This is a genomic window from Streptomyces sp. NPDC054783 (assembly GCF_053611725.1).
The window spans coordinates 808015-921772 of sequence record NZ_JBSHAY010000001.1 but is presented as its reverse complement, the minus strand read 5'-3'; the positions used below and the strand labels follow the sequence as shown (position 1 = coordinate 921772).

Genomic DNA, 113758 nt, shown 5'->3' with positions numbered 1-113758 from the left:
CCGCACTCGGCCAGCCCAATGACCGCACCGGGCGGCAACTCGGGGTCGTCCGGTGCCGTGCACCGCTCCCGGTACCAGGCCGTCGGATCACCTCCCTGCTGTCGTACGACATACCGGGCGCAAGCACGCACCAGCGCGGACCGGTCGCTGAGAAACGACTCCGCCTGCTCTGACCACCCTGCCCGCCGCAGCGCGGTGACGCCGGCCGAACGGGTACGCGGGCTGCGCGCGAACAGCAGTGGAGGCAGCACATCCTCGTACGCCTCCTCATCCCCCACAGCCGTGAGCGCCGCAGTGGCACACAGGTCCTGGACCACGGTGTCCTCGTCCCGGGCGGCCGCGCGGGCCAGCTCAGCGGGACGGAGCAGCCGGCCCTCGACGGCCAGCCGGTAGGCGAACCGCCGGACGATGCGGTCGGGGTCAGCGAAGAGAGCAACGAGCTGCCCGTGGGATGCCCGGCGCAGGACCTGCCCGAGCACATCGACGCAGAAGGCACCTCTGTCGCGGCGGCCGACGCGGAGGATGAGCGGCGCGAGGTCGAGGGCAGAGTCGACATCCAGGGCCTCGCACAGCAGTTGCCGGGCGCGCTCGCGCACGGGGCCGGCCCAGTCGGCGCAACGGATCACGACCAACGGCAGCAGACCGGGGTATCGGGCCGACCGGCGCACCGCCTCCTGACGGATCCGCCCGTCGCGGTGGCAAAGGGCGAGTGCGAGCCGAGACTCGCCGAGCTGAGTCAGGTCGGCGGGCAGCGGGGCGGAGTGCTCCCACTCCGGCAGGAACTGCGGACGGTACCAGGCCACCTCACGCACTCCTGCGTCCAGCGCGAGCCAGTCACCGGGGTCGGTGACATCAAGGGTGCTCTGAAGCGGCGCATCTACCGCGAGCCGCATCGCTGCCGCTGCCCCGTCCTCGGTGTCCTTGCGCATTCCCGCCCCCTCCAGCAGCCGTACCGAGTGATCGTAGGGTGCGGGGTTCGCGCGGGGCGCGCGAAATACGGGCTGTGATCACCGAGGGGCATCGCTCGGCACCCTGCCCACGAGAAGCCGAACACGAAACACGACTGGCCGACTCTCGCGCCCAGTGGCCAAGTGAAGCCCTCAGTCACAAGTGTGACCGAGCAAGCCAGTTGGCCACTCTGAGCATCACAGTTGGCCGCGAGGTGGCGACACATTCGCCCACCGATGTGTTCTTCTGTGAAAGCAACCGTGAGGCCGTACCGACCACCGCCCCTGGCTCATGGAGAGTGCGACGGAGTGAGTGGCGGATCGCTGAGTGTGCGGACAGTAGCCGTCCACACGTAGCAGTCGGGCGCCGACGGCGTCGGCTACGGCTACGGCTACGGCTACGGCTACGGCTACGGCGCAGGCAATCAGCGGTTCGCCCGCACCGACGTGGCCACGGCACGAAGGCGCCGTGGGTAGGATCGAACATGATCATGCCAAGCCTCTCTGTGGAAGGAAGCGATGAGAGGTACGGGTTCGCGGCCCATCGGCCGCCGGCCGACCGTTATCGTCTGCTGTTGGTGGACTCTGCTCCTTCTGCTTGAGCCAGGTTCCGCCGGCCAGTGCCGCGAGTGCGCCGATGACGGCCAGGACCCACCCGTGGGCCAGCAGCGAGTTGACGACGACCACCACCAGGGCGACAGCTATGGCCAGGGCTATGAGGAGGCCGATCAACCGCTGCCGGCACTCGCCGCGTCACTGCGCGGGGCAACCCACCCATCGGACGACCGAATGCGTCGAGCACACGAACACCTTCGTTGTAGAGACCGAACGCATTCGCTGCAGAGAACAGAGGAACGACGAATTATGCGGACTTCCCCCACTGCCCCTGTCCCCGCCTGGACCGTGGGCGACATCACCGTCCACCGCATCGATGAGGTCCTCCTGCCGCCCGCGACCGGACCGTGGCTGCTGCCCGACGCCACCCCGGAGGTGGTGGCCGGTCAAGACTGGCTGCAGCCCCACTTCGCCGACAACGAGGGCATCCTGCGCCTCGACAGCCACAGCTTCGCGTTCGTCGTGGACGGGCTGCGTGTTCTCGTCGACACCGGCATCGGCAACGGCAAGAAGCGGGCCAACCCGGCCTGGCACAACCTGCAGACCGACTTCATGGAGCGCCTCACCGACGGCGGTTTCGCCCCGGACGCCGTCGACCTGGTGATCCTCACCCACCTGCACGCCGACCACGTCGGCTGGAACACGCGGGAAGTCAACGGCGAATGGGCCCCTTCCTTCCCCGACGCCCGCTACCTCACCTCCCGCACCGAGCGGGAGTTCTGGGCCACGTACGACATGGACGAGCCGCGCGAGCAGATGTTCCGCGACTCCGTGATCCCGGTCGAGCAGGCGGGTCTGCTGGATCTCATCGACATCCCGGCCGAGGGCGTGGAAATCGCCCCGGGCCTACGGCTGACGCCGACGCCCGGCCACACCCCCGGCCATGTCGCCGTCGAGCTGACCAGCGGGAGTGAGAGGGCACTGATCACCGGCGACTGCGTCCACCATCCGGTCCAGCTCGCCCACCCCGCCATCGGCGCCTGCGTCGACATCGACCCGCTGCAGTCGGAGGCCACGCGCCGCCAACTGCTCGGCTCCCTGGCCGACACGGACACCCTCGTCCTCGGCACCCACTTCCCGCCGCCCACCGCCGGGCGCGTGATCACAGCTGGGGACGTCTACCGGCTGCTGCCCGTCCCCGCAGCCTGACAGGCCATCCCTCTCGCCCGTGTGCGGCCGCCGTGCTGTGGCCGCACAGGTTTCGCCGGTTTGGTGGCCGTGGCGGTTGGATGTGTGCGGTGACGTCCGATCGAGTGCTGGAGGCGCGGTGGCCGAGCCTGACCGTATGCGCAGACTGACCGATCAGGAGAGGCAGAAGCCGCAGCAGATCGTGCGCCGAGCAGCACCAGCTCGGCGCGCTACCGGCGCGCGATGATGCTGGTGTTATGGACAGGGTTTGTTGTTGGCCGTTGTCCAGTGCCAACGGCCCCCTGCGAGGTCTCTGTCGTGGATCCCCAACCGGATGTGGCCGATCCGACGGTGAGTTCACACCCACGCCGTGTGCGTGGCCGTCGTTACCTTCGTCAGTGTCGGATCAGGCCCGTGCGTTTGACGGTCGCCAGCAGCGGTGTGGTGTCGATGGCGGTGACCGCTTCCAAGGGGCCGACGGCGCCGGTGAGGAAGGTGTACAGGGCGTCGAGGTTCGCGGCGGCGACGGCGACGATCAGGTTGGCGGGTCCGGTGGTGGCGGCGCAGAACCGGACGTGCGGGTGGGCGCTAAGGGTCTGTGCGGTCTCCTGCAGTGCTCCCGGCCGTACCGAGATCCACAGCAATGCCTCGGTTCGCGCGCCGAGCAGTGCGAGATCGAGCTCGGTGGCCAGGCGCAGCACCTGGCTCTTCAGGAGGGCTTCGAGCCGTCGGCGGGCGGTGAGCGCGGTGGTGCCGGCGCGGCGGGCCAGGTCGGTGTAGGTGGCCCGGCCGTCCTCGGTCAGCCCGGCGATCAGCGCGGTGTCGACGTCGACAGGCGTGTGGGACGGTGCCGAGGTCGTCGGTGGCGCGGGGTCGGGGGCGAGTTCGGCCAGTTCTGCCGGTGAGAGGAGGCCGGCGGTCCAGCGGAAGGCGGTGGGGAAGACGCGCAGCAGGGTGTGGGCGGTCCAGGAGCCGACGGCGTCGGTGGCGGGCAGGTCGCGCAGCAGCAGGTTGTTGCGGGTCTCGGTACCTTCCAGGAAGAAGATCGTTGAGATCTCGTCGCCGCCGCCGAGGATGTCGACCCAGACGGTGTCGGGGCGGCGGGCCAGTGCCTGGGCGACCTGCCGGATCTTGTTGGGGCGGCAGCGGATGCGAAGGGCGATGGGGATCAGGTGCGGGAAGCGGGCCGGGTTGCGTACGACGGTGGCGCGCAGGGTGCCGTCGGCGTAGAGCAGGGCGACACGGCGTACGACGGTGCGCTCGGACAGCCCCAGGCAGCGGGCCACCTCCCGCCAGGAGGCACGCGGCGAGGCGACCAGGGCGGCCGCGATCCGCCGATCGGTTTCATCGAGCACCTGTCGCATGATCCGCATGATAGGCCCGGGTGCTGGCGTACTTTCCGCGCGGCAGCCTTCAGCTTGGCGGTGAATCCCCGCGGTCCTTCTACAACGGTCTCGTCGCCGGACGACTCGTTCGGGATCCGGCACCTTCGAGATGAGGGAGAAGACGATGACTGATCATGGAGCTGACCTGCTGATCCGCGCGGGTGCGGTGCACACCCTGGTGCCCGGTCAGGCTGTGCAGCGGGCAGTGGCCGTGCGCGGCGACCGTATCGCGGCCGTGTCCGCCGACCCCCACGGCCTCGACCACCTGGTGAGCGCGGACACGCAGGTCCATGACCTGCCCGGTGCCACCGTGCTGCCCGCCTTCGACGACACCCACACCCACCTGATCTTCGCGGCGCTCGGTGCCCATGACGTCCCCGTGCACCGGGCCCGCAACATCCCCGAGTTCCTCGACCTGATCCGGCGGCGGGCCGCAGTCACTCCCGAGGGCGAGTGGATCCGCACCACCACCAACTGGCAGGAACTCAACCTGGCCGAGCGCCGCATGCCCACCGCGGCCGAACTCGACCAGGCCACCGACCGGCACCCGGTCCTCGTCAAGCGCGGCGGGCACAACGACGTCGTCAACCACTACGCGCTCCGCCTGGCGGGCATCACCGAGGACACCCCTGTACCGCCGGGCGGCACCATCGGCCGCGGCGCCGACGGCAGACTGGACGGCCGGCTGATCGACAACGCCCTGCACCTGGTGGAGCACCTGCTCCCGGCCCCGGACCGGGCCGAGCGCATCGACGGACTGCGCCTGGCCACCCGCGACTACGCCGCTACAGGCATCGGTACCGTACGCGACTGCGCGGTCACCCCCGAGGACTACGCGGTGCTGCTGGCCGCCCGAGAGGCGGGGGCGCTCAGCACCCGGGTGCGGGCGCTGATCTCGGCGCTCGGACTGACCAGTCCGGCCCAGGTGGAGGACCTGCTCGACGTCATAGAGGAGTGGCGTGACAACGGCGACCCGTGGCTGTCGGTGTGGGGGGTGAAGTTCGGCCTCGACGGCGGCCTGGAGGCCGGGGCCACCGAGGAGCCGTACGCCTGCGACCACGCCTTCTCCGGAATGCTGATCTGGGAGCCGGACGCGCTGGTCGAGGCCGTCGAGGCCGTGGTCCGACGCGGCTGGCGAGTCGGCACCCACGCCTACGGCGACCGCGCGGTCCGCACCCTCCTGGACGTCTACGAGCGCGTCCTTGAGCGCAACCCCGGGCTGCCCGCCGGCACGCTGGTGATGGAGCACGGCGGCCTGGCCGGTCCCGAACAGCAGGCCCGCGCCGTCGCGTTGGGCATCCCGGTCACCATCCAGCAGCCCCTGCTGCACGACACCGCCGAGGTTGAGGAGGGCTTCTGGGGTCCGGAACGCGTCGCCCGGCTGTTCCCCGCCCGCGGCTGGATCGACCTGGGCGCCGAGGTCAGCGCCGGATCCGACTTCCCCGTCGGCCAGTTCGGCGCGATGCGCTCCATCTGGGGCATGACCACCCGGCAGACCGTCATCGGGGTCAAGGGTCCCGAGCACGCCATCACCTACGACGAAGCCCTCACCCTGCACACCGTGGGCGCCGCCCGCCTGACCGGCGAGGAGCACCTGCGCGGCGCCCTCACCCCCGGCCGCCTCGCCGACCTCACCGTCTGGGACCAGGACCCCGCCCAGTGCCCAGGCGACGCCCTGCGTGACCTCAGCCCCACGCACACCTTCGTCGGCGGTCTCCTGGTCACTCCGGCCGCGGTCAGCTGAAGAACGGGTCGTCCACGACGTGGACCCAGCCGCCGCCGGGCTGGCGTCGGAGGATCTCGGTGGTGGTGGAGATCACCGGCTCCGGTCCGACCCCGGTGAGGGTGGCGTTGTTCGACACCAGGGCGACGTCGCCGACCGGCCGGATGTCGCGCAGTTCGAGCTTGAGGCGGGCGCCGCTGTCGATCATGTGCTGCATTGCCCCGCGGATGGCGTCCGTGCCCACCAGGTGATTTCCGGGGGTGGGGACGAAGTGGGCGTGCGGCTCGTAGAGCGACACCAGTCCCTCGACGTCGCCGGCCTCCAGGTACTCCATGAACAGGGCCCCCACCTGCTGAGGCGTCTCGGCGTGGCGCCGGGCGGTGACGCCGACGGGCTTGTCGCCCCAGCCGGCCGCGGCGATCAGGTCGTACCAGCTGGGGTGGGCGCCGTAGGGGAGATGGCGGCGCAGCAGCTCGCCGGGGAAGGTGATCGGGGACGCCTTGTGGGGCTTGGCCAGGGCCTGGGTGACGATGGCGTCGCTGAGCCCGTAGGCCAGGTCCTGACGCGGGAGCAGGGCGTGGACCTCGTCGGCGAGGCCGGGCGGGAGGTTCTCACGCTGGGCTCCGAGGATGTCGGTGGCGATGCCCGCCTGGGACAGAGCCACCTCTGTGCCCTTGCGCTCGGCGATGCCCTGCGAGGTGTGCAGGGCTATGGCGTCCCAGGCGATGGCGATGCGCCGTTCCTCGACACCGTGCTTGCGCAGGAACGCCGCCGCGGTGTCGGCGCCGTCGACCTCGAAGCGCTGGTCGCCGTTGCCCTCCTCGCTCAGTCCGATGTCGTGAAGGACGCAGGCGGCGAACAGCAGCTCGTCGTCGTAGTCGGTACCGGCGCGCAGACCCTTGTTGAGGGCATGGGCGCGGGCGAAGACGTAGGAGCGGACGCTGTGATGGAAGACGAAGGCGGGCGTGACCCGGGCCGCGTAGGCGTAGGTGTCGTGGGTGAGGCTCGTGCCGGGGAGGTCGAGCTGCTCGAAGACGGACAGTTGTGCGTCGGTGGTCAAGGTGTGTCTCTTTCGTCGGGGCCCCAGTCCGGGGCGCATCGCTACGGTGACCGGCAAATGCGCGTGCCGGGGTATGGGGGGTGGGGCTGCACGGCTCGTGGCGCGAGGGCTGATCGCTCCACGGGGGTGTGCGGCTGGAGTGCCGTGGTTACAGCTGGGCGACGAACGCGCCGATGTGGGCGGCCACCTGGTCGGGCACCTCAAGGGGCGAGAGGTGGCCGGTGTCCTTGAGGACGGTCAGCGTGGCGGTCGGGATCAGGGGCAGCAGGTGGTCGGCGAGCACGGTCGGCGGGTCGACCTTGTCGTGGCTGCCCGCGAGGACCAGCACCGGCACCTCGATGGCCGAGACGCCGGCCGACACGTCCTGGACCAGGCCCTGGCGCGGCCACGTGAGACGGGCCTGCTCTCCGCCGCGCAGACTGTCCTCGACGACCTGCCGGCGCAGCTCGGGAGTGAGCTCGCCGTGGGTCAGCATCAGCTCGACGCTCTGGAGAACCGCCTCCTCGTTGTCGTAGGCGTGGGACAACGCCTCCTGCGCCTGCTCGCTCACCCCGACCGGCGCGGGCGGCGCGGGCGCCACGAGGACGACGCCCCTGAGGCCCTCGGGCTTGCGTGCAGCCAGAATCTGGGCCACCTTGCCGCCCATGGAGTGCCCGACGAGCACGTAGCCGGAGTGCCCGAGCCCGTCGATGACGCGCTGCGCGTCGTCCGCAAGCTGCTCCAGGCCATAGGGTCCCGGCACGCTCGCGGAGTCGCCCCATCCGCGGTGGTCGTAGGCCACGTAGGCCTGCCTGGGCTCCAGCCGCTGCAGCACCGGGATCCAGGTGCGCCGTGAGCCTCCCCAGTAGTGCAGGAAGACCAGCGCCGGACCGTCACCCTCGCGGACGTGGGCGTACACCTGGCCGCTCTGCACGTCGAAGAAGCGGCCCACCACATTCTGCGCGGTCATGATCAGTTCTCCTCGTCCACGGCCGGGGCTCTCGGACCGCTCCACCGATGTGTGGAGCCGGTGCCCCGCGCTCGTCTCCGATCGTGCTCCGGTGCCTCCCTTCCGAGCCACGGCTCATATGCCAGCATCCGCATTTTTTGGGCCAGGATGCTGCAGATGAGCCATCGCTTTCCAGCCGCATGTAGTGCAGCCTGAGCAGCAGTCTTACTCCGTTGGCATCCCTTCTGGCAGAGCGTGGCGGCTTACTGGCACTCCCTGCGATAGGGGCGCCGGGCGTAATATTGCGGCCATGGACAAGCATCGAGTCATGGTTCTGGCGGTCGACGGCGTGCTGCCCATGGATCTGGGGATCCCCACGCAGATCTTCAACGCCCGCCCGAACACCCCCTACGAGCTCACCGTGTGCGGGGATACCGAGGAGGCCGTCACCACCAGCGCCGGGTTCACCCTCGGGCTGACCGCGGGACTCGAAGCGCTCGCCGACGCGGACACGATCATCGTCCCGGGATTCGAGGACTTCCGGCGCCCTCCGCTCCCACGAGTGAGGGCCGCGCTCAGGCTCGCCGGCCGCGCAGGAATCCGTATCGCCTCCATCTGCACCGGCGCCTTCGCCGTCGCCTCCGCCGGACTGCTCGACGACCGCACCGTCACCACCCACTGGGCCAGCGCCGACGACCTCGAAGAGCTCTACCCCCGGCTGCGCGTCGACCGCAACGTCCTCTACATCGACAACGACACGATCCTGACCTCCGCGGGCGTCACGGCCGGCATCGACCTGTGCCTGCACCTGGTCCGCAAAGACCTCGGTGCGGCCGTCGCGAACGACATCGCCCGGGAGATCGTCGCCGCCCCGCACCGCGACGGCGGACAGGCCCAATACATCATGACCAGCCTCCCCGACCCCCAGGCCACCACGCTCGCCCACACCCGTGAGTGGGCCCTGCGCAGCCTCGAAGAAGACCTCAGCATCCCCACCCTCGCCAACCACGCCGGCGTCTCCCCCCGCACCCTGACCCGCCTGTGGCGCCAGGAAACAGGCGTCAGCCCTCACCAATGGCTGGTGACCGCCCGCATCAACCGAGCGCGCGAACTCCTGGAGACCACCGACCTCCAGGTGGAACAGATCGCCCTCCGCTGCGGCCTCGGCAGCGGCGCCAACATGCGCGCCCGATTCCGAGACGCCATCCGCATCACACCCACGGCCTACCGCCGCACCTTCCAGCACCAGGCCGCCTGACGACGCGGTTCGGGCAACCAGCCTCTCGCCCGATCACGGTCCAGACAAGCCGGAGTCGAACGGCGTCACGTCGCCAGGCGTGAGGTCCCCTCGAAGCCGCAGGAACCGCACTGGGTGACGGTAGCGGCCATCATCGACGGCGGTGTCGGCGAGGAACTCCACCACCAGGTCGGGACGTACGGGGTGGTAATCCAACTCGCCGCGGGTGCCCCAGCCAGCACTGAAGCGTCGCCCTCGCCAAGGGTGATCGAGGGCAGCAGGATGCAGCCGCTGTGCGAGCTCGCGCCGTACGACAGTGGGCAACGGGGTCGTGCGGGCGCCCAGCCGCAGGTGGCCCACCGCGTCGTACCGGGCCAGCAGCAACGTGGATGGAGCCGTCAGCGCCCCGGCGACCCCGCCGATCAGCCCCTCGGAGGTGGTGCGGGAGCGGACCTTGATCCAGGCCCGTTTGCCGGGCAGGTACGGCTGTTCGTCGCCTTTGATCACAACCCCTTCGATGCCGACGGCTCCCAGGTCCAGCCAGTGCAGTGCGGTGGCCCGGTCGCGGGTGGCGGGACACAGGGTGAACGGCGCCGCGAGGACGTCGCGGGTGAAGAGGTCCTCCAGGATCGCGCGCCGTTCGCGGTAGGGCCGGACGAGCAGTGCGTGCCGTCGAGTTCCAGGACGTCGAAGACGATCAGGTAGGCGGGGCGTTCGGCGGCGGCCTGGACGGCGCTGCGGCCCCGGCGGCGCGCGCGGCGCTGCAGTTCTCCGAAGTGCAGCCGTCCCTCGTGCGGTACGACGAGCTCACCGTCCAGCACGAGCGCCTCGCTCAACTCGGTGGCCGCAGCGACGATGTCAGGGAAGGCGCCGGAGAGGTCCGTGCCCTGGCGTGAGTGGAGTATGACCAGGTCGGGACGGGCGAAGAGGATGGTCCTGAAGCCGTCGGCCTTCTGTTCAGCGACCCAGTTCCGTGGCAGTGCTTCATCCGGCGGCAGCTGCCGCCGGGCTTCGGCGAGCATCGGTGTGATCGGAGGGGTCAGGGCCACACCGTCACATCTACGCGCTGCCGCCCGTCCTCGCTCGCTGGGCGGCCCGATGGCCCGGGTCAGGGCCGTGATGGCGGGGAGGTTCGGCTGGGCAGGGCAACGACGGTGGCGCCGCCGCGCAGGGCGTCGTTCTCGAGGGTGAACTGCCGGATGGCCTCTTCGTAGAGGGCGAGGGTGCGGCGCAGGTCGGCGTTCTCCTGCCGCAGCCGGCGTAGGTTCGCCTCCTTCCTCTCGTCGGTCTTTGGCCGGTCCGTGCGCGTCTCGGCCCGGGCTGCGGGGAGGCGGGGCCGGAAGTGGGAGTCGATCAGGTCGGCGTAGTGGCGGTGAAAGGTGGCGTGGGGGATGCCGAGGCGCCGCTCGATGGCGGTCACGGTCGGGCGCCTGCCATTGGCGGACGCCTCTTGAAGGACGGTGTCGATGGCGGCCTTGACGGTGTCGGTGTCGGGCAGGGCACGTTTCACTCGGCGGGCTCCGGGCCGTGGCGGGTGAGGAACGCGGCGGTGGCATGGTGCTGTTCCTCAAGGCGGTGGCGGACGTAGGGGGCGAGGCGGTCGCCGTCGGCCAGGGCGTCCTCTAGCTGGGCGAGATGAGCGGCAAGGGCCTCCCGGTTGGCGGATTGTGAGGGCGGTGTTGCGGCAGGCCAGCGGCTGGCAGTCAGCCAGGACGGGCTGTCCGGCGGGGCCCATGGGAGTGCGGCACAGGGCGCGGTCGGGGTTGTAGACGCAGGTGACGAAGGTCCCCGGGTACAGGTGGGTGTCGTGGCGGGCCACGATGCGGCGCAGGCGGGCTTCATCGGTGACGACCTGGCCGTCGAAAACCGTGTGGCGGGCGAGCTCGGCGAGCCGGGCTTCGGCCTCCGCGCCGGCGGGACCGGTCAGGGCGGGCCGGTCGTTGTCGGCGCCCATCTCGGCGAGGAACTGGCCGCGGGCGAAGGCTTCTTCGGCTTCGACCACGTCGCGGAAGCCGGAGTCGCTGGTGCCGGCGTAGCCCTCGAACATCTGGATGCACTGGTGGCGGTACTGCAGGGCGCCGGCAATGGAGCCGCCGGGACGGCGGGCGATGAACCAGGCCAGGGTGCGGTGGAACTGCCGGGGTGTCAGGTGCGGCAGACGTCCGTTGTCCTCGGGGATCACATCGACGCGTGACCGGGCGGCGCAGTAGGCGTTGATCCACTTGGCCAGCGCGGTGATGTCCTTGATGGTCGTGGCGCTGGTGCGCACGCGACCGGCGATGTGATGGCGCTGATGATTCGCCCATTTGAGCGGGTGCGCGAACAGGTAGGGCTTGTCGGCCGGCTGGCAGCGTTCGAGGACGGCGACCGCCCTGGCGACGGGAGCGGTGACGATCCAGGTGGCCGCCGCGCCATGGACGCCTTCGCCCTTGAAGGCCAGGCCGTGAAGCCGGTAGCGGTAGATGCTGCCGCCGGCCTCGCGCTGCGCGCTCACGCATCCGCGCCGCAGATGCTTGATCTCGGAGTCGCGCATGCCGGAGAGGTAGGCGATGACGATCCAGCAGGACGCCTGCAGCAGACGTTCGAACTGGCCGACGTCGTAGTAGGAGATCCGCTCCAGCCAACGCTGCCCATCCACATGCGCCTTCACGCGGTAGTGCAGCGGGGAGTCGGTGTCCACGCCGAGGTCGCGGGCCGCCTCCTCGCTCAGCCGTCGGGGGCGGACCTTGCCGAACCGGCACTGCGGATGACCTGCGAGCCTGGCCAGGTAGGAGAAGTTCGCCGCCACGTCCTCGCCTTGCCGCCCGGACGCTGGCCGGGCGGGTGCAGCCGGCAGCGGCTGTCCGCACCGGCGGAAGTCGTCCAGTACGGCCCGCGGGGCGACAAGCGGATCGGGGTGCACCGGGGAGCGGGCATCCATGCCGTCGCGCTCGGCTCGCGCCGCGAGCACGTCCTCGGCGAGGTCATCCACCCAGCGCGGCGCCCAGCTCAGCAACGGCCCCATGACGTGCTCGGGGATACGGTCGGTGAGGTTCTCGTCATACCGCCGGGGATGAGCGCGCGCCCACGCCTGCCACAGCGAGCGCCGCAGCGGGTCCTGCCCAAGGTGGTCGGTCAGGCGCGAGCGGTAGGCCCACAGTATCCGCACGGCACGGCGGTGGCGCAGCACCCCGCTGACCGACAGCCGCAGACCCGTCAGCTCGCCGTGGTAGGCGTCCAGGTCGTCGCCCGTCAGCTGAGCCAGGGTGAGCCCGCTGCCCTGCGCCCACACCAGGAAGTGGCTTACGCAGGTGAAATAGGCGCGGGCGCTGGAGATCGTGATCGGCTCCTCGCCGGGCGGGGTGTCCTCGATCAGCAGGGCGTAGAACAGGAGCTTGGCGGTGTCCCGGTGTGCACGGGGGACCAGGGCGAAATCGAGCCGGAGAGACTTGCGGTCGGCGCGCAGCCACGCCGGTGTCAGCGTCCATACGTCATCGCCGTACCGGGAGGTCTCTTCCAGCCGGACTTCGGGGCGCAGCGGACGGGTGGCCAGGACCAAGGTGTCCTCGGGTACGGCGGCGCGGTGTGCGGGGGCTTCTGCTGGAAGTGTCATGACCATTCTTTCGGCCCGTCCAGAAGATCGAGCATCAGGTGGGGCTGTGCCTGCTGGGCTGCGGTGCGCTGGGCCGGGCTGAAGCGGGGCAGGATGTCGCGGGTGAGGATCTGCCAGGTTGCCCCGTACCGGGCCGTCCACTGCTCGGCGTCACGCCGCTGAAGGTCCTCGCGCAGGGCCTCGGCCAGGGCAAGGAGGGCGGGCAAGTGCCGTTCCATCACAAGGGAGTTGGGGCAGCGGAAGCAGGTCAGGAACGACTGCCGGCACCGTCCTCCGTCCGGTCCGTGCTCGATGTCGGTGCACGCACAAGCCAGCGTGTCGAGTTCGCCCGCGGCCGCCTGCCCGCGCACCCGAGTCGGCACCGCGGCGACCGATCCGCCACCCAGGCGGACGACCACCGCACGGGCGCTCTCCTCGGCGTCGGTGATCGCCTCCGTGAGCACATCGGCCGCCCACTCGGCGACGAACGGGTCCGCTCGCAGGTAATGGGTGAAGGAGGTGTCAGCCGTGTTCGTCACTCGCGCGGACGGCAGATGTCCTCCGACCTGCTTCGCCGTGCGCACCTCGACCGTCTTCTTGATGCGCGTCACCATCATCTGCAACGGGGCGCCGTCGTCGCCGACCAGGCCGTGCCGTTCGGCCCACGCCCCGAGCTTCAGCTTGCGGGCCAGCTCGGCATCGAACGGACCGATGTGCCCGCCGGTGGCAGCGTGCCGGACAGCGCCGCGGCCGTTGCCCGCCCAGATCGACCACACCGACCCGGTCCCGGAGAACGTCCGGCTGCGGCCCATCAGCCGGTGCAGCAGAAGGTAGAAGCTGCTCATTGTCCGCAGCTCCCGGTCCGGATCCACGCTCCAGTGGACCGTCGTACGGGAGTTGGCCTTGCCCCGGCGGCGCTTGGTCAGTGTGACCGCCACCGCGTGCTCCTCCAACAGCCGGTGCTCAGCAGGCAGTTCCTTCAGCGTTTCCGGATTGCGCCCGCTCAGCACGGCCGCATAGACGAAAAGCGGTGCAAGGTCCGGGTCGACCACGAACAGCTGCCGCGCCTGCGCGTAGCACGCCGCCGGATACTCGCCCGCCGTCAGCCCTCGGTAGTCGACCTGGACCCGGCCCGTCGTCGCCATCGCCTCCAGCCGCGCCCCCTGCTCCTGCTCGGCGGCCGACAGGTCCTCGTCGTTGTCGAGGAAGCGCGCCAGCAGACTCTCGCCCGCCGTGATCCGGTCGCGGATGGCCGCCACGTCCGAGCGGGCGGCGGTCCTGATGGCCTGGAACTCACGATCGGAGTACCCCGGACGCGACACCTGCTGGGCATCCACGCCGTGCCCGGGCCGTCCGGCGTAGTCCACCACGGCGCTGTCCAGCCGGTCCTGACCGGGCAGGACGCGCACGATGCGCAGCAGGTCCTTCAGGTTGCGTCGGGCGGACTTCTCCCCGCAGCTGCCGCCGGGCCATCAGGTACCGCTCCAGGTGACGCACCCGCAGCTCCTCCACCCCCGGCGGCGCTACCGCGAGCCCGTCCAGAAGCAGCAGGAACCGCTTGATCGTCTGCCACTGACTGCTCGCCGCCCGCTGCGTGCGGCGCCCACCGCCAGGACCGATCCGCACCCCGAGCGCGTGCGCGAAGTCCCGGTGCATCCCCGGCAGCGGCAACTCCTCGAACCGGAACACTCGCTCGCGGCCGTCCTCCACGGTGAACCGCACCACCGGCGCACCGCCGTCCTCGGGGAATTCCACCGTCGGAGGCGGCTCGTAGAAGCCGTCGGGCACGGCCGCCGCACGGCCGCGACCCGCACGCGGAGCCACCTCGCTCACGCTGCCACCGCCGACCGCTCCAGCCAGCCCTCCTCACTAAAGCCCACCGGCTCCCACGCCCCTCCGGCACCAGCTCCAGCCGGGTACGCATCTCCAGCTCCTGTAAGGTGTGCAAGTAGAGCGCCGTGGTCGTCGCCGACCGGTGACCGAGCCTGATCCGCACCCAGTTCAGCGGATCACCGAACACCCGCTGATGCGTCAGCCGCTGCTGCTCGTTCATCTCGCCCAGCGCCTGCAGATGGCCTCGCCTCAGCAACTCCAGCGTGATCACCGCGTATGAGTGCCGAAGCATGTGCGGAGTCGCCCCGACATCTACGCCCTGAGCGCGGCAGCGTGCATTGGCGTCGGCGAAGACCTGCTTCCACCCCGACATCGTCATTGGCAACCCCCACTGATTCAGCCACACCATCGCCGGATCCCACCCGCCATCAGCCGTCGCCACCAGCAGCCCGCGCCGCTCATCCGCAACCAGGCGGGCCACCGGCACCCACCGGCCACCGAGCCGCACCCGGGGAACGGCCGGGTCCTGCACCAGCAACGACCGGCGCTTCGGAATGTAAAAGCCGCGCGAGCGCCCGTAGTCGATCATCTCGGCCCGGTCCCACTCCATGTAGTCGCGTACGTCCCGCAGCACCGACACCGGCCAGTACACCGCCCGCCCCGACCTACCCTTGGAGATCGCGTGCGGCAGCACCGCCCGCGCGTTTACGATCCAGGACGCAGCAGGCGGCAGCTGCGGCAGATCGAACACCGTCAGCGCCGAGTGCTCGCACAACCGCAGGCCCGTACGGACCATCGAGTCGGCGTACGCCGCGTTTCCGGGCCGCCCACCTCCCGTGGAATCCGCGCGGCGGCATCTCCTTCAAGTCGAAGCCGCACAGCCCGACATTGCGCCACAGCCGATACGACCTTGGTGGCAGCCACTTCACCTCTCGCCGCGGCCCCGTGTGCGAAGCCTCGGCCGGCACCTGCCGCACCATGCCGCCGCCTGCCCCGCGCCGCCACGGCGACCACACCGCGGCCGCGCGCTGCCGGATGGGATAGGCCCGGACGAGGTCCTGCTCGATCGCCCACAGGTGGAACTGGTTGACCGTGGATACTTCCCGGTCCCAGCTGGCGTCTTCGAGACGAGGCCCCTGGTCGTCGCGACGCCGCCACCACTCGTACGCCGCCCGGTCGTACAGGGTCGCTTCGCGCCAGTCACGCTGGCCACGTGCGCACCACAGGAAGTCGAAGAACGCACGCAGGTCCCGGGCATGAGCGGCTTGGTGTTCCACGGTGAAGACGCGAGCCATACCGAGAAGTACCGGTTCAGCGCCACGTCGTATCCGCCCGCTGGACTGATCAGGAACGGCTGCCCCTTGGGTATACCCAACTTGTCCAATCCCTGCTCGAGACCGGCAAACAAGGCACTGAACTCCCGCATGAGCGAGGTTGGTTCGCCCGGCCAGGCCAGGTCTCGACGGGTGAAGTGCACCCGCCAATCCGTGATCGACATGACGGTGGACGATAGCCCGTTGACAGCTCAACAGCGCGTAACCGAAGGCCGGCGGGAACCGCGTGCCGGTGATCGCCCAGCTGGTACAGGCCGATGAGGACACTGTCCGGGACGTGATCCACAAGTTCTACGAGATCGGGCTGGCCCAGGCGACCAGTTTGCGCAGGGACCAGCAGGTGAAGGGTTGGCCGCGCTCGGTCGGGCGGGTGGTGGGCGCCTGGATGACGAAGTCCTCGCCGTCAGGGCTGAGTCGGCGGGGACGGCCTCCCGCCCACCGAGGGTCCCGGGGGCAGGTCTGTGGCATGGGCCTTTTCAGCCGAGCCACCCGCTGGTGACTGCCAGAACGGCCGAGCCGTCGAGGTCGGCCAGCTTGGTACCGGTGAAGCTGCGGGCCCACTGGGAGGTCTGGATGCGGAACGCGGGGCGGTCCGCGGTGAGTGCCTCCAGCAGCGGTTCGGCCGCCTCGGCCGCGGTCTGCGCCCCGGTGGACAGCTGCGGGACGGTGCGGTGGATGTACGCCTGGAGGGCCGATGCGTACGGTCCCGCGGCGGCGATCTCGGCTTCCAGGTCGAGACCGATGTTGTTGACGAACTCGGTGGCCACGCCTCCGGGTTCGACCACGGACACGGTCACGCCGACGGAGGCGGCCACGGGCGCCAGGCTCTCCATGTACCCCTCGACGGCGAACTTGGCCGCGCAGTACGCCTCGTTGAAGGGCTGGCCGACGACGCCGCCGACACTGGTGACGGTGATCAACCGGCCGCCCGAGGAGCGCAGGTGAGGGAAGACGGCCTTGGAGACGTTCAGGACGCCGAAGAAGTTGACCTCCATGACCTGGCGCACATCAGCGACGGACTCGTTCTCCAGCGTGCCGAGGTGACCGGTCCCCGCGTTGTTGATCACGGCGTCGAGGCGGCCGTAGTCGGCGATCACGCCGTCGACGGCAGTGGAGACGGAGTCCTCGTCGGTGACGTCGAGCTGCCGGATGTCCAGTTCCACCCCGGCCCGCGCGGCCGCCTCCCGCAGCGCATCGGCGCGGCCGGTGTTGCGCATGGTGGCGACGGTGCGCCAGCCGGACCGTGCGGCGGCGACGGCGGCGGCGAGGCCGATGCCGGAGGAGGTCCCGGTGATCAGAACAATTTTGGAGGACATGGTGGGCCTTTCGTCGAGCACCAATTTCCGTGCGTGTACACACACTCTAATCATTGTGTGTGCGTACACGCAAACGGCTATGATCGGCCCATGGCGACGAGGAAGCTCACCCAGGCGGAAATGTCCGAGGCCGACCACGCCTTCTACGGACTGGTCTGGGCCGGGACCGTGCTCACCGAACGCGTCGACCGCGCCCTGACCCGGGCCCACGATCTGCCCGTCTCCTGGTTCGAGGTGCTGTTGTGGCTCGCCAACAGCACCGAGCCGGTCGCCGCCTCGGTCCTCGGCAACAGCACGATGCTCAGCCGCAGCCAGGTCTCCCGCGTCCTCGACAACCTCCAGGCGCGCGGCGTGGTCACGCGTACCCCGTCCCGCACGGACGCGCGTTCCGTGGAGGTCGCGCTCACCCCGGAGGGCCGCCGTCTGTTCGAAGAGGCCGACGCGACCCGGCGCGCCTGCCTGGCCCCGGTCTTCACGGACATCCTCGACCAGCAGGACCTCGAGGCCCTTGGCGCGGTATGGCGCAAGCTGAAGGCCCACAAGGACGCTAAGTAACACCCAGTAACGCCCAGTAACACCAAGTCTCAAATCAGGAGAAGATCACCGCCGTCCTCAGTAGATCGTTCTGCAGACGACCTACTCGTGATGACCGCCTTCCCGGGCGGCCCACGGCCGACCGCACGCGCCTCACGGGAGGAACGTCACCTCGGGGAAGGCTGCGGACGGACCGTCGAACAGGCGCCCCCGGCGGTGCCGCAGATGCAGGTCGAAGAAGGCGCGCGGGTACGCCTGCTGGATCCGCAGCGCCCGGACCGGCTCGAGCGTGCCGGTCCAGCCCCGAAGGTCCTCGTCGCTCATCCCGGTCGCCTTCGCCAGCTGCGGGACCAGCACCTGGGCGTCACAGTACGACGAGTGGACCGCGCCCTCGGCCTGCACATTGAGCCGCCATCCCGTCAGATGCGACCAGAACTCCGCGACGCTCGGCTCTTCGGCCCGGGTGAACACGGCGGTCATCATCATGAACGGCCGGTCCAGATCGGTGGTGGTCGTCGGCTCCATCGGGCCGTCGAAGCTCAGTCCGGCTCGCACGCGCCGGTCCTCCAGCTTGACGAGGGCGGTCGCGCCGTTCCGCCCTTCGACCAGCCGAACGTTCCGATGCGGTCCAGGTCCAGGGCACCGCACAGACCGGCCGGCAGCGGCCGGTGCTCGGCGTCGGGGTTGCGTCCGGGGCCGAGGTCCTCGACCCGGTCGAGCACGAACCGGATGTCCCTCGCGAAGTCCGCAGGCCCCAGCGCGTACCGCGGGTCGCGGAGCGGGACGACGACCCGCCCGTCGGGAAACTCGCTGAACGCATCGTCCGTGTGATCCACCGTGATCACCACATATCCATGGCTGGCCAGCTCTTGCACCACGACAGTGGTGTCGGACCGGTGGTCGTGGGCGCCGTGCGAGAACACGACGACGGGCAGCCGCCCGCCCACGCGTCGCACCGGAGCGGCCTCATGCCCGGCCGTGATGAGAAGCGCCTGCAGCGGAGCGGCTTGCATCCAGGGCGCCCGCGGGTACCGGTCCACGTCCCGGGCGGGATACCAAACGCCGACCATCAACTCGCGGTGCCGGCCCGGCCGCCGGGTCCGGACGTGAATCGTCCACAAGGTGCAGCGACACCGTGCCCACAGAATACGGCCCGGCGGGTATGGGAAGGGTGGGTCGCACCGCGCCCGGAGCGGTCGGGGCGCCCCACGCGGGGCGCGCGACACCGAGCGGCACAGCGGCGCCGGCTGCCGGCGTGGCGCTGAGCAGGTGACGGCGTGTCATTCCATCGCGCTTGTCCGTGTCCATGGCGAAACGCTGTCACGGGAGCAACCCGAGTACATCCGACCACCGGTTGCATGTCCACCGGACATGCAACCACAGGCGTACGTCTGGGGGTTGAGTGTCAGAACTGCTGTGCCTGGCGTAGCTGGCCCAGGTCGCCTACCGGACCGGGCAGCGGCTTCCCGAGGGTGACACCAACCGGTGTGCGCCGGTGGTGCCGTTGCCGGCGGCCGCCGTGGTCTTCTGTGTGACTGGACCCGGTGGGCGAGCGCGGGGCGGGAGGGGGCGGCCTCGCCGAGGAGCTGTCAGCTGAGTCCGTCGGCGGCCGTCTTGTAGGCCGCGGCCTGCGCAGGGGTCAGGTAGTGGGAGACGCGCACGAGGACAGTGCCGTGGACGTAGTCGTATTCGGCGAGCGCCGGCATCGACTTGGTGACGGCCTGGATGTACTTGGCGCGGGTGGCAGCGTCTGCCGGGTCTGCGAAGACCTCGACGGCGCCTCCGCGGTCGACGTCGCCAGGCTTGGTGCCTTCGACGTCGGCCGCCTTGATCCGCGAGTCCGAAAACGTGACCTTCGACGTGTACTGGCCCGGCCTGCCCAACAGGTGGTTCGGGTCGTCGTCCGCGGTGACCGTGCCGGACAGCTTCGCCGAGTTGACGCTGGCAGCGATCTTCTGGAGTGCAGCCTGCGCGGTCAGCGGCGTGCTCGCTGCGGCGCTCGAACTGCCCTTCCCGTTGTCCACGGGCTTCGGCTTGTCGGACGGTCCACAGGCAGCAAGCCCGGCGAGCAGGATGGCGGTGATGGGCAGGATGGTGCGGCGCATGAGGCCCCCCTCGGTGGTGCTGATGGTACGTGCGGCCAGAGTGGCAGCCGGGGGCGGAGTGTGTGCCGTTGTTGTCAGACTGTGACGGTCCGTGCAGGTCCGTATCCTACGCTGCCGTTCGTGACGCACCTTCGAGACTCCCGCGCGTGGAACCAAGCGGAGTACGACGCCTACACCGACGAACGGAAGGTCCGACTCGGCATAGAGCCGCCAGCCACTGCCGTATGACAGACGAAGCCCCGCCCCCGGACCGCGCGGGTCTGGAAGCGGGGCGAGACGGGCGAGAGCCCCGGCAGGTGGACGCACTGGCCGGGGCTTCTTCGTGGCGTCGTCAGGCGGGGCGGATGTGCTCCGCCTGGGGACCCTTCTGGCCCTGCGTGATGTCGAAGGTCACCTTCTGGCCTTCCTGCAGCTCCCGGAAGCCCTGGGCGTCGATGTTCGAGTAGTGGGCGAAGACGTCGGGGCCACCGCCGTCCTGCTCGATGAAGCCGAAGCCCTTTTCCGCGTTGAACCACTTAACCGTGCCTGTAGCCATGTGCCTGTCTTCCTCGAGGGACTCGTATCGGGCCCCGCACCGCGCGGGACCCGGAGGTGATCGCCCTGGTCCGGAGAGGCGTTGAACAGCAAAAACGCCCGCGACTGCGATCACGGGCGAACGGGACTTCGGAACCACGACTGCTGATCACAACGCTACACCGGCTGGCGTGACTCGGCCACTGGAACACGGAGTTGGCCCGGTCGGGCTGCGTTCGTCACCACTCAAATCCCGACGTTGGCTACTGTCGGCGACGGCTGAACAGTGGTTCTGGATCACTTTCCGTGTCAGGGCCACGAAAGTCACCACAATCGCGCTCACGAACGGCTTCGCGCCGCGAGAAGGACCCACTTGCGGAGCAAGTCGAAGTTGGCGCGGCCGAACATCCGCCGCTTGATCATCATGATCTTGTTGTTGGGGGCCTTCGACGGCGCCGCAGCTGTAGCGCAGGCTGAGCCCGGCGACCACGGCGCCCAGGTCCTGGTTGAGGCCGTCGACGAAGCAGTGAAGGACAGGCAGGTCGTCGGCCTGGACGCGCTTGATCCACTGGCCGAGGTCCCGGCCTTGGCGGTTGTTCATCAACTCGGCGAACGCTGGAGGAGTAGGTCCGGCGCACCGGCCTCGTGGGCAAGTTCGGGCAAATGCTGCCTCAGCAGGTTCTGGGCGCGGTGAGTGAGCCCGTCAGTGCCCTGCACCTGCCCGGTCTGGTCGGGCCGGCGGCCGGGCAGGTCGCATCGGCGCTCGTCACGGCCCCGCGCCAGCGGCGCGAGCGGGCGCGGGCTCTGGTCGGCCGTGCACGGACCGCCGATCTGCTGGAAGCCGAGCCCGACCTGAAGGCGCTCACCTGCTGTCCGCACCTGCTGGCGTGGGGGATCAGTCGCCTGCCCCTCAAAGAAGTCGGTGGTGCCGGTCGTCCTGCTGGACACCTGGTGAGGACACAGGCGACCGGCACCGGGACACCGAGCGGCTGTTGCAGCGTCTGGTGAGGTTGATGCCGGACACGTTCTTCGTCATCAGCGGCCGCAACCGCCTGCCCTGGGCTGATCCCGCTCTGCAGGGCCGGCTGGACGGCACCGGCCCGGCCGCCTGGCCCCGCAGACGGGGCAGCCAGCCCGAGCTGCCGGGCAGGGCGGTGCATACACCCCGGCGTCCGGACACCGATCCCTCCAGACCCGGAAGGGCCAGTCGGCCTCGGCCTGTGCCGCGCGGGTGGCGATGATCTGGGGGAACACTCAGCGCCGGGCCAGTGCCAGCACACTCAGACCGAACATCAAGACACCCAGGGGGAGATGGACCGACGGGACGTGCGCGATGCCGAGCACGACCTGGACCGAGGCGAGTACGAGGAAGCCGGACGCGTGCCAGACAGGCCGCAGCGAACCGCCGCCCGGCTTCCACGCCAGCACCGCTGCGAGCACATAGAGCATTGACGCCCCGTACATCACACGGGCTCCGACACTGTGCAGCGTCTCTCCGTAGGACGAGGTCAGCAGCAGTCCGGCGGAGACCGCCTGAAGGAAGATGGTCAGGGTCTGCAGGGCGATCGTGATCTGCAGGAACGAGGTGCTGCGCCGTGCGGTCGTCGTCACCTGAGTGGCCATGTCACAGTCCCCTTTTTCCGCCCTCGGGCAGTAGATCGATAAGGTCTCACCAGCCCGACGACGCGGGCCGGCGAAAGGTAAGGCGAGGGGGCGGCCGGAAGCATGGGGATTGTCGGGGACAGCACAGATGAGACAGCTGGCGAGCGGCGCCAACTGATCAATGTCGCTTACCGGTTGCTCGGTTCGGTGACCGAGGCCGAGGACGCCGTACAGGATGCCTACGCACGCTGGTACGCGCTGCCACGAGGCCGCCAGGAGGAGATCCTTTCCCCAGGCGCCTGGCTGACGACGGTGACCAGCCGCATCTGTCTGGACCTGCTCGGCTCGGCGCGGGCCCGCCGTGAACGCTATGTCGGCGCGTGGCTGCCCGAGCCGGTGCCCGACCGCACCGAGTGGGACCATGCGGGAGGCGCCGACCCCACCGGCCCTGCAGACCCGGCCGACCAGATCGTCCTGAACGAGTCGGTGGCCATGGCCTTCCTCGTCGTCCTGGAGTCGATGACGCCCGCCGAGCGGGTGGCGTTCGTCCTGCACGACGTCTTCCGGTACCCGTTCGCCGAGATCGCCGACGTTCTCGGCCGGTCCCCTGCGGCCTGCAAGCAGCTGGCGGCCTCCGCCCGGCAGCGGGTGAGCGTGGCGCGCGCTCCGGCGACGGCGACTGGCCAGGCCGACGTGGTGAGGCACGTCAAAGAGGCATGGGAGACCAAGGACATCGCAGCCCTCGTCGGTCTCCTCGACCCGGCCGCCGTGATGACCGCCGACGGCGGCGGCATCGTCCTGCGCCCGGTCGAGGGCGGCGCGCGCATCGCCCAGTACATGGTCGCCATTGCCGACAGGGCTCCGGGGCTCGTACTCCTGGAGCGGTCGGTCAACGGTGTGCCGGGCCTGGTGGCCCAGCGTGCCGGCGTCGTCATGACCGTGGCCTCCTTCGACATCTCCGACGGGCGCGTCACCCGGATCTGGGCGGTCCGCAACCCGGAGAAGCTGCGGCCGTGGGCCCGGGAGGGCTAGGGCCGTCGTCAAATTCCCGTCCCCCCGAAGGGCGGCTTCGCGGCGTCTGGTCGGTGCTCTGGGGGTCCCCCCGGCCGAAGGCTGGGGGGAGTGCCGGGCGGAAGTCCTCGTACTGGACGTACTTGGGCTTTCGCCCGGTGCGGCGAGTGGGGCCCCCTCTGGGGGAGCATGCCAAGCGTCGCGGGGCAGACGGGAATGCGACGACAGGCCCCAGCTGGGGCCAGACTTTCGGATCAGCACTCGCATGGATCGCGGCGGCGAGTTTTGATCGCCGCCCGGGCCGGCACATGACGTCTAGGGTGATCGAATGGACGTGGGGGCGGTACTGATTGCGATCACTGGTGTAGCGGGAACTCTCGGTGGCGCACTGCTCACCCAGCGGGGCGCCGACCGGGCCAAGAAGCGCGAGTTGGAGATGGTCCAAGCCATCCAGGAAGCTCGCGAGGCTCGTGAGCTGCGCCGGAGCTGCTACACGCAACTGCATCGGGATGCCAGGCAGTTCGCCACGGCACTCAGCCGGCATTTGTACGTCATGCGGGATCGCACGCCCGGGCAGGAGGACGTCTCGGCGTTGGAAGGAACCAAGGACGCCTACCGTGACCGGTGGTCCGAGGCTCTGATGATCGCCCCCGACGCCGTGATTGTTCCGGCTCACGAACTGAACGAAGCGCTAACCGGGGTCTATGGACAGATCAAGCGCCTGGAACAGGGGAACCCCCGGCCGGGCGATACCTTGCAGTCAGCCGCAGAAGCACAGCATGCGCTCTGGTCTCGGATAGGCGTCATGAGAGAGGCGATGCGTCGTGATCTGGGCGTCACTGCAGACGCCAGCGAGGAAGCCGCTCGCCGAATTCCGTTGGTCTCCCCCAGCAACCGCACGGCCTTGACCAGGGACTTCGCCGAGTCGCTCGACGGCCCCGACTCCTAGACTGCTCGCCGGCGAAAACACGACGTGCGTGCGACGCACGTTCGTTGAGCAGATACCCGGCCTGACCCGCAGGCATGGTCAACACTGAGCGACTACATGCGGACCCTGGCCGCAGTCGGCCTCGCCCTCGCCGGCCGGGCCGGCACCCGGCCGGCCCGCGTCTTCGGGGTGACTGTCAGCCGCGGCACGGTCCTGTGCCTGATCGACGCCCTTCCTGAGCCGGCCATCCCCGCGCCGCGTTGTCGGGGTCGACGAGTACGCAACCCGCACGGGCCGCCACTGGGGCAGCCTCCTCGTCGACATCGAAACCCTGCGGCCCGTCGACCTGCTGCCCCGACCGGGAAGCATCAACGCTGGCCGCGTGGCTGGCCCGGCGGCCCGGTGTTGATGTCGTCTGCCGCTCAAGACCGTCTGGGCCCACTGCCCGAACTGGACGCCCCAACCCCCATGTCCGCTCCCTCGCGACCATGCTCACCGAGCGCCAGGGCGAACTCCTGTCGGCTGCTCTGCACGCCTCCTTCACCCGGACCCGGTTGTCAGGGCAGCGGCCGTCGTTGACGCGATGGGCGCAGTAACCCACCAGGACACCATCTACGACGCCAGTGCCCGTAGCGCTGTACGTCGCGGCGATTCTCAACCACCCGGCCACCGGTGCCGGCGACTTCGGGCAGGACGCCGACCAGACACCGCGCTATCACACCCGCGCGGCACTACTGGACTGGCTCAGCCAGCACCGCCTGCGACGCAGACGACGAGTGCGTCGCCATCGGCGAACACAGATCGGGAAGCGCGTTTCTCGCCGAGTGCCCGGACACGCGCGCGTTTCGGGATTTGCGTCCGGTCATCCACTCCGCGGTTCACCACCTCGTTGGGCACGGCAACGCGGACGTACGCAACGCGGCCCTCGTCGCCGCCCTCTGCTGGCAGAGCACCCGGTCCTCGTTTCCGACCGGGGTGAACTGGCCGACCCTGCCCGACGTCTGCTGACCACCAGCACCGACCGCTGCAAGCGGGATCGTGTCCTGAAAGCGCTGACGGTGTGGGGCCACGACATCAGTGGCCTAGCAAGCCCGGACGATGCGGCAGCCCTCGAACTCCATACCCGGCGGATCGCCGATCGCTGGGCGGGCGGATACTGCGTGCACGCATCACAGAAGCTGAGCCAGACCCTGTCCTCGTGCACAGAGCCACTCAGCCGCTCGGCTTGGTTCGGTGACCCGCGTCACACCCGGTTCCTGTCAGCAATCAGGGCGCCATCTCGTTCAAGGGGCACGTGAACGAGACAGGAGCAACTCCATGAAGCACCGCATCGTCGTACTCGGCGCCGGATACGCAGGGGCCTTCGCCGCCGGAAACCTGGCCCGCCGGCTCTCCCCCGCCGACACCGAGATCACCGTCGTCAACGCCGTGCCCGACTTCGTCGAGCGGATGCGGCTCCACCAGCTCGCGGCAGGCCAGGACCTCGCGGTCCGCAAGCTCGCCGACGTGTTCGCGGGCACCGGGGTGCGGCTGCGCCTGGCGCGCGTCACCGGCGTCGACCCCGAGCGCAGGACCGTCGCCGTGATCGGCGAGGACGGCGACGGCTTGCTCGCGTACGACACGCTTCTCTACGCGCTCGGCAGCTCCGTGGCCCAGCATGGCGTCCCCGGCGTGGCCGAGTACGCCTTCGACGTGACCGGCCGGTCCTCGGCGCTGCGTCTGCGCGAGCGCCTGTCGGGCCTGGGCGAGGGCGGCACCGTGCTGGTCGTCGGTGAGGGGCTGACCGGCATCGAGACCGCCACTGAGTTCGCCGAGTCCCTGCCCGACCTCTCGATCGCGCTCGCCGCCCGCGGCGAGCTGGGTGCCTGGCTCTCCCCGAAGGCCCGCCGTCACCTGCGCCAGGCTTTCGACCGGCTCGGCATCACCGTCCACGAGCACACCGGCATCGAAGCCGTCGAGCCGACACGGGCGATCGCCGCCGACGGTACGTCCATCCCGGCGGACGTCACCGTGTGGTCGGCCGGGTTCGCCGTACACCCCATCGCGGCCGCCAGCGGCCTGGAGGTCGCCGAGACCGGCCAGATCGTCGTCGACCGCACCATGCGCTCGGTCTCGCACCGGGACGTCTACGCCGCCGGTGACTGCGCCTACGCGATCGGCGAGAACGGCCGGCCGCTGCCGATGTCCTGTGCCTCGGCCGGCTACACCAACATGCAGGCGACCGCCGCGATCATCGCGCGCCTGACGGGCAGTAAGGTTCCGACCACCGGGCTGAAGTACTACGGCAACCACATCAGCCTCGGGCGGCGGGACGCGATCTTCCAGATGGTGGACGGAGACGTCCGGTCGAAGTCCTGGTACCTGGGCGGCCGGACCGCCACGCGGCTCAAGTCGGGCGTGCTCAAGGGAGCCGAATGGGCCATCGCCCACCCGACCTTCGGCATGCCCAAGCGCAGGCGCCGCCTGGCCACGACCCCTGACCGGGCCGGGGTGAGGGCCGCCGCCTAGGCTGCTCCGCATGGACAGCGCAGCCATTGATCGGTTCGAGGCCAGCCGGGGCCGGCTGGCCTCGCTCGCGTACCGTCTGCTCGGCTCGGCCACCGACGCCGAGGACGCCGTGCAGGACACGTTCCTGCGCTGGCAGGCCGCAGACCGCGAACGGGTCGAGGAGCCGCAAGCGTGGCTGACCAAGGTCGTCACCAATATCTGTCTCGACCGGCTCCGCTCCGCACAGGCGCGCCACGAGCGAGCAGCCGGTGCCTGGCTGCCCGAGCCGCTCCTCGAGGGCGACCCGATGCTCGGCCCGGCCGACACCTTCGAGCAGCGCGAATCGGTGTCCTTGGCCGTACTGACCCTCATGGAGCGCCTCACGCCGGTCGAGCGGGCCGCCTACGTCCTGCGCGAGGCCTTCTCCTACCCCCACGCCGAGATCGCCGGGATCCTCGACATCACCGAGTCCGCGAGCCAGCAGCATGTCCACCGGGCCCGACGCCGGGTCGCCGCCGAGCGCCGCGGCGGCGAAGTGGACCCCACGTCCGCGCGCCGGATCGTCGAGGAGTTCCTCGCCGCCGCCACGTCGGGGCGCACCGAGCGGCTGGTGGCGATGCTCACCGCCGACGCGACCGCGGTCTCGGACGGCTACGGACTGGCCAGACGCCTACTGCGGTACAAGACGCGCGAACGCATCGCCTCTTACGTGCGGGCCGGCTTCAAGCCCACGCCCTCGAAGCTGCGGCTGGCCGGCGGCTCCCCCGAATTCCATATCGCGCTGGTCAACGGCTCCCCGGCCGTCCTCGCCGTGGTCGACGACCGGGTGGTGGGCACCGTGGCGTTCGAAGTCAGCGACGACAAGGTCGCGTTCCTGCGCGGCATCGCCGCCGCGGACCGGCTCACGCGCCTCAATGAGGCCTGGCGGCAGTACAAACCCGACACGCCGGCGATCAACACTGGTGACCAGAGCCACCGGAATCCAGTGACCTGATTCAGCGCGAGGACCGCTCCCCTTCGGTCCCCGCGCTGCGTCCCGTTGTTCATCCCAGAATTGGCGGAGGGGCGCCGGTACAGCCCGCCGCGGCCGGGTTCTATTTCTCTGTGCGGAAGGGCGGGGCCTTGCCGAGGGTGTCGAGGATCGAGGCCCTCGCGGAGGAATCATGGGGCAGGACAAGGCCGACCACGGCCGTGATGACGAGAGTGACCCGCACCCCGTCCGCCACGGCGTGCGCGTGCGCCACCATCGGTACCCAGGGCAGCGCGACTGCCGCGGCGCGTCGTGGGTGGGTTTGCGGATGCCGTTGCGGGCCTGGCGCCCGGCTTCGAGGTGGGGCGGATGAGATCCCAGCGGGCGTCGGACAGGTCGCTGGGGCAGGGCCGTGAGGGCCGCATGGTGCCTGGGTATGCGGTGGCCGCCGGCGTGAGCGGGGCGTGTGCGGGGGCGTCGGTTGCACCGGGGCGTGCGTGCTCAAGCCGGCGCGAACTGGTGGGTTCCTAAACGAGACAGGAACTCCTGCGTGGAAACCGGCGCATACCTGGTCCACTGATTGCCGCAGAAGCCCGCTCCCGACGCGGACAACGACGGCGCAGGCCGGGCAAGCTCCATGGTGACAAGGGTTACGACTACAACCACCTGCGGCGACGGTTACGCTCGCAGGATTGCACCCCGGATCGCCCGGAAGCGCGTCGACTCCAGTCAACGGCGTGGTCGGCACCCCCGGACCATAGAGCGCACGATGGCGTGGCTCGCCGGATGGCACCGCGGTGAACGCGCTCCTCGTCCTGAATCGCAACCATGAAGACGACATCGCCCACCGCGCCAACGGCGACAGGGGAGCTGACTGTGACCATTCACGGAGCACTGGTCGGGATCGTGGCTGTCCATGCGCGAAAAGAGAAGTCCCTCCCTGCTCCGGGTGAGCGGGAGGGGCTTCCCCCTCAGTGATCGAAGTGCTCAGTCACGATCTGCCAGATAGCCCTGGCCGCCAACGCCACGCTCAGGCGCGCGGCGAAGGCCCGGATGAGCCGCTTCCAGCGGGATTGATATTCGCCCACTTTTATCACCTCCCTCCCCTACCCGCCGCCCCCGCAAGGGGCACCGGTCCGGCAAGGGGGCACCCAGATGAGCGCCGCACCGCTTGCCGCACCGGGCCAACTCCAGGGACCCGGTGGGTGGGGAGACCTTCAGCTTCGCACAATGAAGTGGGAATCAGGAGCAGTTGGGCGAACTTGGAGGCAAGCCGCTACATGAAGCCGGCCTCGATGAGGCCGAAGCTCGGGACGACCCGGAAGAACAGAACGCCGTTTGCGTCCTCGTAGACGCCCTCCGGCCAGTTCTGCGCCTCCAGGCGCTCGGCCAGCTCCCCGCCGCCGGACATCATGACCCGCGCCCGGTCGCCGGGCCAGATCACCACCAGGTGGACCGTCTCGCACTCGCACTGCTGGCAGAAGGCCAGCTCGCTGTTGAGGCGAATGGCTTCCTCGTGCAGTGCCTCCGGATGGCAGATGACGTGGCCTCGATCGCAGGCCTTCAGCTCAATCACGCACGGAGTGTCCCATTCTTCACGGCCCCCCTGAGAGACATGAGCAAGAAGCACAGCAAGCCCAGCGACCAGCGCGTACAGCTCGACCGCGCCGTGCCGAGCGAACTGCGCGGCGAACAGGTGGACGTCAAGCTCGTCCGCCTGAACCAACGGGACAGAGACCATCGTCGAGATCCGTGTCCCCCACCGCGGCCGTTCCGTGGGTGTCGGCTACGCGCGCCGTCGCAAGGGCGAGAAGCGTGGCCCCGAGCTGGGTATCGCCCTCGCCGGCTACCGGGCCCTGGCGGACGCCGCCGAGTGTGCCCGTGATGACGGAATCAGCGCTGACCCGGCTGCTCTCTCCTCCCCCGAGGCGTGATTCGCTGAAACCAACGACCCCTCGTAGGAGGAGCTTGGCGGATCACGAGCACTGCCCCGACTGCGCCTGCGGCGGCCAGAAGTCCAAGCCGCTGGCCGTCGAGCAAGAGGCGTCCGTCCTCACCCGCGACGGTGACCGGCAGAGGGCGTACGGCCACCCCCCGTGAGGACTACACACCCGGACCGCCGCCATGTGGTCGGCGATCCTCGACACCGAGGTGACTGGCATGAGCGGTTGGAGTGGCCCCACTCTTCCGGTCTTGGTCTTGGGACCCAGGAGGGGGCCGCACGGGAGTGTGTTCCGGCTTGAGCCGGCCCTGGGTTCCTGGCTGGGGTCGGACCGGTCCACTGATCGACCGTGAAGATCGCCGCCCGGCCGTTCTGTGCTGGCCCGGATCGTCATCGTCGGCCCTGCCGAACGTGCCGCAGGACCGGCACTACAGTCATGGGCGCCCCTGGGACGGGTCGCAGTTGGCGGATTCAGGTGGCCGGCTTCACGGGCCGACCACAGCCGCGCCCAGCCAATGCCGCGGCCAACCACGATCGTGCCCCCGCGGAGTAATGGAACCCAGTGGGGCAAACCCCCGTGCGCAGAGGCCTGTTGGCAGGATGTCGGTCATAAACGGGGCAGGCGAAGCTCGTCCTCATGATGAAGATCAAGCGAAACGCAGCCCTGTTCGCCGTCTCCGCCGCCGTCCTGAGCCTCGCCGTACCCCTCACTTCGGCGTCCGCTTCGACGGCCGACAATGCCCGGCCACCGCACCTCGACTGGACGAAGTGCCAGGGAACAGGCCTCGATCCGCGGCAGGAGTGCGCGACCATCGAGGTGCCGATGGACTACGCCGACCCGCACGGCAAGAAGATCACCCTCGCGTTCTCCCGAATCCCTGCCGAGAACCCGAAGACACGCCGTGGCGCCCTGTTCATGATCCCCGGCGGACCCGGCGGCGGCAGCCTCGACCAGCCCTCGGGCAAGGGGCAGAAGCTGCCGCAGGAAGTACGGGACACCTACGACCTGATCGGGTTCGATCCCTGGGGGTACGGCCGCTCCACCCCGGTCAGCTGCGACGTGGAACGAAGTGACCTCGCCCGGACGAAGCTCCTTCCCTGGCCCGCCCCCGACGGCTCCGTCACGGAGTCCATGGCCACCGCGCGGCGGATGTCGGAAGCCTGCGCACGCAACGGCGGCCAGCTGATCCGGCACATCAGCACCGCCAACGAGGCTCGCGACCTCGACCGCATCCGGGCAGCGCTCGGCGAGCGGAAGATCTCCGCCTGGGGCGTCTCGTACGGGACGTACGTCGGCGCCGTCTACAACGAGTTGTTCCCGCACCGCACCGACCGCTTCGTGCTGGACAGCAACGACAACCCCGACCACATGCGGGTACAGCGGGCCTGGCTCGCCGCGTTCGAGGTGGGCGCCGAGGACAACTTCCCCGAGTTCGCCAAGTGGGCGTCCCGGCCGGGCAACCCCGACCGAGTGGCCGGGACCCCGGCCGAGGTGCGCCGCCTCTTCCTTCACCTCGCCGCACGCCTCGACCGTGAGCCCCTCCCGTGGCCCGGCGCCAACCCTGAGGAGCTCAACGGCAACGTGTTCCGCCAGACGATGCTGGACAGCCTCTACGACCCCGACGGCTATCCCGCCCTGGCCAAGCTGATCCTCGCTGCCCAGAAGGGCACCGTGCCGCCCGCGCCCCAGGCGCCGCCCGAGCCGGTCCTGCAGAACGTCACCGCGGTCAGTGCCGCCACCCTGTGCAACGACGTCGCCTGGCCCAGGTCCGCGGGCGGGTACGAGAAGGAAGTCGCCGAGAGCCGCGTCAAGTTCCCGCTGACCGCGGGGATGCCGAGGAACGCGACGGTGTGCGCCGCCTGGCCGTACACGCCGAAGGAACCGGCGGTACGGATCACCGACCGTGGCCCCTCCACCGTCCTCATGGTCCAGAACCGGCGTGACGTGGCCACCCCCCTCAGCGGCGCCCTCAAACTCCGCGAGGCCCTCGGCCGGCGCGCCGTCATGGTGACCGTGAACTCCACCGGCCACGAAGCCTATCTCGCCAACGGCAACGCCTGCGGCGACCGGACGGTCTCCGACTTCCTGGCGACGGGGAAGCGGCCGTCGCGGGACATCGCCTGCGGCTAAAGCGTGCTGCACAAAGCTCTGAGCTGGGCATCTCCCTTATATGGCCTGGGTGTTAAGGGCTGCCAGGCTGGTCGGCCCTGCCACCGGACCACGGGCGCGAGTTGAGCCGTGCTGTTCGCACGGCCCTTCTCGCTTGTCTCAGAGGCGGCTCTTGCCGGGCAGGGCAGGACCGCCCGCTCCCGGGCCGGCCGCGGGGAGCCGAACGACCGACTGCACCTGAACAGCGAGCGACAGGGCCCGGTCGATGGCGGGCCGAAGAGCCGACGTACTCGCCCGCCCGGTCGGTACGTGGGGCTGACACGGCCGCGCGGCGCGCAGGGCTGCCGAGAGTGACAGTTGCTGTGGTTCTGCGGTAACGGGTTCCGCTGCGGGGTAGTCGGGGAGGCGCGCGCTGTCCCTCGTGTGGAATCCGGTCTCGTCGATCGTCGCGGTCCAGGGTTCCAGACGTGGAGGACGCGTACCCGGACAGCCGCCCGGCGAGTCGGGCGGGGCTGGGTGTCATGCACGTGAGCTGTGGCGCAGCGCGGCTTGGTCGTTGTGGCGGCCTGCGGCATGACGGCTCGCAATGACAGCAGTCTCAAAGGGGCGTGTCTCTACGGCGAAGCGAGGACGTACGTCGCAGCGACAGCGCGCGGCGGGCGAGACCGTCAGGTGGGCGCCGGGGCGGTCTGTCTCGCGCAAGCAGGCGCATGTAGTCGGTTGGTAGGCGCGTCCCCAACCAGGCCTCGGCCGCTGCCCCGTCGATCGCATGGGCCTTGCCCCGGCTCCCACCCTGTGACAGCCACAAGTCGGTCGAGCCACGACGCCTCGGTCGGCAGCTGGGCCGGAGCGGCGTGGTCCGCCGGGCAACCACCACCGCCGGCCGGGCGTCACCGCCGCTTCGGACGTGCCCGAACGCGACCCGCCGTCCGCCGAGCACCCAGACCTAGAGCCACTCGGCGTCCTCACCGCAGGGCAACGACGTCAGGTGGCCGCCCCTGGCCGGGTGAGGGCCGAACCGGCTGTCGAACGTGCCGACGAGGTCGTCCACAGGTGTACTGGCGAAAACCGGCAGGCACACTTGTCCCGCCGGTTGCCGAGGCACTTCGAACGTCCGCGCACCATGGTCAGGCCACACCGGTCCTGCCACGGTCGCCAGCAGCTGCTCACCATCCGCTGTCGCTGGGGAAGTCAAGCATGCGCCATTGGCAGCAGATCGGCAGTGATCGTGTTACGAGCTTTGTGGAACGGATTCCTTCTCCGCATGGACTCTGGGATTTCGTCCGAAGAACAGAGACGGAGCCGGGTTGAGCCGGGGCAGGGTGCTGTTGCAGTCAGGCCCGGGCTGTTTTGCCGGTACAACTCGCGGTAGTGGCGCTCAAGTGGCGTCACTACCGCGAGTTGCGGAGTTCCCTGGAGCGGTAATTCCCTGTCAGTAGGGTCCGTTGACGTTGTCGATGGAGCCGTAACGATGGTAGGCGTAGTTGCAGGCGGCAGTGATGTTGGCGACGGGGTCGTAGATGTCCGACGAGGTGCCCGGCACGTGGTAGGCAGTGAAGGTGGACTGGATCACCTGGAGCAGGCCGATGGATGGGTGGCCGGCGGCGGCGTTGGAGTCCCAGAGGTTGATGGCTTTGGGGTTGCCGGAGGATTCCCTCATCACGTTGCGGTGGATCCCGTCGTAGGTGCCGGGGATGCCGTTTTTGGCCATGACCGCCAGCGAGTGCTTGATCCAGCCGTCCAGGTTGTTCGTGTAGGTCTGGCCGCTGGAGGCGGTCGTGGTCGACGTGGACTTCGGGGCCTTTGCGGCCTTCGTGGCGGGGGTTGATCCGGCGGGCAGGGTCAGGACCTGTCCCGGCTTGATGGCGTAGGGGCTGGCGATGTGGTTGGCGGTCGCGATGGCGGGCCAGCCGCCGGGCACGTGCTGGGTGCGGGCTATGGAAGCGAGGTGGTCGCCGGGCCGAACGGTGTAGGTGGTCGCGGCGGAGGCGGCCTGGGCCGTGCCAAGCGCGGCGGTGGAGACCAGGGCGAGGGCACCGCCGGCGATGGTGCCGGCGGCGATGAGTCGGCGTACCCGGGAGGGGCGCTTGCGGGCGTGACGGGGCATGGAACGGTCCTCTTCCAGAATTTGCATGACCCGCAGTTGCCGACCCCCTCGGCAAACTGCACCGCATTTCGTTCAGCGATGCGCTGCGGCGCGCACATTCTTAGCCGCCGGGAATAAATCGACAATTCCCCGCTGCACTAACCAGCTTCGTTGCTCGGCCACCTTCGCGCGCCACAAAGCTTGGGATTTGGGGGAGTTAACCACGATCCAATTTACTAAGGTGCGTCGTAAGTGAATTGAGTCACTTGTCTCGAGTTAGCTGCATTAATGATTTAAATAATGACGTATCGGCTATTTCCTATTTATCGGACAAATGGTGCACTCCTCCACAAATACTCGCCTTTCACGGGGCACCGACCCTCGCTGCGATCAGTTTCTCGGCGCCCCCGACCCCGTCAGGTCACCGACGCAGTGCTGACAGCGGACGGCCGGACCCCTCCCCCGGCCGTTCCTCCGACCGGCACCACCCCCGTCCGCGTCCCCGAGCACCCCGCCGGGCCGGCACAATCGCCGGCCCGACCGCCGCCGCCACCAAGGCCACCTCGCAGACCAGCGCCTCCGGCCTCCTCATCCCCGAAGGCCCAGCAGTCCCACGGAGGCCACCGTCACGGCTCCTGACAGCCACGCCCGTCGTCGCACCACCCGGTCGCCGGCTCATGATCGGCGCTCGCCGCAGCCGGCACTCCCCTACACCCGGCGTAGTAGGCACGATGGCTCCCCCCGCAGGATGACCGCGGTTGTGCCATGGGCGATGCTGTGGCCTGTGACAGCTGATCTTCGCCGAGACGCAGCCGGATCCGGAGATGGGGACGGAGCCGGAAGTGGAGACGGAGACGGGGGCACTCATCCCGCCTCCGCTCCGCAGTCGCTCCCCGACGAGCCACCGCCCCGGCCACGCCGCACCCGGCCGCGGCGGTGGCTGCGGCGCGCCGCGCTGGGTTGTGCCCTCGCGCTGGTGGTCGTCACGGCGGCCTCGTTGGTGTACAACGCCGTCACCGCCGGGCGCGCCACGCCGCCGCGCGGGCTCCGGTACGTGCAGGCCGCCGACATCCGCACGCGCTACCAGACCTGGGGCACGGCGGGCCCGCCGGTCGTGCTGGTGCACGGCGCCTTCGAATCCGTCGACACCTGGTCGCGCCTCGCCCCGCTGCTCGCCCGCGACCACCGGGTGTATGCGCTCGACCTGACGGGCGACGGATACAGCGAGCGCCACGGCCCGTACACCGTCGACCATTTCACCCGGCAGCTCCTGGGCTTCCTGGACGCCGTGCACCTCGGCGGTCCGGGCGAGCGCCCGCTACTGGTGGGGCACTCCAGCGGAGCCGCCGTGGTCACCGAGGCGGCGCTCCGGGCCCCCGGGCGGCTGGGGGGTGTGATGCTCCTCGACGGCGACGCCCTCGATACCGGCGCCGGGCCGCCGCCGGCCTTGAAGTACGTGCTGATCGACCCGTACCGCACCAGCCTGCTGCGGCTCGGGCTCGGTATCGACGCGGTGATCCGCAGCGTGTACGACGCACAGTGCGGACCGGCCTGTCCGCACCTGGACGCCGCCGGTCTGGATCAGTGGCGACGCCCGCTGCAGGTGCCGGGAGCGGAGAGCGCGCTCTGGAGCACGCTGGCCGCGGGGGTGCCGGGTCTGCCCGCGGACCAGGTGGCCCGGCTCGCCGGGGTGCACCTGCCCAAGTCGGTGGTCTTCGGTGCCCAGGACGACGTGTTCACCCGGCAGACACCGCAGGAGACCGCCCGGCGCATCGGCGCACCGCCGGCGACGCTCATCCCGGGCGCCCGGCACCTCACGATGATTTCCAGCCCCGAAGCGGTCGCAAAGGCCGTCGACGGACTCACGGCGGCATCGATCGCGTCATCCCGGTGACTCCACCGCCGCCCGTTGTCCGGCTGGTTGCTGTCCGGCGCGTCCAACTACGCGACCCCGAGCCGTCGCACGTGGTCACTCGACGATCCCAGTCCGTCTGCGAACAGCCAACCTTCAAACCACAGAGGCTTCTGAGGCGGTCCATGGCGTCCATTCCCATGCTGCCGCTGCCTCCGACATCGCCGCGGCGGCCGGCGTGGCCTCGAAAACCGTCTTCGCAGGCGCCGGGAGCAAGAGCGACATCCTGAACCGGATCGTCGAGCAGAGCGTGAACGCCTCCGGCTACAAGGATGCGATGCGCACGCATCTGGCATTGGTTCGGCCCCGCCGGCTGGCGGACCCTGGTGATCGAGAGCGGCTGGTCGTGGGACCGCGCCGAGGAAGTCCTTCGTGAGACGGAGGTCGTCGCGCTCCGCTGACACCGCTCGGAGGCATCGGCAAGGAGCGGGCGTCCGCCTCCGCATCGGCCTGTTCGGCGGTCCCGTCCACGGGCGATCTCACCGCCCGGCCCACTGCCCGGGCGGACTCGGCAACCGCGAGGCCGCCGCTCACTCTATTTCGAGGGGGCCCTCATGTTACGGTGGGGAACATGAGTGACCGTCCCGTCCCGTTCGCCGAGGCTCCGGCCAAACCGTTGCGCCGCGACGCGCAGCGCAATCGGGATGCGATCCTGGCCGCTGCGCGTGAGGCGTTCGCGGCCCAGGGTCTGGGCGCCTCCTTGGAGGGCGTCGCCCGCGAGGCCGGCGTGGCGATCGGAACTCTCTACCGCCATTTCCCCACCCGGCTCTCGCTGGTCGAAGAACTCTTCGCCGCGAAGTTCCTGGATCTGCTCGACTCCGCGAAACAGGCCGCCGCGATGGACGACGCCTGGCAGGGATTCTGCTTCTACCTGGAGAAATTCTGCGAACTTCAGGCCTGTGACCGCGCCTTCAACGACCTGGTCTCCGCCCGGCTGCCCACTCATGTGCTCGCCAGCCAGGTCCAGGAGCAGGCGAGGGAACTGTCCGGCCAGATCTTCCGCAACGCACAGCAGCGGGGCGTCGTGCGCAAGGACGTCACACCAGAGGACATCGCCTTCGTGATCTGGTCCCAGGCGGGCATCATCCAGGCGACCCGCGCCGTGGCCCCCAACGCCTGGCGCCGCCACTTGCACCTGATGCTCGACGCCTTCCGCGCCGAGTGCGCCCACGAACTGCCCGAGCCGCCACTGACGCCGCAGCAGGTCGAACAGACCCTGATCTCCTTGGAATGCCCCCGCGAGGAATGTCCCGAGTGCGACGAGGGGGAATGACCGCGGCAGGTACGGCGGCCGGGGCCTCGTGGCGCGCACGGTTCCCGGCGCCGTCGGCTGGTACGGGTCTTCCATCCGGGGCGACAGACGCCCGCGGCTGACGGGCACCGGACAAGCCCGACGCCTCGAGCCCGATGATCAGGCGCGAGGCGTCGCTGCCGTACGGGGGACCGGCTCCAGGTGTCGGCCTGGAGCATGGCCGGCTCTGCGTCCAGGGGACAGGGCGACCCACAGCACTCCGCGCTCCGGGCCGCCCGCTTCAACCCGGTCATGCACGAACGGCATACGGATCGCCGGGCGCGTACCGCAGTCCCATGCGCAGGGACACCGACAGGCCGTGCGTTACGACGGGCCGCACCGGCAGCGGGCAGCTCGCACACCACGCTTCTGAACGAGTTCACAGCCCGTGCTCCGATGGTCCAGCGTGGCCCCGCACCTGCTGTTCACAGTGCGCCGTTGGTCGACGGCCGGACCAGAACGAGCTGGTCCACGTACCAACGGTCCGCACCGGCGGCCTCGCGGAGCTGGTCGGCGTACCAACGGTCCGCACCGGCGGCATCATGGACCTGGTCCACGTACCAGCGGTCCGCACCGGCGGCTTCACGGACCTGGTCCACGTACCAGCGGTCCGCACCGGCGGCCTCGCGGTCCGGGGTCCCGTCCATCCACCTGCCTTCGTGCCAGACGTGCAGTCGGCGCCCGTCCGGGCCATCGTCTCGTTCACCCTCGTGTTCATGTCCATGACGGCCCGTGAAAGAGGCGAAGTCACCGGCCTTCTCGGGCATGTCGTGGGCAACCTGGCCGTGGGCAACAGGTGCCGCAATCGCCGTACCGGCGCTGCCGAGCAGGGCACCGCCCGCGATCGCAGCAGCAGCGACGGCGACCTGGACACGCGTAAGCGACCTCTTCATCGTCATCTCCATGTCTCGTGCGCGACCGCGCAGGCAGGCGGCCGGCCTCTTCCGTTGGGCTGCGATGCACGCTCGCAGCAGTTCGTCGTCGAGCCGCCCGAACCAAGCGGAGGAGGCCCTCATGTTCGACGTTGTCAGCGTAGTCGAGGGGCCCCTCATATTCTCGGTGAGGCTCATCACAGCAGGTCACGCCTCCTCTTCTGACGTCATGGCCCCGGCGAAACAGCGAAAGCGTGCCTTCGCTCCGAACGTCCCGCGGTGCTCGCCGGGGCCCACAAAGGCCGGGCGTCTGGGCTCACCCGCCTGTGGGCTTGCACCCTGGGAGACGGCACGCATCGGGGGCCTCGGCGGCGATGCGCTCGATGTGTGCGCAGCTCCGACCCAGCAGAAGCCGGACCACGAGGAACGCTCTTACGGCGGACACGTCATCTGCGAGGTGACGGGTTTCGTCCTGTGCGGCGACGGCCTGCCACCGCGTATGTCCGGGCCGCACGGGTACCGCGCGAGATGCGGGGGCCCGCTGATCTCGTCGGCGCTGCGGGCGAGCGCCGCCGTGTCGGTCTTGGCGCGCCCCTTGATTCCCGCGCACTGCGACGGCTGGGCACACTCCATGCTTGTAACGGATCCTGCAGATCACCCGCAGTGATCAGGATCCCGATCGCCTGTGGGGCTCGCAGCGGGCTCGGCTGTCCGCCGGCACGGCGCAAGGTGGCGCCGGGAGCAGCCATGGACATGGGCCATCTGGCGAAGGGCCTGGTCGAGGGCCAGTTCCAGAAGTGCAGGTGGGGTGAGAGCGCCGCTGCCGTCCGGTGGGATGAGCCAGTGCAGTGTCCCCCACCGGCAGTGCGGGGCGGGGGCCGCGATCCAGCCGCCCTTCGAGACATATCTCAGGTTGTGACCGGCCCACAGGGCGGTGGGGTCGGGCGGCAGGAGGAATCCCACGCGGCGGCCTCGACTGTCGTGCAGAACCGGCCCCCGTTTGGTCACCGACATGGTGTTGAGTAGTTCGGCGGTGTAGAGGCCCAGGGGCTCAGGAACAGTCAGGACATCCCACAGGCGCCCGGTGGCCAAGAGGTGGACCCCGGTTAAGCCGTGTATCCATTCGTCGCGACACGCGCGCGAGTCTTTTGCTGCGGCAGCCAGCCACTCCAACGCTCTCTGCCACTGTGACAGTGTCATTGCCAACCCCTAACCCAGGCGGACGATGAACGAGTTGGCGGGGCGGCCGAAGCACCCCGCCTCCTCGGTGCTCCGCACTGTCAAGATGCGATCACGAGCTGGGCGCCCTGAGACAAGCTGCGCCATTCTCCTCCTGCATCCCGACCGCGGATGAGCGACTCGTGACCCAGTCCATCCCAATGCCCCACGCCGCTGCCATGCATCGGATGTGCTGTTCGCCGGATGGAGCGAGCGCAGGCGCGTTCAGAGTCGAACGCCAAACAGGACACGCCCCCTTGGCGCCGCATCACCACCCCGTCTCCTCCGCCACCGGCTAGGAGTGTGGAGGAGCACCGCGGAAGCTGTCGAATGCCCTCTCCCCCACTACTCGGTCCGTGGCGCAGACGGCGACGTGGCTGTCACGATCACCCGTCTGCGCGAGAACACCCGCGGCATTCCGAATGCTGAGGCCTCCACGGTTGACAGACTCCGAACTCGTCTGCCTTGCCGTCGCCCAGGCGATGCTGAGCTTCGCCAAGGAGGCAGGCAGCGTGGCCATCGCCCTGGTGAACCCCAGCGGATTGCCCGAGATCGATGTCTGCCGGCAGGTGTCGATCGCATCAGGATCGAAGCTGGTCCTCATCGCCGGGCAGGTCGCCCGGAACGCCGAGGAGGGCACGGTCGGCGAAGGCGACCTCGCCGCCCAGGTGGAGCACTGCTACCTCAGCATCGGGATCGCCCTGGCCGAGGTCGGCGGCTCCTTCGACGACGTGGCGAAACTGACCTTGTACGTCGTCGACTGGACCCCCGACGAGATGCCCCTGCTCCTGGAGGGGATCTCCCGGGCAGCCGCGAAGCTGGGGGGACTCCGGTCCCACCGGCCACGCTGCTGGGTGTTGCGGCACTGGACGTCCCCGACCATCTGGTCGAGATCGAAGCCACCGCGATCCTCGACTGAACGGAGACTCCTGGTCGCTGACCGCCGAAGTGGCCGACCAGCATGCTCAGTCACATCGGAATGACTCGTCTGGTCACCGCCCGCCGCGATCACCTCAACGTCCGGCGATGCAGCAAGCGCCGCGCAGCATGTGGGCCGGCCCGGCGCGCCCATGACGGGTGCCCCACACCCACGCGCGGGCAGCAGTGAGGCGATTGGTGCCCGCGCGGGCCGGGCCGAAGCCAGGGTTCGCGGGAGACGTCTCTTTCCGATGGCGTCATGGTGGGTGGTCCGTCCGGCCGGTGGCCTCGGAACCGGTGGCCGGGGCAGCACCCCCGCTCTCCCTTCTCGGGGTCACCGGCCTGCGGTGAACTCCCATAGCTGGCCCACCAGCTCGTGGTCGGACCGGGCGACGACGACCGAGAAGTCAGGGGTACGCGCGGCAGGCCGGTCGACGGGCACAGCCACGCATCCCTTCAACGAGAACTGGGCCCGTCGCCACGGGGGAGAGCGACGGGCCCGGCCGGCCCCACGCTCCCACACCGCCCGCCGACGCGCACCCAATTCGTGGAAAGCGTGCGCCTGACCAGCGTGCAGTGGTGGGTGAGGCGCGCTGCGATGAGTTTCGAGGCCGAGTCGAGTCTTCTCGGGCGGAAGCGCTTGACACGGGTGGCAGTGGGACGCCGCCCAGTCCCGGAATCGCGGGCGCGTTCTCGACCAAGCCCCATCACGAGCAAGGAGACCCCGGCGTGAGCGAAGTCGTAGTCCACAAGATCATTCGACCTGAGCGCACGAGATCGGGCTCATGGCTGGAGGTGATCGCCTCGAACCTCGACTACCACCGGGCAACCTTCTTGTGGAAGTGCGAGGGCCTCTCGGAGGCACAACTGCGGCAACGGCCCGTGCGCACCTCGGGGTTGACCCTGCTGGGGCTCATGCGCCATCTGCAGGGGGTCGAGCGTCACTGGTTCCAGCGGATGCTGGCGGGCACACCCCCTCGATTCTTCCCTCACAGGACGTACGTCACCGCTGCCGGTGACGAGTGGTACGACGAGTCGGACCCCACACCGGCCAGGGGACGTCTACGAGGACTACGTGGAGGCGTGCGAGGAGTCGCGGCGGGTGTTCGCGCGGGTCACCGACGACACTGCGCGCATCGTGTCGAGTCCGGAGTTCGGTGACACCGACGTGCGGTTCGTCCTTGAGCACGTGATCGAGGAGTACGCCCGCCACATCGGGCACGCGGATCTCCTGCGCGAAGCCATCGACGGCGCCACGGGCGAGTAGCCGGCCCTCCCTGCCGCAGGTCTCTCCGAGTCAGCAACGCGGCTCCTGCGACCGCCCCTCGCCCCATGTCGAGGTCACATCACTGTGGCCAGGCCGATGTGGTTGGGTTCCCGGGCCACGACCACCCGACCACAGGTGGCCTTTTGCCGCTTCAGGTGCTGCCCCATGCAGGCACATGCCGATGTGCCGTACGAGTGAATCCAGCCGTCCGTTGAGTGGCGGCCGGCGTGCCAGCGGGAAGGCCGATCTGCATACCGGACAAGTCACGGGCAGGGAGCGCCCCTATGCCGAAGTTCCTCATCCACGCCACCTACACCCCCGAGGGGGCGAAGGGCTTGCTCCAGGAAGGCGCAAGTGGCCGCCGCGCCGCCGTCGACCAGGTCGTCGCCGGCCTCGGCGGGACGGTCGAGGCCATGTACTTCGCCTTCGGAGAGGACGACCTCGTGTGCATCCTCGACTTCCCCGACCCGGTCGCCATGGCCGCCGTCAGCCTCAGCGTCAAGGCCAGCGGCGCACTCCACACCCGGGCCACTCCCCTCCTCACTCTCGAGGAGATCGACGAGGCCGCCCGCCGAAAGGTCACCTTCCGCCCTCCCGGCGCGTAGACCAAGATGGCCCGACGGAAGGTCGCGCTGGAGCATTGCACCTCCTACTGGCCCCGCCTCAAGCCGTCCCCCAGAGCCACTTCAGGACGGCGGAGAGCCGCAGGATCTCCACCGACCGGGCCCGCTGGGAGCCAACGTGCCAGGGCCGGCCTTTTCCGCCGAGGACGCCACGTTCGGCTGAGATGAGGGCGTGGCACACGCGGTGTGACGTGTGGCCGGGCGGTGGCGGCGCCGGTGGCGTTCGGCTGCCGGTTGTGCGCGGCACGGCGCTGCGGGGCCGGAACGCGGGTTGTGGAGGATGCGCAGCGGTGGGATCGGGTGTCCGTGAGGCATGCGCGGTGGCAGTCGGACGCGGACGCCGACCAGCCGCTGGAGCAACAGGATCTGCGCGGCCTTCCGCAGACCGTGGCGGCCCGGCGGCAGGGGCAAGGTGTGGCTCGGCGCGCCGTCCGGGCCGGTGTGGAAGCGGCGGGCGCCCTCGTGGAAGGCCGTCTCTCGATGTGCTCGACATGGCGGGCGCCTTGCGCGAACACACGTGGCATGTCTGCTTCTCCCAGTGATGGTGAGGATGCTGTGGAGGACGGGAAACAGGCTTCCGGGCTCCCGGAACCCTCCCTAACCTCCCGGAATCATGACGACAAAACACGCGCAGCAGCCCCAGTCGACTGTCGGACACTCCCGCAGACGTTTCCTCACGGCCGCCGGCGGTGCGGTCGGCGCAACCGCGTTACGGCCCGGAGCGCGGGCAGCCGCGGCCACGCCCTCCACCCGGCGCGTCGCCGTCCTCGGCGGCGGCGTCTCCGGGCTCAGCGCCGCCCACGAACTCGCCGAACGCGGCTACGCCGTCGCCGTCTACGAGTACTACGACACCCTCGGCGGCAAGGCCCGCTCGATGGACGTCCCCGGCACGGCCGCCGACGGCCGCAAGCCCCTGCCCGGCGAGCACGGCTTCCGCTTCTTCCCCGGCTTCTACCGGAACCTGCCGGACACGATGCGCCGCATCCCCTTCCCCGGCAGCGCCGACGGCGTCCACGGCAACCTCCGCAACGCCACCGAGGAGTTGTTCGCCCGCGACTCGGGCCGCCCCGACCTGCACTTCCCGCTGCGCCGGATCACGACCCCGCCGGCGCCCGGCGACATCACCGCGTCCTGGATCCGCGACCAGATCCTGTCCGTCCTGGATGTGGGCACCCGCCTACCTGCCGACGAGGCCGCCTACTTCGCCAACCGTCTCCTTGTCCACCTCACCAGTTGCGAGGCACGCCGCGAGGACCAGTGGGAGAAGGTCGCCTGGTGGGACTTCATCCGCGCGGGCGAGATGAGCAGGGAGTACCAGACGCTCCTCGGCATCGGGCAGACCCGCAATCTCGTAGCCACCCGCGCCGAGGTGGCGTCGACCAGGACGGTCGGTCGCGTCATCATCGAGGCCCTGATCCTGTGGGGCCTGCTCGGCCGCGGGATGGACGGCGACGCCGACATCGACCGCGTCCTGAACGCTCCGACCAGCGAGGCCTGGATCGACCCCTGGGAGGCGCATCTGCGCTCGCTCGGCGTCGACTTCGTGACCGGCACGCAGGTGTTGGAGGTCGGGTACGAGGGCGGGCGGGTGACCGGCGTTCGCGTCGCGGCCCGCGACGGCGGCCACGAGCGTACCGTCACCGCCGACCACTACGTCTCCGCAATGCCCGTCGAACACGCCCGCATCACCTGGGGCAGGGCCCTGCGCGCCGCCGACCCGCAGCTCGGCCGGTGCGACGCGCTGAAGACGGACTGGATGACCGGAGTGATGTTCTACCTGCGCACGCCCACGCCTGTCGTGCACGGACACATCAACTGCCTCGACTCACCCTGGTCGGTGACGGCCGTCGGCCAGGCGCAGTTCTGGGACGTACGGGACTTCTCCCGCGACTACGGCGACGGGCGGGCCCACGACTGCCTCTCCGCGATCATCTCGGAGTGGGACAGGCCCGGCATCCTGTACGGCAAGACGGCCAAGGAGTGCACCAGGGACGAGATCGTCGCCGAGCTGTGGGCGCAGCTGAAGGACGGGCTGAACGACGCGGGCAAGACCACGCTCAGGGACGAGGACCGCCTCGGCTGGTTCATGGACCCGGCGGTGACGGGCCTGGGCGGCCCCGACCCGCACAACCGCGAACAGCTCCTCATCCACCCGACGGGCACGCTCTACCATCGCCCCTCGGCGCGGACGGCGATCCCGAACTTCTTCCTCGCGGGCGACTACGTCCGCACCGACGTCGACCTCGCGACCATGGAAGGCGCCAACGAGTCCGCGCGGCGAGCCGTCAACGCCCTGCTCGACGCGGACCGTTCGGACGCAGAGCGATGCCATGTGTGGGAGCTGTACCGGCCGCCGGAGATGGAGCCCCTGAAGCGGGTCGACGAGGTGCGCTACAGACTGGGTCTGCCCAATACCTTCGACCTGGGATGAGCCGTAAGGACCGCTGCTCCGGCGAGAGCGGCGGGATCGAACCAAGCATGCGGGGCCTCCGCGTTTCGGTGGGTTCTCTCCCCCCGCACTCTCTCTATGCGGCGGGCGGCTGTGCGGGGGGCGGTGGTGACGGCGAGCCGGCTGGAGAGCTGGCGGCCTCCGGCGTCGTTGCCGCGGCATCGGCGGCGGGGGCTCGGGCGTGGCCGGGGGCACGCGGTCGATCCGTTGGTGGTGGAGAGCGCGGCCGAGCCGGCGCGCCATCTTCGGCGGGCCACGATGCGTTGTATGCAGTCGCCGTCCGGCTCATCGGGCCGTACCGCGGGCGGCGAGCCCCGCCCTGGTGCGCGCGACGCTCGAAGCCGGCGAGGACGGCCGGTGGAGGCGGAGGGGCCGGACTTCAGCAGCATGGCGCACCAAGCGCGGCGAGGAGCCGCCGGTGGACCGGGGGCCGTCTGATAGGCACGCGGATTCGATGTGTCGGGTGAAGCGGGCTAGTGATGAGGAGGTGGTGCGGGCGCGGACGGTGCTGGTCGGTCTGCGCGGGTTCTACCGCCTGTACGTGCTCTACGGGCTGCTGCTGCCGGACACGCCGGCACAGGTCGCGCTGCGGCAACAGATCGACGGCCTCGGCATGTTCCCGATCCTGGACCACTTCATCACCGTGAACCCCTCCCCCCGGGCAGTTTGCCGTTGGCCTGAGGGACCCCCCGACGCTGCCCCCCGTCGTCGCCCCAAGCGCTCCTCCAGCCCCGTCCAAGCTCCCCCGCCTCGTGGCCGCCGGCGTCATCGGCACCACCATCGAGTGGTACGACAACCCATTCGATCCGGGCTAGGACCTGGGGTTTTGTCTCATTGGCGGACGCCCGGTCGGCACCGGACCAGCACCGGACCCAACACTGCTGGGTACGCAGCAGACGAGTGTGTCACGCAGCGAGCGAGCGGGGGTCAAGAAGACCATGGGCTCCGCGGACATGAACTTCTGGCGATCACACCCTGGTGTACGCCTTGTCGGGCGACCACGGCCCGGACCAGTACACGGCCCCGGACGGCTACCGTCCGGGCGGTCGCCGGTCAGGGCAGCGTCCAGAACCGGACCGTCACGAGGTAGAAGACGACAGCCCAGAAGGCTATCGCCACCACGACGACACCGAGGCCACGGAGGTTGGCCCTTGCCGGTTCGTCCGGCGATGGCCGCAGCCACCGCCCGAGCAACGGGTTCACGTAGTAGGGCATGGTGAGGAAGCTCATGAGGAAACTCGACAGCAGGTTACCCACGAGCAGGCCGATCCAGAGCCGCAAGTGCAGCGGGGACAGAGCAAGCGTCAGCAGCACGACGGTCGGGTACAGGCCGACCCAGACAGCGAGGGAGGTCCTGGTCTCGGAGGGCGGCGGCGGTGCCTCCTTGCCGTTGCCCTCGAAGGCGAACCAACTGCCGAACGAGTTGTCGATCGTATGCAGTTTGAAGTCGCTGAACTTCTCGCCCTCGGCCAGGATCTTCTGCCGTTGGGGCGACGTCAGCCAGGCGTCGAGGTGTTCGGCGCTGTCGTAGCGGTACAGCGTGGTCCATTCCTCCTGGAGCCCCTCGATGGGGCGGAAGAGCTCCGTCCCGCGGAACCCCTCGAACTTGCTCTCCTCCTGGACCATGTGGTGCTGCCAGGCGAGGAAGTCGTCGATCTGGTTCGGGTGGACGCGGTGGGTGACCACCACGGTGACCAGCGGATCCAGTGACTGCGTGCCACTGCTGACCACCTGCTGGGTCGCCGGACCGTCGAAGTACTTGGCGCCGACGTCGAGATACGTCTGCCTGGTCGCGCTGTTGATCCACGCCTGCAGATGCGCCACCGAGTCGAACCGGTAGACGACGACCCAGTCGGGTTGCAGCGGTGTCGGCGGTGAGATCTCGGCGCCGAGGAAACCGGGGTAGTAGGCGGCCGCGGTGTTGAGGCCCTCCTGCCACGCCTCGAACTCGCGCTCCATGCCGGGCAGGACCTTCTGGCCGATGATCGCCGTCGCCGCGGCAGCTATGTTCTTTCCGGTGTTCATGGTGACTCAACCTGTCGACACCGACTGCTCCGCGGGGAGTCGGCCGTAAATGCGTTCCGGAGTCAGCGGCAGCGCACGGTAGCGGACGCCCGTGGCGTCATGCACCGCGTTCGCGAGCGCGGGGGCCACCGGGTTGATACAGCACTCGGCCATCCCCTTGGCCCGCATGGGCCCCACCGAATCCGCCGAGCCCACCAGGAGCACCTCGGTGCGGGGGATGTCGGCGTAGGCGGGGATGCGGTAGTTCCGGAGGTTCGGGTTGACCATGACGCCGCTGTCGTCTAGGTGATGGTTCTCGGTCAGCGCGAAGCCGATTCCCTGGGCGACACCGCCCTCCACCTGTCCCCGGACCTGCGCCGGGTTGATGATCACCCCGGCGTCCGCGGCATGCACGCTGTACAGGATCCGTATCTCACCGGTCACTCGGTGCACGGCGACCCGGAACCCCTGCGTGTTGGAGGTGACGCTCCGGGGCGAGCCGTAGGCCTTGCGTGCGGCGGTGAAACGGATTCCACGCGCCCGGGCCAAGGCGACGAGTTCGGCCAGGGACACGCGCCGCTCCCCGCAGACGACACCGTCGTCGTCCATCGTGCACATCACGACATGGACGCCCGTGTGCGCCGCGGCGAATTCCAGGATGCGGTCGCGCACGGCGTTGGCCGCCCGCAGGACCGCGTTGCCCGCCACGAAGAGGCCCGCGCTCGCGAAGGCACCGGTGTCGAATCCCGTGCGGTCGGTGTCGGACTGCACCAGACGGATCCGCGAGGGTGTCGTGCCCAGCTGGTTGGCTGCGATCTGGACATGGGCCGTGGAGGTTCCCTCCCCGAACTCGGGGGTTCCGACCGCCAGTTCGTACATGAGATCGTCGCCCAGGGTGACCCAGGCTTCGGAGAGGTGTTCCGTCGGGGGCGCGGTCTCGTGCAGGGAACTCGCCACGCCGGCTCCGACGAGCCACTCGGGGCCGGGAGGCGGCCGGTCGGCCGTACGGACCAAGGCGTCGCCCACGAAGTCGATGCACTTGGCGAGTCCGTCCTCGGTGAAGATCACGTCGTCGGGGCCGTCGTGCAGGGCGACCAGGGGCTCACCCGGCCGCACGATGTTGCGCCGACGCAGTTCCAGCGGGTCGATGTGAAGGACGCGGGCCAGTTCGTCCATCGCCGACTCCACGGCGAACGCCGGCTGCGTCATCCCGTAACCTCGCAGCGCCCCGCTCGGCACGGTGTTCGTGTAGACGGAGTACGCGTCGTACTTCTTGTTGGGGCAGTGGTAGATCATGACGGCGGCTCCGCCCGCGTACAGCGTTTCGCCGCCGTGGTTGCCGTAGGCGCCGGTGTTCGACACGTTGCGTACCTGGAAGGCGGTGAGCGTTCCGTCGGCCTTCGCGCCGAGCTTGACCGTCAGGGTCATCGGATGCCGCGGCGAGGCCGTGGTGAACTCCTCCTCACGGGTGTACTCGAGGCAGGTGGGCCGTCCGGTGTCCAGGGTGGCAAGCGCGACCAGGTCCTCAGCGATCACCTCCTGTTTGCCGCCGAATCCGCCGCCGACGCGCTTGCAGAACACCCTCAGCTGGTCCGGGCGCAGCGCGAACAGGTACTCCAGTTTGACCTTGGCGATCGACGGTGACTGCGAACTGGTGCGGACGTTCAGCCGGCCGTCCTCCATCCAGGCGATCGAACCATGGGTCTCCAGATGCGCGTGCTGTACCCGAGGTGAGAAGTACGTGCCTTCGTGGATCACGTCGGCCGCGGCGAATCCCGCGTCGACGTCGCCGATGTGCGAATGGAGTTCGAGCAGGATGTTGTGGACGGGGTCGCGGACGAACGGATCGTGGGAGCCGTGCAGCTGGGGTGCGCCGTCGGCCATCGCCTCCTCGGCGTCGAACACCGCCGGCAGCACCTCGTACTCGACCGCGAGACGCCGGCAGCCCTCCTCGGCCGCCCCGACCGTGTCGGCCAGGACCGCGGCGACGCGCTGGCCGGCGAAACGGACCGTGTCGTCGAGGATGTAGGTGTCGTCCGGGTCGACCAGGTGGTCGGTGTGGATCGCCGTGGTGAAGCGTCTGCGGGGTACGTCTTGCCAGGTGTAGACCCGCTGCACGCCGGGCACCGAGAGTGCGGCCGTCTTGTCGATCGAGACGATCCGGGCGTGCGCGTGGGGCGAGTGCAGCACCTTGAGTTGCAACATGCCGTCGATCTGCGTGTCCATGGTGAACTCGGCGTGCCCTGTCACCACGTCGTGGCCCGCGGGAGCGCCGACGCTCGTCCCGACGGCCTTGCCCGGTGCTGCCGTCTCCACCGCGCGGACGCCCTTCACGGCGTCCTCGATCGCCCGGTATCCGGTGCAGCGGCAGAGGTTGCCCTTCAACGCCCGTGGCAGATCCGCCTTCTGGTCCTCGGTGAAGGTCGCCGACGTCATGATCATCCCTGCGGTGCAGAAACCGCACTGGAACCCCGGCGCGTCCTCGAACTGCCGCTGCATGGGATGGAGTGCGCCGGGCCGTCCAAGGCCCTCGATCGTGGTCACCTCACGGCCGTCCGCGCGGAACGCGGGGGTGATGCAGCTGTGAACCGGTACGCCGTCCAGCCAGACCGTGCAGGCGCCGCAGTCGCCCGCGTCGCACCCTTTCTTCACACCGAAGTGGCCGAGTTCGCGCAGGAAGGTGCGCAGGCACTGGCCGGGGGCTGGTTCCCGGTCGAATGCCGTGCCGTTCACGAGGTAGCTCATGCCAGGTCCCCAGCCGTGAGTTCGCGGCAGATCTCTTCGGCGAAGTGCCGTGTCAGGTGCCGACGGTGGTCAGGGGTCCCGTTGGGATCGGCGAACCAGACGTCGGTCGGCACGGCGTCGATGCTCTGCCGCAGGGTTCGAACATCGGGCAGGGAGTCGAAGGCGATGCGGACCGGCCGCGTGGTACCGGCGGTGACGGTGAGCACCAGGTCACTCGCTCCCAGCCGTTGCGTGCCGACGAGGAACACCGTCGAACGGCCGAGCCGGGTCAGCGTGAAGCGGCGGTGCGCGGTGCGTTTGCGCAGCGCGTACTCCGGAATGGTGATACGCCGGAGGATCTCCCCGGGGGCGAGAACGTTGCGGTGGTCGCCCGTGACGAAATCGAGGGCGTCGACGAAGCGCACGGAGCCGTCAGGGGCCCAAAGTTCGTACTGCGCCTCCAGCGCGACCGTCAACGTGATCATCGGCCCGGCGGGCAAGGACATGCAGATGTTTCCGCCGACGGTCGCCGCGTTCCAGACCTTGAACGAGGACAGGAATGCCTCACAGCTTTTCCGGAAGAGGATTCCGGCGGTCCAGCGCTGCGGCCATGGGAAGGCGTACAGGTCGCGAATAGTGCAGGTGGCGCTGATCTCCAGGCCCTCGTCCGTGGGAACAAGCGGCTCCCAACGCAACGCCGTCAGGTCGATCAGCCGTCGCAGGTCCGGCTGCTCCGCGGAATAGAGCCATGTTCCGCCTGCGAGCCAGGCGTCGCCCTCGTGCCAGTCCAGGCCTGGCCGCTCGGACGGTCGCCGGATTACTTCGGTGATGGTGTTCAGGTCCATGAAAACCGACCTACGGGAGAACGGACCTACGGGAAGGCAAATGTCCCCTGGCACTGTTGGATTTCCCGCTGACCGAGCAGGTGTCGGCCGCCATGCCGCGCCGTTCGGGGCGGCTGAGCCGCGAGGGACCGGCGGGCACAGACACTTTCGCTACAGCCTATCGCAGCATTCGGATGACGGCCCGGCCGAGGACAGCTGAAAGTAGCCGGAGGACTCCTGACCGTAACCGCGCTCATCGGGGGGCCATGTCCCAGGTCAACCCCACTGCCGCTCCTTCCGTCGTCCCGGCGATGTGCCCGGTACGGCTGTAGGGGCCCCGGCGCCGCCGCCATGGTGGGCCCAGCCATTCTCAGACCGAGAACTACGGTCCTCAGGCCGAGAACTACGGTTCTCAGGCCGAGAACTACGGCGCCCCACCCACATACGCCTCTGACCTGTGCCGTCGAGTGGTACCCAGACCTGCGGTCTTGCCCCATCCGCCGTCAGAGAGTCAGCACCGCACCAGCACCGGCGGCGGATCCTGCTGAGTGGCACACAGCAGCCGGCGGGCCGGGTGAGCCCGGCCACCTGCCGCCGGAACCCTGGTTCGCGCACCCTCCGGAGCACCTGGACCACCGCCGCAACTGTCACTCCTGGCGATAAGCGCAGGCGCCCTTGCTCCGACCATTCACGGCTCGCCAATAGCCGCGCACCGCGGGATGTCGCCGATGATCCCTGGGCGGCGTATGCCTCCAGCGAGGCGGCGCTCCACACCACGGCGGGCAGGTTCCAGACCAGCGAGGCGCAGGTGGACCGGTTCGGCCGGAGAGTCGCACGACCGCCTTGTCGGATGCTCCCGAGTCAGGCGGCTGTAGTCGGCCAAATCTCTGGTGATGACCCACAACTGGGCGGGTACGGGACGTCGTTGCGTAGCCGGTCGAGGAGGCCCTGGGCGCGCATCTCGGTGGCGAACGCCGTGCCCGCTGCGGCCTGGTCCTGGGAAAGCGGCGCACAGGAGGGTCCGTTGAGGTACTCGGCCAAGAGGAGTCCGATGGCCGGCCAGGACCGGGCGGCCGACCGAGAGCGTCGCGGGGCCGCGCGGACGGGGCGACAGGCATCGCGCCCGGTGCATGGGCCGGGAGAACGCGGGGTGCCGGCACGCAGCCGGCACGACGGCCTGACATCTGACCGCTCTCGGGCTCGCCACAACGAATCTGCTGCTATGAGCGCCCCGGCCGCGTCACCACGGGGGTGCCTCCAGGGGCGGCGGGCCGCGGTCGTCGGCCCGGGAGAGCGGCACGTCATCGTGGAGGCGAAGCGGGTCCCGCCGATCGCTTACCGGCAGAGGGCCGCCCACGGCTGGGATTTCATCAACTGGTGGTGTGCCCTTGGCCCGGCACGGCCTGCTGTACGAGTACGAGGTGCCGATGGCTGCCTGCCTGCAGGAGCGCCCATGGCCGACCCGACCTGGAGGCTCCCGGCGAAGACACACCGCACCCCGGCATCGCCTGCATTCATGCCATCCCGAGGCCTGGTGGTGTGGGCTCTGGACGAGTCGCCGGTACGCACGCGTAAGACGTGGCTTCTCTTGGTGTGATCGCTCGTTGGCCCGGGTGTGACGGGCCTGGTTGAGCGGTTGGTACCGGACGAGTTGTGGATGGTGTTCCAGCGAGTGGTACCGCCGACGGAGGTGAAACGCCCACAGGCTGGCGCCGACGAGGGGCCTGGGACCGCGAGACCCTGGCAGCGATCATCTTCGTGTCCACCGGGCCCAAACGGGCACATCGCAGCCTTACGCCCACTCAGATAGTTCGGCAAGTGTCATGGCGATCGGTGCGAACCACCTCGACAACCCCTCAGGCATGCTTTGAACGGCCTTCCAAGGCACCTACGGCCGTGACGTACGGAGGAGGGTGATCCGCTGCCTCACGTCGTCTCTTCCGGGCGGATGGTCGGCGTGATCGGCGTGGGGTCGGTGAGGTTTTCGGGCGCCGTCGTCCATTCGATGCCGCCTCGCCGCGGGGCCAGCCAGGCGACCGGCGCCGGCGCCGTGCCTTCCGGTGCGATGGCGCGGAGAATTCCTCGCCGTCCTGTCGCGGAGTCCGTCACCATGTGGCCGAGCCATGGATGCGAGCGGTGCATCAAGCCCGTCGCGGTCACGACTGCTCCACGTGAGGAGCCGGTGCCTGCGCCTTGTGACGAGGAGGTGAGTAGCGGTGCGTGGGGGGACATGGTGGTTGTCTTCCCTTCGAGGCCGGGCCGCGAGGATGCGAAGCGGCGGCGACGCCTTCCCGGCAAGTGTGTTCGAATCGGCGTGCTTCCTCGGCGTTCGGTGGCGACAACTGTGCGGACTCGGCGGGCCGTTGACGGTGGGGGTTCGAGGGTCCGGCTGGACCTCTCACTCATGTAACTATGCTCGCAGCCGACTTCACGCTGCAACTGCTTCGCTGATAATTTCAGCCAGACGGTATCCAGTTGGTTTCACCATCAAGTCGCCTGCGGGTGCGTCATGGTGACGTGCTATCAGGGAATGGGGTTGCCTGGTGGAGGGTCGTTCGGGGGCGGGGACCAGCGCGCCAACAGTTCTTCGCATGATCCTCGGTCGGCGACTGCGGGAGAGACGGCAGAGCGCCGAAGTGTCGCTGGAGGACGCCGCCAGGGCCCTGCGGATGAAGTCGTTGACCGTCCGGCGCCTGGAAAAGGCAGAGGTCGCCCTCAAGCCGCTGTACGTGGAGAGGTTGCTCGAGGCCTACGGAGCCGACCGGCAGGAGATCGACGAGTTCGTCGCCCTGGCCGAGCGGGCCAACGAACCGGGTTGGTGGCATGACTACCGCGATGTGCTGCCCGGCTGGTTCTCCGCCTACGTCAGCCTGGAGACCAGCGCGAGGACTCTGCGTACCTATGAGCCGCACTACGTCACCGGGCTGCTGCAGACGTACGCCTACGCGCGCGCCGTCCTGCGCGGCGGTTTTCCCAATGACTCCGAGGAAGATCTGGAGCGGCGCATCCAGCTGCGGCTGCGCCGGCAGGATCTGTTGGAGAGCAAGGACGCCCCCACGCTGTGGGTGGTGATGGAGGAGGCCGTCCTGCACCGTGTTGTCGGCGGGGCAGAGGTGATGCGCGCGCAGATCGACCGGCTCCTCGAAGCCTCGGAGCTGGAACATATCAGCATCGACGTTGTTCCGTTCTCCGCAGGCGCCCACGTCGGCGCGTGCGCCCCCTTCACCTACTTCCGGTTCGCGGAGCCGGAGCTGCCCGACGTCGTCTACAGCGAGGTACTGACCGCCTCCATGTATCTGGACCAGCGCTCCGATGTCGCCGCCCATCTGGAAGCACACAACCGGATGTCGCTGCTGACCTCCTCCGCGGACAGCAGGGCGCTGTTGCAAAGCATGCGCAAGGAGTACTCATGACCGTAAGCCATGTCAGTGTCTACAACGGGATGCCGGCTTCCGACCTTGGTGAGCACGGCTGGGAGTGCCCGTGGAGCGGGCCCAACGGGGGTCAGTGCGTGGAGACGAAGCAACTCGCCGACGGCCGCATTGCGCTGCGCCAATCGACCGATCCCTCGGGGCCCGCGCTGATCTACACCACCGAGGAGATCAGCGCATTCCTCGAGGGAGTCAAGAAGGGTCTCGCCGATCACCTGACGGCCGGCTGAACCTCAGCGCGATCAGGAGAAGGCGCCGCCACGAGGTCGCCCCTCGCCTGCACACCACGCATCTACGGAAGGGAACAGCATGAGCAGCACGCCGGCGTCGCGGGACATCGACACCAGCAGGCCTCACTCCGCACGCATGTACGACTACTACCTCGGTGGCAAGGACCACTTCGAGGTGGACAAGCAGGCAGCCGAGAATGTCGCGGCCGTCTATCCCGGTATCTTTGTGTGCGCCCGTGAGAACCGGTCATTCATGCACCGGGCGACTCGAGTTCTCGCGCGAGAGTACGGCATCCGCCAGTGGCTGGACATCGGTACCGGCATCCCCACCGAGCCGAACCTGCACCAGGTGGCCCAGTCCGTCGTCCCCGACGCCCGGGTCGTCTACGCCGACAACGACCCTCTCGTACTGAAGTACGCCGAGCGCCTGATGCGTAGCACGTCCCAAGGCCGCACCGCATACATCGAGGCTGACGTCAAGGACCCTGCGGCTCTGCTGAACGCCCCCATCTTCGCAGAGGTGTTGAACCTCGACGAGCCGGTGGCCCTGTCCCTCAACGCCTTGATGCATTTCATCACCGACCAGCAGGACCCTTACGCGATTGTCAACCGTCTGCTCGACGCCCTGCCCTCGGGCAGCGCCCTGGCACTCAGCCACTGCACGCCCGACCTCGATCCGCCCACCTGGCAGAAGGTCACCGACATCTACACCAACGCGGGAACGCCTGTGCAGTTCCGCTCCCGCGCAGACGTCGCCCGCTTCTTCGACGGTCTGGAACTTCTCGACCCCGGCATCACGATGGGTCACCGCTGGCGTCCCGACCCGAACGAAGACTCCACCGCAGCTGAGTCGCCCACGGACGCCCAGGTCAGCCTGTGGACGGGGGTGGGCGTCAAGCCCTAGTACTCCAACTGCGAGCATCGCGAGAGTGACGTGCCGGTACCAACCCGGGCAGCGGCGGACTTCGTACTGATCCAGGCCTCACTCGTTCTGCGCGCTCGGGAAGCACGACTCGTTCGCCCAGCGGGAGCCGGCGACCTGCACCAACTCGGCGACGTCAACTTGTTGGCGTCCATATCCTTCGACGGGTGAGTCTGATCGACCGGGCACACCGCGACGAGGGCCGAGGAACCGCTACGGGCGCCGAGGCCGACGACCGATTGGTGGCCCCGTCGCTCCGCGCTGTCGAGCACGAGCTCAACCGGACGGCGTGACCGAGGACCACACGCCCATCCACTGTTCGGCGCCCCACTCCTCGAACCGTTGCACCTCGGTGAACCCCAGTTTCGCCGCGAGGCGCATCGAGCGGGCGTTGGCGGTCTGGGTGCACAGCACCACCGGCTCGCCGGGAAGCGCGTCGGCGTACCAGTCGAGTGCCGCTGCGCACGCCTCGGCGGCGTACCCGCGTCCCCACGCCTCCGGCAGGAACATGTAGCCGAGCTCGGCCTCCCCGGCATCCGGACGGACCTGGCTCCGACGCTCGGCGTCGCGCCGGTTGAGCTCGATGGTGCCGATCATCGCTCCGTCGAGATCGATCACGAAAAGGCCGGGACGCCGCCCGGGCACCTCAGGCAACGTGCGCTCGAGCTCGTCACGTGGTCGAGGGCCACCGAGGTAGGTGCCCACCCCTGGCGATGCGAACAGCTCGGTGAACGCCGCCCGGTCCCCGGCCTCGGACTCGCGGAGCACGAGCCGCTCGGTCCTGATCGGGGCAGGTGGCCAGGCGACGGGTCCAAGGTCAGTCATGGCGGGCAACGTATCGCACGCCAGCCGCTAGAAGCTTCGGCCGACCGACAGCGGCAGCAGCTTCCGACCCGTCGGCCCCAGCTGGATGTCGGTGTCCGTGCACAGCTCGAAACGGTGAGGACTCTGCTCCGCTGATCTTCCGAGGTCCAGGTGCAGGTGTAGGGGAACCACTCTTCAGCCGAATCCCAGCATGAGATCGAAGCAGTGGTTCTCCAGCATCAGGACCACGAAGTGGTCGATCCGCTCCAGACACCTCCCAGCAGGCACAGAACGGCCTCCCAAGTGCAGCGACGGGAAGCACGGGATATGTACGACCACTCCTCCGCCGTGATGAGTCCCCGGTATGCAGCCTAAAACAGGACATCACAGCCAGTCGCCCGGAACATTACGTAGAGTAGCGAAAGTGTTTGCGGATAGCCCAAGCCGCAAGCACAGCACCTGCCAACGGAGCCTGAATGGACGGTCGTTGGGCTCCCCCCGGGTGGGGGTACGGCTTCGGGTGCGCCGGTACTTCTGCGACCGCGGGAGTTGTTCGCGTCGGTCGTTCGTCGAGCAGGTGGAGGGCCTGTCCGAGTAGCGCCGCCGTTCCAGCGTCGGCTGAGGGGCCGGCTGCGGTCGAGCGCGGTGGAGCTGAGCGGCCGTCCAGCCGCACGGTTTGCCGGCGTCTGCGGACGGCCGCGGGCCGGCCCCGGCTGCTGAGGCTCCCATGCCGTCGGAGGTGGCGAATCGGGCTCCGGTCTTGGTGAGCAAGCCGATCAGCAGGATCTCCGTCGTGACGATCGAGAAGATTCCAAGCATCACCGAAACCACGGCCAGCCATCCGATCAATGGCGATCGGGTCCGCAGGCTGGCACCGCCAGCACGCTGCGTGGTGGCAGGGTCTGTCGAGGCCATGAATTCGTCCTGTGGAGGGCCTGTCGTTACGTGATCAGTTCAACAGGCTCCGCACCCATGAGACCGGCCGTTCGGCGACATCACCGTTGTGAGGCGACGGTGATGTCGCAGATTCGGCTAGTCGATCTCGCGGGTATCGGTGCTGGTCAGGAGCTTCCGGATGGGGCTCGTACGAAGGGATGCCCTGCCCAGAGGGCCGATGGAGGCCGCTCTCGACTGAGGCTGGTCGGGAGGGGCCGCAAGTGGAGGACCGGCCTGGTAGATGACGGGTGCCGGGACCGGCGCGGCCGGGTCGGCCAGGACGCCGGCAGTCTCGTCGTCGGTGAGGGTGACACGCGCGTCGAGCATCCCGCCGTAGTCGCCGACGCAAAATGGCCCAGAGGTCCGTCCGGGGCCGGGTCCAAGGCGGCTGGGGCTCAGGAATAGAGCAGCCGAGTCGTACGCCTCCGGCGTGTGTGGGCAGGCGATGGCGCCTTCGTGGCGCGAAGCTGAGAGCGTGAGCAAAAGAAGCGAGCATTCGGTGAGTGCTGAACAGATCTATGCAGCATTGGTCGCTCTCGGGGCTGAACCGGTGCCGGACCCGGAAGCGCGGCCCGAGGAACCGCGGCAAGGAGACCGTCTGCGGCTGCTGGGCCATCTGCTGGCCAAGACGGAGTCGGAGATCACCACCGCCACGCGTCTGACCGAGGAAGGAGAGATCGAGGACGTCCTCGACACGATGGTCGGCTGGACGGATCAGCTAGGCCCCGACCCCGGCCTCGCGGTCAACGTCCTGACGAACAGACTGCAGCGCACCGCCATGCAGGTCTCGGAAACCGAGGCAGAGGAAACACCTCCGGGCCAGGAGGCGTCCTTCGCCGCCGCGATGGCGGCGTTGTACACCCTCAGCGCCCAACTCCACGCCGACCGAGGTGATGTGGAGGGAACCCGTCGAGCTCTGAGCGGGGCGGAGGAAGCCCTCATCGACATCATCCAGGGCATGCATGACCTGCGCGTCGCCATCGGCGACGCGGCAGGCGAGGACGAGGAGTCAGAGGGCTGACTGCCGGCCCGGCGGAGCAGATACGCTCGCGGCGGCTGTACGCCCCGGTTGCAGCAGCACCCCCTCAACGGGCCTCCAGCAAAGCCAAAACCCCGGGCCGTGGAGACGAGCGCACGGAGCAGCCGGGCCTGGCGCTCCTTGCGTTCCAGGCCGGAGACAACGGTGATCGTGACTGCTGTCTCGGGCAACACGTGTGGCTGGTCATAGGGCCCTTCGCCGCTCAGGCACAGCGCGGGAGCGGCAACGCCTGTCCACGGCATCTGGTCCGGATCCCGGGCAGCGACAGCCACGTCGTGGCGTCGGCGGGCAGGGCGGCTTCCCACGCGGCGGCGTCCTCAAGCGGCAGATCGCCGATGCAGTCGCGTCCTGCCCGTCGCGCCAGCGCGGCTCTCTATCGACAACTTGCTATGGTGCGCAGGTTGCACCGCTGGGAGAGTTGTGGCAGCACACAAGGGAAAGGGTCCAGGCGACGATGCACGCGTCAGAGGTTCCGCGTGCGGTGGCCGCGGCCATGTCGACCGCCTCATCACTTGGCCTGACAGTCGACGACGCGATCATTCTCCATGACTCGAACAAGCTCACTCTGCGTCTGCTGCCTTGTGACGTCCTGGCCCGCGTGGCACCTGTAGCGCATCAGGTCGCACGGTTCGAAATCGAGCTTGCTCAGCGGCTCGCCGAATCCGGCTGCCCTGTGGCCGCTCTCGAGCCTCGAGTGGAGCCACGCGCCCATGAGCGTGATGGCTTCGTGGTCACGCTATGGACCTACTACGAACCCGTGACACCTCGAGAGGTCTCACCAGCCGACTACGCCAATGCGCTCGAGCGGCTGCATGCCGGCATGCGCAAGCTCGATGTCCCGGCGCCGCAATTCACCGACCGCGTCGAGCAGGCTGAACAACTCGTCGCGAACCGCGACCACACTCCGGCGCTCGCCGACGCGGACCGGGAGCTGCTCGGCGACACGTTACGCAGCCTGAGACGAGTGATCGGCGAGCGCGGCGGCGCCGAGCAGCTGCTGCACGGCGAACCGCACCCGGGCAACGTGCTCATCACGAAGAACGGTCTGCTGTTCATAGACCTTGAGACGTGTTGCCGTGGGCCCGTCGAGTTCGACCTCGCCCACGCGCCCGAAGCAGTCAGCGAGCACTATCCGGGTGTCGATCAGGACTTGCTGCGCGAGTGCCGGATCCTCGTGCTGGCGATGATCACAACCTGGCGCTGGGATCGAGGCGACCAACTCCCGAACGGGCGCCGGCTGGGCGCACAGTGGCTCAGCCAGATCCGAGCAGCCCTCGATCGCGAGGGCCTGGACACCCATGACTGATCGCGGAGCTTCGAGGTCGTAGCCGGCCGGCTGTTGGTGTCTACCATGATCCTGGCCTTGGCTGGTCGTGGAGCGAGATGCCAGTCGCACATGTCGACGGCTCGATCACCGATTCGGACTGCGTCGAGACAAGTCGAGCGTTGCCGGTCGAGGCACGTGCGAAACGTGCCACTACCGTCGCGCCACCCAGGTCGCGGTCTCGTCCACCACCGCAGGATCAACATGCCCCGGCCGTGCGTATGCGGCCGGAGTGGGTTGGCCGCTGCCGGGAAAGAAGAGGTGGTTGGCGTCCTCGTGGATCCGGATCTCCACTCCGGGCGGGTGCACCAGGGCACGCTGCCAGCCTGCAAGGTCGTCGGCGAAGGTCACTTGATAGTCCCGCCCGCTCTGAAGGACCTGAAGGATCAGCATCGGGCAAGCCACTGGCTGTCTTCAGGCATGCCTTTGATGCGCGCTCTGGGGTTCATAGCCCCGTCAGCTGTTGGTCGTGACGGTTCCGTAAGTCGGGTCTCGGGCAAGGTTTTGCCCCCGCCGGTATGGGCGCCAAGGACTCGACCGGCCGCACCGACGGCGGGGCGGCTCAGAACCGGGCCTCACGGCCGCGTCACCCCCGGTCGTCCCCCAAGCTGCCGTCGTCCGAGGAGCGATCGCGCTCCCCCAAGGCCGGAGCCAGCCGTGACGGCGACAGCGACGAGGACCCGAACGTGTCCCCCGGCCACACCGTCCTCGTCCCGAAGTGGTGGATGTCTGCGGGCGGGACGCCCTGTCACCCGACTTCCGCGCGGACGGCCGCTGGGTCCCTGCAATACCACCTCATGCCCGCGCGAGCACGGCCGGGCAGCGGAGCCAGAGCCCATGGCGCACCCCTCGACCCGCGACAGCCTCACCGCCGGACGCGAACACGCCCAACTGGTCGGCGCAGTTGGCCCCAGCACCGGCACCGGGACCGCGGACCGACCGGTCGGTCGTCCGAGCCCCGTAGTTCCCACCGAAGTTCATCCCGAACCTTCAAGGAAGGGACCGATGATTCCGCACCACGTGGTCGCTCTCGACCCGCACGGCGCCGATCGGAACGGCGAGAACGCCGAACTGCGTTCCCAGTGGCCCGTCACCCCAGTGGACGTCCTCGGCGTACGGGCCTGGTCGGTGACAAACCCCTGCCTGCTCCGGCAGTTGCTGACCGATCCGCGGGTGTCCGGGTCGGCTCGTAAGCACCGGCCCCTGTTCCCGGGCGAGATCGTGGGGAAGTGGCCGCCGGAGCGGTGGGTGAGCGTGTGGAACATGGTCACCGCTCACGGGGACGAGGACCGCCGGCTGCGCCGACTGGTCGCCCCGGCGTTCGACAGCCCTCGGATCGCCGCTCTGGCACCGCGCATCGAGCAGATCGTCCGCACACTGCTGGGCAGCCTGGCGTGCGTGCCGCCCGGTGCCGCCGTCGACATACGCGCGCAGTTCGCCCGCCCCTTGTCCATCGAGGTCATCGGCACCTCCATCGGACTGCCTCAGGCCGAGGCCGAGGGCTTCCGGCAGAGTGTCGACAACACCTTCGACACCGCGGGAACCCCGGCCGAGGCTGCGGCGAACGCCGAGCGGCTTCGCGCGCTGCTCGCGGAACTCGTCGCGGCCAAACGGGCCGCTCCGGGTGAGGACATCACGTCGTTCCTGATCGCCGCCCGCGACGAGGAGGGCGACGGTTCGAGCCTGACCGAGGAGGCACTCCTCGACATCCTCCTCCTGGTCATCGGCGCGGGATACGAGACCACCGTCGTCTGCCACTGCTGGAGATCGCCAACCGGGTCTCGGCGGCCGAATGCCGTCTCGCCCTCGGCCAGGCGCCGGACGCCATCGGCATCCTGGAACAAGCCCTCCTCGACAGCCGTCGGCTGCGCGCCTCCCGTCTGGAATCGGCGGCCGCGATGCTGCTTGCCCAAGCTCTCGCCCGCTACCGTCAGGCAAGGCCTTCCATACCGTCAGCTTCCCGGTCTGCTGCATGGCTTCGAAGCGCTTCGGTGGCCGCCCGGCCGAGCAGACACCGAACCTGCGGCACGCGGCCCGGGAACTGCGCGCCCCGCAGGCCCTCCCAGCACTGTGACACCCGGTCTGCGGGTCAGGTACACCTCTGACTTGCAGGTTCCTACGGTATGGCGACACGCAAACGTCCCCGTCACACGCCAGGAAGTGGTGCCCATGTGCTCAGCCGCATCGGAGTACCGGGACACTGGACTGTCCCCGGACGTGATCGGTGAACTCCTTCCCCTGCTGGTGCAACGAGGCTGCACCGTCGCACCAGGTATCCGGCTGCGCACTCTCACCGAGGTCATCGAGTACCTGGGCGCCGCCGGTCGGACGGGGATCATCGACGGAACGGAGATCCGCGTGCGCCGCCCGGCCGCAGACCGGAAGGACCGGGACAAGTTCGCCTCCGGCAAGACCAAGCGGCACGCCGTGGAATCCACGGTCCTCACGGACGCCGACGGGGCACGTGTGCCGACCGTTCGTGGAGATCCTCGGGGACGCCCGACCAGCAGGGCCTGGGGGCGGACCGGTGGCCGGGGGGCGACCCCGCCGCACCGCAAGTGCGAGGAGCAGCGGTCGAACCGCATGCCGATCACTTGTTTGGCTTATATCGTGAAATGAGGTTGTCAATCTTCCCAAAGCTGTCGAATCGGCTCACCGGGTCTGCGCCGCGTGTGGGCTGGAGCCGTGTGCGACCCGTCCCAAGGAGGACGCGATGACGGACGTGGCGAGCCGGCGGGACGTGGGTGAGCGGCCTGCGGCCCCGGAGCGGGTCATGACACTCACAGTGAACGGACGGCCGTACGCCCTCCGTATGGACACGCGGGTCACTCTGCTGGACGCCCTGCGTGACCGGCTGGGCCTGGTGGGTACGAAGAAGGGCTGTGACCAGGGTGCCTGCGGCGCATGCACCGTCCATCTGGACGGCCGGAGGGTGCTGGCCTGCCTGACCCTCGCGGCGCAGGCGGAGGGTCGGGCGATCACCACCATCGAGGGCATCGCCGACGCCGACGGTCCGCACCCGGTGCAGCAGGCGTTCATGGAACACGACGCGTTCCAGTGCGGCTTCTGTACGCCGGGGCAGATCATGTCCGCGGTGGCGCTCATGGCCGAAGGCCGGGCCGGCTCGGACCAGGAGATCCGGGAGTTCATGAGCGGAAATCTGTGCCGGTGCGGTGCCTATCCCAACATCGTGGCGGCGATCCGCGACGCGGCCTCCCGGGGAGGTCACGATGCGCGCCTTTGACTATGTCCGGGCCACCGACACCCGCGAGGCGGTGCGGCTGCTGGCGGAGGACCCGGCGGCGTCCTGTCTCGCGGGCGGGACGACACAGCTCGACCTGATGAAGGACGGGGTCCTGGAGCCGCCGCGGCTGATCGACATCACCCGGCTCCCGCTGCACGGCATCGAACGACGCGGCGAGTCCCTGCACGTGGGGGCCCTCGCCACCATGGAGGAACTGGCCGTCGACGCCACGGTGAGCGAGCGCCTGCCCATGGTGCGCGAGGCCCTCCTGCAGGGCGCGTCGGTGCAGCTGCGGAACATGGCCACCATCGGCGGCAACCTGCTGCAGCGCACCCGCTGCCGCTACTTCCGGGACCCCACGGTCGGCGCATGCAACAAACGCACGCCGGGTTCCGGCTGCTCCGCGGTGCAGGGGGCGGCACGTATGCACGCCGTGCTCGGCGCGAGCGAGCGGTGCATCGCGCTGCACGCGTCCGACCTGGCCGTCGCCCTGGTGGCGCTCGACGCGGTCGTGCACATCCAGGGGCTGTCGGAGGCCCGTACCGTGCCGCTGACGGAGTTCTACCTGACGGCCGACGACAGCCCCGAGCGCGAGAACGTCCTGGAGCACGCCGAGCTGATCACCGAGGTCGAGATCCCGCTCCCGCCGCCGGCCGCCCGGTCGGGCTACCTCAAGGTACGCGACCGGGCATCGTACGAGTTCGCCCTCACCTCGGCCGCGGTCCTGCTCGTCGTCGAGGACGGCACGATCCGCCAGGCCCGGATCGGCCTGGGCGGCGTGGGCACGAAACCCTGGCGGGCCTACGAGGCCGAGCACGTGCTGACCGGCGCCTCCGCCACAACCGCCACGTTCCACGACGCGGCCGAGGCGACCATGCACGACGCCTGGACCGTCCCCGGAACGGCGTTCAAGGTGCCGCTCGCCCGGCGCACCCTGGTGCGCGAGCTGCAGACCGTCTCAGGAGTGACCGCATGAGCACCGTCGAAAGCAGGCCACGCGTCGGCGCCGGCGTCAACCGGGTCGACGGCCCGCGCAAGGTCACCGGCACCGCCCCGTACCCGATGGACTTCAGCGTCCCCGGCCAGGCCTACGGTGCCCTGGTGCAGAGCACCGTCGCCGCGGGCCGGATCGTCCGCATGCACACCGACGCGGCCGAAGGTGCCCCCGGTGTGATCACCGTCCTCACCCACGAGAACGCCCCGAAAATCGGTACGGGTCCCACAACGGTCCTCGGGGCGTCGCCTCCCCCGCCGCTGCGCAACGACCGGATCGTCCACCACGGGCAGCACATCGCCTTCGTGGTGGCCGAGACCCCGGAGCAGGCCACCGCCGCGGCGCGGCTGGTACGGGCCGACTACGAGACCGCGGAGCCGCTTCTGGACCTCCATGACCCGCGGGCCGAACAGCTCCTCGACCCGTGGGGGATGGACACCTCGCGCGGCGACACCGCGGCAGCGCTGGAATCCGCCGAGGTGACCGTGCGGGCCACCTACACCACGGCGGACAACACCAACAACCCGCTCGGCCTGTTCGCCACCCTGGCCGCGTGGGAGGGCGACACCCTCACCGTCCACGACACCAGCCAGTGGCCGGCGATGGTGCGCACCACCCTCGCCACGGTCTTCGGTATCCCCGAGAGTTCGGTACGGGTCCTGGTGCCCTACGTCGGCGGAGGCTTCGGTGCCGGGCTGCGCGCGTGGCCGCACGTGGTCCTCACCGCCATGGCCGCCCGGATGATCAAGCGACCGGTCAAGCTGGTGCTGACCCGTCCGCAGATGTTCACCTCCATCGGACACCGGCCCAGCGGGGTGCAGTGGCTGAGTGTCGGCGCCACACGCGACGGCGAGCTGGTCGCCCTGGACCACCGCAGCCTCAGCTCCCTGAGCATGGAGGAAACGGACTACGAGCCGTTCGCGTCGGGAACCGCCTTCGCCTACCGGTGCCCCAACGTGATCACGCAGGACCGGCAGGCCCGCCTCAACATCGCAGTGCCGACGTCCATGCGCGCCCCGGCCGAGGCGCAGGGCAACTTCGCGCTGGAGTCCGCGCTCGACGAGCTGGCCTGCAAACTGCGCATGGACCCCCTGGAGCTGAGGCTGCGCAACCACACCGACGTCGACCCGCGCAACGGTCTGCCGTGGTCCGGCAAGGCGCTCCTGGAGTGCTACGAGATCGGCGCGCGACGCTTCGGCTGGTCCGACCGGAACCCCGAGCCGCGCTCCATGCGTGACGGCAACTGGCTCGTCGGCTACGGCATGGCGAGCGCGTGGTTCCCCTATTTCGCACAGCCCTGCGCGGCACAGGCCACCGTCAACAGGGACGGCAGCGCGCTGGTGCGCAGCGCGGCGACCGACATCGGCACCGGAACGTACACCGTCATGGCGCAACTGGCCGCCGAGGAACTGGGCCTGCCTCTCGTCCGGGTCCGCTTCGACCTGGGCGACTCCGACATGCCCAACTCGATGATGGCGGGCGGCTCAGGTCTCACCGGCGCGCTGGGCAACGCCGTGCACGACGCCTGCCGGCGGCTGGTGCGCACGTTCGCCGAACTCGCGTCCGGTGACACCGACTCACCCCTGCTGGGCTTCTCCCCGGACGACGTGGAGTGCACCGACGGGAGGGTCCACCCCGCGGGCCGCCCGGACCTCGGGGAGTCGTACGCCGACATCCTCGCCCGGCACGGGCTGTCCGAGCTCACGGCGAACGGGAACAGCACGCCGCCGGTCGACACCGAACTGGGCATGTCCCTCGCCGGCGCGTACGGCGCGAAGTTCGTGGAAGTCCGGGTCGACACGGACCTCGGCCTCATCCGGGTCGCGCGGGCGGTCTCCGTGATCGACGGTGGCCGCATCCTCAACGAGAAGACGGCGAGGAGCCAGATCATCGGCGGGACGGTCGGCGGCATCGGCATGGCCCTGTTCGAGGACACGGTCACCGACCCGCGCACCGGGCGCATCGCCAACGGCACGTTCGCCGACTACCTGATCGCGGTCAACGCCGATGTCCCGGAACTGGACGTGGTCTTCGTCGGCGAGCCCGATCACGGGACGGCCACCGGCACCAAAGGCGTCGGCGAGGTCGGCCTGGTCGGCATCGCGCCCGCGATCGCCAACGCCGTGCACCACGCCACCGGCAAGCGCATCCGCGAGCTGCCGATCACACTCGATGCCGTCCTTTGATCGGCCGTCGAACGGCGTTGTCGTGGCCCGGGGGCTGGTCGGCGTGACATGCGCTGCCACCAACTCTCTTTGTGTAGCGCCGTTTCGGGGGCTTTTCCTGCCTGCCGACCAAGGAGCCGACACCACGCTGCAGGCGCGCCGTCGCGCCCTCACCGACCCACGCCGGCGCTGGTCGGCCTCTGCCCAGGCCGACGGGGATTTTTGTCTTTGTCTTTGTCTGCATAGCCGCAGGGCGCGCGGCTGCTTGTGACGGTTCATCTCCTGCATCTGATCACCGGGGACGGCGCAGTGAGCCGGCCGGTCTTGATCTCACGGACCTGCTGGATGACTGGAGAGCCACTCGGCATGCCGATCGCGTGTGACGAAGAGACGGGTGAGGAGTGGTCACGTACACGTCCCCTGCCGGCGAAGGCAAGAAAGGGGCCGTCCGGTCGCCGGCTGAAGTCCCTTCCACTCGTAAGCCTTGTCGCCGTGGAGCTTGCCTTGCGGGCGGCGGTGTCGCTCGCGGCGAGAGCGGAGAGGCCCGGGGCTGAGACGGGAGCCGGCGCTCGTCGGACTCAGTGGGCCTTGGCTTCGTCGACGTCCAGGCCGCGATCGACGCCGTGGGGGACGACGTTCTGCCCGGGCTCGAGATGCAGGCGCGTGCCGTCGAGACGGACCTCGACCTTGTCCGCTTCGAAGGAGACCAGGTCGCCGATCCGGGCGACCTCCCGGTAGGCGTTGAGATACGACCAGGCGGCGCGGCGTGCGTCGCCGATGTCGTAGTAGTCGCACAGGCCCTTGTAGGGGCAGAAGGTCTGGCCTTCGACGGGGCGCAGCCGGGTCTCGTCGATGTCGGCGCGCGGGACGTACCAGCGCGGCGCGAATCCGGACTCGTAGAGGACGACGGGGTGTTCGGAGTGGGCGATCACCGTGTCGCCGAGGCGGACTTCCAGGGTGCGGGAGGTGTCGCGGATGTCGATGCGGTGGTACTGGTCCGCGGCGTGTCCCAGGATGCGTTCGTCCTCCTCGTAGACGGCGTCCATCGCCCGCCAGGCGAAGGCGATGCGGTCCCGGAGCTCGGCGGCGTGACCGGGCGGCGCCGTGAACTCCCAGGCTGCGCGTTCGGTGGTGCGGTCGCCGGCGTGCACCGCGTACCAGGTCGTGTCACCGAGATCCTTGTGGTGGGTGACCTTGTCACTCGGGAGCAGGGCTCGTGCGTCGACGTCTTCCCGGGAGAAGTAGGCCACGGGGTAGCGGCCCGGTTCGTGCAGCAGGATCACGTTCTCGCTGTCGGCGATCCACGTGTCGTTGAACTTCACGCGCATGCGGCGGCGCAGCGGCTCGGCGAACAGGAGGCGTTCCGGGAGGGGTTCGGGGGTGAGGAAGTGTCCGATCGCGCCGGCGGAGAGCGGGCCTTGCTGCCAGGACAATCCCATGGCGGGCTCCTTGCGGGGTGGGGGTGGACGGTGGCCGCACCCCGGGTGGGGTGGTTGTCGTCGACGGTCGGGGACGGTGCGCATGCCCCGCCCGGTATCCGCAGTCAGCGGGAGCGGCGGGATGCGGACGCGGGAGTGGCACGCGCTGCCATGAGCGTCGACGTGGAGGGGGTACGGGCGCCTGATGAGGCGGACCAGGTGGGTCGCGGCCGTCCGGACTTTTGTGCCGGACGACGTGGCCGGCCGGATCCGTGGCGCAGGGCCGGATGTCGTCACCGCACCGGCACCCGCCCAGCCGTCGAGGGCTTGCATCGCGAAGTCCCGGGCGGCGCGCATGGTCTGAGGGGTGGAGCCGAGAACCGTGTGGGGCGAGGTGTCGCATGGCGGGTCCTTTGTGCCGGCTGCGACAGGAAGGGGCGTCGGTCCCCCGGCTGCCGCAGCTGCCCCGACGCCCTGCCCGTCAGGCGAGGACGCGGCCGAGGAAGTCACGGATGTGCTCGGCGATGGTCCCGAGGTGGCTCTCCAGCGCGAAGTGGCCGGAGGCGAGCAGGTGGATCTCGGCATCGGGCAGGTCCTGGCGGAACGCCTCCGCGCCCGCGGGGCCGAAGATCTCGTCGCCTGCGCCCCAGACCGCCAGCAGCGGAACCTGGGAGTCGCGGAAGTACTGATGGACCTGTGGGTAGAGGTCCACGTTGGTGGGGTAGTCGCGGAAAAGCTTGAGCTGGATCTCGTCGTTGCCGGGACGGTCCAGCAGCGCCTGGTCGTGTACCCAGTTGTCCGGGCTGACCAGGGTGGGGTCGGCCACTCCGTTCACGTACTGCCAGCGTGTGGTCTCGAGGGTCAGGGCGCCGCGCATGGGGGCCTCCGTGCCTGCTCCCGGGGCCTCGGCATAGGCGAAGACGTCGTCCCAGAAGGGCTTGACGAAGCCCTCTTCGTAGGCGTTGCCGTTCTGGGTGACGATCGCGGTGATGCGGTTCGGGGCCTGGAGGGCGAGACGCCAGCCGATGGGGGCGCCGTAGTCCTGCACGTACATCGCGAACCGGTCGATGCCCAGGTGCTGGAGCAGGCCGGAGGTGACCTCGGTGAGGGCGTCGAAGGTGTAGGGGAAGTCCTGCACGGCAGGCATCGCGGACTGCCCGAACCCGATGTGGTCGGGGGCGATCACGTGGTAGCGGTCGGCCAGCGCCGGGATCAGGTGGCGGAACATGTGCGAGCTGGTCGGGAAGCCGTGGAGAAGCACGACTGCGGGTGCCTGGGGGTCGCCGGCCTCCCGGTAGAAGACCTCGAGACCGTTGACGGTGGCTGTGCGGTGGTGGACTGCGGAAGCCATATTCCTAACCCCTCCATCGAGCTTCAGTGGTTATAGATCCAGTCGAGCATGCCTTACCTAACCTGTCAAGAAGTTTTTGATGGTTATGCGACGGTGAGGTGCCGACGTGCCCGGGCGGTGGAACGTGGGCCTACCCCAAGCCTCCGTCCGTGATCGGCCATCAGCCAGCGCACCGCACATCTCGGGCCTGCGTGCCTCGTGGTCCACCAGGGAACCGCTGCGAGCATCGGCCCGGAGTGGGCGCGCTCGACCCTTCACGTGCCACATCGAGAGCCTGTGCAAGTGCGGCGATGCCGTACTCGACGGGGCCACGTGGACTGGGCAGCGCGGGTCCCCGAGGAACGCGTCAGGCACTGTCCTCCGCCCCGGCGGCCGCCCGGTCGACGCCGGCCACAGGTGCAGCCGTTCATGATCCTGCGCCTGCCTCTACTGCCGGCCGTTCGGCTGGTGCACGCCCGCGGGGGCAGCGGCGGCGCGGAGGGCCGGACGCTCGTACAGAAGACCAAAGAGCGGTCGACAACGCTCACAGGGAGGATGACGATGGATTCGTGATCACGGAATCGCGGCGGCACCGGCACAACGACCCCACCGCACAGATCCCAGCGCCATGGGGGCTGCCCGGCCGGCCACCCGCAGGAGGTCCACAATGGCGACGCTGCTGTCCGTCAACGTGGGGATGCCCAAGGACGTCTCCTGGAAGGGAAGGACCGTCCACACCGGAGCCTGGAAGGCCCCCGTCCAGGGCCCTCGTACGGTCCGGCGGCTGAACGTCGACGGAGACGGTCAAGGAGACCTGGCCGGGCACGGCGGCGAAATCCGTGCTGTCCTCGTCTACCAGCTGCAGTCCTACCAGTACTGGCAGAAGCAACTCGGCCGCGACGACCTGAGCTTCGGGATGTTCGGGGAGAACTTCACCGTCGACGGCCTGTCCGACGACGAAGTGTGCATCGGCGACCGGTACCGCATCGGCGAAGCCGAATTCGAGGTCACCCAGCCCCGCGTCACCTGCTACCGCGTCGGCATGCGCCTGGGCGAACCCGCCATGGCCTCCCTTCTGGTCGCCCACCACCGTCCCGGGTTCTACCTGCGCGTCATCACCGAGGGCCGTGTCCAGGCCGGGGACGAGATCACCCTCACCCGCAAGGGCCCGGAAGGACTCTGCGTCGCCGACACCGACGCGCTGCTCTACCTCCCCGACCGTGACCCCACCAAGCTGCGCAAAGCACTGAACATCCCCGCCCTCAGTCCCGGATGGCAGCAGTCCTTCCGTGAACTCGCCGCCGCCCAGCAGCCCACACAGGAACCGGGGTGGCCGGCCGAACGCGCAGCCACCCAGCAGCCCGGAGAAGAACCGGGATGGCCGGGCTTCAAGACCATGCGCGTCGCCCGCGTCGTCCCCGAGACCCCCACCGTCTCCTCGATCTACCTCGAGACCACCGACGACACGCTCCTGCCCGAGGCCCGTCCGGGTCAGTACCTCTCCATCCGCCTCGCCGTCGGCGACGCCGCCCCCGCAGTGCGCAGCTACTCCCTGTCCGCCTCCCCCACAGCACGCACCTACCGCATCAGCGTCAAGCACGAACCTCACGGGAGGGTCAGCAGCTACATCCATGCCGCGCTCCGTCCCGGGGACCTCGTGGACATCGCCAGCCCCCGCGGAACGTTCGTACTGGAAGAGACCACCCGGCCGGTCCTCCTCGTCTCGGCAGGGATCGGCGCCACTCCCGTGCTCGCCATGCTGCACCGGCTCGCCGCCACACGCGACCCACGCCCGGTCTGGTGGATCCACATCGCCCACGACCGCGCCCACCACGCATTCTCGGACGAGAGCCACACGCTCCTGGCGCAACTCCCCAACGCCCACGAGCACATCTACTACACCGCGGACACCGCCCCACATTCCGACGGCCCGCACATCGCCCAGGGCCGCCCCACGGCCCGATCACTCAGGGCCATGGGCATCCCCGCCGAAGCCGACGCCTACCTCTGTGGACCGCCCGCCTTCATGGACGACCTCGGCAGCCTCCTGCGCGCTCACGGCCTGAGCCCCGAGCGGATCCGCACGGAACAATTCAGCGCGCTTGCAGCCATCAACCCCGGCATCACGCCCAAGGCCGCCGTCCGGCCGCACCAACCACCCGGTCCCACGGGCACCGGCCCACTCGTCACCTTCGCCCGCAGCGGCATCGCCACACCATGGTCACCCGCCCACGCTTCCCTCCTCGATCTCGCCGAAGCCTGCGACATCCCCACCCGTTGGTCCTGCCGCACCGGTGTCTGCCACACCTGCACCACCCACCTCGTGGCGGGCGACATCACGTACACCGCTCCACCCCTCGAGCCCCCCGAAGCCGGCACCATCCTCGTCTGCTGCAGCCAACCCACCACCGAAGTCGTCCTCGACCTGTAGGGCTGTCCGGCGGATCTTTGAACCGCCCCGTGCCCAAGTCCGTTCGCATGGTCATGGGGTGGGACGATCCTTGCGTTCCCGGTCACGCCGGGGCAGGGGGGCGACGCGCTCTGCGGAGGCGGTAGATCAAGCGCACCGTCCCCGAGCGCCCGGCTCAGCGGGCCAACCGCCGGTCATCGCTGCCAGAGGAAGGCGGCCTCGCTGCAGGGGTGGCAGTGAAAGATGTAGCCGCGGCCACCTCCGCCGAAGTTGGCGGAGGTGGCGAAGTCGGATCCCTCTTCGAGTTCGGCCGTGAAGGTCATGCGGGCGGTGCAGGAGGGACAGTCAGGGGTCTCATCACCTTGGATCCAGTCTGCTTCGCCACCCAGCCGTCCCAGAACCGGATCCGCCGTTGGGGCGTCGGCCGGGTACGGGCGCAAGGCGGTGACCGCACCGAGGAGCGTCTCGCCTTGGGCGGGGACCGTGGCCGCCGCCAGTTGACCTCTGAACACGAAGGCGCGGTTGGCTCCGGCGGCGGCGTCCCAGTCGTCGCACATGCCCGGGTCGTTCTGGCAGAAGAACACCGCGACCGCCCCGAGATCGAGGGGCAGATGAGCGAGGAACTGCATGGGCCCGCCACAATTGCGGCAGTTCGGCCAGACGAATCCATCAGGGACGAGTGGAACTCCTCCCGTGCGCAGTACGGGAGCGTCGGGTACGGCTTCCCCGCCGTGGATCAGCAGCATGGCCAAAGCCTAGGTGCAGCCTCCCGCACTCCATCCGGGGGTCCACCGGGCGTTGCCAAGCCAAGATCCTCAGGACAGCCCCTGTCCGAGAACACCTCTCCGGTGGGGCCGACCGCCCTGCCACCGCGGGCTTTGCCGCCCTGGCCCAGCAGCGGACGGCCGACGGTTACCCCCTGCCGCTCGCGGCGGCGATGCTTGTCGGATTCGGCACCGCCGGCATGGCATTCGGCAGCGTGATCACCGCGAGCGCCGGAATCGCCGACCGTGACCAGGGCCTGGCCGGCGGAGTGATCAACACCAGCCGGCTGCTGGGCGCCGCGACGGGAGCGGCGCTGTTTCCCGCGGTCGCCGAAGCGTTCGACCGCACACGGCACACTCGACGGCAGTCGGCAACCGGGCGGCCCCGGTGGCAGGGCTGGTGGCGGCCGCACTCGCCGCGCTCGTCGGGCTGAAGGCCGGGTACCGGGCACTACGGCAGGTGTCACTGTTCAGCGGACCATCCAGGACCTGCGGTGAGCGAGCGCTTGCCCGATCCCACGCAGGGCCCGGCGGGTGCTGTCGGCGGCCGCCCACGCAGTCGACGCGGTGGCGACAGGGCCGGACGCGCGGGTGCTGACGAGGATCCGGCCCGGCCGCCGAGTGATCGTCTGTGCCAAGGAACCCGGGCATCACGCGGAGGTGGTGTGCGACGACTCCTGGTCGCGCTGGTAGGCGGCGAGGAGGAAGAGCCAGATCTCGCTGACGGTCGGGAAGCAGGCGACCGCGTGCCTGAGCCGTTTGAGAGGGACCTCGCCGGCGACCGCGATGGTCGCCGAGTGCAGGAGTTCGCTGACGCCCGGGCCGACGAAGGTCACTCCGAGCAGGACCTCCCGGTCGAGGTCGATGACCAGCCGGGCGTGGCCCCGGTAGCCGTCGGCGTAGAGGTTGGCGCCCTGGGCGGCGTTGAAGTCCAGGTCGATGCTCTTGGTGCGGTAGCCGGCGTCGACCGCCTGTTCGGCGGTGAGGCCCACCGCTGCCGCCTCGGGGTCGGTGAAGAAGACCTGCGGTACGGCGTGCTGGTCGGCGGTGGTGGCGTGGTCACCCCAGGGGGCGTCGTCCAACGGTCGGCCGGCGGCGCGTGCGGCGATGGCGTCGCCTGCGGTCCGGGCCTGGTACTTGCCCTGGTGGGTGAGCAGGGCGCGGTGGTTGACGTCGCCGAGCGCGTAGAGCCAGTCGCCGTCGACGTCCTTGACCAGGCAGGTGGTGTCCACGTCCAGCCAGGAGCCGGGGGTGAGGCCGACCGTGTCCAGGCCGACGTCGCTGGTGGCGGGGGTGCGGCCGGTGGCGAACAGCACCTCGTCGACCTCCAGCTCGCTGCCGTCGTCGAGGGTGAGGGTGACCGGTCCCTCGGGGTCCGGGCGGCGCAGAGCGGTCACGTGTACGCCGATCCGTACGTCCACGCCCGCCTCGCTCATTCCCTGGGCGACCAGTTCGCCGGCGAAGGGCTCCAGGCGCGGGATCAGGCGACGCCGGGCGAGCAGGGTGACGTGGGAACCGAGGCCCTGCCAGAGGGTGGCCATCTCGACGCCGACTCCGCCGCCGCCGATGACGGCGAGCCGGGCGGGCACGGTGCTGGAGTCGGTGCCGTGCCGGTTGGTCCAGGGCCGGGCCTCCTGGATGCCCGGGATGTCGGGGAGATTCGGCCGGCTGCCGGTGGCGATGGCCACGGCGTGCCGGGCCGTAAGGGCCTGGCGTGTGCCGTCGTCACGGGTGACGGTGACTTGGCGTGGGCCGTCGAGGCGGCCGTGGCCGCGGAAGAGATCGGCGCCGATGGACTTGACCCCCCGGGCCTGTCCGGAGTCGTCCCAGTCGGTGACGTAGCGGTTGCGACGGGCGAAGACGCCGTCGGTGTCGAGACGGCCGGTGACGGCCTGCCGGGCGCCGTCCACGCGGCGCGCGTCGGCGACCGCGAGGACCGGCCGCAGCAGCGCCTTGCTGGGCACGCAGGCCCAGTAGGAGCATTCGCCGCCGACGAGTTCCCGTTCCACGACGGCCACGGTGAGGCCGGCGACCCGGGCACGGTCGGCGACGTTCTGGCCGACCGGACCCGCACCCAGCACGATCACGTCGTAGGCGGTGGCTTCCTGGTTTTCGCGCGGTTCGCTCATTTGTTTCCTCACATCGCGATCGATGCTGATCCCGAGCTGTTCCCGGGATTGCCTGACGACGGTCGGTGTCGCGTCGGTCGAACTGGTATTCGCACTCCCCGTCGGGGCCCTGGAAGTGCGGACCGGGCGGGGGCCTGGTGATCAGTTGTGAGCGCGCGGGATGACGACCGGCCATTCGTTGTCGGCGTCGGCGAGGAGGTTGAAGTAGCTGGTGAGGATGTTCAGCGCCAGATTGCCCACGACCTCGGCCGTCTCGGCGTCGGTGACGCCGGCGGCCCGGGCCGCCTTCAGCTGCGTGTCGTCGATGCTGCCGCGGCTGCGGGCGATGGCGTCGGAGAGGGCGAGCAGTGCGGCGGTGTGCGGGTCGGAGGACTCGGCGTCGCGGGCCCGGTCCAGTTCCTCGGCGTCGACCTTGGCGACGTGCGCCCCTATGCAGGTGTGGGCGGACAGGCAGTACTCGCCATTGTTGTACTGGGCGGTGGCGATCGCCACATCTGTCCTGGACGGAGCCGGGCAGGAGTGGCAACCGGCCAGGGACCCACGCAGGTTCGAATCCTGCCCTGCTGTCTTCTCCCCGGCGAAGGCGGCCGATCAGGTCGGGAGGCGATGAGGGTAGCGGCTCGCCCGGAGGTCGGCGGCCGCGGATCGCCTGCGGCAACCTCGTAACATGCCGGCATTGACGACGGGGGCCGAGGTGCACAGGGGAGTCTTCAGCCCCTTGGTCGACAGAGCAAACGCCGTCTGCTGCGGCACTGGTTCAAGCCCGCCCTCGCACCGCAGGTCGCCTCCTCCGCAGCCGGAGAAGGCGACCTGCGCGCTGACGCCCGGCTACGAGCCGGGGCCACCTGCCGTCGGGTCAGTGACGGTGTCCGCCACGATGATCGCGGTCGTCGCCACGGTGGTCACCGCGGTGGTCACCGCGGTGGTCGTGGTCACGGCCCCAGGAGACGGCGTCGACGAAGCGGCCGCGGTCGTTGCGCAGCGTCGCGGTGTCACCGTCGTTCTCCCACACCTCGCGCCGCCGGTCCTGGTACACGTCGGTGTGGGTGTCCCAGCCGAACCCGGTGTGGACCCGGACCGTGCCACGGCCCTCCAGCCACACGTGGCGGAACGTGTACGTGCGGCCGTCCTCGTCGGAGAGGGTCCAGCCTTCCAGGTTCACCGCCCGACGGGTCGAGTTGGTGATGTCCACCCACTCCCGGTTCAGCGAGCGGTTGGAGCGGTCGTCGCGGCCCGGGGCGTCGTACTGCACACCGCTGATGTACACCGCGGTGTGCCACGGGTAGCTCGAGTGGTGGTCGGCGGCCGCGGCCGGCAAGGCCACCGCGCCCACGGCGGCGGCCGCTACGGCGGCGACGGCGGTCACGCGACGGACGGAAGAAGAAACGGACACGAGGTCCCCCTTCAAGGGTGCTCACACACAGCCGGTCGTGGCAGCAGAACCGCAGGCCAGCTGGATGTGTTGTGCTGGTGTGCAGCCGGTTGGCCGCACAGCCACACCTTGCACGCCACTCCCCCACACTGTGAGGGAAATGCGAAGGGCGTTACTGTTTCAACAAATTTCCGTAACTCACACCTGCAATGACCATCCAAATCCTGAATGCACCGGATTGGCGGCATCTGAGACTTACATGCCTTGCGAATACAGGCCTGAGGCAACCATCCGCCATCCACAGCCACCCATCACGACGACAGCGTTCACCCGAAAGTGAGTAACAGAGCCGGAGAGAGGCCGGACTCGGTGAGAGACGGCAGAGGCTTGCTCACTGCGGGTGGGGCTCGGCCGAGGAGTCGCCCACCGAACGCAGGTAGAAGGCGTGGGCCACCGACTCGATCTGCTCGTCGTTCAGGTACAGAGCCCACAGGTTGCCGAGCCGGCGCGCCGTGCGCACCTTCTCCTCCATGCCGTCGGCCGGAGCGAGGCGCGCCATCTGCTCGCCGACGGCATTACCGCCTGCACCCACTGCCGGCCCGAACCACGACCTGGGCATCACCGACCTACCGGCCCGTGTTCACCTCTCTCCGGAAAGGCACCCACCAGCATGCCCACCCTCGCCGTCATCCGCGCAGGCCTCGGCATGGGCCTCGCCATCGCCATACCTTCGGCTCGCGAGGATTCGGCGTCGCCCTGATCTCCCGAAACCGTGCCAGGCTCGACGACCTGGCCGCCCCGCTCGCCACCGAAGGCATCAGCGCCGCCCGCTTCCCCGGCGACGTACGAGACCATGACGCGCTCACCCGACCGACTTCCTGGGCCACGCACCTGCACACCGACCACGTCGGCTGGAACACCCACCTCGTCGACGGCGCCTGGGTACCCGCCTTCCCCATGCCAGCTACCCTTCCTGCGCGAGGAGTTCGAGTTCTGGCAGGAGTACGCCATGACCGACGGGGTGGGCACGTCGTACGCCGAGTTCGTACGCATGATCATGGACGGCACCGCAGCCGGCGTGGGCCACGGTGAGCACGGACGTGACTTCCCGGCCGACGCGCAGTGTCGGTGTTACTCGCCGATCCGACGCTTCGAGAGAGCCCGCTTCAGCGGGTGAACAGGTCGTCGTTCTCACGCACGAAATCGGCTATCCCCGAAGGGGGCCGCCCGGTGACCTGCTCCACGCCGTCCGACTCGCGGTCGTACCGGTTTTCCGCGTGAAGGCGGGCCATGGTGGAGATGTGCTGGAAGACGTGGTCCGGCAGCCCCATGGACCTGAGGTCGTTGTCGATCCATTCCTGCAGCGGGACGTCGGTGTAGGTGACAGGCCGGCCCAGGGCTGAGGAGACTTCCCCGGCCATGGCGGTGATGTCCTCCGAGCGGGGGCCGGTCAGTTCGTAGATCCGGCCGACGTGCGGGGCCGGGTCGGCCAGGATCTTCTCCACCACCGCGGCGACGTCGCCGGCCGCCACCGGGGAGGTCTTCGCCCGGCCGAAGGGCAGTCTGATGGTGCCGTCCTTTGCGATCGACGAGAGACCGACGCGGAAGAGGGGGTTTTCCATGAAAACCGTGGGCCTGATCTGGACGACGGGCAGGCCTGACCAGTCGAGAACCTGCTCGACCAGCCAGTGCTGTCGCTGCTGATGCGACTCGGAGGTGCTGGTGAGGTCCATCTCGGAGACAGTCAGCTGCGACATGTTGACGAACACTTCCAGGTGCCCGTACGCGCGCGCGACGGCCGCTGCCGTCGTGGCGGCCTCCAGATACTGCGCCGAGACACCCATGCCGAAGTACATGCGTCCGCAGCCGGCCAAGGCGTCGGCGATGTCGCCCGCCCGCGTCAGGTCTCCGACGACGACTTGGGCGCCCGTCGCGCGGAGCGCCTGCGCCCGTTCGTCATCGCGACGCACCATGGCCCGGACGGGCAGGCCCCGTCGCCGAAGGCCTTCGACCACGGATCGCCCGACAGCGCCGACGCCGCCCGCAGCGCCGGTCACCAAGATGGGCAGCACACTGGCTTCCGACGTGCGGTCCATAGGTGCACCGTGCAGCTCCCGCGGCCATGGCGCAACCGGGGCCAGCCTCCTGTCCCCCTGGGCGACAGGCGGAATGCGGGGCGCATGGTCGTCGCTCGACCGGCACGCGCCCAGGGCTCACCCTCGGACAAGGTTCACCGCCAACTCATCTGGTCCGCCCCTCGGACGCGAGCGACGCGTGCAGGCAAATGGCTGCGTCCATGCTCCTGCCGGAGCATCGGGCGTGACATCACCAACTCCACGCCGGGCGCAGACGCCGACGCCGTCAAACAACGACGCCACACAAGACCGTAACCCGACCGGGCTGCTCGAACGTGTTGCCGATTGCCCACCGTGCGAGCGCGACGCGGGGAGCTGCGCGAGGGCGGGCCGCTGATGTCTCGGCCAAGGCCCCGGACACATGCGCGCGCCGCATCAACCGGCGCCTCAAAGATCGGACGATACGGGGAGGGGCGCCGCCCGGAACCCGGGCACGTTCGCGTCCCCCTTCCGGCACGCGCAGGACAGCGACCGCACCGATCACGCCGAGCGCGACCTGGGCATGCAGGGGGCCGTCAGCTACCTGTTCTCCCCTGGCGATCCGCCGCAGCACGTACGCGTGTTTCGTGCAGGGCGGCGCGCGAAACGTGCAGGAATTCACGCGGATGTCATTCGCATACTCGGTGGCCCAAGGGACCGACGCGACCGGATGACATGCGGAGGCAGTTCGATGCGGACGTTCGTCTACACATCCCACCCCTCACGGGTGGTCTTCGGCACCGGCACGGTCGGCCGCCTCGGCGAGGAGGTCGAGCGGCTGGGCTGCTCCCGGGTGCTGCTGCTGTCCAGCGGACCCCTCGCGGCAGCCTCCGACCAGGTCCGCGAGGCGCTCGGCGACCTCCTGGTGGCGGAGTTCGACGGCGCGGCCATGCACACCCCGGTCGAGGTGACCGAGAAGGCGCTCAAGGTGCTCAGGGAGTCCTCCGCGGACAGTATCGTCGCCGTCGGGGGCGGTTCGACGACGGGTCTGTCCAAGGCGCTCGCGCTGCGGACGGGACTGCCGCAGGTGATCCTTCCGACCACGTACGCCGGCTCCGAGGTGACACCCGTCCTCGGTGAGACCCGCGACGGGCGCAAGGTCACCCAGTCGTCACCGGAGATCCTGCCCGAGACCGTCGTCTACGACGTCGACTTCACCCTGACCCTGCCGCTGTCCCTGACGGTCACGAGTGGCATCAACGCGCTCGCCCACGCCGTCGAGGCCCTGTACGCCGCCGACGCCAACCCGGTCACCGACCAGCAGGCCCTCGACGCGATCTCCCGCATCGCCCGGGCGCTGCCCCGCCTCGCGGCCGACCCGGCCGACCTGGAGGCGCGCGCCGACCTGCTGCACGCGGCCTGGCTCGCCGGGACCTGCCTCGCCACGGTGGGTATGGGCCTGCACCACAAGCTGTGCCACACGCTCGGCGGCACCTTCGATCTGCCGCACGCCGAGACGCACACCGTCGTCCTGCCGCACGCCATGGCCTACAACGCGCACGCAGTGCCCGGCGTGATGCGCCGAATCGCCGACGCCCTGGGCGTGGCCGACGCCCCCAGCGGCGTGTACGACCTGGTCGCCTCCCTGGGCGGCCCGACCTCGCTGCGCGATCTCGGCATGCCGGAGTCCGGCCTCGCCCGCGCGGCCGAGCTGGCCACCTCGACGCCGTACCCGAATCCGCGCGAGCTGACCACCGAGGGCGTCGCGGAGCTGCTGGCCGGCGCCTGGCACGGACGCCGCCCCGAGGGTCCTCAGTCCACGGAAGCCAAGCTGGCCCGTCTCACCGAACAGGTCGTCGCCAGCTTCGCGCAGGCCCCCGACCCGCGCGTGCGCACCCTGCTGAGCGACCTGGTCCGCCATCTGCACACCTTCGTCGCCGCCAACGACGTCACCGACTCCGAATGGCAGTACGCCATCGACTTCCTCACCCGCACCGGCGGCATCTGCAGCCCGACGCGACAGGAGTTCGTGCTGCTGTCGGACACACTCGGTGTCTCCAGCGCCGTGGACCTGCTCACCAACTCCCGTACACCCCATACCACTCCGTCCGCGGTGCTCGGTCCCTTCTACGTGGAGGACCCGCCCGACACCCCACGCGGCGGCGACATCTCCGACGGGCTGCCCGGCACCCCGCTCTGGGTGGACGTGCGGGTCACGGACGCCGAAGGTGCGCCGGTCAAGGACGTGGTCGTGGACGTGTGGCAGTCCAACGAGGACGGCTTCTACGACGTCCAACTTCCGGACCTGGAAGGGCCGGTGCTGCGTGGCCGGCTGCGCACCGACGCCGATGGCCGGATCATGTTCTGGTCCATCCTGCCCTCGGAGTATCCGATCCCGGAGGACGGGCCGGTCGGGCGGATGCTCGCCGCGGTCGGGCGCCATCCCTACCGGGCGCCGCACCTCCACTTCATGTTCGACGCGCCCGGTCACCGCCGGCTCGTCACGCAGCTGTTCGTCTCGGGCGGCGCCTACCTCGACAGCGACACCGTCTTCGGCGTCAAGGACGAGCTGATCGTCGACTTCGTGCCGCAGACCGGCCCCGCCCCCGACGGCCGCCCGGTCGACGGCGAGTGGCGCCGGCTCGACTACACCTTCCGACTCGCCCCCCTGGCCGGATGCCCGAGGAGTGCCCGCCCATGACCATCACCCCTGCGCACGACACGTACGACACCGACGTCCTCGTCGTCGGCAGCGGCCCCGCCGGGGGTTCCGCCGCACTGCTGCTGGCCACCTACGGCATCCGCACCCTCCTGGTGACGAAGTACGGCTGGCTGGCCAACACACCGCGGGCGCACATCACCAACCAGCGCACCATGGAGGTCCTGCGCGACCTCGGCGTGGATTCCGAGGCGCTGGCTGTCGGCAGCCCGTCCCACCTCATGGGCGACACGGTGCTGTGCACCTCGCTGACCGGGCACGAGATCGGCCGCATCCGCACCTGGGGCACCGGGCCGGCGACGGCCAGCGAATACGCGGCCAAGAGCCCCTGCGAGATGATCGACCTGCCGCAGACCTACCTGGAGCCGATCCTCGTGAACAACGCGGCGGCCCGCGGCGCCAAGGTCCGCTTCGACACCGAGTTCCTCAGCTTCACCCAGGACGACAGCGGCGTCACCGCGCGGCTGCGCGACCGGGTCCGCGGCGACGAGTTCATCGTACGGGCCCGCTACCTGATCGGCGCGGACGGCGGGCGCAGCACGGTCGCCGAGCAGCTCGGCCTCCCCTTCGACGGCCGCATGGCCAAGGCCGGAAGCATGAACATCGTCTTCAAGGCCGACCTCACCCGCTACTGCGCCCACCGGCCGAGCGTCCTGTACTGGGTGCTGCAGCCCGGGGCGGAGACCGGCGGCATCGGCATGGGTCTGGTCCGCATGGTCCGTCCGTGGAACGAGTGGCTGCTGGTGTGGGGTTACGACATCGAGCAGCCGCCGCCGGAGGTGGACGAGGAGGCGGCGCGGCGGATCGTGCGCGACCTCATCGGCGATCCCGACCTGCCGGTGGAGATCACCTCCACCTCGCTGTGGACGGTCAACCACAGCTACGCCTCGGCGTACGGGTCCGGGCGGGTCTTCTGTGCGGGCGATGCGGTGCACCGTCATCCGCCGTCCAACGGGCTCGGCTCGAACACCTCCGTGCAGGACTCCTACAACCTCGCCTGGAAGCTCGCGATGGTGATCCGCGGCGAGGCCGGCCCCGGGCTGCTCGACACCTACTCCGCTGAACGGGCCCCCGTCGGGCGGCAGATCGTCGAACGGGCCAACCTCAGCCGCGACCAGTTCGGACCGATCTTCGACGTGCTCGGCATCGGCGGTGGCGCCGACCACGAGGCCATCACCGAGGGGCTCGCGGTGCTGGGCGCGCCGACGCCCGAGGGCGCCAAGAAGCGGCGCCGGCTCGAAGAGGCGATCCAGCTCAAGAACTACGAGTTCAACGCACACGGCGTCGAGATGAACCAGCGCTACGTCTCCGCCGCGGTGCTTCCCGACGACGACGCAGCCGAAGTCTGGGAAGAGGACCGGGAGTTGACGGCACAAACGACCTCCCGCCCAGGCGCGAAGCTGCCGCACGCCTGGCTCGTCGACGCCCACGGCGAACGGCTGTCCACGCTCGATGTCGTCGGCGAGGGCACCTTCACCGTGCTGACCGGCCTGTCGGGCGGTGTCTGGGAGACGGCCGCGACCGCGTGCGGGACAGAACTCGGCGTCCCGCTGCGGGTGGCGCGTATCGGTGACGCCAACTGCCGTGACGCATACGGCGAGTGGAGCCGGGTGAGCGAGATCGCCGAGGACGGCGTGCTGCTGGTGCGACCCGACGGCTACGTCGCTTGGCGCCGCGCCACGGCACCCGTAAGCGCGCAGTCGGCCCAGGACGAACTTCTCGGCGCGCTGCGCCGGGTGCTGGACCGGTAGGAGAGAACGGGATGGACAAGGTGATGGCCACGGCCGCGGAAGCCCTGGCGGACGTGACGGACGGACGGTCGTTCGCCGTCGGCGGCTTCGGGCTGAGCGGCGTCCCGGAGGTGCTCATCGGCGCCCTGTACGAGAGCGGGGCGGGCGGCCTGGCGGTCGTGTCGAACAACTGCGGCGTCGACGGCCGTGGCCTCGGGATCCTGCTGGCCGCGGGCCGGATCAACCGGGTCACGGGCTCGTACATCGGCGAGAACAAGGAGTTCGCCCGCCAGTACCTCGCGGGTGAGCTGGAGGTCGAGCTGACGCCGCAGGGCACGCTCGCCGAACGGCTGCGGGCGGGCGGCGCGGGGATCCCGGCCTTCTACACTCCGGCCGGCGTCGGCACACAGGTCGCCGAGGGCGGACTGCCGTGGCGCTACGCCGCCGACGGATCGGTGGCGGTTGCCTCGCCGCCGAAGGAAGTGCGTACCTTCGGCGGCGTGGACCACATCCTGGAACACGCCATCACCACGGACTACGCGCTGGTCAGGGCGGCGCGCGGGGACCGCCACGGCAACCTCGTGTTCCGCCGCGCGGCGCGCAACTTCAACCCGCTGGCCGCCATGGCCGGGCGCGTCACCGTCGCCGAGGTGGAGGAGTTGGTCGAGCCGGGCGTACTCGACCCGGACGCGATCCATCTGCCGGGGGTGTTCGTGCAGCGTGTCGTGGCGCTCACCCCGGAGCAGGCGGCCGACAAGGGAATCGAGAAGAGGACGGTGCGCGAGCGATGAGCTGGAGCCGGGACGAGATGGCGGCTCGTGCCGCGAGCGAGCTCCGGGACGGCGACTACGTCAACCTGGGCATCGGGCTTCCCACCCGCGTGGCCGACTTCCTGCCGCCGGGCGTCGATGTCGTCCTGCACTCGGAGAACGGGCTGCTCGGCGTCGGGCCGTACCCGTCGCCCGACGAGGTCGACCCGGACCTCATCAACGCGGGCAAGGAGACGGTGACCGTACGGCCGGGGGCCTCCTTCTTCGACTCCTCGCTGTCCTTCGGCATGATCCGCGGCGGCCACATCGACACCGCCGTCCTGGGCGCGCTGCAGGTCTCGGTCCGCGGCGACCTCGCCAACTGGGCGGTCCCCGGAAAGATGATCAAAGGGATGGGCGGTGCGATGGACCTCGTCCACGGCGCCGGCCGGGTCGTCGTGCTCATGGAGCACCTGACGAAGGACGGCACCTCCAAGATCGTCCAGGAGTGCACGCTGCCGCTCACGGGACGCGGCTGCGTGCACCGGATCATCACCGACCTGTGCGTCCTCGACGTCACGCCCGACGGGCTCGAACTCGTCGAGCTGGCCCCTGATATGACAGCTGATCAGGTCGCCACTCACACGCCATTCCTCATCATTCCTGCTGGGAGCAACCGATGATCGAGCGCCCGCGTGACGTGTACGTCGTCGACGCCGTCCGTACCCCCTTCGGCCGATACGGCGGTGCCCTGGCGGGCGTACGACCGGACGACCTCGCCGCGGGAGTGCTGCGGGCCCTGGTGGAGCGCAGCCCCGGCCTGGACCCCGGACGCATCGACGACGTGCTGCTCGGCAACGCGAACGGCGCGGGCGAGGAGAACCGCGATGTGGCCCGCATGGCCGTGCTGCTCGCCGGGCTCCCGGTCACCGTGCCGGGCGCCACGGTCAACCGGCTGTGCGGATCCGGTATGGAGGCAGTAATCCAGGCGGCGCGCGCCATCGCGCTCGGCGACGCGTCGATCGCGGTGGCGGGCGGTGTGGAGTCGATGACCCGCGCGCCCTGGGTGCTGCCGAAGCCGGAGCGCGCCTTCCCGGTGAAGGATCAGCAGTTGTACTCGACGACGCTCGGCTGGCGGATGGTGAACCCGCGGATGCCGGCGGAATGGACGATCCCGCTCGGCGAGAGCGCGGAACTCGTCGGTGCCAAGTACGCCGTCACCCGGGCGGCACAGGACGCGTTCGCCCTGGCCAGCCACCGCAACGCCGCCCGCGCCTGGCGCGAGGGCCGGTACGCGGGAGAGATCATCCCCGTCGAGGGGGTGGACCTGCCCCGCGACGAGGGCATCCGGGACAACACCTCCCTGGAGGCCCTCGGCCGGCTGAAGCCGGCCTTCACGCCGGACGGCACGATCACGGCCGGCAACGCCTCGCCGCTCAACGACGGGGCGGCCGCGCTGCTGCTCGCCGACGAGGAAGGCCTGGCGGCGATCGGGCGTGAGCCCCTGGCCCGGGTCCGGGCGGCGGCGGTGACGGGCATCGAGCCGCAGTACTTCGGGCTCGGCCCGGTCGACGCCATCCGCAAGGTGCTCGCCAAGGCTGCGGTCGCTCCCGGCGATCTGCACACGGTCGAGCTGAACGAGGCCTACGCGGCCCAGGCGCTGGCCTGCCTGGCCGCACTGCCGGATCTCGACCCCGAGGTGGTCAACCCCCGCGGCGGCGCCATCGCCATCGGCCACCCGCTGGGCGCGTCGGGTGCCCGTATCACCGGAGCGGTCGCGCACCAGCTGGCCGCGGCGGGCACCGGCACGGGCCTGGCAGCGTTGTGCATCGGGGTGGGCCAGGCACTGGCCCTGGTACTCGAACGCTGAGACGGGCCCGTGGGCGCCCTCCTCAGCCGGACCGGCGCAGCGCGGCCGGGGTCGTGCCCAGCCGGGCGCGCATCACCCGGGTGAGGTGCTCCTGGTGCGAGAAGCCGCAGGCGGCGGCCACCTCCGCGATCGGGGTGGAGCCGGTGCGCAGCATCCGGCACGCGGCCTCCAGCCGCAGCCCGAGCAGGAACTGGTGGGGCGACCGGCCGGTGCTCGCCCGGAACCTCCGCGTGAACTGGCTCGAGCTCAGCGAAGCGGAGGCGGCGAGGTCCGCGATCGGCAGCGGTTCGGCGAGGCGCTGCTCCATGAGCTCGCGGACGGCGGCGAGCTGCCGGTCGGACAAGCCGCACCGGGCGGGCGGGGGCACGCTCGCCCCGACGCCGTGACGGCGTACGAGCTGCGCGGCGAGCATCCCGGTCAGCTGGTCGACGTACGTGCGGGCCGACGGCTCCCAGGAGCGGAGCGTGCTGTCCAGCGCGAGCATGAGCTGCTCGGCGAGTGGATCGCTGGCCCCGAGCTCCTCGGTCAGCTCTACGGGCCGCCCACCGTTCGCCTCGCGCAGAGCGTCGTCCGCGAGGTAGGCGTGGATCGTCTCCAGTCGCCCGCCGAGCTCGACGGCGAGCCTCCGCCCAGCCGGCTGGAGGAAGAGCCCACCGGCCGGGATCGTCCGTGACCGCCGGTCCGCACCCTGCCCCCGCCGTACGGTGACGGGTCCGCTGAGGTGCAGGATCACCAGGTGTGTGAGGGCCGGATCGAAGGCCGCGCGGTAGGGCTGCTCCACCTGCGCGGAGAGGTACAGCCGCTCCCATCCGAGCCCTGAGCTGCTGTGTCGTGTCCGCACGCCGGGCTGTCGCAGCATGCCGACCGTGTCGGCCAGGCCAAGTTCCGTCACGGTGTGACCTCCTCACGGCACCCCATGTGATTGAAGGGTAAACCAGCTGGGCCGAGAAGCAACCGGATCGCACGGGTGAAGTCCACGACCGCCGGGAAGCGCCCCTGTTTGCCGTCGGCATCGACGGGGGAACTCTGGCCGGAGCCCGAACGCGTTCCGCTGCAGGAGGCACCGATGACGGACGAGCAGGACGACCGCTTCGACGTGGTGGTACTCGGTGCGGGCCCCGGTGGTTACGTCGCCGCGATCCGCGCCGCCCAGCTGGGCAGACGCGTCGCCGTTGTCGAGCGGAAGTACTGGGGCGGCATCTGCCTGAACGTGGGCTGCATCCCGACCAAGGCCCTGCTGCGCAACGCCGAGCTGGCGCACGTCTTCACCCGCGAGGCGAAGACGTTCGGCATCCGCGTCGACGGACAGGTGTCCTTCGACTACGGCGAGGCGTTCCGCCGCAGCCGCAGGGTCGCCGACGGCCGCGTCAAGGGCGTGCACTACCTGATGAAGAAGAACAAGATCACTGAAATCGACGGTCAGGGCACCTTCCTCGATCCGCACACCCTCCAGGTGTCCGGCTTCGAGGGCGATACGCGCACCATCGGGTTCGACCACTGCATCATCGCCACCGGCGCGACACCCAAGCTTCTGCCCGGCACCCGGCGTACCTCCCGCGTGGTCACCTTCGAGGAGCAGATCCTCGCCGAGGAGCTGCCGCAGTCGGTCATCATCGCCGGCGCCGGCGCGATCGGCGTCGAATTCGCGTACATCCTGCACAACTACGGGGTGAAGGTCACCATCGTCGAGTTCCTGGACCGACTCGCCCCGCTGGAGGACGCCGAGGTCTCCGCGGAGCTCGCCAAGCAGTACCGCAGGCTGGGCATCGAAGCCCTCACGTCCACCCGCGTCGACTCCATCGACGAGTCGGGCCCCCAGGTCCGCGTCACGGTCACCGGCAAGGACGGCTCCCAGCAGGTCCTGGAGGCCGACAAGGTCCTCCAGGCCATCGGCTTCGCCCCCAACGTGTCCGGCTGTGGTCTGGAGAACACCGGCGTGCGGGTCTCCGAGCGCGGTGCGATCGACGTCGACGGTCGCTGCCGCACGAACGTCCCGCACCTCTACGCCATCGGCGACGTCACCGCGAAGCTGATGCTGGCGCACGCGGCCGAGGCGATGGGCGTGATCGCGGCCGAGACGCTGGCGGACGCGGAGACCATGGAACTGGACTACGCGATGATCCCGCGGGCCACCTTCTGCCAGCCGCAGATCGCCAGCTTCGGCTACACCGAGGCCCAGGCACGCGAACTGGGCCACGACGTCAAGGTGGCGAAGTTCCCGTTCACCGCAAACGCCAAGGCGCACGGTCTGGGCGACGCCACCGGCTTCGTGAAGTTGATCAGCGACGCGAAGTACGGCGAGCTGATCGGCGGGCACCTCATCGGCCCGGACGTCACCGAACTGCTGCCCGAGCTGACCCTGGCGCAGCAATGGGATCTCACCGTCCATGAGATCGCCCGCAACGTCCACGCCCATCCGACGCTCGGCGAGGCGATCCAGGAGGCGGTGCACGGCCTGGCCGGACACATGATCAACTTGTGATGTAGGCGGAAACTGCGGCCGTGGATCGTGATCTCGGTGGAGGGCGACCGCGCCATCGCCGATCTCCGGCACGGGGCAACGGAAGACGTTTGCCGCCGTCAGCGGACCCCGCAACCGGCGCAGCTCCGTCCGGGCGAGAGTGGCATACGAGCTCGTAATTGATCGAGAAAGGCCGGATGACGACCGGGTCATGAGCGGCACGGCTCAACCGCCGGGGCTCACGTCGGCAGCGGGCGCAGCAGAGCGGCCCCGCGAAGGCGAAGGCCCGGCCCTATTCTTCCTCCACTACCGGGGTGGCTCCCACCGCACCTGGCGACCGGTCATCGAGCACCTCAGCCCCACACGGGCATGCGTCTCGTACGACCACCGTGGCTGGGGTGAGTCCACTGGCGAACTCGACTACGGCGAGTACGTCGTGGTGGGCCACCCGATGGGCGGAAGGGCGACCCAGACGCTCGCCTCCCGCCGCCCCGCCGGACCGAAAGGCGCAGTGCTCGTCGCACCCGCCCCGCCGGCTCCCGTCGGTATGACGCCCAAATTCCAGGAGGCCCTGGCGCACGCCCACGACAACGACGAGACCATCGACCGTTATGCGCCTGTCCGGCAAAGCCCGTACAGAACGGCCATGGTGTGCGTCGTGGTCCGGCAGGGCGTTTCAGCGGCGAGCGCGCGGCCGGCGGCGAGGAGCAGGTCCGCCGCGTCGCGCACCGTGCAGGACGCCTGGAACTCGCCGGCGATGCCGAGCTGCTTCGCCAGGTGACGGACCTCTTCCTCACGCGCGACGAGCTGACCGCGCAGGGTTGCGGTATCGAGAGGTGGCGAACTCTCTGTGTCCATCCGACCACGGTAGCGATCCGCTTGCGCTGACTGTGCCGCTTTCTAGATATATCTGGGCGATTTTTTTTGGTACGCCGAAGGCATATGACACAGGTTGGGCTGCCGAGGGAACGCGGTTCGCGGGGTGACCTGCAGTGCGCCCCGAGTAACAGACGGCCGCTGACAGCCCTGCATCTCTTCCTGGTCTGGGCGACCATGGCGGCCGCGGTGCCGGCTCTCGGCTTCGAACTGGTGGTGACGGCCCGGGGTGGTGGAGCGGGTGCGACGGCGCCGATCTTCGCTTCGGGTGTGCCGCGGGCGGTGGGCGTGCTGGCTGTGGCGGGGAAACCGGCGCGGTCGCAGCAGTGGCAGCACGAAGCAGAGGTTGCCCAGTACCGGGAGCATCCGGAGCCGGTGTACCCGGGTGTCGCGCCGCACGACATGGAACTCTCCCGTGCCGAAGCCGGCCCCGCCCACTGCACAGTCGAGTACCGCCCCGTGCGGCCTGGCGAACTCGCGTACGCAGAACTCACGCTGCGCACGCCTCTCACGCCGACGCCCCGACGCCCCGACGCCCCGACGCCCCGACGCCCCAACGAAGGGCGAGAACTGCACGGTGGACGTCCGGTTTGGGAGGTCGGCAACTGGTGGGCGGTCACCACCGTCGCACTGCTGATCACCGGGGCCGCGGCTTGGCTACGACGCCGCTGGCGGAACTACCGCCCACCGCGTCGCCCTCAATCACCGGGATGCCGGGACGCCAGGTCACCGCAGCCGCTGCCGGGCTCCCCGAGCCTCCCCAAGCACCAACCCATGCCAGGCCCGGGCACTGTCGATTCTCGGGTTCTGGCTCAACTTCCGTGTCCTCTTCCCGTGATCTTCACGGTAGGCGGGACGGTGATGGTGCACAGCCTCTTGGTGGCCCGGGTCAGGGCGACGTACAGGTCGCGCTCACCCCCAGGGCGGGCGGCGGTGATCCCGTCCGGGTCGACCACGACGGCGGCGTCGAACTCCAAGCCGCGCGCCTGTGAGGCCGGCACCAGTCGTGCATGCTGCTCGATCCCCGCAGCCGTGAGCTGCTCCGTCCTGCCATCGGCGCAGATCACCCCGACCAACTCACCCGGGTACGCGGCGCCCTGCTCGCGCAGCTCCAGCGCGAGGGTGGTGACGAGTGATTCAGGGGCCGTGGTGAGGGTTCGAGGCACCTCGCCATGCCTGATCGACCGGATCGGTGGCCGGCCCGGGGCGATCCGGGCCAGCAGGTTCCCGGTGGTGGCGAGGATCTCCTGGGTGGTCCGGTAGCTGACGGTCAGGGTGCGCAGGTCGAAGCGCCGTCCGAGGTGCGGGCCGAGTGCCTCCTGCCAGTCCCTGGCCACCGTCACCGGGCCTGCCTGGGCGAAGTCTCCGACCAGTGTCATCGACCTGCCCGGGCAACGGCGCACGATCATCCGCCACTGCATGGCGGTGAGCTCTTGTGCCTCGTCGACGACGACATGCCCGAAGGCCTGCTCAGGCGGGCCGTCGACCAGGCTCGCCACCTCGTCGAGAAGCGGCACATCGGCGTCCGTCCAGGGCTCACCGGGCATTCGCCGCAGCAGGGCCCGCTGGTCGTCGGTGAACTGCCGCAGGTACGCGGCCGGCGCGTCTGCATCCGCCAGCAGGGCGCGGACCACGTCGCCGGGCGTGAGCCGCGGCCACAGGTCCTCGACGGCCTGATCGAGCAAGGCATCGGCCAGGAGGTCGGCGCGCAAGGCGTCGGCGTCGAATTCGTCGGCACCAGTGGCGGGCGCGTCGTCAAGGCCGAGGCGGCGCAGGTCCGCTGCCGCAGCCCCGTCGAGGTCGAGACCGGTCAGTTGAGCAACCTCGGCGTCGATACGTTCGAGCGCCTCGGCGCCACTGCGGGCAAGCTCACGGACGAGGGCGTCGACCAGCAGCTCCTTGAACAGCCGGCGCGCCCGGTTGTGTGCGAGACCGCTGGTCTGTGCCGACTCCCGCGCCTGTGCGACGTCCCTGTCCGGCAGACGAATCCACTCCTGCCCGACCCGGACGTCGAAGTCGCCGCCCGGGGCCTGCCGTGAGCGGACCACAGCGCCCAGCGCGTCGGCCAGTGCGGCATTCCCCTTCAGGCGGGCCACTTCGAAGGGGTCCGTGGCGCCCGGTACGACGCCGGCCAGTTCCTCGCACGTCGCCAGGACGACGTCGTTCTCCCCGAGCGAGGGCAGGACCTGGCTGATGTAGTCGAGGAACCGCGCGTTCGGCCCCAGTACGAGCACGCCACGCTCGGCTGCCTTCGGGAACGCGTACAGCACATACGCGGCGCGGTGCAGTGCCACCACCGTCTTTCCGGTGCCCGGACCACCCTGCACGACCGTTACCCCGCGGTGCGGCGACCGGACGATCGCGTCCTGCTCGGCCTGGAGTGTGGCAACCGCCGCACCCATACGCCCCGTGCGCCGTTCCTGGAGCGCCGCGGTCAACGGGCCGTCGCCGATCACGTCCTGTCGGGTGGGTGCGGAGCCGTCGAGCAGCTCATCGCTCACTCCCACCACCTTGCGACCTGCCAGACGCAGATGGCGGCGCCGCCGCAGCCCCATGGGATGAACCGGCGTCGCCTCGTAGAAGGGCCGCGCGGCCTCGGCCCGCCAGTCCACCAGCAGTGGCAGCTCGTCCGAGTCCCTGTGCAGCCCCAGCCGCCCGATCCGCAGGACCGTACCGTCCGTCAGGTCGATCCGGCCGAAGACCAACCCGTCCTCGGCCCCCTCCAGCCGACGAACCTCCCGCGCCAGCCGCCCGGCCGCGACCTCCCTCTCGTACGCCTCGCCCGCACCGTCGGGTGGCGACGCGAGCACGAGCGCCAGTTGCTCCCGCGCCCCGGCCAGCCGCTCGTCGAACAGCTCGCCTATGACGGAAACCTGAACTCGCTCAAGTTCCACCTCGCGCGCGGCAGCATCGTTGATCTGAGACAAGAAAAGGCCCTCTCGGCTCAACTCACCAGTATTTCGAGGCGCCACTATGCAGATGGAATCCGGGAAAGTAAATATTGACCAAAGCAGGTGGCATGTGTCCTCCAATGCACCACCGCGCCCACCAGCACGATCTCGTGCGTGAAGTATCCCGGCGAATCGGAAGAGTTCGTGATCTGGCTGATGGAGGCGTTGTTCCCGTCGGTCGTGGACGACGCGGTGCTATCGGTGGATGTGACTGCCGAGCCAGTGCTTGTTGACGCGCAAGGCACCGCGGTTGGCACCGCCCGCCCGCGGTGTGGGTCGGTTCTGGTCGACCTGGTTCATGGTCCGTAGCCGCGGTTTCCCGCTTACATGCCATGCGCTGGGCCATACGTCGTGTTGCAGTCACGAGTTGGCCGGTTCCTTGCCGGAGCACCACGCGCCCGCGCCTCTGCGCCGCGGGCGGTCGGCGACGACACAGCCGTGCCGCCCACAGGATGGGCCGGCCCTCGTACGCGGACAGTTCCGCGCGCAGCTCCCGGTCGGCCGGCTCCACCGGCCCCTGCCCGGCTGCGGATTCCACCGCCTGCGTGGTGCAGCGGCCGGCCGAACTACACGGTGATGCGGTGGAAGCTTCCCGCTCTGCAGGGCGCGCTTCACCGCCGCAGCGCCGCCATGGCCGACAGGGCCACTGATAGAAGGCTCAGTCCCACCGCGCCCCCCGGCGAAGGCTGCGTACACCAGCGAAGGTACGTACGGGGCCTCGCCGATGAAGCCGCGCATCACCGGGATCAGCGTCGCGGCGGCGAAGGCCGTGCCGAGTACGATGCCGGCGACCGCCACCAGCAGGCCTTCCCACCGCAGCATCCGCCTCACCTGCCGCTGGCTGGAGCCGACGAGGCGGAGCATGCCGAGCTCGCGGCGGCGGTCGAGGACGGTCATCACGAGCGTGTTGACGGCGGCGACGGCGAAGCCACGAGGACACCGGCCATCGTGCAGTTGGCCCAGGCGTCGAGCTCGCTGTCGGTGCCCTGCTCGACGGTGCAGCCGGACGCGTCGGTGACGTGATTGCAGAGAGCACGCGGGTCCGGTCCCGCCTCGGCCGACTTGCGGAACTCCATGCCATGTCGGCAGCGCCCAGTACCCACGTCGCTCATCGTGTCGCCGCAATGCCGGCCGGCACGGACCATGTCATCGCCGAAGGTGCCAAGGACCGCGCCACCGACACCGTCCCGCGCCGCACCGCCCACCCGCCTCACGGCTTCCGGGTCGTCGCCGAAACGAGAGCTGACCCGACGGGGACGAAACGTGCCGGCACCGGGTGCGGCTCCGCGCCTGACCGACGGTCACGGCTGCGCGACGTCAGCCGGCATCGGTTCCACCGGCGGTCGCAGCACCATGGTCAGGTCTACGGCGGCGGCGCCGTACCCCCGACTTGAACGGCCCCGGTCAGGGGTTGTCCACAGGGCCGCCCAAGATGGGGTCCCGCACCGTAACGTACGTGTCGGCGGCTTCGTCACTTCGGGCCGTAGCAGAGCCGCAGGAACTCCTCCATTGCCGCGTCGACGCCCGCGCGGTCTCCGGTGGCGAGGAGGTCCAGCAGGAGACCACGGACGGTGGCCAGTCCCAGCCTGGCACGGTTACGGGCCACGGCGGGGTCCGACCCCGCGCCCACCTCGGCGGCCACGAGCGGCTCCAGCCAGTCCGTCACCAGCCCCTCGAGGACCGGGGCGGCTTCGGGGCGGCCCCGCAGCGCGTGCCCGCAGATCTCGAAGAAGAGCCGCTCCTGACCGGCCAGCCGGGGATCCGTCAGCTGCTGCCACAGTCGCCGGGCGACATCCGCGGGCGAGAGACCGGACTCCAGGCGGAGCCGGGACATCAGATCGCGCTGGCGCTGCTCCGACGTGCGGACGATCTCGACGAGCAGCTGTTCCCTGGACCCGAAGTAATGGATCAGCATGCGGTGACTGACACCGATCGCAGCGCCCAGGCGGCGCAGGCTCAGATCCGCGATGCCGTGCGCCGCGACGTGGTCGACAGCTGCGTCCAGCAGTTGAGCGCGCCGGCCCGGGTCCGGGCCATGCCCGTCCTGACCCTCGGGGTGCGAGACGTCCGTATTCACCACACCACGAGTGTACCAATTGGTACATGCCGCATGTACCGTGTGGTACATGAAGTCTGTCACCGTGTCGATCGACGTACCGCAGACGCCCGAGCAGGTCTACGACTTCCTCGATGTCATGGCTCACCACGAGCGATTCACCAACCACTACCTGACCAACTGGCGCTACAGCGGCCCCGGCCGGGGCATCGGATCGCGCGCCACGGTCACCGCCTCGCTGGGCGGCGCCAAGACCGACGTCACCATCGAGGTCGTCGAGGCCGAGGTGCCGGGACGCATCGTCGAACGCAACGTCAGCGGGGCCGGTCGGCGCCTGGCCCACGGCACTTACACCATCGAACCGCTGCGCAGCGGAGGGAGCCACATCTCGTTCGCGTACACCTGGGTGCGCGCCCCGCTGGCCGACCGGCTGCTGGCCCCCATCGTGCGGGCCACGATGCGCCGCGCCAATCACACGGTCACACGTCGCCTGGCCACCGAGCTGGCTCGCCACTTCTCCGCTGCTGACTGACTCCTGACGGCGGTGCATACCCGCGCCCTTTGCCCCCAACGCACTGTTCAAGGCCACGGTCGCGCTGCCCCACTGCCCACGCCGGACTCAGGGCCCGGCCCATGGCCCGCTCGGCCACGAGCGGGGACTCGCGTGCTTGATCGAGGCTGAGCTGCTGGTCGCCCTGGCCGGACCGCTGGTGCCGGCTCCTTGTGGCGCTCCTCAAGGACGTCCAGCACGTAGGCACGGCTGTAGCGTCGGCCCGAGGCGCCCGTCTCCCAGAAATCGGGCGCCGTAGTCGCTTCGAAATCGGCTCTTCTCGTCCCGAACTCCGGTCTGTGAAAGAGCCGTTCCTACGAACGAGCTCGTCCAGAACTCCATTCAGTCACTCATCGGTGACGAGATCGGGGTCCATCCTCAACAGCTAACAGACCGAAGTCGGCCAGGCATCCGAGTTTCCGCAAGAATCTCGCGGCTGTACATGCCCCCGGGCAGCCAACCTCTGCCGAGCGTTCAACGCCACCCTCGGTTCAGAACCGGGCACAAGGCCGTCACTGACGGCCGCCGGTATCGGGCTCTCACCCTGCTGCTCCAGCAGATCCTCACCGGCCCGAGTGGGTCGATCGCTTCAGCGACGCCGACCTGCGGGGTACCGGGTCATCGCTGCGTGGAGGTCGGCCGCACCTCCTGGACCACGAGGTCGTCGAGCGGCTCACGCGGTCGGCGAGTGGCAAAACGGCGTCCAGAGATCCACGTGGATGTGGACGCCGGATACGACACACCCCACATCGCCCACTTCCTGACTGGCCTGCCGTTGCAGATCCTCGGCCGGCTTCGCTCGGAGCAAACCCCGTCGAACCGGCCGCGCGTCGAACTCGGGGCATGTCCCCGAGGGCAGTCCGGTCTCTTCCCTCACCTCCCGGCAAGCGGCCTCGGATGCCGTCTCACCAGGCTCTACACGTCCGCCGGGCAGAACATGGAACTCCCGGTCGTTGTCGCGATGCCGGATGAGGAGGACGCGGCCCACCTGGTCCACGACGACTGCGCGAGCACTCACCCGCAGTGCGGCCTCGCGTGTACGCAGTTCGGCGCTGGATTCCGACAGCGAATGATCGCTCATCCACACAGCCTACGCGCACACGCAGCCGGGATGCCGCGCTCGGAACTGCGTGAGACGTCGGCCGACGCCGTGTGCAAGTATCCCTCCAACCCCGCGGGTTGAACGACGAATGACCGCCTCGGACCCACACTTGGAAGCCCGTCGACGACCTGGCAGCCGTCGGTGTGATGGGCGCGGCCCATGACCTTGGGCTGCACCTCGGCGACAGCCGGGCGTTGATCGGCTACAACGACACCCCGATCGCCGCCGAGTCGCCGGTCGCGCTGACGACTGTCCGCTCCCCCATGGCAGAGCAGGGGCGCGCAGCCGTCCGCGAGTTGCTGCGCGGCATCGCGGGCGGCGTTGCCGGGTCCCGACTGCTGCGGCCGGAACTCCTTGTCCGGGCCTCCTGCGGCGCACCCGTCGGCCCGCCGCAGGGCTGTACGACGGCCACGAGGTACGACATCCTCGCCGTCCGCAACGAGTGGCTGTGACCAGCATCGTCCCTAATAAGACCTGCCGAGGCTCCATCCGGCAGACTCGGTGCCTGGTAGCCGCCAGCAGGTGAGCACTCTCTTTTCCCTGGACTTCGAGTCCTGTTGACAGATCGTGCCCCTGCTGGTCGGCCACGAGCGAAATCGCTGATGGGATGTCGTGACCGCCCGGTTGCGGCGTGAGCACAGCCTTATTAGGTCGCTGATGGTTCTCCTGCGGGCTGCTGCCGATCGAGGTCGATGACGGAGGACGAGTTGCTGTTCGTCGGGGACGACTGGGCCCAGGACCACCACGACATCGAGCTGATGGACGCCACAGGTCGCCGGCTGTCCAAGGCTCGGCTGCCGGAAGGCGTCGCGGGTATCGAGCGATTGCACGCGATGATCGGCGCCGAGCTCGGGGAGGACAGCAAGGCCGAGGTGGTGATTGGGATCGAGACCGATCGGGGCCCGTGGGTGCAGGCGCTGATCGCCGCGGGCTACACGGTATATGCGGTCAACCCGCTGCAGGCTTCCCGGTACCGGGAACGCTTGGCGGTATCGGGGGCCAAGAGCGACGCGGCCGACGCGCACATGCTCGCTGACATGGTGCGCACCGACTCTCACCAGTTCCGCCCGATCTCCGGGGACACCGCTGACGCCGAAGCGGTCAAGGTTGTGACGCGTGCCCATAAGACCTTGATCTGGGAACGTACCCGCACCACGCAGCGGCTGCGGCACGCCCTGCTCGACTACTTCCCCGCCGCCCTGGAGGCGTTCGACGGCCTGGACGCCCCCCGACCCCCTGGAACTGCTCGCCAGGGCACCCGATCCGGTCTCCGCTGCGAAGCTGACGGCCACGCAGATAAGCGCGGCCCTCAAGCGCGCCCGCCGACGCGGCATCCCCGACAAGGTCACCAAGATCCAAGCCGTACTGCGCGCCAAGCACCTGGGGCAGCCCGCCGTTGTGACGGCGGCCTACGCCGTCTCCGTGCGCGCGCTCATCGCGATGCTGGCCATCTTGAACGAGCAGGTCAAGTTCCTGCATGAGCAGGTCGAGGACTTCTTCTGCCGGCACCCGAACGCCGAGATCATCCGCTCCCAGCCCGGGCTGGGACCGATGCTCAGCGCCCGGGTATTCGCAGAATTCGGCGACGACCCTCACCGTTACGCCAGTGCCAAGGCCCGCAAGAACTACGCCGGCACCAGCCCGATCACCCGCGCATCCGGCAAGAAGAAGGTCGTAACCGCTCGGCACGTCCGCAACGACCGGCTCATCGACGCGCTGATCGCCCAAGCCTTCTCTGCACTGCGGGTCTCCCCTGGCGCCAGGGCCTACTACGAGAAGCAACGGGCCCGCGGCATCGAATTCAACGCCGCCCTACGCCAGCTCGCCAACCGGCTCGTCGGCATCCTGCACGGCTGCCTCAAGACCGGCACATCGTACGACGAGGCGACAGCTTGGTCCCAGCGGGCCCACGCACTCGCCGCTTGACGCTACAGCTGGGGCAACCGGTCATCGGGTGTGGGGGACTTCCGCTCTTCCAGCCAGTAGAGGTACCGCCGGGCGTCCGGCTGATGTCTCCCCGCCGGGAGCTGATGGGGTGTCCGGTTCAGGGCACCCGGCAGGTCGGGGGCTGTCCCATGGAGGCGGGGGTGCGGCCGAGGAGACTGCGGGCGGTGCGGGCGAGATGGGCTTGGTCGGCGAATCCGGCTGACGCGGCGGCCGCGGCCACCGTGGTGCCGGGCAGGGTGGCAACGGCGGTCCGCAGGCGTGCCCAGGTTCTCAACTGCACGAGCGGCACTCCCACTGACGTACGGACGAGGGCGCGCAGACGTGTCGCGGACAATCCGACGTCGGCCGCGATGGAGCCGATTGCTGCGGGTGGGGTGGCGCGGGTGCTTTCCCCGATCGCATGGGCCACGCGGGGATCGAGGGGCTGTGCGGGGCCGGTCAGGGCGGTGAGTTCGACCGCGGCCGCGGCGAGGTCGGCGTCCGGGCCCGGTTCCGCGTTTTGGTCGAGGGCGGCGAGGAGGCGGCGCACGGTGGCCCGGTCGAGGTGGATCAGGCCCACGTCGGGAGGCAATTTCCAGGGGTCGAGGAACAGGGCGGTGTAGGAGGACGAGGCGCCAGCCGTGTGGACGAGCAGAGGGGGCACGATCACGCCGGCCGAGGTGACCGGACGCTTTCCTGGCAGCCGGGTCTCGACGAGTCCGCCGGGCGACAGGACGACTTTCCACACCGGGTGGCGGTGCACGCTGACGCTGAACGCGCCGGTCTCGGCGAACATCGCCCCGTTCGGATCCGAGGCGAACACCAGGCGGCGATCGTTTCGTTCAAGCGCCCACGTGCGGGCAGCGGTGATGCTCACGCCATGAACCGTATCGCGGCCGTTTCGTTGGGGATCTTCCTGTCGGGGGTGGGGGTGGCGCACTTCGTGCTGCCCGGCTACTTCCGCACCCTGGTCCCGCGATGGCTTGCCCGGCCCGCGCTCCTGGTCGCCGCCGCCGGTGCGACGGAGATCGCGGTGGGCGCGCTGGTGCTGACTCCGCGGTGGCGTGCGGCGGGCGGGTGGGCCGCTGCCGCGCTGATCACCGTCTACCTGGTCTCCCACGTCGACGCCCTGCGGTCTGCCCGTGCCGACCGAGCCCGGTTCCTGGAGCGGCCGGTAGGAGTAGCGGCCCGGCTGGTGGTCAACCTCTTCTACATCTGGTGGTCGATCGCGGTCGCCGAAGCGGCCGCCTGATGCGGTACCGACGCGGACGAAGGACGCCGACCGCCGCTCCTCGGCCGCCATGCCCGAGCGCAGGTCTTCGGTGAGGGCGTCACGAATCGCCGCGCCGTCCTGTCCCTTGAATGTTCCCTCTGCTCGACGCACGCAGATCCGAACCCTTGAAGGAGTAGCAGCTGTGATACAGCCCTGGTGGCCACTGGCCGGCCTCGCCGTCATCCATCTCGCGGACGCCGCGATGTGCCTCAAGCCGGTCGGCTTCATCCGTGACTGCCTGCGGGACGTCGGATTCCCCCGCCGGTTCTGGCCGCTCCTGCCGCTGATGAAGACCGTGACGGCCGCAGGACTGGTCGCGGGCATCTGGTCCACCCCGCTGGCGGTGCTGACCAGCGCCGCCGTCGTCTGCTACTTCCTCACCGCCGTGGGCATGCACATCCGAGCCCGCGATCTGGGACGCAACCTCTTCTTCAACGCCTCCGGCATGCTCGTGCTCAGTACGGCCACCTTCGTGTTCGCCCTGCAGACCGCCTGAGGCAAGCCGGCGTCGAGCGTGGGTCCGCGGGCGAGAACACAACACCGGCCTGCCGCCGTACGACGCGTACGGTGGGCCTCGGCACTCCAGCGGGAGCGGCACCAGGTCCCTTCCGGAGTCCGAGCGGTAGTCGGCCGATGGCACTCAAGACCCGCTCCAAGTTCTCGTTCGTCACACAACGATCTTGGACGCCCTCTCTGCATCCCCGGAGGGTGCAGCTTTCCCCGAGGGGCTGGTCTGACAGGGCGTGTCACATCTTGAGGCGCTGTCTTCGTCAAGGACACGAACACCCAACCGTCGTTCTCGCGCAGAAGAAGGAGTTTCTCGTGTTTGCCGCCTACCTCGTGGTCACCCTCCTCACCTCGGCTGTCAACGGTTCGGCCGCCATCGCCAACTTCATCGGCCACGACTACCCCAAGAGCCAGGCGGACAAGCTGCGTGTGCCCCGGTCCTGGATGCGCCCGCTGGGCACACTGCTGGCGTTGGGGGCGCTGGGGCTGCTGGCCGGGTTCGCCGTGCCAGTGCTGGGCACGTTCGCTGCCATCGGTCTCGTGTTGTACTTCCTTGGTGCACTCTGTGCCCACCTGCGGGTTCGTGACCACCAGCTGGGTCCCTGGGCCGTGTTCTTCTGTCTGCCCGTGGCTGCTCTGGCCGTGAATCTGGCCCACCACGGCACCCGGTGAACCGGTCCAGCTTGTCCCTCAGGAGGAGCCACTCCCGTCCCGGGACGCACTGTCAGCATTCGGAACTACTCGTCCAGGGCATCCGTTCGGGCTGAACGGCGGGCTGCCGACTGGAAAGGGACTGCTGGTTCACCTGGGCTCACGCACTCACCGTTTGACTCTCCAGCTCATGGGATGTCTGTCAAGCCCGATACCACACCACGGACTGGCACAGTCGCGCCATGCGGCACCTGCCGAATGTCACGGTGGACGTCCACCAGCTCTGGGATCACACCGCTGGTCTCGAGCCCCCTCGATCCGCGCAGCACAGGCGCTCTCATCCGCCGCGGTACGGACAGCGGCGGCCTGCCCAGCCTTGTCGTTGGCGTCGAAGGGCTCGTCCATGGGGAGCAACGGCATCACGCCTTCGTCACCAGCACGGTTGATCACCTGCTCGGCGGAGCCCCAGGTCACTCCGCGTCGTCTGCTAGTCCGAAGTCTTCAGGAAAGCTCTCCAGGAACTCGCGGCGCGAAGGGTTGGTCTCTTCTTCGGCCATCGTTCCGAGTAGGTCGATGAACTCGATGCGCTGATCGCTCGACAGCAGACTCACCAGGTAGGCGACACCCTCCAGGACCCTGACAGCGTCGTCCGGGTCCATCTGCTCGTCCTCGCAGTCGTCGACGAACCAGAGGACATCAACCAGAGCCTCCGCCAGAGCGCGGGTCAGCGACGGGTACACGGGCATCGGAACGGTCTCCCACCAGGTGGCCTACGAAGCGCGGCCATCCCACCACAGGCCACCGACACTTCGGTCGGTGAGGCAGCATTCAGCGGCCGGCCAGCAGCGTCTTCAGCTCACCCGCTGCGGCTCGTTTTTGCAGCACGCCGCCCACCGGCCGCTGGATCACGGGCAGGCCGTGGTCCACGCCGGCGGCCGTGCGCGGGTACGGCGCGATCCGGGCTGCGGTATCGTCTGCCCGGAGCGTCACCATGCCGCGCAGCAGCTCCTCGCCTTCCGCGGACTTCATGACGCACGAGGACCCCGGCAAGGCGAATCCCAGAGGCCCTCGTCCATACGGCTGCAAGCCGTCCGCGGTCACCACACCGAGGCGACCGGCGACTCCACGTCTCCGTAATAGCCGTAGTGGCCGTTGATGGTGGCCCAGAAGCCCACCCGCACCACGTATGCCCCGCTGCCAGGGTTGTAGTTCTGACCGCCGTCGCTGATCCAGATGGCGTCGTCGGTGCCGGGCCCGTACCACGTGCCCATGCAGCCGTAGTCGTGCACATAGGACCAGCCGCCGAAGCCGTCCGACTTCCACAGTTGCGCGCACGGGAAGACGGCCGGGTGGGCGGAGCCGCTGCCGGGGTCGAGCGTGACGGCGATGCGGGCGTAGAAGCCACTGCCGTTGTTGCCCCACTGGTCCTCGATGCAGGAGTCGAGGTGAATACCGTGGCCGGCGTCGGCGAAGCTGCCGGTTCTCTCGGAGCGGCAGCCCCAGTTGCTGGTCGCCGCCGAAGCGTTGCTCGTGCCTGCCACGACGCCGCCGAGCGCCAATGCCCCCACCACGGCAGCGCGTACAATCCGGCTGATCTTTTTCACAGAATCTCCCATTTCCCCCCGGAACAGGCCGCCTTGTAGCGGCCGGTGGCAATCCTCCGTGGTCATCCTCTGTGCCACAAGGGTGGCTTCCGGCCTGACTTCGCGCGCCCTGCAGGGAGCCTGGCCGGTCGCATGCCCCACCACCCGCTCCCCGACGTCGACCTCCTCTGGCCCGCCGGCGGTGGACGACGCCTCTCCGAGCCGCAACCTGGCGCGGCTCAGCCCGGTTGTCGCCGAAGACTGATCAACCGGCAAGGGCCTACATCAGCCCTCATCCGCACGCGACAGGGCATCGGCGATCATGCGCGTGGCGAAGTCGCGGTCGTCGGTGATGCGGTTCAGGTGTTCCGCGAGCAGGAAGGCGGTGGCTTCCAGGGGATTCATCTCGACCTTGGTCCAGTATCCGTACTGCTTGCGCCAAAGACCGGGGCTCAGGCCGGTGCCGGCGGCTACGACCAAGCCGGCCATGGTGGGGATGGTCTCGGGACGGATGCTGGACCAACGGTGACCTCGCCCGCGTGCTGCCACACTGGCGTGCCAAGGCGGCCCAAGCCACCACGGACGCCGATCGCCGCACCCTCGGCCGTCTCGTCGGCCGTCGCATCGTCCGCACAGGATTCACCCTGGTCATGCCCCGATGGGGCGGCTGGACCAGCGACCTCGACCAGTCCGCCGAGCTCTTCGGCCGCTACTACCCCGAGCGCGCCGAGCAGATGCGTCTCGCCACCGCCATCGGCCGCACACCCACACCCGACCAGGCGGTGCTCGGGATGCTCATCAACGACCTCGGCTCCTGGCTCGCAGCCGAATACACAGCCGTGCACGGTGAGAAAGCCCCGCGCCCCTGAAGGGCGACCCATCTCGGACATCCCTGGGGGCGCGAACGGCATCGCGCGGGCTGTACCCCTGCGCGAGGAGGTCGTGAATGCGGGCGTGCCTGCGGCGGACCCGCGCGAGGTCGTGCCACGGGTGCCACCGCCCGGCCTCCCAGGGCCGGGCCGATGCCACCTAGGAGCACGGGCAACCGTTCTCTTCGCGGCCGGGACGACACGTCAGTCCGTCGATCCTGCCCCCGCACATGTCCGGCGCGCACACCGAGCTGACGCGCAGGAACCGACGGACCCTCGGCCTCATCACCATCCGGCTGCCGGCCATGGAGAGATCGGCAGGTCTCAGAAGGTACGAGCCGTGTACCCACGTCGACCGGCGGCCACAGACCCGAAACCCGGCTCCCGCGTATTACAGCGACGCGGTCGTCCCCTCCCCGGAGGCGCTGCCCGCGAGCCACTGGTCCCATCCCAGGTTGAAGTCGGCGTATCCGTTGTCGGCCGGGGCCTTGGCACGGGGCGAGCCGGTGATGGTGACGGGGTCGCCCTGCTTGACCTGGCCGTAGAACCACTTGGCGTCCGACAGGGACAGGTGGACGCAGCCGTGCGAGCCGCGGGCGCTGCCGCTGCCCGGATTGGGGTCGCCGGTCGAGTAGTGCACGTACGTGCCGGACTGGGTCAGGTGGATGTCCCAGGGCAGCGTCAGGTCGTAGTAGTTGGGGCTGCCCTTGTCGCAGCTGATGCCGACGCTGCAGGAGGTCATGTGGACCTTCTCCTGCTTGTCGATGACCGCCATCGTGCCGTTCCACGTCGGATACTGAGCGCTGCCCGCATTGATCGACAGGGTGCGCACCAGCTGGCCGTTGCGCGTCACCTTCATGGTGTGGCCGGTCACCGAGACGTCCGCGCGCACGTCGTCGCCGATGGTGAAAGTGTGGGTGTAGTTGCGTACGCCGTAGCGTCCGTTGCCGTTGCTGACGCCGTTCATGTCGGCGTCGACCCTCACCTTCGTGCCGGAGGGCCAGTACGTCTTCGGCCTCCAGTCGACGCGCTTGTCGCCCATCCAGTGCCAGGCGCCGGCCACCGGCTGAGAGGCACTCACCTTCATGTGCTTCTCCACCGCGGCCCGTGCTTTTGCCGCCACCGGGTTCGTGAAGACCACCGAGATCGGCATGGCCACGCCGACCGTGGTTCCCGCCTGAGGGGTGATCGTGTCCAGCAGCATCGGCGGACCCGCCGGCTTCGTCGGTGACGGAGAGGCACTCGCACTCGCCTTGCCCGGCGCCTTGGCGTCGTCCCCGCCCGCCTTGTCACTGCCGCCCCCGCCGCAGGCACTCGCGCCCACCAGCATCGCCCCGGTGACGAGTGCGATCCCTATGCCGCCCTTGCGCCGTCCCACGACCTGCCCCGTTCTCTCGCTCTTCGGCCCCTGTCGGCCCCGACTTCCTGTCAGACAGCAAGGGTGCGGCATGCAGTTGCGTGCGTCGTGTAAAACGTGTCCCAAATCTCGGCGCGCGCCGCCGGTCGGGGACATGAGGACGCGACATCGCCGCCTCCCGCCTTTCCTGCCTTCAGAGCACGTCAGGGGGCAAGGGGATGGGGCCGCACCCCTGCGGTCCGGCGGTCGGTGGTACCGGCCGCCATGCGGAGCAACACTTCGAACAAAGGTCTTCTGCATGCCGGACTTCCCTCGATGACGGCCGTGGATTCCGTGCGGGAACAGGCCCCGCCGTGCCGACGCCGGAAGGCCACGCCGGAGCCACCGCCATCTCGGACCTCACATCGAACTCGCCGCCGATGACAGGACTTCGAATCCGTCGAGTACCGAGCGGCAGGCACGCGGGGCTCGATCGCAGCGAGGTCTTCGGGCCGCGGCACCGGTCACGAACGGCAAGCAGATCCGGCTCCGCAGCGGTGGGCCGGGGGTCTGCACGCTCAGGCTCGGCTCGGCGACCGCGCCGCCGGTGGGCCGCACTTCGCAGGTCACGGCTCACGGGCGAATGCCTCGAGGTCGCGCAGCACTCGCGCTCGGTCCGCGTAGCGGGGCAGCGCCCACAATTCATGCCGTCATGCCAGAACGCGGCGCCTGCCGGTCGGTCGCAGACGGTATCGCGGAGAGGGGCCGCCGGCTCCGTGGTTCAGGACGCGGCCGCGGCGTTCCGGCGCTGCGCGGCGAGCGGCACGCAGGCAGCGACGATCGCGCCCAGGATCAGGATCACCGAAGGGAGCGCGGCCCAGGCCCGCGCCTGCTTCAGCAGCACGGCGGAGGAGGCCGCACCCGCGACGAGGCCGACGAACCGCAGCGGCACCCAGACCCCGGGGCGGCCGGTGCCAATTCCCTTCACGATGTAGGTGGCGAGCGTGCCGGTCAGGTAGGTGGTCGGCGCGGCGGCCTCTCCGGCGGCGACCATGCACGCGGACTGCACGCCCATGGCGAGCGCGGCCCCGAACTGCATGACGTCCCGAGCCGTCTCGCCCGGTGTGCCGCCGGTCAGGCCCCAGGCCAGCGCCCCCGCTGCCAGCAGGGCCGCCTCGACGCCGAGAAGGAACATGACGTGCCGGGGCCAGTGGGTCGCCGGCGCCGCGGAGCCGCGCGTGCGCCAGGCGACGACCGCTGTGCCCGCGCCGAACCCGGACAGTGCCAGCACCGCCGCGGTGACATCGACGGCCGCGCCCCGGCCGAGGGCCATACCGAGCAACGCGAGATTGCTGGTCATGACGCCCGCGAAAACCCGGTCGAGCCCGAGGAAGGACACGGATTCGACAGCGCCGGACGCCGCCACCAGCAGCACCACGGCGATGCACAGAGAGCGTCCCGGGAGGACTTTCGACTGCACCTGCTGCTCCACGACTTCCCCCAGGGGGCTCGTCACTCAGAGTGTGCCATCGTAACCCTGGGGTGAAGCATGCCTGCGTCACAGCAGGCGACAGCGAAATTGCCGAGCTCTTTCGTGAGGTCGGTCTGCGTACGCACGGTCTCCGCAGCCCAGTCGGCACCGGCCTGCGAGGTCTGCTCCTGGACGCACCGCGGCGGCCACCGACCTCTCGCAGGCATCGACGACCGCGAGGCCGCTCTGCCGGACGGCGTAATGGTACTTGTGCTGGATGTCCGCCAAGTCGCGAACCACCGCGTCGATGCCGGCGCCCCACGATTCGCTCCGCCGCGTTTGCCCTCGCGCGGGCCGCGCGCTGCGGCACGGCGGCGGGGCCGGTTCCCGGGGCTCGCGCCTTCGGGAACCGGCCCCGCCGTCGTCAGTGTCTGCCGTCTCTCACTGCCCGAAGCCGTAGGCGAACAGGTGGTCGGTGCCTGTCGAGCCCGTCACCGGCAGGGTGATCGACGCCACCTGCTTGGACCCGTCGAGCGGGACCTTTGTGGCGAAGACGTAGGTCTTCACGCCGTCCCGGCCCCCGCTGCCGGTGTTCCGGTAGCCGGTCGTGACGGCCGTGGTGTCACCCGGGAGCGGCTTGCTCGAACCGGCGTTGAGCGTCCAGTCGGAGAAGCCGACCGTCGCCTTCGATGTGGTGCCGTCGGTGTAGGTGACGGTCACCGTGCCCGAGACCCCGCTGCCGTCGGTCGGTGCGTTGGCCGCCGTGCCCAGCAGGCCCAACGACGCACCCGACGTCCCGGCCGGCATCGGGATGGTCTGACCGCCCATTTCCAGGTTGTCCAGCTGACCGGACGTCACCGTCGGCCAGGTGTAGGAGATGCCGTCGACCGTGACGGTGGAGCCGCTGGTGACGCCGGCCGCGGACAGCGCGTTCTGCGAGAAGGCCCAGCCGCCGCTGTCGAAGCCGCCCGAGAAGCTGGTGCCGTCGGGGTAGATGCCTTCGTTGGTGTCGTACGGCCACAGCTCGCCGGCCTTGGCCACGGCCACGCGGAGGGCCGCCCCGCTCAGTGCCGACCCGGCGCTGTGGTCGGTCAGCGCGAAGGTGACCGGGAACGTTCCTTCGCCCGCGCCCGCTGTCACATGGACCTTCGCCTCGGCGCTGCCCGAGGCGGGCACCTTCACCGAGCCGGACGTGGTGTCGAGGGTGACGCCGGAGGGTGCCGTCGCCTTCCAGTCGACGGTGACGTCCTTGCCGCCGAGGTTGGTGAGGTCGAGCGTGGCGTCGCCGGACGCGCCCGGCTGGAGCACAAGGCCGTCGCTTGAGGGGCCGGTCGCGGCCAGGACCCGGTCGCCGCCGGTGGTGTCCGACGGCGGCACCGCCGACGGGTCGGACGCCCAGGACTGGTTCGGCTGGGTGCCGAGGGTGAAGTCGACCGTGCCCGCGCCCTTGAACTGCTGGTACGTCAGCCAGGAGGTGTTCCACTCCTTGCCCTTGACGTCGAGGGACTGCACGTACGGGGCATCGGGTGCCGCCTGCGGCGCGTTGATCTGCGCCGTCTTGCCGCCCGCGAAGGTCACCTTGGCCACCGGGAACGCCGGGCTGCCGAGCGCCAGGGTGTCCGTGCCCGGAGTCTCGGGGTACATGCCCAGCTCGGACCAGACGTACCAGGAGCTCATCGCGCCGAGGTCGTCGTTGCCGAACGAGCCGACCGGAGCGTTGAAGTACAGCTTCTGCTGGGCCGCGCGGACGGCCGCCTGGGTCTTCCACGGCTGGCCCGTGTAGTCGTACTCCCAGGGGATTTCCACGCTGGGCTCGTTGCTCAGGTTGGCGTCGGTGTTGCCGGGGTCGGTGATGTTGTCGAGGAGGCTGTCCAGGAAGGACGAGTACGCCTTGTCACCCCCGCGCGCCTGGATGAGCTGCTGCAGGTTGAACGGGACCATCGGCGTGTACTGGGCCGACGTGCCTTCCACGAAGCCGTTGGAGGTACCGGGGGTGAACCCGCCCGCGAACTGGCCGTTCTTGTTCTTCGCCTGCATGTAGCCGGTCTGCGGATCGAAGACGTTCATCCAGTCCTGGGCGCGGGTGGCGAACTTCGTGTAGACGTCCGTCTTCCCCAGCGACTTCGCGAAGGCGGCTAGGGCGTAGTCGGCGGAGTCGTACTCCAGCTGCGTGGAGACCGGGCCGTAGAAGTTGCAGCAGCCGTAGTCGTTCTCGTCCAGCGGCAGGTAGCCCTTGGCATCCCGCACCGACTCGCCGGGGCGGTCGTTGTTCGGGACGGTGGCCTGGTGCTGCAGGGCGGCGAGCGCCTTGTCCGTGTCGAAGCTCCGCGCGCCGAAGGCGTACGCGTCGGTGATGATGCCGGCGGCCGGGTCACCGACCATGACGTAACTCTCGCCGTTGTCCGACGCCCACTTGGGCAGCAGGCCCGTCTGGTCGTAGCCGTTGAGCATCGAGGTGACGACATCACTGGTGGCCTTCGGCTCGACCATCGCCATCAGCTGGGTCTGGGAGCGGTACGTGTCCCAGCCCGAGTAGTTGGCGTACTGGGCCTGCTGGCCCTTGGCCAGCTTGTGGATCTGGTTGTCCATGCCCATGTACTGGCCGTTGGCGTCCGAGAAGACGTTCGGGTGCAGCAGTGCGTGGTAGAGCGCGGTGTAGAACTGCACCTGCTGGTCCGAGGTGCCGCCGCCGATCTGGATCTTGTTCAGCACCGCGTTCCAGGCGTCGTGGTTCGCCTGTTCGACGGCATCGGTGTTCCAGTTCTTGATCTCGGTGGCGAGGTTGTCCGCCGCGCCTGCGTCACTGGTGTAGGAGATGCCGACCTTGGCTCGCACCGTCGGGTCGGAGGAGGTGTCGAACGTCAGGTACATGCCGTTCGCACCCGTCGTGGGGGGCTCGGCGGACGTGCTCGCGGCGGTCTTGCCCGCGGCCGGCGTCCGGGGCGCCGCGCTGCCGCTCCGGGCCGGGGACGGCGTGCCGGACGACTTCCCCGCGCTCCCGTGCACGGTCGGGGACGGGGCCGCGGGAACGGTGAAGTGCCTTTCCTTCAGCGGCTTTGACGGGTGCGCCTGCAGGCTCTGCCGGGCCTTGCCCGCTTTGAGCGACGTCGCGCCGGGGTTGATGGTGCTCCCGACCCAGGTGCCGCTGGTGGCGAACGGCTGGTCGAACTTGATGTCGAAGTGCAGCGTGTAGCGGTTGTTCGCACCGCAGAAGTGACCGCTGTCGACCGAGCCTCGGATCTCCTGCTTGTTCACCACCTGGACGCGGGTGCCGTCCACCTGTGTGGCTCCGCCGCTGAGCTTGAACAGCAGGTTCGCCTGCTTGCCCGCGGGGAAGGTGAAGGTGCCCAGGCCCGCTCGCGTGGTGTCGGTCAGCTGGGTCGTGACCCCGCCTGCGTCGGTGACCTTGTAGTTCCCGATGCCGGTGTGCTCGTCGTCGTGGCTGAACCCGACGGATGCGTTGCCGAGGTCTCCCGACAGGGTGCCGGTCACCGGCAGGACGGGCAGGTCGCCCGCTACGCCGCAGCCGGGACCCGAGACGTGGGTGAGGCTGAAGCCGGACAGTTTGTCGTCGTTGTACTCGTAGCCGCCGCCGGAGGGGCGGTCGGGCGTCGTGTCGGGACCCCACTGCACCATGCCGGCCGGCATGTCGGGGCCGGGGAAGGTGTCCACCTCGCCCGAGGTGCCGATGAGGGGGTTGACGAGGGACGCGGGGTCCTTCACCAAGGGCGGTGTCGCGGCGTTCGCGGCATAGGCGTCGCCGATCGCCGGGAGTGGGAGCGCGGCGATTCCCAGGACGCAGATCACGGCCAGGCGTTGACGGAGTCTCTTTCGGTTACGTGGCGCAGCTGAACGTCGGGGTCGGACCATCGGTTGCCTCCGCAGCGGTTCGTGCTTCGCACAGGTGCTGACGTGCCGAAGGACAGGCATGTCGTGGCAGGCAACGTTGTCAGGCCGTCTCGATGGGCGGCCTGACAACGTTGCCATGCACGAGTGTCGAGTGAAACGCGTGGGCTCACGGGATGTCAACGAGGTCAACGCAGCTTTCTGAGCGCGAAGTTCGCAACCGGATGGCCCCGGTACCACGCCGTCGTTGTCGGCACGCGGTCCCGGACCCCGGTGGATCCGGGGGGCCGGCCACGGCCAGAGGTCACACGGGGCCCCCGGCGGCCCAGGAATCGGGTCCGCTCGCACTTGACCGGACCAGCCAGGAACCGGGCCGAACCTTCACGCAGTTGCGCACCTCAGCGCAATACCCCATCCGCACCACCGCCAACGACGTGCACCAGCAGAGACACAGGCGAGCGCCGTGCTCCGCCCTCGGGCCGGCGCCTCATGACCGGCGGCCCGCCGAGGCGACGCGGCAACGGCGAACCGGCTTCCGCCCTCCCCCGTCGACACGGTCGACGGGTCGGCCCCGGTGGCACTTCGAGGCGCTGCACACGGCGGCTCCCCCTACGTCGGCAACGTCGAGGAGTTGCCGATGTCGACGACGACGCAAGGGCAGCTTCCTCCCCGGCAACGCCCCCTGCGTCGCAAAAGCGACCGGCAACGACGCCGGGCGCGTTTGGGTCGCGCCGCGCTGTGGGTCGCCTTCGAACCCGGCCCTGGCAGTGCATCGGGCTCCGACACAGCAAGTTCCCAGCACATCCTTGCCCGGATGCGCTGGGAACCGACCATCAGGTGGTGCGTTACGCGGCGGTGATGCAGGTCTTGATGGCGTACACCGGAGACCAGTCGCCATTCGGAGCGTGGTAGAAGGCGTTGGGGGTCGTGTAGGCCGCGTCCTCGCCACCGTCGGCGGCGACAGGACCGTACGCCTGTGGAACATCCTCCTGCCTCCCCCGGCCACAGCCATCGGCAAGATCTGCCGAGCCCTCGGCCGCGACCTCACCCCGCAGGAGGGCTCGACGTACCTGCCCGACCAGCCACCACACGCCACATGCCCGGCCTGAGCCCGGCTCGGCCCGGCCCCTGGAAGCCGGCTCTCGCCCGCCGGAAGACACTCAGCACGCGCGGACGGGGCTCGCCTGATCCTCCTCGTGGCTGCCGAGCGGCACCCGGCCGTGGGCGTTTCAGGGTCTCGGTTGCCGTTGCGCAAGCCGGCAGTGCTCGACGCCATCGGTGGCGGCGCCGTACGGCGGGTCAGGACGGGGACGCCCTTCTGCGCCTGCTGACCAGCAGCGCTGCAGCGGCGGCTCCCAGAGCGACGGCTCCGGTGCCCACACCCAGCCACACGGCGGTCGGCAGTCCATGCGCGCCGTCGTGGCGAGCGGGGCCCTGGGTGACGGTGAGGTAGCTGGTCTTCTTCACGCGCCCACGGTGGCTGACGACGGTGACGGGATACGTGCCAGGGGCCAGGCCCGGCTTGATCCGCGCCGGGCCCCAGAAGACCGGGTCATCCGCCTCATGGCCCTTGACCATGTCGAACTCCAGCTTGGCCGGGGACCGGAACGCCGGGGAAGTCGCGGTCAGTTGCTCCTCCTCCCCCGGGTCCGGATGCGCGTCCTGCCACCTCACATACACCGTCCGGCCCGCCGTGATCGTGAAGCCCTTGGCCCGGGCGCTGAGCAGATACCCCTCCTTCCCGAAGAACGCCGGCCCCCTGGCCTTGCCCAGATAGTCGTCGTCGCCCGGGCGGGCCGAGCGGACGTCCAGCCGGCTCTCGGCCTTCCGCCTCCCGGCCGCATCGGTCACCCACACCGGGTACGACCCATCACGGAGGGCGTGCCGCAGCGGCACGTCAAAGGCGTTGAAAGTACGGGTGTTGTTCCAGGATTTCCTGTCGTATGCGAGACGGACGGGCGAAGCGAATGCCGTGCAATGGGCCGTGAAGGACTTGCCGGTCTCTCCGGGGTACAGGTCGTCGAAGAACAGGTTCACCTTGATCCCCGGCCGCCCCGCGCCGCCTCCGTCCACTTCGATGGACGGACGCTTCGGCGGCTTCACGTCGATGGTGTCACGAGCGACGACCCTGCCTCCGGCCTTCACCACGAGCGGATACGATCCGGGCTTGGCCGACACCGGGATGGGCGCCCTCACGCCCTCCCCGCCGGTGTCCGCCGCAGGGTCGTCCAGCCGGACCGGGGCCGCGAAGACCGGCGATTCGGCCACCAGATGCACGCCCGGCTTCCGTTCGTAGTTGAGCAGATCGATCCCGATGGCCTCACCGGGGCGCGGGCCCGCGTACGCCTGGCTGATCGTCGGAGGGTCTTCGGCGGCCACGGCCGGCATCGTCAGGCCCGCACAACTCAGCACTCCGCCCCATACACCGACGGCCACCACCCGCTGCCAGTTCGCCCGCATGGCGTCCCCCTCTCACTCGAAGAGGAAGAGGGGAAGACCGGCGCGGCGGTTCGTCAAGCAGCCCAGGAAGACACTGGGAGCCGCCTTCATCAGCGATCCTGCCCAGATGGGAACGACACGGCGACAGCTCTCGCCACGGCCTGCGGGGACTTCGCAGCTGGAGGTGGCGACCTGGAAAGCAGCCTCGAAGGGCGTGTAGCGGCCGAAAGGTCAGCCGCGCTCGCGGAGGTACGCCTCCAGCTCTGCGGCCCCGGTGAGCATCGCCCGCCCGCGGGCGGACAGCCGGCCGTGCCAGTCGCGCAGTGCGGCCTCCAGCGGCTCCAGCCCGCCCGCCGCCCGTACCTGGGCGATCAGCGGGGCGATCTGCTCCAGCAGGTAGCCGCCCCGCCTCAGCTGGTGGGCCAGCCGGGCATCCCGTACGTCGGCCTCGTCGTAGACGCGGTACCCGGTCAGCGGGTCGCGGCGCGGGCGCACCAGTCCGGCGCGCTCCCATTTGCGCAACGTCGCCGGCCGGATTCCGAGCTTCCCTGCCAGCGGCCCGATGAACGTGCCGGCGGGACCCGACACCGCGGCCGGCTCGGACTCCGCACCGGGCTCAGGCGCCGCAGTGGCCCCGAGGTCCCGGAGGGCGCTCTCCACCGCCTGGAGGGTCCGCCTGTCGTCGAGGAGTTGGGCGTGACTCTCGTCGATGAGGCGGAAGGCCTCATCGACCCCGCCCTGGTTCACGGCCCGCATGATCGACGTCGCCGTCTGGTGGCCGTGGCCGGGCACCAGGGCAAGGAACGCGCGCAGGGCCCGCGCGTGCAGCGGCGTATAGGTGCGGTAGCCGTGAGGTGTGCGAGCGGCGGCCGGAAGGATGCCGGCCTCCTCGTAGTTCCTGATCGCCTGCGTGGACAGACCGTGCCCGCGAGCCAGATCAACCGGCCTGAGTCGCTCGCCGCTTTGAAGGTTTTGCCCCACGATCCTGACAATATCGCGGAAAAGTTTCAACCAAAGGTTCAACGATACCGTTGAAGGCATGGCTACGGACATCAAGGACACCGCTCGCGCCGTCGAGGCTGCCGCCATCATGAGGTTGCTCCCGGCCCGGCCCCGGCTGCTCGCCCTGGGCGAACCCACTCACGGCGAGGACATTCTGCTCGAGCTGCGCAACGAGCTCTTCCGGCAGCTCGTCGAGGAGGAGGGCTACCGGACGATCGCGATCGAGAGCGACTGCATGATGGGCCTGGTCGTGGACGACTACGTCACCTCGGGTACCGGCAGTCTCGACGAGGTCATGGAGCACGGATTCAGCCACCCGGACCTCGGGTTGGGCGCGTCCGCGGCCAACCGCGAACTCGTGCGCTGGATGCGCGCCCACAACGACGGCCGACCCGCGTCCGAGCGGCTCCACTTCGCCGGTTTCGACGGCCCGTTGGAGATCACCGGCGCCACGAGCCCCCGGCAGGCCCTCACCGCACTCCACGGCTACCTCGCGGACCGAGTGGACGCGGACCTGCTCCCCTGCACCGGGGAAACACTCGACCGCCTGCTCGGCACCGACGACCGGTGGACCAATCCCGCCGCGATGATGGACCCGGCCCAATCCGTTGGGCGGTCGGCCGAGGCCAGGGAGTTGCGGCTGCTCGCCGACGACCTGGTGGCGCTGCTCGACGCCCAGACGCCGCACCTGGTCACGCCGACCTCGCGGGACGGCTGGGATCGGGCGCGCCTGTACGGGCGCACCGCGACCGGCCTGCTGCGCTACCACTACTGGATGGCCGACACCTCACCGGCCCGCATGACGCGGCTGTGCGCGCTGCGGGATTCGATGATGGCCGCCAACCTGCTCGCCATCGCCGAACAGGGCCCGGTGCTGGTGCACGCCCACAACTCCCATCTGCAGCGGGAGAAGAGCACGATGCAGATGTGGCAGGGCCCGGTGGAGTGGTGGAGCGCCGGTGCGCTGGTAAACGCGCAACTCGGCGAGGGGTACGCCTTCGTGGCCACGGCCCTCGGCACGATCCGGCACCGGGGTGTGGACACCCCGGCCCCGGACACCATCGAAGGCCTCCTGTACGCGCTCCCCGAGGACCGCTGCGTCATCGACGCCCCGCGGCTGGCCACCGCCCTTGGCGACACGCGGCCCGCTCACCGCCAATCCCCCTGGTTCGGCTACTCCCCGCTCGACCCGGCACACCTGGCGAACAGCGACGGGATCGTGTTCGTCAAGGACATCCCACAGGCCTAGCTGTGCCATCTCATGACGTTGGTTCCTCGCTGTCAGGCATGGCGGGCGTAGGACGCGAGGCGACCGGCGAGCTCGATGACGAGGTCGCGTAGTTCATCGGGGCGCTCGATGACGAACGGCCGGTCGAGTGAGGCGAGTACCGGAGGCAACCAGTCGAGCCGCTCCGCCCGCAGCTCAACGCGCAGCCAGCGCTCGGTTGCCCGGTCCTCGCATGCCGCGGGCCCGTGCTCCTCCAGGCTCGCGACGCTGGCGGGAAGATGGGCGCGGATCTGCTCAACCGTCCCGTGGATCCGCAAGGTCACCTCATGCTGGTACTCAGCCGTGGCGAACCCCGACAACACCCGCTGTGCCGGACCGGGACCCGCCGGCACTTCGAACGAGCCGGGCAGGGTCCGCGCGTCCGCGATGCGATCGAGCCGGAAGGTTCGGTCCTCGCCGATCCGGACGTCCGTGCCCGTGACGTACCACCGGCCCGAATGGGTGACGATCCCGTACGCGTGCAGGGTGCGTTCGCTGCGCCGTCCGTCGCGGTCGGTGTAACGGATCGAGACCGGTCGGCGGTGGCGCACCGCATCGGCGATGGTGAGCAGGACCCCGGCGTCCGGGGTGTCGAACTCTCCGGGCTGTTCCGTGAAGGCTAGGGATTCCAGGAGTGTGTCGAGCCGGCGGGCGATGTGCTTGGGCAGCACCCGCCGGATCTTGGCCGATGCCGTCTCGTTTGCCGTGTGGTGCGTCGTCGTCAGCCCTGCCCGGCGGCCGGCGACCAGGCCGAGCAGCACGGCCAGCGCCTCGTCGTCGCTGAGCATGAGCGGAGGCAAGCGGTACCCGGGGGCGAGCCGGTACCCGCCGTAGCGGCCGCGCACCGATTCCACGGGCACGTCCAGGTCGATCAGCTGGTCCACATACCGCCGCACGGTGCGCCCTTCGACGCCGAGCCGGTCTGCGAGTTCCGCCACCGTCCGGGTGCCGCCCGACTGCAGCAGCTCCAGGAGTGTCAGCACGCGGCCAGTAGGTCGAGACATGTGCACAACATAGCGCGCATACAGGACCGATTCTGTCCACTATTTCTCCTAGCCTGCGACGTGCACGCCTCCACACAGCCAAGGAGATCCCCATGGACTTCGTCTCGATCCGCATCATCACCAGTGACGTAGCGCGCCTCGTCGAGTTCTACGAGCGCGCCACCGGGGCGCGGGCGACGTGGGCCACCGAAGACTTCGCCGAACTCAAGACCCCGGGCGCCACCCTCGCGATCGCCGGCACCCGCACCGTCCCGCTGTTCGCCCCGGGCTCTGCCCGCCCGGCGGACAACCACAGCGTGATCACCGAGTTCCTCGTCGACGACGTGGACCGCGTCCACCAGAACCTGACCGGCTTCGTCACCGACTTCGTCAACGGGCCCACCACGATGCCCTGGGGCAACCGGTCGCTGCTGTTCCGCGACCCCGACGGCAACCTCGTCAACTTCTTCACCCCCGTCACCCCGGCGGCTGTCGAAAAGTTCGCACGCTGACGCCACGCACAGCCGCTCACACGGGGGCCCTGAGATCCCAGGGCCCCCGATAAACGCGGCCGCCGAGTCCAGGAGCGCCACCAGCAGGGGACATCGGAACGCACCGCTGACCCCCGAAGGACGTCTGCGCTTGTGCCTGCGGATCGCCGCCGGACGTCCGATCGCACACGTCGCTGCGGAAGCCGGACCCTCCCGCCGCTGCCTGGCCAAGTGGTACGCCCGCTGGCGCGCGCACGGCGAGAACGGACTGGTCGTACCTCGCGATGTGTGAGGCATGCGGATGAGGGCGGCCCAACGTGGCGAGGAGCGTGAGGCACCAGGAATTCGGAGTGGAGCGGAATCTTGTGCTTCGCAGCCGATCCGCCCGCCCCGAGAGGCCGCACGCGCGCCGCTTCCGCTCGACCTCGTCGGCGGCCGCCAGCCCCCGGCCGGCAGCCGCAGCCCTCCCGCACCGGCCGCCGCGGATTCCTGAAGCGCCCGCCTCGCCGGACGGTCTGTCTCGACTCGCCCAGGGTGGAAAGGGATGAGCGAGAGACCGGGCGAAGGTGCGACGCGCTCTCCGGCCACCGGTTGAGTCAGGGAATGCTTTTGACCGTGGTTCGGACTTGGGAGATGACACTGGCGGGGAGTGTGGCGTAACCCTGGAAACTGAGATCTTGCTGGCCTCTGTCGCTGGCGATGTAGTCGAGGAATGCTTTGGTGGCGGGCCAGGTTGCCGGTTTGTTGCCTTTGTTGCAGACGACTTCGTAGGTGACCATGTCGATGGGGTAGGCGTCCGCCGCTTTGGTTGTGTAGTCGATGGTGAGCCTGATGTCGCCCGCCGTATCGGCGGCCTTCGCGCCCGCGATGGCTTTCGACGCGTTGATGATGTTGGGGTCGACGGGAGAAGGCGCACCCGTGGCGATGGAGGCGGTGGGGATGGAGTTGTTGATGCCGTACGGCAATTCGAAGTAACCGATCGCGCCCGCTGTCTGTTTGACCTTGGTGGCCAGGCCT

At 69.5% G+C, this 113758-nt stretch carries 93 protein-coding genes and 12 pseudogenes (2 of these 105 running past the window's edge); 50 read left to right on the top strand and 55 right to left on the bottom strand.

Annotated features, from left to right (window positions below):
- A protein-coding gene (locus tag ACWGJ5_RS04265) for a HEAT repeat domain-containing protein (protein WP_453308230.1) crosses the window boundary here: on the bottom strand, window positions 1–929 show its 5' portion. Its footprint begins 493 nt before the window's first position; only the first 929 of its 1422 coding nucleotides appear in the window; it begins with the start codon at window positions 927–929; its stop codon lies off the left edge, out of view.
- Between the two features lie 882 nt (window positions 930–1811).
- Here ACWGJ5_RS04265 and ACWGJ5_RS04260 point away from each other — a divergent pair.
- A complete protein-coding gene (locus tag ACWGJ5_RS04260) occupies window positions 1812–2711 on the top strand; it encodes an MBL fold metallo-hydrolase (RefSeq protein WP_453308229.1) in 900 nt (299 codons plus the stop codon).
- A 374-nt stretch (window positions 2712–3085) separates the two neighbouring features.
- Here ACWGJ5_RS04260 and ACWGJ5_RS04255 read toward each other — a convergent pair whose 3' ends face one another.
- Window positions 3086–4054, bottom strand: a complete 969-nt coding sequence (locus tag ACWGJ5_RS04255; protein WP_453308228.1) for an Lrp/AsnC family transcriptional regulator — start codon at window positions 4052–4054, stop codon at window positions 3086–3088.
- 145 nt (window positions 4055–4199) lie between these two features.
- Here ACWGJ5_RS04255 and ACWGJ5_RS04250 point away from each other — a divergent pair, with 145 nt between their 5' ends.
- Entirely contained in the window at window positions 4200–5819 is a 1620-nt protein-coding gene (locus tag ACWGJ5_RS04250) for an amidohydrolase (protein ID WP_453308227.1), read from the top strand.
- On the opposite strand, the gene ACWGJ5_RS04245 is transcribed toward ACWGJ5_RS04250, so the two are convergent.
- Together ACWGJ5_RS04245 and ACWGJ5_RS04240 are read right to left on the bottom strand one after the other, a co-directional pair.
- Entirely contained in the window at window positions 5812–6858 is a 1047-nt protein-coding gene (locus ACWGJ5_RS04245) for a nuclear transport factor 2 family protein (RefSeq protein ID WP_453308226.1), read from the bottom strand. The genes ACWGJ5_RS04250 and ACWGJ5_RS04245 overlap by 8 nt on opposite strands.
- A 148-nt stretch (window positions 6859–7006) precedes the next feature.
- The gene (locus ACWGJ5_RS04240; protein WP_453308225.1) at window positions 7007–7807 is read right to left on the bottom strand and encodes an alpha/beta fold hydrolase; all 801 of its coding nucleotides are present in this window, start codon (window positions 7805–7807) and stop codon (window positions 7007–7009) included.
- A 289-nt stretch (window positions 7808–8096) separates the two neighbouring features.
- On the opposite strand from ACWGJ5_RS04240, the gene ACWGJ5_RS04235 reads away from it, so the two are divergent.
- Complete coding sequence (locus ACWGJ5_RS04235) at window positions 8097–9044, top strand: GlxA family transcriptional regulator (protein WP_453308224.1); 948 nt, start codon at window positions 8097–8099, stop codon at window positions 9042–9044.
- A 33-nt stretch (window positions 9045–9077) separates the two neighbouring features.
- Here the strand turns inward: ACWGJ5_RS04235 and ACWGJ5_RS04230 are convergent, their stop codons facing one another.
- The 8 genes and pseudogenes from ACWGJ5_RS04230 to ACWGJ5_RS04195 all read right to left on the bottom strand — a co-directional run bounded on the left by ACWGJ5_RS04230 (window position 9078) and on the right by ACWGJ5_RS04195 (window position 17077).
- Window positions 9078–9530 carry a hypothetical protein gene (locus ACWGJ5_RS04230; protein ID WP_453308287.1) on the bottom strand — a complete coding sequence of 151 codons (453 nt, stop codon included), beginning with the start codon at window positions 9528–9530 and terminating at the stop codon, window positions 9078–9080.
- Window positions 9531–9533: 3 nt separating this feature from the next.
- Window positions 9534–10045 (bottom strand): annotated as a pseudogene (locus ACWGJ5_RS04225) (ATP-dependent DNA ligase); the annotation flags it as partial.
- Between the two features lie 86 nt (window positions 10046–10131).
- Complete coding sequence (locus ACWGJ5_RS04220) at window positions 10132–10533, bottom strand: hypothetical protein (RefSeq protein ID WP_453308223.1); 402 nt, start codon at window positions 10531–10533, stop codon at window positions 10132–10134.
- A 57-nt stretch (window positions 10534–10590) separates the two neighbouring features.
- Window positions 10591–12615: a hypothetical protein gene (locus ACWGJ5_RS04215; RefSeq protein WP_453308222.1), complete on the bottom strand. Its 2025-nt coding sequence runs from the start codon at window positions 12613–12615 to the stop codon at window positions 10591–10593.
- Window positions 12612–14003 carry a hypothetical protein gene (locus ACWGJ5_RS04210; protein WP_453308221.1) on the bottom strand — a complete coding sequence of 464 codons (1392 nt, stop codon included), beginning with the start codon at window positions 14001–14003 and terminating at the stop codon, window positions 12612–12614. The genes ACWGJ5_RS04215 and ACWGJ5_RS04210 overlap by 4 nt, the downstream gene beginning before the upstream one ends.
- Before the next feature lie 1089 nt (window positions 14004–15092).
- Window positions 15093–15722 carry a hypothetical protein gene (locus ACWGJ5_RS04205; protein ID WP_453308220.1) on the bottom strand — a complete coding sequence of 210 codons (630 nt, stop codon included), beginning with the start codon at window positions 15720–15722 and terminating at the stop codon, window positions 15093–15095.
- Between the two features lie 348 nt (window positions 15723–16070).
- Window positions 16071–16208 (bottom strand): annotated as a pseudogene (locus ACWGJ5_RS04200) (IS630 family transposase); the annotation flags it as partial.
- A gap of 29 nt (window positions 16209–16237) precedes the next feature.
- Window positions 16238–17077 carry an SDR family oxidoreductase gene (locus tag ACWGJ5_RS04195; RefSeq protein ID WP_385317580.1) on the bottom strand — a complete coding sequence of 280 codons (840 nt, stop codon included), beginning with the start codon at window positions 17075–17077 and terminating at the stop codon, window positions 16238–16240.
- 90 nt (window positions 17078–17167) lie between these two features.
- Here ACWGJ5_RS04195 and ACWGJ5_RS04190 point away from each other — a divergent pair, with 90 nt between their 5' ends.
- Window positions 17168–17632, top strand: a complete 465-nt coding sequence (locus ACWGJ5_RS04190; RefSeq protein ID WP_453308219.1) for a MarR family winged helix-turn-helix transcriptional regulator — start codon at window positions 17168–17170, stop codon at window positions 17630–17632.
- Between the two features lie 132 nt (window positions 17633–17764).
- Here the strand turns inward: ACWGJ5_RS04190 and ACWGJ5_RS04185 are convergent, their stop codons facing one another.
- The 4 genes from ACWGJ5_RS04185 to ACWGJ5_RS04170 form a co-directional block, all read right to left on the bottom strand.
- Window positions 17765–18166, bottom strand: a complete 402-nt coding sequence (locus ACWGJ5_RS04185; protein WP_453308218.1) for a hypothetical protein — start codon at window positions 18164–18166, stop codon at window positions 17765–17767.
- Complete coding sequence (locus tag ACWGJ5_RS04180) at window positions 18151–18681, bottom strand: alpha/beta hydrolase (RefSeq protein ID WP_453308217.1); 531 nt, start codon at window positions 18679–18681, stop codon at window positions 18151–18153. The genes ACWGJ5_RS04185 and ACWGJ5_RS04180 overlap by 16 nt, the downstream gene beginning before the upstream one ends.
- Before the next feature lie 519 nt (window positions 18682–19200).
- Window positions 19201–19716, bottom strand: coding sequence for a hypothetical protein (locus ACWGJ5_RS04175; RefSeq protein WP_453308216.1), 516 nt, complete (start codon window positions 19714–19716; stop codon window positions 19201–19203).
- A gap of 331 nt (window positions 19717–20047) precedes the next feature.
- On the bottom strand, window positions 20048–20251 hold the full coding sequence (locus ACWGJ5_RS04170) for a cold-shock protein (protein ID WP_055492756.1): 204 nt from the start codon (window positions 20249–20251) through the stop codon (window positions 20048–20050).
- A gap of 393 nt (window positions 20252–20644) precedes the next feature.
- Here ACWGJ5_RS04170 and ACWGJ5_RS04165 point away from each other — a divergent pair, with 393 nt between their 5' ends.
- Together ACWGJ5_RS04165 and ACWGJ5_RS04160 are read left to right on the top strand one after the other, a co-directional pair.
- Complete coding sequence (locus ACWGJ5_RS04165) at window positions 20645–20923, top strand: hypothetical protein (RefSeq protein ID WP_453308215.1); 279 nt, start codon at window positions 20645–20647, stop codon at window positions 20921–20923.
- Entirely contained in the window at window positions 20920–21237 is a 318-nt protein-coding gene (locus ACWGJ5_RS04160) for a hypothetical protein (protein WP_453308214.1), read from the top strand. The genes ACWGJ5_RS04165 and ACWGJ5_RS04160 overlap by 4 nt, the downstream gene beginning before the upstream one ends.
- A 246-nt stretch (window positions 21238–21483) precedes the next feature.
- On the opposite strand, the gene ACWGJ5_RS04155 is transcribed toward ACWGJ5_RS04160, so the two are convergent.
- On the bottom strand, window positions 21484–21852 hold the full coding sequence (locus ACWGJ5_RS04155) for a hypothetical protein (RefSeq protein WP_453308213.1): 369 nt from the start codon (window positions 21850–21852) through the stop codon (window positions 21484–21486).
- Between the two features lie 102 nt (window positions 21853–21954).
- Between ACWGJ5_RS04155 and sigJ the strand changes: the two genes are divergently transcribed.
- From sigJ to ACWGJ5_RS04135, 4 genes are all read left to right on the top strand, one after another.
- The gene (gene sigJ, locus ACWGJ5_RS04150; RefSeq protein WP_453308212.1) at window positions 21955–22863 is read left to right on the top strand and encodes an RNA polymerase sigma factor SigJ; all 909 of its coding nucleotides are present in this window, start codon (window positions 21955–21957) and stop codon (window positions 22861–22863) included.
- 307 nt (window positions 22864–23170) lie between these two features.
- Complete coding sequence (locus tag ACWGJ5_RS04145; RefSeq protein WP_453308211.1) at window positions 23171–23791, top strand: hypothetical protein; 621 nt, start codon at window positions 23171–23173, stop codon at window positions 23789–23791.
- A gap of 1296 nt (window positions 23792–25087) precedes the next feature.
- The gene (locus ACWGJ5_RS04140) at window positions 25088–26278 is read left to right on the top strand and encodes an NAD(P)/FAD-dependent oxidoreductase (protein ID WP_453308210.1); all 1191 of its coding nucleotides are present in this window, start codon (window positions 25088–25090) and stop codon (window positions 26276–26278) included.
- A 10-nt stretch (window positions 26279–26288) separates the two neighbouring features.
- Window positions 26289–27251, top strand: a complete 963-nt coding sequence (locus tag ACWGJ5_RS04135) for a sigma-70 family RNA polymerase sigma factor (RefSeq protein ID WP_453308209.1) — start codon at window positions 26289–26291, stop codon at window positions 27249–27251.
- Between the two features lie 100 nt (window positions 27252–27351).
- On the opposite strand, the gene ACWGJ5_RS04130 is transcribed toward ACWGJ5_RS04135, so the two are convergent.
- On the bottom strand, window positions 27352–27504 hold the full coding sequence (locus tag ACWGJ5_RS04130; RefSeq protein WP_453308208.1) for a hypothetical protein: 153 nt from the start codon (window positions 27502–27504) through the stop codon (window positions 27352–27354).
- A gap of 317 nt (window positions 27505–27821) precedes the next feature.
- On the opposite strand from ACWGJ5_RS04130, the pseudogene ACWGJ5_RS04125 reads away from it, so the two are divergent.
- Window positions 27822–28056: pseudogene (locus ACWGJ5_RS04125) on the top strand (IS5/IS1182 family transposase); the annotation flags it as partial.
- 447 nt (window positions 28057–28503) lie between these two features.
- On the opposite strand, the gene ACWGJ5_RS04120 reads toward ACWGJ5_RS04125, so the two are convergent.
- Window positions 28504–28803: a hypothetical protein gene (locus ACWGJ5_RS04120; protein WP_453308207.1), complete on the bottom strand. Its 300-nt coding sequence runs from the start codon at window positions 28801–28803 to the stop codon at window positions 28504–28506.
- A gap of 199 nt (window positions 28804–29002) precedes the next feature.
- Between ACWGJ5_RS04120 and ACWGJ5_RS04115 the strand changes: the two genes are divergently transcribed.
- The 3 genes from ACWGJ5_RS04115 (at window position 29003) to ACWGJ5_RS04105 (ending at window position 31300) form a co-directional block, all read left to right on the top strand.
- Complete coding sequence (locus ACWGJ5_RS04115) at window positions 29003–29161, top strand: hypothetical protein (RefSeq protein ID WP_453308206.1); 159 nt, start codon at window positions 29003–29005, stop codon at window positions 29159–29161.
- A gap of 34 nt (window positions 29162–29195) precedes the next feature.
- Window positions 29196–29327 carry a hypothetical protein gene (locus tag ACWGJ5_RS04110; protein WP_453308205.1) on the top strand — a complete coding sequence of 44 codons (132 nt, stop codon included), beginning with the start codon at window positions 29196–29198 and terminating at the stop codon, window positions 29325–29327.
- Window positions 29328–29806: 479 nt separating this feature from the next.
- Complete coding sequence (locus ACWGJ5_RS04105; RefSeq protein WP_453308204.1) at window positions 29807–31300, top strand: alpha/beta hydrolase; 1494 nt, start codon at window positions 29807–29809, stop codon at window positions 31298–31300.
- Between the two features lie 1411 nt (window positions 31301–32711).
- On the opposite strand, the gene ACWGJ5_RS04100 is transcribed toward ACWGJ5_RS04105, so the two are convergent.
- Entirely contained in the window at window positions 32712–33386 is a 675-nt protein-coding gene (locus tag ACWGJ5_RS04100; RefSeq protein WP_453308203.1) for a transglycosylase SLT domain-containing protein, read from the bottom strand.
- A 955-nt stretch (window positions 33387–34341) separates the two neighbouring features.
- Between ACWGJ5_RS04100 and ACWGJ5_RS04095 the strand changes: the two genes are divergently transcribed.
- Window positions 34342–35259 carry an alpha/beta fold hydrolase gene (locus ACWGJ5_RS04095; RefSeq protein ID WP_453308202.1) on the top strand — a complete coding sequence of 306 codons (918 nt, stop codon included), beginning with the start codon at window positions 34342–34344 and terminating at the stop codon, window positions 35257–35259.
- Between the two features lie 589 nt (window positions 35260–35848).
- Complete coding sequence (locus ACWGJ5_RS04090) at window positions 35849–36550, top strand: TetR/AcrR family transcriptional regulator (RefSeq protein WP_228617696.1); 702 nt, start codon at window positions 35849–35851, stop codon at window positions 36548–36550.
- 443 nt (window positions 36551–36993) lie between these two features.
- On the opposite strand, the gene ACWGJ5_RS04085 is transcribed toward ACWGJ5_RS04090, so the two are convergent.
- Window positions 36994–37461 (bottom strand): hypothetical protein, encoded by a 468-nt coding sequence (locus ACWGJ5_RS04085; protein ID WP_453308201.1) that lies wholly within the window; start codon window positions 37459–37461, stop codon window positions 36994–36996.
- A 1709-nt stretch (window positions 37462–39170) separates the two neighbouring features.
- Between ACWGJ5_RS04085 and ACWGJ5_RS04080 the strand changes: the two are divergent.
- The 4 genes and pseudogenes from ACWGJ5_RS04080 to ACWGJ5_RS04065 all read left to right on the top strand — a co-directional run bounded on the left by ACWGJ5_RS04080 (window position 39171) and on the right by ACWGJ5_RS04065 (window position 43897).
- Window positions 39171–39577 (top strand): annotated as a pseudogene (locus tag ACWGJ5_RS04080) (RidA family protein).
- A gap of 728 nt (window positions 39578–40305) precedes the next feature.
- A pseudogene (locus tag ACWGJ5_RS04075) lies at window positions 40306–40843 on the top strand (DinB family protein).
- A gap of 284 nt (window positions 40844–41127) precedes the next feature.
- Window positions 41128–41448: a GYD domain-containing protein gene (locus tag ACWGJ5_RS04070; protein WP_453308200.1), complete on the top strand. Its 321-nt coding sequence runs from the start codon at window positions 41128–41130 to the stop codon at window positions 41446–41448.
- A gap of 631 nt (window positions 41449–42079) precedes the next feature.
- Window positions 42080–43897: a hydroxysqualene dehydroxylase gene (locus tag ACWGJ5_RS04065; protein WP_453308199.1), complete on the top strand. Its 1818-nt coding sequence runs from the start codon at window positions 42080–42082 to the stop codon at window positions 43895–43897.
- A gap of 1071 nt (window positions 43898–44968) precedes the next feature.
- Here the strand turns inward: ACWGJ5_RS04065 and ACWGJ5_RS04060 are convergent.
- The 4 genes from ACWGJ5_RS04060 to ACWGJ5_RS04045 all read right to left on the bottom strand — a co-directional run bounded on the left by ACWGJ5_RS04060 (window position 44969) and on the right by ACWGJ5_RS04045 (window position 51627).
- Window positions 44969–45940 carry an antibiotic biosynthesis monooxygenase gene (locus tag ACWGJ5_RS04060; protein ID WP_453308198.1) on the bottom strand — a complete coding sequence of 324 codons (972 nt, stop codon included), beginning with the start codon at window positions 45938–45940 and terminating at the stop codon, window positions 44969–44971.
- Window positions 45941–45946: 6 nt separating this feature from the next.
- The gene (locus ACWGJ5_RS04055; protein WP_453308197.1) at window positions 45947–48664 is read right to left on the bottom strand and encodes a molybdopterin-dependent oxidoreductase; all 2718 of its coding nucleotides are present in this window, start codon (window positions 48662–48664) and stop codon (window positions 45947–45949) included.
- A complete protein-coding gene (locus ACWGJ5_RS04050) occupies window positions 48661–49488 on the bottom strand; it encodes an FAD binding domain-containing protein (RefSeq protein WP_453308196.1) in 828 nt (275 codons plus the stop codon). The genes ACWGJ5_RS04055 and ACWGJ5_RS04050 overlap by 4 nt, the downstream gene beginning before the upstream one ends.
- Window positions 49489–51393: 1905 nt before the next feature.
- On the bottom strand, window positions 51394–51627 hold the full coding sequence (locus ACWGJ5_RS04045; protein ID WP_453308195.1) for a hypothetical protein: 234 nt from the start codon (window positions 51625–51627) through the stop codon (window positions 51394–51396).
- A gap of 380 nt (window positions 51628–52007) precedes the next feature.
- Between ACWGJ5_RS04045 and ACWGJ5_RS04040 the strand changes: the two genes are divergently transcribed.
- The 3 genes from ACWGJ5_RS04040 (at window position 52008) to ACWGJ5_RS04030 (ending at window position 54032) form a co-directional block, all read left to right on the top strand.
- On the top strand, window positions 52008–52880 hold the full coding sequence (locus ACWGJ5_RS04040; RefSeq protein ID WP_453308284.1) for a helix-turn-helix domain-containing protein: 873 nt from the start codon (window positions 52008–52010) through the stop codon (window positions 52878–52880).
- Complete coding sequence (locus tag ACWGJ5_RS04035) at window positions 52877–53128, top strand: DUF397 domain-containing protein (RefSeq protein ID WP_453308194.1); 252 nt, start codon at window positions 52877–52879, stop codon at window positions 53126–53128. The genes ACWGJ5_RS04040 and ACWGJ5_RS04035 overlap by 4 nt, the downstream gene beginning before the upstream one ends.
- Before the next feature lie 79 nt (window positions 53129–53207).
- A complete protein-coding gene (locus ACWGJ5_RS04030) occupies window positions 53208–54032 on the top strand; it encodes an SAM-dependent methyltransferase (RefSeq protein ID WP_453308193.1) in 825 nt (274 codons plus the stop codon).
- Here ACWGJ5_RS04030 and ACWGJ5_RS04025 read toward each other — a convergent pair.
- The 3 genes and pseudogenes from ACWGJ5_RS04025 to ACWGJ5_RS04015 all read right to left on the bottom strand — a co-directional run.
- Window positions 54030–54185 (bottom strand): annotated as a pseudogene (locus ACWGJ5_RS04025) (IS701 family transposase); the annotation flags it as partial. The gene ACWGJ5_RS04030 and the pseudogene ACWGJ5_RS04025 sit on opposite strands and share 3 nt — an antisense overlap.
- Before the next feature lie 141 nt (window positions 54186–54326).
- Window positions 54327–54875 carry a GNAT family N-acetyltransferase gene (locus tag ACWGJ5_RS04020; RefSeq protein ID WP_453308192.1) on the bottom strand — a complete coding sequence of 183 codons (549 nt, stop codon included), beginning with the start codon at window positions 54873–54875 and terminating at the stop codon, window positions 54327–54329.
- A gap of 705 nt (window positions 54876–55580) precedes the next feature.
- Window positions 55581–55769 (bottom strand): annotated as a pseudogene (locus tag ACWGJ5_RS04015) (MFS transporter); the annotation flags it as partial.
- 451 nt (window positions 55770–56220) lie between these two features.
- Between ACWGJ5_RS04015 and ACWGJ5_RS04010 the strand changes: the two are divergent.
- Both ACWGJ5_RS04010 and ACWGJ5_RS04005 read left to right on the top strand, forming a co-directional pair.
- Window positions 56221–56811, top strand: a complete 591-nt coding sequence (locus tag ACWGJ5_RS04010) for a hypothetical protein (protein ID WP_453308191.1) — start codon at window positions 56221–56223, stop codon at window positions 56809–56811.
- Between the two features lie 472 nt (window positions 56812–57283).
- Window positions 57284–58135 carry a phosphotransferase enzyme family protein gene (locus ACWGJ5_RS04005; protein ID WP_453308190.1) on the top strand — a complete coding sequence of 284 codons (852 nt, stop codon included), beginning with the start codon at window positions 57284–57286 and terminating at the stop codon, window positions 58133–58135.
- A 171-nt stretch (window positions 58136–58306) separates the two neighbouring features.
- Here ACWGJ5_RS04005 and ACWGJ5_RS04000 read toward each other — a convergent pair whose 3' ends face one another.
- Window positions 58307–58504: a hypothetical protein gene (locus ACWGJ5_RS04000; RefSeq protein ID WP_453308189.1), complete on the bottom strand. Its 198-nt coding sequence runs from the start codon at window positions 58502–58504 to the stop codon at window positions 58307–58309.
- 654 nt (window positions 58505–59158) lie between these two features.
- Between ACWGJ5_RS04000 and ACWGJ5_RS03995 the strand changes: the two genes are divergently transcribed.
- From ACWGJ5_RS03995 to ACWGJ5_RS03980, 4 genes are all read left to right on the top strand, one after another.
- Window positions 59159–60772 (top strand): hypothetical protein, encoded by a 1614-nt coding sequence (locus ACWGJ5_RS03995; protein WP_453308188.1) that lies wholly within the window; start codon window positions 59159–59161, stop codon window positions 60770–60772.
- A gap of 94 nt (window positions 60773–60866) precedes the next feature.
- Window positions 60867–61397, top strand: coding sequence for a (2Fe-2S)-binding protein (locus ACWGJ5_RS03990; protein WP_453308187.1), 531 nt, complete (start codon window positions 60867–60869; stop codon window positions 61395–61397).
- Entirely contained in the window at window positions 61384–62373 is a 990-nt protein-coding gene (locus tag ACWGJ5_RS03985; RefSeq protein WP_453308186.1) for an FAD binding domain-containing protein, read from the top strand. The genes ACWGJ5_RS03990 and ACWGJ5_RS03985 overlap by 14 nt, the downstream gene beginning before the upstream one ends.
- Entirely contained in the window at window positions 62370–64577 is a 2208-nt protein-coding gene (locus ACWGJ5_RS03980; RefSeq protein ID WP_453308185.1) for a xanthine dehydrogenase family protein molybdopterin-binding subunit, read from the top strand. The genes ACWGJ5_RS03985 and ACWGJ5_RS03980 overlap by 4 nt, the downstream gene beginning before the upstream one ends.
- A 557-nt stretch (window positions 64578–65134) precedes the next feature.
- Here ACWGJ5_RS03980 and ACWGJ5_RS03975 read toward each other — a convergent pair.
- Both ACWGJ5_RS03975 and ACWGJ5_RS03970 read right to left on the bottom strand, forming a co-directional pair.
- Complete coding sequence (locus ACWGJ5_RS03975) at window positions 65135–65995, bottom strand: DUF427 domain-containing protein (RefSeq protein WP_453308184.1); 861 nt, start codon at window positions 65993–65995, stop codon at window positions 65135–65137.
- A gap of 460 nt (window positions 65996–66455) precedes the next feature.
- Window positions 66456–67325, bottom strand: a complete 870-nt coding sequence (locus ACWGJ5_RS03970; protein ID WP_453308183.1) for an alpha/beta fold hydrolase — start codon at window positions 67323–67325, stop codon at window positions 66456–66458.
- A gap of 646 nt (window positions 67326–67971) precedes the next feature.
- Between ACWGJ5_RS03970 and ACWGJ5_RS03965 the strand changes: the two genes are divergently transcribed.
- The gene (locus ACWGJ5_RS03965) at window positions 67972–69735 is read left to right on the top strand and encodes an MOSC domain-containing protein (protein ID WP_453308182.1); all 1764 of its coding nucleotides are present in this window, start codon (window positions 67972–67974) and stop codon (window positions 69733–69735) included.
- 173 nt (window positions 69736–69908) lie between these two features.
- Here ACWGJ5_RS03965 and ACWGJ5_RS03960 read toward each other — a convergent pair whose 3' ends face one another.
- Entirely contained in the window at window positions 69909–70460 is a 552-nt protein-coding gene (locus ACWGJ5_RS03960; RefSeq protein ID WP_453308181.1) for a hypothetical protein, read from the bottom strand.
- A 218-nt stretch (window positions 70461–70678) separates the two neighbouring features.
- Here ACWGJ5_RS03960 and ACWGJ5_RS03955 point away from each other — a divergent pair, with 218 nt between their 5' ends.
- Complete coding sequence (locus ACWGJ5_RS03955) at window positions 70679–70912, top strand: hypothetical protein (RefSeq protein WP_453308180.1); 234 nt, start codon at window positions 70679–70681, stop codon at window positions 70910–70912.
- A gap of 216 nt (window positions 70913–71128) precedes the next feature.
- Here the strand turns inward: ACWGJ5_RS03955 and ACWGJ5_RS03950 are convergent, their stop codons facing one another.
- The 4 genes from ACWGJ5_RS03950 to ACWGJ5_RS03935 all read right to left on the bottom strand — a co-directional run bounded on the left by ACWGJ5_RS03950 (window position 71129) and on the right by ACWGJ5_RS03935 (window position 74538).
- The gene (locus ACWGJ5_RS03950) at window positions 71129–72607 is read right to left on the bottom strand and encodes a dihydrolipoyl dehydrogenase family protein (RefSeq protein WP_453308179.1); all 1479 of its coding nucleotides are present in this window, start codon (window positions 72605–72607) and stop codon (window positions 71129–71131) included.
- A 141-nt stretch (window positions 72608–72748) separates the two neighbouring features.
- Window positions 72749–73099 (bottom strand): carboxymuconolactone decarboxylase family protein, encoded by a 351-nt coding sequence (locus ACWGJ5_RS03945; RefSeq protein ID WP_453308178.1) that lies wholly within the window; start codon window positions 73097–73099, stop codon window positions 72749–72751.
- A gap of 364 nt (window positions 73100–73463) precedes the next feature.
- Window positions 73464–74000 carry a lamin tail domain-containing protein gene (locus ACWGJ5_RS03940; protein WP_453308177.1) on the bottom strand — a complete coding sequence of 179 codons (537 nt, stop codon included), beginning with the start codon at window positions 73998–74000 and terminating at the stop codon, window positions 73464–73466.
- Between the two features lie 370 nt (window positions 74001–74370).
- Window positions 74371–74538, bottom strand: a complete 168-nt coding sequence (locus tag ACWGJ5_RS03935) for a hypothetical protein (protein ID WP_453308176.1) — start codon at window positions 74536–74538, stop codon at window positions 74371–74373.
- 450 nt (window positions 74539–74988) lie between these two features.
- Between ACWGJ5_RS03935 and ACWGJ5_RS03930 the strand changes: the two genes are divergently transcribed.
- The gene (locus ACWGJ5_RS03930) at window positions 74989–75156 is read left to right on the top strand and encodes a hypothetical protein (protein ID WP_453308175.1); all 168 of its coding nucleotides are present in this window, start codon (window positions 74989–74991) and stop codon (window positions 75154–75156) included.
- On the opposite strand, the gene ACWGJ5_RS03925 is transcribed toward ACWGJ5_RS03930, so the two are convergent.
- The gene (locus tag ACWGJ5_RS03925; RefSeq protein WP_453308174.1) at window positions 75146–76075 is read right to left on the bottom strand and encodes an NmrA family NAD(P)-binding protein; all 930 of its coding nucleotides are present in this window, start codon (window positions 76073–76075) and stop codon (window positions 75146–75148) included. The two genes, ACWGJ5_RS03930 and ACWGJ5_RS03925, sit on opposite strands and share 11 nt — an antisense overlap.
- Before the next feature lie 709 nt (window positions 76076–76784).
- Between ACWGJ5_RS03925 and ACWGJ5_RS03920 the strand changes: the two genes are divergently transcribed.
- Genes ACWGJ5_RS03920 through ACWGJ5_RS03900 form a run of 5 tightly spaced genes read left to right on the top strand, consistent with a single transcriptional unit; the run spans window position 76785 to window position 83101 of the window.
- Window positions 76785–78734, top strand: a complete 1950-nt coding sequence (locus ACWGJ5_RS03920; RefSeq protein WP_453308173.1) for a maleylacetate reductase and hydroxyquinol 1,2-dioxygenase domain-containing protein — start codon at window positions 76785–76787, stop codon at window positions 78732–78734.
- Complete coding sequence (locus ACWGJ5_RS03915; RefSeq protein ID WP_453308172.1) at window positions 78731–80503, top strand: FAD-dependent oxidoreductase; 1773 nt, start codon at window positions 78731–78733, stop codon at window positions 80501–80503. The genes ACWGJ5_RS03920 and ACWGJ5_RS03915 overlap by 4 nt, the downstream gene beginning before the upstream one ends.
- An 11-nt stretch (window positions 80504–80514) precedes the next feature.
- Complete coding sequence (locus tag ACWGJ5_RS03910) at window positions 80515–81273, top strand: CoA transferase subunit A (protein ID WP_453308171.1); 759 nt, start codon at window positions 80515–80517, stop codon at window positions 81271–81273.
- Window positions 81270–81914: a CoA transferase subunit B gene (locus tag ACWGJ5_RS03905; RefSeq protein ID WP_453308170.1), complete on the top strand. Its 645-nt coding sequence runs from the start codon at window positions 81270–81272 to the stop codon at window positions 81912–81914. Before ACWGJ5_RS03910 ends, ACWGJ5_RS03905 begins: the two co-directional genes overlap by 4 nt.
- Window positions 81911–83101 carry a thiolase family protein gene (locus ACWGJ5_RS03900; protein ID WP_453308169.1) on the top strand — a complete coding sequence of 397 codons (1191 nt, stop codon included), beginning with the start codon at window positions 81911–81913 and terminating at the stop codon, window positions 83099–83101. Before ACWGJ5_RS03905 ends, ACWGJ5_RS03900 begins: the two co-directional genes overlap by 4 nt.
- Window positions 83102–83123: 22 nt before the next feature.
- On the opposite strand, the gene ACWGJ5_RS03895 is transcribed toward ACWGJ5_RS03900, so the two are convergent.
- Complete coding sequence (locus tag ACWGJ5_RS03895) at window positions 83124–83993, bottom strand: helix-turn-helix domain-containing protein (RefSeq protein WP_453308168.1); 870 nt, start codon at window positions 83991–83993, stop codon at window positions 83124–83126.
- Between the two features lie 174 nt (window positions 83994–84167).
- Between ACWGJ5_RS03895 and lpdA the strand changes: the two genes are divergently transcribed.
- A complete protein-coding gene (gene lpdA, locus ACWGJ5_RS03890; protein WP_453308167.1) occupies window positions 84168–85583 on the top strand; it encodes a dihydrolipoyl dehydrogenase in 1416 nt (471 codons plus the stop codon).
- Window positions 85584–86171: 588 nt separating this feature from the next.
- Here lpdA and ACWGJ5_RS03885 read toward each other — a convergent pair.
- The gene (locus ACWGJ5_RS03885) at window positions 86172–86420 is read right to left on the bottom strand and encodes a hypothetical protein (RefSeq protein WP_453308166.1); all 249 of its coding nucleotides are present in this window, start codon (window positions 86418–86420) and stop codon (window positions 86172–86174) included.
- A gap of 830 nt (window positions 86421–87250) precedes the next feature.
- A complete protein-coding gene (locus ACWGJ5_RS03880) occupies window positions 87251–89365 on the bottom strand; it encodes a HelD family protein (RefSeq protein WP_453308283.1) in 2115 nt (704 codons plus the stop codon).
- Between the two features lie 138 nt (window positions 89366–89503).
- On the opposite strand from ACWGJ5_RS03880, the gene ACWGJ5_RS03875 reads away from it, so the two are divergent.
- Window positions 89504–89698, top strand: a complete 195-nt coding sequence (locus tag ACWGJ5_RS03875; RefSeq protein ID WP_453308165.1) for a hypothetical protein — start codon at window positions 89504–89506, stop codon at window positions 89696–89698.
- A 302-nt stretch (window positions 89699–90000) separates the two neighbouring features.
- On the opposite strand, the pseudogene ACWGJ5_RS03870 reads toward ACWGJ5_RS03875, so the two are convergent.
- Together ACWGJ5_RS03870 and ACWGJ5_RS03865 are read right to left on the bottom strand one after the other, a co-directional pair.
- A pseudogene (locus tag ACWGJ5_RS03870) lies at window positions 90001–90408 on the bottom strand (FtsX-like permease family protein); the annotation flags it as partial.
- A 452-nt stretch (window positions 90409–90860) separates the two neighbouring features.
- Complete coding sequence (locus ACWGJ5_RS03865; RefSeq protein WP_453308164.1) at window positions 90861–91469, bottom strand: TetR/AcrR family transcriptional regulator; 609 nt, start codon at window positions 91467–91469, stop codon at window positions 90861–90863.
- Window positions 91470–91515: 46 nt separating this feature from the next.
- Here ACWGJ5_RS03865 and ACWGJ5_RS03860 point away from each other — a divergent pair, with 46 nt between their 5' ends.
- Window positions 91516–91977, top strand: a complete 462-nt coding sequence (locus ACWGJ5_RS03860) for an SRPBCC family protein (RefSeq protein WP_453308163.1) — start codon at window positions 91516–91518, stop codon at window positions 91975–91977.
- A gap of 691 nt (window positions 91978–92668) precedes the next feature.
- Here ACWGJ5_RS03860 and ACWGJ5_RS03855 read toward each other — a convergent pair.
- Complete coding sequence (locus ACWGJ5_RS03855; RefSeq protein WP_453308162.1) at window positions 92669–93076, bottom strand: NUDIX domain-containing protein; 408 nt, start codon at window positions 93074–93076, stop codon at window positions 92669–92671.
- A gap of 149 nt (window positions 93077–93225) precedes the next feature.
- On the opposite strand from ACWGJ5_RS03855, the gene ACWGJ5_RS03850 reads away from it, so the two are divergent.
- Both ACWGJ5_RS03850 and ACWGJ5_RS03845 read left to right on the top strand, forming a co-directional pair.
- On the top strand, window positions 93226–93549 hold the full coding sequence (locus tag ACWGJ5_RS03850; protein WP_453308282.1) for a substrate-binding domain-containing protein: 324 nt from the start codon (window positions 93226–93228) through the stop codon (window positions 93547–93549).
- Window positions 93550–93804: 255 nt separating this feature from the next.
- A pseudogene (locus tag ACWGJ5_RS03845) lies at window positions 93805–95023 on the top strand (IS110 family transposase).
- Window positions 95024–95141: 118 nt separating this feature from the next.
- Here ACWGJ5_RS03845 and ACWGJ5_RS03840 read toward each other — a convergent pair.
- Entirely contained in the window at window positions 95142–95900 is a 759-nt protein-coding gene (locus tag ACWGJ5_RS03840) for a helix-turn-helix domain-containing protein (protein WP_453308161.1), read from the bottom strand.
- Between the two features lie 3 nt (window positions 95901–95903).
- Here ACWGJ5_RS03840 and ACWGJ5_RS03835 point away from each other — a divergent pair, with 3 nt between their 5' ends.
- The 3 genes from ACWGJ5_RS03835 (at window position 95904) to ACWGJ5_RS03825 (ending at window position 97475) form a co-directional block, all read left to right on the top strand.
- Window positions 95904–96275, top strand: a complete 372-nt coding sequence (locus tag ACWGJ5_RS03835; protein ID WP_453308160.1) for a hypothetical protein — start codon at window positions 95904–95906, stop codon at window positions 96273–96275.
- A gap of 163 nt (window positions 96276–96438) precedes the next feature.
- On the top strand, window positions 96439–96792 hold the full coding sequence (locus tag ACWGJ5_RS03830) for a DoxX family protein (protein WP_453308159.1): 354 nt from the start codon (window positions 96439–96441) through the stop codon (window positions 96790–96792).
- A gap of 326 nt (window positions 96793–97118) precedes the next feature.
- The gene (locus ACWGJ5_RS03825; RefSeq protein ID WP_453308158.1) at window positions 97119–97475 is read left to right on the top strand and encodes a DoxX family protein; all 357 of its coding nucleotides are present in this window, start codon (window positions 97119–97121) and stop codon (window positions 97473–97475) included.
- A 449-nt stretch (window positions 97476–97924) separates the two neighbouring features.
- Here the strand turns inward: ACWGJ5_RS03825 and ACWGJ5_RS03820 are convergent, their stop codons facing one another.
- From ACWGJ5_RS03820 to ACWGJ5_RS03805, 4 genes and pseudogenes are all read right to left on the bottom strand, one after another.
- Window positions 97925–98200, bottom strand: a complete 276-nt coding sequence (locus tag ACWGJ5_RS03820; protein ID WP_453308157.1) for a hypothetical protein — start codon at window positions 98198–98200, stop codon at window positions 97925–97927.
- An 82-nt stretch (window positions 98201–98282) separates the two neighbouring features.
- On the bottom strand, window positions 98283–98483 hold the full coding sequence (locus tag ACWGJ5_RS03815; protein WP_453308156.1) for a hypothetical protein: 201 nt from the start codon (window positions 98481–98483) through the stop codon (window positions 98283–98285).
- Window positions 98484–98551: 68 nt separating this feature from the next.
- Window positions 98552–99058 (bottom strand): hypothetical protein, encoded by a 507-nt coding sequence (locus ACWGJ5_RS03810; protein ID WP_453308155.1) that lies wholly within the window; start codon window positions 99056–99058, stop codon window positions 98552–98554.
- A 264-nt stretch (window positions 99059–99322) separates the two neighbouring features.
- Window positions 99323–99553 (bottom strand): annotated as a pseudogene (locus ACWGJ5_RS03805) (hypothetical protein); the annotation flags it as partial.
- A 2-nt stretch (window positions 99554–99555) separates the two neighbouring features.
- On the opposite strand from ACWGJ5_RS03805, the pseudogene ACWGJ5_RS03800 reads away from it, so the two are divergent.
- Window positions 99556–99906: pseudogene (locus tag ACWGJ5_RS03800) on the top strand (nucleotidyltransferase); the annotation flags it as partial.
- A 391-nt stretch (window positions 99907–100297) separates the two neighbouring features.
- Here ACWGJ5_RS03800 and ACWGJ5_RS03795 read toward each other — a convergent pair.
- The 3 genes from ACWGJ5_RS03795 to ACWGJ5_RS03785 all read right to left on the bottom strand — a co-directional run bounded on the left by ACWGJ5_RS03795 (window position 100298) and on the right by ACWGJ5_RS03785 (window position 106520).
- Window positions 100298–101236 carry a L,D-transpeptidase gene (locus ACWGJ5_RS03795; protein WP_453308281.1) on the bottom strand — a complete coding sequence of 313 codons (939 nt, stop codon included), beginning with the start codon at window positions 101234–101236 and terminating at the stop codon, window positions 100298–100300.
- 787 nt (window positions 101237–102023) lie between these two features.
- Window positions 102024–102758: a DUF1275 family protein gene (locus ACWGJ5_RS03790; protein ID WP_453308154.1), complete on the bottom strand. Its 735-nt coding sequence runs from the start codon at window positions 102756–102758 to the stop codon at window positions 102024–102026.
- A gap of 396 nt (window positions 102759–103154) precedes the next feature.
- Window positions 103155–106520 (bottom strand): GH92 family glycosyl hydrolase, encoded by a 3366-nt coding sequence (locus tag ACWGJ5_RS03785; RefSeq protein ID WP_453308153.1) that lies wholly within the window; start codon window positions 106518–106520, stop codon window positions 103155–103157.
- A gap of 944 nt (window positions 106521–107464) precedes the next feature.
- Here ACWGJ5_RS03785 and ACWGJ5_RS03780 point away from each other — a divergent pair.
- The gene (locus ACWGJ5_RS03780) at window positions 107465–107668 is read left to right on the top strand and encodes a hypothetical protein (protein WP_453308152.1); all 204 of its coding nucleotides are present in this window, start codon (window positions 107465–107467) and stop codon (window positions 107666–107668) included.
- A 190-nt stretch (window positions 107669–107858) separates the two neighbouring features.
- On the opposite strand, the gene ACWGJ5_RS03775 is transcribed toward ACWGJ5_RS03780, so the two are convergent.
- Complete coding sequence (locus ACWGJ5_RS03775) at window positions 107859–109019, bottom strand: hypothetical protein (RefSeq protein WP_453308151.1); 1161 nt, start codon at window positions 109017–109019, stop codon at window positions 107859–107861.
- 210 nt (window positions 109020–109229) lie between these two features.
- The gene (locus ACWGJ5_RS03770; protein WP_453308150.1) at window positions 109230–109979 is read right to left on the bottom strand and encodes a MerR family transcriptional regulator; all 750 of its coding nucleotides are present in this window, start codon (window positions 109977–109979) and stop codon (window positions 109230–109232) included.
- A gap of 58 nt (window positions 109980–110037) precedes the next feature.
- On the opposite strand from ACWGJ5_RS03770, the gene ACWGJ5_RS03765 reads away from it, so the two are divergent.
- Window positions 110038–111249: an erythromycin esterase family protein gene (locus tag ACWGJ5_RS03765; RefSeq protein WP_453308149.1), complete on the top strand. Its 1212-nt coding sequence runs from the start codon at window positions 110038–110040 to the stop codon at window positions 111247–111249.
- A 32-nt stretch (window positions 111250–111281) separates the two neighbouring features.
- Here the strand turns inward: ACWGJ5_RS03765 and ACWGJ5_RS03760 are convergent, their stop codons facing one another.
- Complete coding sequence (locus ACWGJ5_RS03760; RefSeq protein WP_453308148.1) at window positions 111282–112271, bottom strand: helix-turn-helix transcriptional regulator; 990 nt, start codon at window positions 112269–112271, stop codon at window positions 111282–111284.
- Window positions 112272–112363: 92 nt separating this feature from the next.
- Here ACWGJ5_RS03760 and ACWGJ5_RS03755 point away from each other — a divergent pair, with 92 nt between their 5' ends.
- Together ACWGJ5_RS03755 and ACWGJ5_RS03750 are read left to right on the top strand one after the other, a co-directional pair.
- Complete coding sequence (locus tag ACWGJ5_RS03755; protein WP_453308147.1) at window positions 112364–112762, top strand: VOC family protein; 399 nt, start codon at window positions 112364–112366, stop codon at window positions 112760–112762.
- A gap of 49 nt (window positions 112763–112811) precedes the next feature.
- A pseudogene (locus tag ACWGJ5_RS03750) lies at window positions 112812–113012 on the top strand (helix-turn-helix domain-containing protein); the annotation flags it as partial.
- A 325-nt stretch (window positions 113013–113337) separates the two neighbouring features.
- Here ACWGJ5_RS03750 and pstS read toward each other — a convergent pair.
- On the bottom strand, window positions 113338–113758 hold the 3' end of the coding sequence (gene pstS, locus ACWGJ5_RS03745) for a phosphate ABC transporter substrate-binding protein PstS (protein WP_453308146.1). Its footprint extends 728 nt past the window's final position; the window shows 421 of its 1149 coding nt (coding positions 729–1149); its start codon lies off the right edge, out of view; the stop codon is at window positions 113338–113340.

What these genes read in the sequence shown, in the direction of transcription:
- ACWGJ5_RS04260 (WP_453308229.1), top strand. Translation starts at nt 1,812, where the DNA reads ATGCGGACTTCCCCCACTGCCCCTGTCCCCGCCTGGACCGTGGGCGAC.
- ACWGJ5_RS04255 (WP_453308228.1), bottom strand. Translation starts at nt 4,054, where the DNA reads ATGCGACAGGTGCTCGATGAAACCGATCGGCGGATCGCGGCCGCCCTG.
- ACWGJ5_RS04250 (WP_453308227.1), top strand. Translation starts at nt 4,200, where the DNA reads ATGACTGATCATGGAGCTGACCTGCTGATCCGCGCGGGTGCGGTGCAC.
- ACWGJ5_RS04240 (WP_453308225.1), bottom strand. Translation starts at nt 7,807, where the DNA reads ATGACCGCGCAGAATGTGGTGGGCCGCTTCTTCGACGTGCAGAGCGGC.
- ACWGJ5_RS04235 (WP_453308224.1), top strand. Translation starts at nt 8,097, where the DNA reads ATGGACAAGCATCGAGTCATGGTTCTGGCGGTCGACGGCGTGCTGCCC.
- ACWGJ5_RS04215 (WP_453308222.1), bottom strand. Translation starts at nt 12,615, where the DNA reads ATGACACTTCCAGCAGAAGCCCCCGCACACCGCGCCGCCGTACCCGAG.
- ACWGJ5_RS04205 (WP_453308220.1), bottom strand. Translation starts at nt 15,722, where the DNA reads ATGGCTCGCGTCTTCACCGTGGAACACCAAGCCGCTCATGCCCGGGAC.
- ACWGJ5_RS04195 (WP_385317580.1), bottom strand. Translation starts at nt 17,077, where the DNA reads ATGTCCTCCAAAATTGTTCTGATCACCGGGACCTCCTCCGGCATCGGC.
- ACWGJ5_RS04190 (WP_453308219.1), top strand. Translation starts at nt 17,168, where the DNA reads ATGGCGACGAGGAAGCTCACCCAGGCGGAAATGTCCGAGGCCGACCAC.
- ACWGJ5_RS04180 (WP_453308217.1), bottom strand. Translation starts at nt 18,681, where the DNA reads ATGGTCGGCGTTTGGTATCCCGCCCGGGACGTGGACCGGTACCCGCGG.
- ACWGJ5_RS04175 (WP_453308216.1), bottom strand. Translation starts at nt 19,716, where the DNA reads ATGCGCCGCACCATCCTGCCCATCACCGCCATCCTGCTCGCCGGGCTT.
- ACWGJ5_RS04170 (WP_055492756.1), bottom strand. Translation starts at nt 20,251, where the DNA reads ATGGCTACAGGCACGGTTAAGTGGTTCAACGCGGAAAAGGGCTTCGGC.
- ACWGJ5_RS04155 (WP_453308213.1), bottom strand. Translation starts at nt 21,852, where the DNA reads ATGGCCACTCAGGTGACGACGACCGCACGGCGCAGCACCTCGTTCCTG.
- sigJ (WP_453308212.1), top strand. Translation starts at nt 21,955, where the DNA reads ATGGGGATTGTCGGGGACAGCACAGATGAGACAGCTGGCGAGCGGCGC.
- ACWGJ5_RS04145 (WP_453308211.1), top strand. Translation starts at nt 23,171, where the DNA reads ATGGACGTGGGGGCGGTACTGATTGCGATCACTGGTGTAGCGGGAACT.
- ACWGJ5_RS04140 (WP_453308210.1), top strand. Translation starts at nt 25,088, where the DNA reads ATGAAGCACCGCATCGTCGTACTCGGCGCCGGATACGCAGGGGCCTTC.
- ACWGJ5_RS04135 (WP_453308209.1), top strand. Translation starts at nt 26,289, where the DNA reads ATGGACAGCGCAGCCATTGATCGGTTCGAGGCCAGCCGGGGCCGGCTG.
- ACWGJ5_RS04130 (WP_453308208.1), bottom strand. Translation starts at nt 27,504, where the DNA reads ATGGTGGCGCACGCGCACGCCGTGGCGGACGGGGTGCGGGTCACTCTC.
- ACWGJ5_RS04105 (WP_453308204.1), top strand. Translation starts at nt 29,807, where the DNA reads ATGATGAAGATCAAGCGAAACGCAGCCCTGTTCGCCGTCTCCGCCGCC.
- ACWGJ5_RS04100 (WP_453308203.1), bottom strand. Translation starts at nt 33,386, where the DNA reads ATGCCCCGTCACGCCCGCAAGCGCCCCTCCCGGGTACGCCGACTCATC.
- ACWGJ5_RS04090 (WP_228617696.1), top strand. Translation starts at nt 35,849, where the DNA reads ATGAGTGACCGTCCCGTCCCGTTCGCCGAGGCTCCGGCCAAACCGTTG.
- ACWGJ5_RS04085 (WP_453308201.1), bottom strand. Translation starts at nt 37,461, where the DNA reads ATGAAGAGGTCGCTTACGCGTGTCCAGGTCGCCGTCGCTGCTGCTGCG.
- ACWGJ5_RS04070 (WP_453308200.1), top strand. Translation starts at nt 41,128, where the DNA reads ATGCCGAAGTTCCTCATCCACGCCACCTACACCCCCGAGGGGGCGAAG.
- ACWGJ5_RS04065 (WP_453308199.1), top strand. Translation starts at nt 42,080, where the DNA reads ATGACGACAAAACACGCGCAGCAGCCCCAGTCGACTGTCGGACACTCC.
- ACWGJ5_RS04060 (WP_453308198.1), bottom strand. Translation starts at nt 45,940, where the DNA reads ATGAACACCGGAAAGAACATAGCTGCCGCGGCGACGGCGATCATCGGC.
- ACWGJ5_RS04055 (WP_453308197.1), bottom strand. Translation starts at nt 48,664, where the DNA reads ATGAGCTACCTCGTGAACGGCACGGCATTCGACCGGGAACCAGCCCCC.
- ACWGJ5_RS04050 (WP_453308196.1), bottom strand. Translation starts at nt 49,488, where the DNA reads ATGGACCTGAACACCATCACCGAAGTAATCCGGCGACCGTCCGAGCGG.
- ACWGJ5_RS04035 (WP_453308194.1), top strand. Translation starts at nt 52,877, where the DNA reads ATGACCGTAAGCCATGTCAGTGTCTACAACGGGATGCCGGCTTCCGAC.
- ACWGJ5_RS04030 (WP_453308193.1), top strand. Translation starts at nt 53,208, where the DNA reads ATGAGCAGCACGCCGGCGTCGCGGGACATCGACACCAGCAGGCCTCAC.
- ACWGJ5_RS04020 (WP_453308192.1), bottom strand. Translation starts at nt 54,875, where the DNA reads ATGACTGACCTTGGACCCGTCGCCTGGCCACCTGCCCCGATCAGGACC.
- ACWGJ5_RS04005 (WP_453308190.1), top strand. Translation starts at nt 57,284, where the DNA reads ATGCACGCGTCAGAGGTTCCGCGTGCGGTGGCCGCGGCCATGTCGACC.
- ACWGJ5_RS03995 (WP_453308188.1), top strand. Translation starts at nt 59,159, where the DNA reads ATGATTCCGCACCACGTGGTCGCTCTCGACCCGCACGGCGCCGATCGG.
- ACWGJ5_RS03990 (WP_453308187.1), top strand. Translation starts at nt 60,867, where the DNA reads ATGACGGACGTGGCGAGCCGGCGGGACGTGGGTGAGCGGCCTGCGGCC.
- ACWGJ5_RS03985 (WP_453308186.1), top strand. Translation starts at nt 61,384, where the DNA reads ATGCGCGCCTTTGACTATGTCCGGGCCACCGACACCCGCGAGGCGGTG.
- ACWGJ5_RS03980 (WP_453308185.1), top strand. Translation starts at nt 62,370, where the DNA reads ATGAGCACCGTCGAAAGCAGGCCACGCGTCGGCGCCGGCGTCAACCGG.
- ACWGJ5_RS03975 (WP_453308184.1), bottom strand. Translation starts at nt 65,995, where the DNA reads ATGGGATTGTCCTGGCAGCAAGGCCCGCTCTCCGCCGGCGCGATCGGA.
- ACWGJ5_RS03970 (WP_453308183.1), bottom strand. Translation starts at nt 67,325, where the DNA reads ATGGCTTCCGCAGTCCACCACCGCACAGCCACCGTCAACGGTCTCGAG.
- ACWGJ5_RS03965 (WP_453308182.1), top strand. Translation starts at nt 67,972, where the DNA reads ATGGCGACGCTGCTGTCCGTCAACGTGGGGATGCCCAAGGACGTCTCC.
- ACWGJ5_RS03960 (WP_453308181.1), bottom strand. Translation starts at nt 70,460, where the DNA reads ATGCTGCTGATCCACGGCGGGGAAGCCGTACCCGACGCTCCCGTACTG.
- ACWGJ5_RS03955 (WP_453308180.1), top strand. Translation starts at nt 70,679, where the DNA reads ATGGCATTCGGCAGCGTGATCACCGCGAGCGCCGGAATCGCCGACCGT.
- ACWGJ5_RS03950 (WP_453308179.1), bottom strand. Translation starts at nt 72,607, where the DNA reads ATGAGCGAACCGCGCGAAAACCAGGAAGCCACCGCCTACGACGTGATC.
- ACWGJ5_RS03935 (WP_453308176.1), bottom strand. Translation starts at nt 74,538, where the DNA reads ATGGCGCGCCTCGCTCCGGCCGACGGCATGGAGGAGAAGGTGCGCACG.
- ACWGJ5_RS03930 (WP_453308175.1), top strand. Translation starts at nt 74,989, where the DNA reads ATGACCGACGGGGTGGGCACGTCGTACGCCGAGTTCGTACGCATGATC.
- ACWGJ5_RS03925 (WP_453308174.1), bottom strand. Translation starts at nt 76,075, where the DNA reads ATGGACCGCACGTCGGAAGCCAGTGTGCTGCCCATCTTGGTGACCGGC.
- ACWGJ5_RS03920 (WP_453308173.1), top strand. Translation starts at nt 76,785, where the DNA reads ATGCGGACGTTCGTCTACACATCCCACCCCTCACGGGTGGTCTTCGGC.
- ACWGJ5_RS03915 (WP_453308172.1), top strand. Translation starts at nt 78,731, where the DNA reads ATGACCATCACCCCTGCGCACGACACGTACGACACCGACGTCCTCGTC.
- ACWGJ5_RS03910 (WP_453308171.1), top strand. Translation starts at nt 80,515, where the DNA reads ATGGACAAGGTGATGGCCACGGCCGCGGAAGCCCTGGCGGACGTGACG.
- ACWGJ5_RS03905 (WP_453308170.1), top strand. Translation starts at nt 81,270, where the DNA reads ATGAGCTGGAGCCGGGACGAGATGGCGGCTCGTGCCGCGAGCGAGCTC.
- ACWGJ5_RS03900 (WP_453308169.1), top strand. Translation starts at nt 81,911, where the DNA reads ATGATCGAGCGCCCGCGTGACGTGTACGTCGTCGACGCCGTCCGTACC.
- lpdA (WP_453308167.1), top strand. Translation starts at nt 84,168, where the DNA reads ATGACGGACGAGCAGGACGACCGCTTCGACGTGGTGGTACTCGGTGCG.
- ACWGJ5_RS03885 (WP_453308166.1), bottom strand. Translation starts at nt 86,420, where the DNA reads ATGGACACAGAGAGTTCGCCACCTCTCGATACCGCAACCCTGCGCGGT.
- ACWGJ5_RS03860 (WP_453308163.1), top strand. Translation starts at nt 91,516, where the DNA reads ATGAAGTCTGTCACCGTGTCGATCGACGTACCGCAGACGCCCGAGCAG.
- ACWGJ5_RS03855 (WP_453308162.1), bottom strand. Translation starts at nt 93,076, where the DNA reads ATGAGCGATCATTCGCTGTCGGAATCCAGCGCCGAACTGCGTACACGC.
- ACWGJ5_RS03835 (WP_453308160.1), top strand. Translation starts at nt 95,904, where the DNA reads ATGAACCGTATCGCGGCCGTTTCGTTGGGGATCTTCCTGTCGGGGGTG.
- ACWGJ5_RS03820 (WP_453308157.1), bottom strand. Translation starts at nt 98,200, where the DNA reads ATGCCCGTGTACCCGTCGCTGACCCGCGCTCTGGCGGAGGCTCTGGTT.
- ACWGJ5_RS03815 (WP_453308156.1), bottom strand. Translation starts at nt 98,483, where the DNA reads ATGAAGTCCGCGGAAGGCGAGGAGCTGCTGCGCGGCATGGTGACGCTC.
- ACWGJ5_RS03795 (WP_453308281.1), bottom strand. Translation starts at nt 101,236, where the DNA reads ATGCTGGTGGGCGCGAGTGCCTGCGGCGGGGGCGGCAGTGACAAGGCG.
- ACWGJ5_RS03775 (WP_453308151.1), bottom strand. Translation starts at nt 109,019, where the DNA reads ATGCGGGCGAACTGGCAGCGGGTGGTGGCCGTCGGTGTATGGGGCGGA.
- ACWGJ5_RS03765 (WP_453308149.1), top strand. Translation starts at nt 110,038, where the DNA reads ATGGCTACGGACATCAAGGACACCGCTCGCGCCGTCGAGGCTGCCGCC.
- ACWGJ5_RS03760 (WP_453308148.1), bottom strand. Translation starts at nt 112,271, where the DNA reads ATGTCTCGACCTACTGGCCGCGTGCTGACACTCCTGGAGCTGCTGCAG.
- ACWGJ5_RS03755 (WP_453308147.1), top strand. Translation starts at nt 112,364, where the DNA reads ATGGACTTCGTCTCGATCCGCATCATCACCAGTGACGTAGCGCGCCTC.